Source organism: Microvirga zambiensis WSM3693, assembly GCF_016735695.1.
Taxonomy (GTDB): Bacteria; Pseudomonadota; Alphaproteobacteria; order Rhizobiales; family Beijerinckiaceae; genus Microvirga; species Microvirga zambiensis.
In genome coordinates this window covers 56460-146332 of the sequence record NZ_JAERQD010000011.1, presented here as the reverse complement: position 1 = coordinate 146332, position 89873 = coordinate 56460, and the positions used below count along the sequence as shown (strand labels likewise).

100 protein-coding genes and 2 pseudogenes (1 of these 102 only partly in view) are annotated in these 89873 nt (G+C 58.9%); 44 read left to right on the top strand and 58 right to left on the bottom strand.

What is annotated here, in order from left to right; genetic code table 11:
- Both JKL46_RS11325 and JKL46_RS11320 read right to left on the bottom strand, forming a co-directional pair.
- Positions 1-301 (bottom strand): transposase (locus tag JKL46_RS11325; RefSeq protein ID WP_201832847.1); only part of this gene is annotated, 301 nt, incomplete at its 3' end.
- Positions 302-580: 279 nt separating this feature from the next.
- Positions 581-1456, bottom strand: coding sequence for a hypothetical protein (locus tag JKL46_RS11320; RefSeq protein ID WP_201832845.1), 876 nt, complete (start codon positions 1454-1456; stop codon positions 581-583).
- Positions 1457-1578: 122 nt separating this feature from the next.
- On the opposite strand from JKL46_RS11320, the pseudogene JKL46_RS11315 reads away from it, so the two are divergent.
- Together JKL46_RS11315 and JKL46_RS11310 are read left to right on the top strand one after the other, a co-directional pair.
- Positions 1579-1824: pseudogene (locus JKL46_RS11315) on the top strand (integrase core domain-containing protein); the annotation flags it as partial.
- A gap of 159 nt (positions 1825-1983) precedes the next feature.
- Positions 1984-2754, top strand: a complete 771-nt coding sequence (locus tag JKL46_RS11310; protein WP_201832843.1) for a hypothetical protein — start codon at positions 1984-1986, stop codon at positions 2752-2754.
- Positions 2755-2934: 180 nt separating this feature from the next.
- Here the strand turns inward: JKL46_RS11310 and JKL46_RS11305 are convergent, their stop codons facing one another.
- Positions 2935-4143 (bottom strand): hypothetical protein, encoded by a 1209-nt coding sequence (locus JKL46_RS11305; protein ID WP_201832842.1) that lies wholly within the window; start codon positions 4141-4143, stop codon positions 2935-2937.
- Between the two features lie 1174 nt (positions 4144-5317).
- Here JKL46_RS11305 and JKL46_RS11300 point away from each other — a divergent pair.
- Together JKL46_RS11300 and JKL46_RS11295 are read left to right on the top strand one after the other, a co-directional pair.
- Positions 5318-5731: an MbcA/ParS/Xre antitoxin family protein gene (locus JKL46_RS11300; protein WP_201832841.1), complete on the top strand. Its 414-nt coding sequence runs from the start codon at positions 5318-5320 to the stop codon at positions 5729-5731.
- On the top strand, positions 5728-6441 hold the full coding sequence (locus JKL46_RS11295; RefSeq protein WP_425493254.1) for an RES family NAD+ phosphorylase: 714 nt from the start codon (positions 5728-5730) through the stop codon (positions 6439-6441). Before JKL46_RS11300 ends, JKL46_RS11295 begins: the two co-directional genes overlap by 4 nt.
- Positions 6442-6477: 36 nt before the next feature.
- On the opposite strand, the gene JKL46_RS11290 is transcribed toward JKL46_RS11295, so the two are convergent.
- The 12 genes from JKL46_RS11290 to JKL46_RS11235 form a co-directional block, all read right to left on the bottom strand.
- The gene (locus tag JKL46_RS11290; protein WP_343074048.1) at positions 6478-8538 is read right to left on the bottom strand and encodes a type IV secretory system conjugative DNA transfer family protein; all 2061 of its coding nucleotides are present in this window, start codon (positions 8536-8538) and stop codon (positions 6478-6480) included.
- Between the two features lie 20 nt (positions 8539-8558).
- A complete protein-coding gene (virB11, locus tag JKL46_RS11285) occupies positions 8559-9629 on the bottom strand; it encodes a P-type DNA transfer ATPase VirB11 (protein WP_201832837.1) in 1071 nt (356 codons plus the stop codon).
- The gene (gene virB10 / locus JKL46_RS11280; RefSeq protein ID WP_201832835.1) at positions 9595-10830 is read right to left on the bottom strand and encodes a type IV secretion system protein VirB10; all 1236 of its coding nucleotides are present in this window, start codon (positions 10828-10830) and stop codon (positions 9595-9597) included. The genes virB11 and virB10 overlap by 35 nt, the downstream gene beginning before the upstream one ends.
- A 6-nt stretch (positions 10831-10836) precedes the next feature.
- Positions 10837-11679, bottom strand: a complete 843-nt coding sequence (gene virB9, locus JKL46_RS11275) for a P-type conjugative transfer protein VirB9 (RefSeq protein ID WP_201832833.1) — start codon at positions 11677-11679, stop codon at positions 10837-10839.
- Positions 11676-12395 (bottom strand): VirB8 family type IV secretion system protein, encoded by a 720-nt coding sequence (locus tag JKL46_RS11270; RefSeq protein WP_201832832.1) that lies wholly within the window; start codon positions 12393-12395, stop codon positions 11676-11678. Before JKL46_RS11270 ends, virB9 begins: the two co-directional genes overlap by 4 nt.
- A gap of 12 nt (positions 12396-12407) precedes the next feature.
- Entirely contained in the window at positions 12408-13436 is a 1029-nt protein-coding gene (locus JKL46_RS11265; RefSeq protein ID WP_201832831.1) for a TrbL/VirB6 family protein, read from the bottom strand.
- A 199-nt stretch (positions 13437-13635) separates the two neighbouring features.
- On the bottom strand, positions 13636-14334 hold the full coding sequence (locus JKL46_RS11260) for a type IV secretion system protein (RefSeq protein WP_343074047.1): 699 nt from the start codon (positions 14332-14334) through the stop codon (positions 13636-13638).
- A 47-nt stretch (positions 14335-14381) separates the two neighbouring features.
- Positions 14382-15020 carry a TAXI family TRAP transporter solute-binding subunit gene (locus JKL46_RS11255; protein ID WP_201832829.1) on the bottom strand — a complete coding sequence of 213 codons (639 nt, stop codon included), beginning with the start codon at positions 15018-15020 and terminating at the stop codon, positions 14382-14384.
- Positions 15017-17431 carry a VirB4 family type IV secretion/conjugal transfer ATPase gene (locus tag JKL46_RS11250; protein ID WP_201832828.1) on the bottom strand — a complete coding sequence of 805 codons (2415 nt, stop codon included), beginning with the start codon at positions 17429-17431 and terminating at the stop codon, positions 15017-15019. The genes JKL46_RS11255 and JKL46_RS11250 overlap by 4 nt, the downstream gene beginning before the upstream one ends.
- Before the next feature lie 12 nt (positions 17432-17443).
- On the bottom strand, positions 17444-17734 hold the full coding sequence (locus tag JKL46_RS36280) for a VirB3 family type IV secretion system protein (protein WP_343074046.1): 291 nt from the start codon (positions 17732-17734) through the stop codon (positions 17444-17446).
- A complete protein-coding gene (locus JKL46_RS11240) occupies positions 17734-18075 on the bottom strand; it encodes a TrbC/VirB2 family protein (protein WP_201832824.1) in 342 nt (113 codons plus the stop codon). The genes JKL46_RS36280 and JKL46_RS11240 overlap by 1 nt, the downstream gene beginning before the upstream one ends.
- A 13-nt stretch (positions 18076-18088) precedes the next feature.
- Positions 18089-18592, bottom strand: a complete 504-nt coding sequence (locus JKL46_RS11235) for a lytic transglycosylase domain-containing protein (protein ID WP_343074045.1) — start codon at positions 18590-18592, stop codon at positions 18089-18091.
- Positions 18593-18772: 180 nt separating this feature from the next.
- Between JKL46_RS11235 and JKL46_RS11230 the strand changes: the two genes are divergently transcribed.
- The 6 genes from JKL46_RS11230 to JKL46_RS11205 are packed head-to-tail and all read left to right on the top strand — an operon-like array spanning position 18773 to position 21941.
- Entirely contained in the window at positions 18773-19273 is a 501-nt protein-coding gene (locus JKL46_RS11230; RefSeq protein WP_246529260.1) for a hypothetical protein, read from the top strand.
- 30 nt (positions 19274-19303) lie between these two features.
- Positions 19304-19660, top strand: a complete 357-nt coding sequence (locus JKL46_RS11225; RefSeq protein WP_201832822.1) for a hypothetical protein — start codon at positions 19304-19306, stop codon at positions 19658-19660.
- Between the two features lie 3 nt (positions 19661-19663).
- Positions 19664-20101, top strand: a complete 438-nt coding sequence (locus JKL46_RS11220; RefSeq protein ID WP_201832821.1) for a hypothetical protein — start codon at positions 19664-19666, stop codon at positions 20099-20101.
- Positions 20098-20706, top strand: coding sequence for an acyltransferase (locus tag JKL46_RS11215; RefSeq protein WP_201832820.1), 609 nt, complete (start codon positions 20098-20100; stop codon positions 20704-20706). Before JKL46_RS11220 ends, JKL46_RS11215 begins: the two co-directional genes overlap by 4 nt.
- A gap of 30 nt (positions 20707-20736) precedes the next feature.
- Positions 20737-21315, top strand: coding sequence for a thermonuclease family protein (locus JKL46_RS11210; RefSeq protein WP_201832819.1), 579 nt, complete (start codon positions 20737-20739; stop codon positions 21313-21315).
- Positions 21315-21941 carry a hypothetical protein gene (locus JKL46_RS11205; protein WP_201832818.1) on the top strand — a complete coding sequence of 209 codons (627 nt, stop codon included), beginning with the start codon at positions 21315-21317 and terminating at the stop codon, positions 21939-21941. The genes JKL46_RS11210 and JKL46_RS11205 overlap by 1 nt, the downstream gene beginning before the upstream one ends.
- Before the next feature lie 83 nt (positions 21942-22024).
- Here the strand turns inward: JKL46_RS11205 and JKL46_RS36560 are convergent, their stop codons facing one another.
- The 4 genes from JKL46_RS36560 to JKL46_RS11185 form a co-directional block, all read right to left on the bottom strand.
- Positions 22025-23365: a M10 family metallopeptidase C-terminal domain-containing protein gene (locus tag JKL46_RS36560; protein ID WP_201832816.1), complete on the bottom strand. Its 1341-nt coding sequence runs from the start codon at positions 23363-23365 to the stop codon at positions 22025-22027.
- Between the two features lie 60 nt (positions 23366-23425).
- On the bottom strand, positions 23426-24271 hold the full coding sequence (locus tag JKL46_RS11195; RefSeq protein WP_201832815.1) for an invasion associated locus B family protein: 846 nt from the start codon (positions 24269-24271) through the stop codon (positions 23426-23428).
- A gap of 10 nt (positions 24272-24281) precedes the next feature.
- Positions 24282-26105: a YadA-like family protein gene (locus JKL46_RS11190; protein ID WP_201832814.1), complete on the bottom strand. Its 1824-nt coding sequence runs from the start codon at positions 26103-26105 to the stop codon at positions 24282-24284.
- Between the two features lie 153 nt (positions 26106-26258).
- Positions 26259-26648, bottom strand: a complete 390-nt coding sequence (locus JKL46_RS11185) for a hypothetical protein (protein ID WP_201832813.1) — start codon at positions 26646-26648, stop codon at positions 26259-26261.
- Between the two features lie 236 nt (positions 26649-26884).
- Between JKL46_RS11185 and JKL46_RS11180 the strand changes: the two genes are divergently transcribed.
- From JKL46_RS11180 to JKL46_RS11170, 3 genes are all read left to right on the top strand, one after another.
- On the top strand, positions 26885-27304 hold the full coding sequence (locus JKL46_RS11180) for a hypothetical protein (protein ID WP_201832812.1): 420 nt from the start codon (positions 26885-26887) through the stop codon (positions 27302-27304).
- A gap of 475 nt (positions 27305-27779) precedes the next feature.
- Positions 27780-28112: a single-stranded DNA-binding protein gene (locus JKL46_RS11175; protein ID WP_201832811.1), complete on the top strand. Its 333-nt coding sequence runs from the start codon at positions 27780-27782 to the stop codon at positions 28110-28112.
- Positions 28113-28169: 57 nt separating this feature from the next.
- The gene (locus JKL46_RS11170) at positions 28170-28619 is read left to right on the top strand and encodes a hypothetical protein (RefSeq protein WP_201832810.1); all 450 of its coding nucleotides are present in this window, start codon (positions 28170-28172) and stop codon (positions 28617-28619) included.
- Between the two features lie 64 nt (positions 28620-28683).
- Here JKL46_RS11170 and JKL46_RS11165 read toward each other — a convergent pair whose 3' ends face one another.
- Positions 28684-29814: a hypothetical protein gene (locus JKL46_RS11165; RefSeq protein ID WP_201832808.1), complete on the bottom strand. Its 1131-nt coding sequence runs from the start codon at positions 29812-29814 to the stop codon at positions 28684-28686.
- A 262-nt stretch (positions 29815-30076) separates the two neighbouring features.
- On the opposite strand from JKL46_RS11165, the gene JKL46_RS11160 reads away from it, so the two are divergent.
- Complete coding sequence (locus JKL46_RS11160) at positions 30077-30436, top strand: DUF3572 family protein (protein ID WP_201832806.1); 360 nt, start codon at positions 30077-30079, stop codon at positions 30434-30436.
- 465 nt (positions 30437-30901) lie between these two features.
- On the opposite strand, the gene JKL46_RS11155 is transcribed toward JKL46_RS11160, so the two are convergent.
- Positions 30902-32821 carry a putative bifunctional diguanylate cyclase/phosphodiesterase gene (locus JKL46_RS11155; RefSeq protein WP_201832804.1) on the bottom strand — a complete coding sequence of 640 codons (1920 nt, stop codon included), beginning with the start codon at positions 32819-32821 and terminating at the stop codon, positions 30902-30904.
- A gap of 680 nt (positions 32822-33501) precedes the next feature.
- Here JKL46_RS11155 and JKL46_RS11150 point away from each other — a divergent pair.
- Both JKL46_RS11150 and JKL46_RS11145 read left to right on the top strand, forming a co-directional pair.
- Positions 33502-35100 (top strand): coiled-coil domain-containing protein, encoded by a 1599-nt coding sequence (locus JKL46_RS11150; RefSeq protein ID WP_201832802.1) that lies wholly within the window; start codon positions 33502-33504, stop codon positions 35098-35100.
- A 7-nt stretch (positions 35101-35107) separates the two neighbouring features.
- Positions 35108-36082, top strand: coding sequence for a PAN/Apple domain-containing protein (locus tag JKL46_RS11145; RefSeq protein WP_201832801.1), 975 nt, complete (start codon positions 35108-35110; stop codon positions 36080-36082).
- A 135-nt stretch (positions 36083-36217) separates the two neighbouring features.
- Here the strand turns inward: JKL46_RS11145 and JKL46_RS11140 are convergent.
- From JKL46_RS11140 to JKL46_RS11095, 11 genes are all read right to left on the bottom strand, one after another.
- Positions 36218-37275 (bottom strand): IS630 family transposase gene (locus tag JKL46_RS11140; RefSeq protein ID WP_201832800.1). Its coding sequence is split into 2 segments (ribosomal slippage): positions 36218-36739 and positions 36742-37275, totalling 1056 coding nucleotides; the frame shifts between segments, so codons are not numbered across the junction.
- Positions 37276-37344: 69 nt separating this feature from the next.
- Positions 37345-38022 (bottom strand): peptidoglycan-binding protein, encoded by a 678-nt coding sequence (locus JKL46_RS11135; protein WP_201832799.1) that lies wholly within the window; start codon positions 38020-38022, stop codon positions 37345-37347.
- Positions 38023-38781: 759 nt separating this feature from the next.
- Positions 38782-38952, bottom strand: coding sequence for a peptidoglycan-binding domain-containing protein (locus JKL46_RS36835; protein ID WP_425493256.1), 171 nt, complete (start codon positions 38950-38952; stop codon positions 38782-38784).
- A gap of 620 nt (positions 38953-39572) precedes the next feature.
- Positions 39573-40697 (bottom strand): His-Xaa-Ser system radical SAM maturase HxsC, encoded by a 1125-nt coding sequence (gene hxsC, locus JKL46_RS11125; protein WP_343074044.1) that lies wholly within the window; start codon positions 40695-40697, stop codon positions 39573-39575.
- A 52-nt stretch (positions 40698-40749) separates the two neighbouring features.
- Positions 40750-42135: a His-Xaa-Ser system radical SAM maturase HxsB gene (hxsB, locus tag JKL46_RS11120; protein WP_201832796.1), complete on the bottom strand. Its 1386-nt coding sequence runs from the start codon at positions 42133-42135 to the stop codon at positions 40750-40752.
- 88 nt (positions 42136-42223) lie between these two features.
- Entirely contained in the window at positions 42224-42547 is a 324-nt protein-coding gene (hxsD, locus tag JKL46_RS36830) for a His-Xaa-Ser system protein HxsD (protein WP_201832794.1), read from the bottom strand.
- Between the two features lie 213 nt (positions 42548-42760).
- Positions 42761-43459: a thermonuclease family protein gene (locus JKL46_RS11110; RefSeq protein ID WP_201832860.1), complete on the bottom strand. Its 699-nt coding sequence runs from the start codon at positions 43457-43459 to the stop codon at positions 42761-42763.
- A gap of 486 nt (positions 43460-43945) precedes the next feature.
- The gene (locus JKL46_RS11105) at positions 43946-44383 is read right to left on the bottom strand and encodes a hypothetical protein (RefSeq protein ID WP_201832792.1); all 438 of its coding nucleotides are present in this window, start codon (positions 44381-44383) and stop codon (positions 43946-43948) included.
- A gap of 230 nt (positions 44384-44613) precedes the next feature.
- Complete coding sequence (locus JKL46_RS11100) at positions 44614-45570, bottom strand: MFS transporter (protein ID WP_343074043.1); 957 nt, start codon at positions 45568-45570, stop codon at positions 44614-44616.
- 38 nt (positions 45571-45608) lie between these two features.
- Positions 45609-45899 (bottom strand): MFS transporter, encoded by a 291-nt coding sequence (locus JKL46_RS36275; RefSeq protein ID WP_281399861.1) that lies wholly within the window; start codon positions 45897-45899, stop codon positions 45609-45611.
- Between the two features lie 8 nt (positions 45900-45907).
- Positions 45908-46369, bottom strand: a complete 462-nt coding sequence (locus JKL46_RS11095; protein WP_201832790.1) for a MarR family winged helix-turn-helix transcriptional regulator — start codon at positions 46367-46369, stop codon at positions 45908-45910.
- On the opposite strand from JKL46_RS11095, the gene JKL46_RS11090 reads away from it, so the two are divergent.
- From JKL46_RS11090 to JKL46_RS11080, 3 genes are all read left to right on the top strand, one after another.
- On the top strand, positions 46368-46565 hold the full coding sequence (locus JKL46_RS11090) for a hypothetical protein (protein WP_201832788.1): 198 nt from the start codon (positions 46368-46370) through the stop codon (positions 46563-46565). The genes JKL46_RS11095 and JKL46_RS11090 overlap by 2 nt on opposite strands.
- A 16-nt stretch (positions 46566-46581) precedes the next feature.
- Positions 46582-46800: a dodecin gene (locus tag JKL46_RS11085; RefSeq protein ID WP_201832787.1), complete on the top strand. Its 219-nt coding sequence runs from the start codon at positions 46582-46584 to the stop codon at positions 46798-46800.
- Between the two features lie 102 nt (positions 46801-46902).
- The gene (locus JKL46_RS11080; protein ID WP_201832786.1) at positions 46903-47337 is read left to right on the top strand and encodes a hypothetical protein; all 435 of its coding nucleotides are present in this window, start codon (positions 46903-46905) and stop codon (positions 47335-47337) included.
- Between the two features lie 356 nt (positions 47338-47693).
- Here JKL46_RS11080 and JKL46_RS11075 read toward each other — a convergent pair whose 3' ends face one another.
- Positions 47694-47891, bottom strand: coding sequence for a hypothetical protein (locus tag JKL46_RS11075; protein WP_246529257.1), 198 nt, complete (start codon positions 47889-47891; stop codon positions 47694-47696).
- Between the two features lie 468 nt (positions 47892-48359).
- Between JKL46_RS11075 and JKL46_RS11070 the strand changes: the two genes are divergently transcribed.
- Together JKL46_RS11070 and JKL46_RS36270 are read left to right on the top strand one after the other, a co-directional pair.
- Positions 48360-48629 (top strand): DUF6894 family protein, encoded by a 270-nt coding sequence (locus JKL46_RS11070; protein WP_201832785.1) that lies wholly within the window; start codon positions 48360-48362, stop codon positions 48627-48629.
- A 152-nt stretch (positions 48630-48781) separates the two neighbouring features.
- Positions 48782-48904 (top strand): hypothetical protein, encoded by a 123-nt coding sequence (locus JKL46_RS36270; RefSeq protein ID WP_281399860.1) that lies wholly within the window; start codon positions 48782-48784, stop codon positions 48902-48904.
- Positions 48905-49016: 112 nt separating this feature from the next.
- Here the strand turns inward: JKL46_RS36270 and JKL46_RS11065 are convergent, their stop codons facing one another.
- Both JKL46_RS11065 and JKL46_RS11060 read right to left on the bottom strand, forming a co-directional pair.
- A complete protein-coding gene (locus JKL46_RS11065; RefSeq protein ID WP_201832784.1) occupies positions 49017-49448 on the bottom strand; it encodes a response regulator in 432 nt (143 codons plus the stop codon).
- A gap of 619 nt (positions 49449-50067) precedes the next feature.
- Positions 50068-50346, bottom strand: a complete 279-nt coding sequence (locus JKL46_RS11060; RefSeq protein WP_201832783.1) for a hypothetical protein — start codon at positions 50344-50346, stop codon at positions 50068-50070.
- Between JKL46_RS11060 and JKL46_RS11055 the strand changes: the two genes are divergently transcribed.
- A complete protein-coding gene (locus tag JKL46_RS11055) occupies positions 50331-50591 on the top strand; it encodes a hypothetical protein (RefSeq protein WP_201832781.1) in 261 nt (86 codons plus the stop codon). The genes JKL46_RS11060 and JKL46_RS11055 overlap by 16 nt on opposite strands.
- Positions 50592-50600: 9 nt before the next feature.
- On the opposite strand, the gene JKL46_RS11050 is transcribed toward JKL46_RS11055, so the two are convergent.
- The 6 genes from JKL46_RS11050 to JKL46_RS11025 all read right to left on the bottom strand — a co-directional run bounded on the left by JKL46_RS11050 (position 50601) and on the right by JKL46_RS11025 (position 57356).
- The gene (locus JKL46_RS11050) at positions 50601-51107 is read right to left on the bottom strand and encodes a flavin reductase family protein (protein WP_201832780.1); all 507 of its coding nucleotides are present in this window, start codon (positions 51105-51107) and stop codon (positions 50601-50603) included.
- 156 nt (positions 51108-51263) lie between these two features.
- Positions 51264-51971, bottom strand: coding sequence for an ABC transporter ATP-binding protein (locus JKL46_RS11045; RefSeq protein ID WP_201832779.1), 708 nt, complete (start codon positions 51969-51971; stop codon positions 51264-51266).
- Positions 51968-53791, bottom strand: a complete 1824-nt coding sequence (locus tag JKL46_RS11040; protein WP_201832778.1) for a branched-chain amino acid ABC transporter ATP-binding protein/permease — start codon at positions 53789-53791, stop codon at positions 51968-51970. Before JKL46_RS11040 ends, JKL46_RS11045 begins: the two co-directional genes overlap by 4 nt.
- A 29-nt stretch (positions 53792-53820) precedes the next feature.
- Positions 53821-54702 carry a branched-chain amino acid ABC transporter permease gene (locus JKL46_RS11035; RefSeq protein WP_201832777.1) on the bottom strand — a complete coding sequence of 294 codons (882 nt, stop codon included), beginning with the start codon at positions 54700-54702 and terminating at the stop codon, positions 53821-53823.
- 105 nt (positions 54703-54807) lie between these two features.
- Positions 54808-55953 carry an ABC transporter substrate-binding protein gene (locus JKL46_RS11030; RefSeq protein WP_201832776.1) on the bottom strand — a complete coding sequence of 382 codons (1146 nt, stop codon included), beginning with the start codon at positions 55951-55953 and terminating at the stop codon, positions 54808-54810.
- Positions 55954-56042: 89 nt separating this feature from the next.
- Positions 56043-57356: an LLM class flavin-dependent oxidoreductase gene (locus tag JKL46_RS11025; protein ID WP_201832774.1), complete on the bottom strand. Its 1314-nt coding sequence runs from the start codon at positions 57354-57356 to the stop codon at positions 56043-56045.
- Between the two features lie 327 nt (positions 57357-57683).
- Between JKL46_RS11025 and JKL46_RS11020 the strand changes: the two genes are divergently transcribed.
- The 3 genes from JKL46_RS11020 to JKL46_RS11010 all read left to right on the top strand — a co-directional run bounded on the left by JKL46_RS11020 (position 57684) and on the right by JKL46_RS11010 (position 60277).
- Positions 57684-58793 (top strand): DUF3182 family protein, encoded by a 1110-nt coding sequence (locus JKL46_RS11020; protein WP_246529256.1) that lies wholly within the window; start codon positions 57684-57686, stop codon positions 58791-58793.
- Positions 58777-59583: an alpha/beta hydrolase family protein gene (locus tag JKL46_RS11015; RefSeq protein WP_201832770.1), complete on the top strand. Its 807-nt coding sequence runs from the start codon at positions 58777-58779 to the stop codon at positions 59581-59583. The genes JKL46_RS11020 and JKL46_RS11015 overlap by 17 nt, the downstream gene beginning before the upstream one ends.
- Before the next feature lie 289 nt (positions 59584-59872).
- Positions 59873-60277: a hypothetical protein gene (locus JKL46_RS11010; RefSeq protein ID WP_201832768.1), complete on the top strand. Its 405-nt coding sequence runs from the start codon at positions 59873-59875 to the stop codon at positions 60275-60277.
- 81 nt (positions 60278-60358) lie between these two features.
- On the opposite strand, the gene JKL46_RS11005 is transcribed toward JKL46_RS11010, so the two are convergent.
- The 5 genes and pseudogenes from JKL46_RS11005 to JKL46_RS10985 all read right to left on the bottom strand — a co-directional run bounded on the left by JKL46_RS11005 (position 60359) and on the right by JKL46_RS10985 (position 65168).
- Complete coding sequence (locus JKL46_RS11005) at positions 60359-60994, bottom strand: helix-turn-helix domain-containing protein (RefSeq protein ID WP_201832766.1); 636 nt, start codon at positions 60992-60994, stop codon at positions 60359-60361.
- A 575-nt stretch (positions 60995-61569) separates the two neighbouring features.
- Positions 61570-61869 (bottom strand): hypothetical protein, encoded by a 300-nt coding sequence (locus tag JKL46_RS11000; protein WP_201832763.1) that lies wholly within the window; start codon positions 61867-61869, stop codon positions 61570-61572.
- Positions 61870-62547: 678 nt separating this feature from the next.
- Positions 62548-63798: pseudogene (gene glgC, locus JKL46_RS10995) on the bottom strand (glucose-1-phosphate adenylyltransferase).
- Positions 63799-64038: 240 nt separating this feature from the next.
- Positions 64039-64200 carry a hypothetical protein gene (locus JKL46_RS10990; protein WP_201832761.1) on the bottom strand — a complete coding sequence of 54 codons (162 nt, stop codon included), beginning with the start codon at positions 64198-64200 and terminating at the stop codon, positions 64039-64041.
- A 782-nt stretch (positions 64201-64982) separates the two neighbouring features.
- Positions 64983-65168 carry a hypothetical protein gene (locus JKL46_RS10985; RefSeq protein ID WP_201832759.1) on the bottom strand — a complete coding sequence of 62 codons (186 nt, stop codon included), beginning with the start codon at positions 65166-65168 and terminating at the stop codon, positions 64983-64985.
- A 746-nt stretch (positions 65169-65914) separates the two neighbouring features.
- On the opposite strand from JKL46_RS10985, the gene JKL46_RS10980 reads away from it, so the two are divergent.
- The 18 genes from JKL46_RS10980 (at position 65915) to JKL46_RS10895 (ending at position 83451) form a co-directional block, all read left to right on the top strand.
- The gene (locus JKL46_RS10980; protein ID WP_201832756.1) at positions 65915-67252 is read left to right on the top strand and encodes an LLM class flavin-dependent oxidoreductase; all 1338 of its coding nucleotides are present in this window, start codon (positions 65915-65917) and stop codon (positions 67250-67252) included.
- Positions 67253-67293: 41 nt separating this feature from the next.
- Positions 67294-68271 (top strand): ABC transporter substrate-binding protein, encoded by a 978-nt coding sequence (locus tag JKL46_RS10975; RefSeq protein WP_201832754.1) that lies wholly within the window; start codon positions 67294-67296, stop codon positions 68269-68271.
- Positions 68272-68297: 26 nt separating this feature from the next.
- Positions 68298-69194 carry an ABC transporter permease subunit gene (locus JKL46_RS10970; protein WP_246529255.1) on the top strand — a complete coding sequence of 299 codons (897 nt, stop codon included), beginning with the start codon at positions 68298-68300 and terminating at the stop codon, positions 69192-69194.
- Positions 69167-69946, top strand: a complete 780-nt coding sequence (locus JKL46_RS10965; RefSeq protein WP_201832752.1) for an ABC transporter ATP-binding protein — start codon at positions 69167-69169, stop codon at positions 69944-69946. The genes JKL46_RS10970 and JKL46_RS10965 overlap by 28 nt, the downstream gene beginning before the upstream one ends.
- A 63-nt stretch (positions 69947-70009) precedes the next feature.
- Entirely contained in the window at positions 70010-71599 is a 1590-nt protein-coding gene (locus JKL46_RS10960) for an FAD-dependent oxidoreductase (RefSeq protein ID WP_201832750.1), read from the top strand.
- Positions 71596-72009 (top strand): 4Fe-4S dicluster domain-containing protein, encoded by a 414-nt coding sequence (locus tag JKL46_RS10955; protein ID WP_201832748.1) that lies wholly within the window; start codon positions 71596-71598, stop codon positions 72007-72009. Before JKL46_RS10960 ends, JKL46_RS10955 begins: the two co-directional genes overlap by 4 nt.
- A gap of 52 nt (positions 72010-72061) precedes the next feature.
- A complete protein-coding gene (locus tag JKL46_RS10950) occupies positions 72062-72757 on the top strand; it encodes a peroxiredoxin-like family protein (protein ID WP_201832746.1) in 696 nt (231 codons plus the stop codon).
- Between the two features lie 97 nt (positions 72758-72854).
- Positions 72855-73460, top strand: a complete 606-nt coding sequence (gene msuE / locus JKL46_RS10945; protein ID WP_201832744.1) for an FMN reductase — start codon at positions 72855-72857, stop codon at positions 73458-73460.
- 28 nt (positions 73461-73488) lie between these two features.
- Positions 73489-73998 carry a cupin domain-containing protein gene (locus JKL46_RS10940; protein ID WP_201832742.1) on the top strand — a complete coding sequence of 170 codons (510 nt, stop codon included), beginning with the start codon at positions 73489-73491 and terminating at the stop codon, positions 73996-73998.
- A gap of 54 nt (positions 73999-74052) precedes the next feature.
- Complete coding sequence (locus tag JKL46_RS10935; RefSeq protein ID WP_201832740.1) at positions 74053-74580, top strand: HupE/UreJ family protein; 528 nt, start codon at positions 74053-74055, stop codon at positions 74578-74580.
- A 450-nt stretch (positions 74581-75030) separates the two neighbouring features.
- Positions 75031-76194, top strand: a complete 1164-nt coding sequence (locus tag JKL46_RS10930; RefSeq protein WP_201832737.1) for an acyl-CoA dehydrogenase family protein — start codon at positions 75031-75033, stop codon at positions 76192-76194.
- Positions 76195-76215: 21 nt separating this feature from the next.
- Positions 76216-77322, top strand: a complete 1107-nt coding sequence (locus JKL46_RS10925) for an LLM class flavin-dependent oxidoreductase (protein WP_201832735.1) — start codon at positions 76216-76218, stop codon at positions 77320-77322.
- Positions 77323-77399: 77 nt separating this feature from the next.
- Positions 77400-78467: an ABC transporter substrate-binding protein gene (locus JKL46_RS10920; protein WP_201832733.1), complete on the top strand. Its 1068-nt coding sequence runs from the start codon at positions 77400-77402 to the stop codon at positions 78465-78467.
- A 16-nt stretch (positions 78468-78483) separates the two neighbouring features.
- Positions 78484-79488 carry an ABC transporter permease gene (locus JKL46_RS10915; RefSeq protein ID WP_425493255.1) on the top strand — a complete coding sequence of 335 codons (1005 nt, stop codon included), beginning with the start codon at positions 78484-78486 and terminating at the stop codon, positions 79486-79488.
- Positions 79482-80276, top strand: a complete 795-nt coding sequence (locus tag JKL46_RS10910; protein ID WP_201832731.1) for an ABC transporter ATP-binding protein — start codon at positions 79482-79484, stop codon at positions 80274-80276. The genes JKL46_RS10915 and JKL46_RS10910 overlap by 7 nt, the downstream gene beginning before the upstream one ends.
- Positions 80277-80299: 23 nt before the next feature.
- The gene (locus tag JKL46_RS10905; protein WP_201832730.1) at positions 80300-80839 is read left to right on the top strand and encodes a YcnI family copper-binding membrane protein; all 540 of its coding nucleotides are present in this window, start codon (positions 80300-80302) and stop codon (positions 80837-80839) included.
- A 62-nt stretch (positions 80840-80901) separates the two neighbouring features.
- Positions 80902-82467, top strand: coding sequence for a copper resistance CopC/CopD family protein (locus JKL46_RS10900; protein WP_201832729.1), 1566 nt, complete (start codon positions 80902-80904; stop codon positions 82465-82467).
- Positions 82468-82848: 381 nt separating this feature from the next.
- Positions 82849-83451, top strand: a complete 603-nt coding sequence (locus JKL46_RS10895) for an RBBP9/YdeN family alpha/beta hydrolase (RefSeq protein WP_201832728.1) — start codon at positions 82849-82851, stop codon at positions 83449-83451.
- Positions 83452-83545: 94 nt separating this feature from the next.
- Here JKL46_RS10895 and JKL46_RS10890 read toward each other — a convergent pair whose 3' ends face one another.
- Positions 83546-84052, bottom strand: a complete 507-nt coding sequence (locus JKL46_RS10890) for a hypothetical protein (protein WP_201832727.1) — start codon at positions 84050-84052, stop codon at positions 83546-83548.
- 322 nt (positions 84053-84374) lie between these two features.
- Here JKL46_RS10890 and JKL46_RS10885 point away from each other — a divergent pair, with 322 nt between their 5' ends.
- The gene (locus JKL46_RS10885) at positions 84375-84692 is read left to right on the top strand and encodes a hypothetical protein (protein ID WP_201832726.1); all 318 of its coding nucleotides are present in this window, start codon (positions 84375-84377) and stop codon (positions 84690-84692) included.
- A 1161-nt stretch (positions 84693-85853) separates the two neighbouring features.
- On the opposite strand, the gene JKL46_RS10880 is transcribed toward JKL46_RS10885, so the two are convergent.
- The 11 genes from JKL46_RS10880 to JKL46_RS10830 all read right to left on the bottom strand — a co-directional run.
- On the bottom strand, positions 85854-86060 hold the full coding sequence (locus JKL46_RS10880; protein ID WP_201832723.1) for a hypothetical protein: 207 nt from the start codon (positions 86058-86060) through the stop codon (positions 85854-85856).
- A gap of 119 nt (positions 86061-86179) precedes the next feature.
- Positions 86180-86329, bottom strand: a complete 150-nt coding sequence (locus JKL46_RS10875; protein WP_201832721.1) for a hypothetical protein — start codon at positions 86327-86329, stop codon at positions 86180-86182.
- 493 nt (positions 86330-86822) lie between these two features.
- Positions 86823-87086, bottom strand: a complete 264-nt coding sequence (locus JKL46_RS10870; RefSeq protein WP_201832719.1) for a hypothetical protein — start codon at positions 87084-87086, stop codon at positions 86823-86825.
- On the bottom strand, positions 87083-87280 hold the full coding sequence (locus JKL46_RS10865) for a hypothetical protein (RefSeq protein ID WP_246529254.1): 198 nt from the start codon (positions 87278-87280) through the stop codon (positions 87083-87085). The genes JKL46_RS10870 and JKL46_RS10865 overlap by 4 nt, the downstream gene beginning before the upstream one ends.
- Before the next feature lie 7 nt (positions 87281-87287).
- Complete coding sequence (locus tag JKL46_RS36825) at positions 87288-87572, bottom strand: BrnA antitoxin family protein (protein WP_425493253.1); 285 nt, start codon at positions 87570-87572, stop codon at positions 87288-87290.
- Positions 87569-87745, bottom strand: coding sequence for a hypothetical protein (locus JKL46_RS10855; RefSeq protein ID WP_201832715.1), 177 nt, complete (start codon positions 87743-87745; stop codon positions 87569-87571). The genes JKL46_RS36825 and JKL46_RS10855 overlap by 4 nt, the downstream gene beginning before the upstream one ends.
- Before the next feature lie 25 nt (positions 87746-87770).
- Positions 87771-88169, bottom strand: coding sequence for a hypothetical protein (locus JKL46_RS10850; protein WP_201832713.1), 399 nt, complete (start codon positions 88167-88169; stop codon positions 87771-87773).
- Between the two features lie 30 nt (positions 88170-88199).
- Complete coding sequence (locus JKL46_RS10845; RefSeq protein WP_201832710.1) at positions 88200-88517, bottom strand: helix-turn-helix transcriptional regulator; 318 nt, start codon at positions 88515-88517, stop codon at positions 88200-88202.
- A 193-nt stretch (positions 88518-88710) separates the two neighbouring features.
- The gene (locus JKL46_RS10840; RefSeq protein WP_201832708.1) at positions 88711-89388 is read right to left on the bottom strand and encodes a CYTH domain-containing protein; all 678 of its coding nucleotides are present in this window, start codon (positions 89386-89388) and stop codon (positions 88711-88713) included.
- 129 nt (positions 89389-89517) lie between these two features.
- Positions 89518-89745: a hypothetical protein gene (locus JKL46_RS10835; protein ID WP_201832706.1), complete on the bottom strand. Its 228-nt coding sequence runs from the start codon at positions 89743-89745 to the stop codon at positions 89518-89520.
- Positions 89742-89873, bottom strand: partial view of a hypothetical protein gene (locus tag JKL46_RS10830; protein WP_201832704.1) — the final stretch only. The gene runs 450 nt beyond the window's last position; 132 of the gene's 582 nt are visible here — the last part of the coding sequence; its start codon lies off the right edge, out of view — the gene reads right to left on this strand; it ends in the stop codon at positions 89742-89744. Before JKL46_RS10830 ends, JKL46_RS10835 begins: the two co-directional genes overlap by 4 nt.

Sequence of the window (89873 nt, the reverse complement as noted above, 5' to 3'; positions counted from 1 at the left end):
GATCATGGCGGAAGCTGACCTCGCCGCAGAAGAACTGCACGTAAGGGCTGTCTAGAAAGCGGGCGCACAGCGCCTCGTCGGACAAGCTCTCCATGTGCTTGAGGATCATCAGGCCAGCCATCAATCGCACCGGCAGGGGCGGCTGGCCCGGTCCCGGCCTGTAGACGCCGCCGAGGCGGCGTTCGAGGAACGCCCAATCGATGCGCTGGGCGAGCAGCACCAGCGGATGCTTCAGGTCGATGATGCTGTCCAAGGCGGGGCGGAACAGGTCCTTCTGGCGCTCGTCTTTCGACTTCGACATGGCGCAACTCCGGCCGGGTGGAGTGCTCCCGATTGAATCAGATCCTGGGTCGGAGCGGCAACGGAAAACGCAGGAAATCCACCGTTGTCGCCCCACGATCCTGCAAAGTCGAATTCTTCAACTCGCCGGATCTCCCAATCGTCCCAATGAGATCGGGATTCTTCACGGACGACTAGGTAACGATCCCTTGTATAGAGGACCTCGAAAACATACACCAAAGCAGATGCTTCCGTCGGCTCCCCTGTCGGTGAGGCAACTTCAAGCCCCCCGATAGCTCCGCTAAGCGGATTGTCCTTCGAAGGCGGCCTCAAGCTGATCAAGAAGTGCTAGGGTCTCTCTCGCTTTAACAGCATACCCGAGGTGGAGCCCCTCAGTTAACCGCACTACGGCTTTACTGGTTGTCGGGACCGGGACTATCTCGACATCTCCAGTGGTTTGAACAACAGCTCTTCCCCACAGGGTCCCAAGCAGTCCAAATCGTGTGACAGCTCTCTGATTGTTTGTGCCTTTCTCCCTCATCAAACCATGGTCGAGCAACAAAATAGGTGAGCCTGAAGACCCTCCAAACGCTCCAATATCAAGTGCGAACTGAGACTTGCCCTGGAAGTCAATTGCTGGATGTGAAGCAGTCACCCCACGGCGAAACAATGGAAAGCCATTCACTTGGTCCCATAGACCATTCGGGCAACCAATCATAGTTACAGGTTCGATTGCGTCCAGGTGCTCCGCAATCTCTGCGTCGATCCAAATTTGGGTTCTTAGTAAGTGCTTCCAATACAGGCCTCGTCCGGGATTGAGAGACATCCAGGAAGCCATGTATGGAGTAAGATTGATTGCACAGAGGTCCACATCAGGATTGGTATGATTTACAATTGATCCTATCGGGTTGAAAACCTCCAGGTAAATATACTTTCCATCGGGAAGCCGACCTGTAGTTGCCCCGTTGGCGGTGTGCATTAGGACTCGAATGTGTTTTGCGTCCTTGACGACATGCTTATTCGTCACAAGGAATAATTGAGCCTCTGACTGGTCCTTTGTAAATATTGCAACGTGGTAGCCAGTCCCGAATGACTTACTAGTGGCCGTTTCGACTTCCAGCCGTTTCACCATAAACAGGACGTTTTCCGCGTTGGAAACCGGAACGAAATTAGCCACAACGCACCTCGCAAATATTCGAATTCGAACGGTCCATAGATATAAGTCGTTTGGCAAACTCATCGGTTCATTTCGGGCGGCAGAGCAGACTCCGGTTTCAAGCCCATCGTAAACCGCATAGGGTTATTCTGGACTTCTCCCGTCCCGGCAAGCCCACCGACAACAGCTTCGTGGAGGCGTTCAACGGCAAGGTCCGGGCCGAATGCATCGATCAGAACTGGTTCTTGTCTCTGGCTAATGCCAGGCTAAAATGTGAGGCGTTCAGACACGAGTACAATGGCGAAAGGCCACACAGCTCGATTGGGCATAAGACCCCGAGCGAGTTCATCAAATCCATCGGTGCTCCCAGCCAGCCGATGGGGCCGTGAGGCCGGAAAGCCCGCTCGGCCGTGGTCCAGCGTTCGGGGCAGGTCCAAGGGGCTCAGCGCAATCAACCAGCGGACTCCAGCTCTGAGCCGAGGATACTCAGGGCTCACGTCAGTATCGGTGGTGCTTCCGCATTGCTTAATGAGATTTATGAGGTGGGGATGGATAGCAACAGAGTTGAGGTTGAGGCCGCCATTGCCCGCCTTGAGAAAAGCCTCAAGGACAAAATGCGCTTTGCCGCTGGACTTCGAGACGGGCGCTATTCGGGGGTCTGGGCAGCGTGGTCCAGCAAAAGTGACTTTTATCTTGGAGCCCGAAGCATACTGGGAAGCCTGAAGATAAGCCTGCACCAAAGCGGGATCTGTCGAATTGCGCTGACTGAGCAACAGGCGAAGGCACTAGAAGCACAAGGGCTTCGGCCTGAAGGATCGGATAGAGCTTTTTATAAATGGCGAAGGAGACCTACCCCGCCAGTCGGCGTTGTTCCAGTTGTATCAATTCTCTTCCCGAGCCAATTCCTTACCGGAGACGAGCCAAAAGGCGCTCCCACAAAGCCTCTTATAGTCTTTGAGGCAATCGAAGCTGCAGGAGCTATCAATATTTCGTTCTTCTATGCCATGGAAGCGCCGGATCAAGTCGAGAAAATACTCATTGATGCTGGATGGAAGCCATTTTTCTACAGTATACTCAACAGTGGAGAGGTAGTTGCGACTGCCGCACGAGTTGAAGCCGCATTTAATCCTCAGGCAGTTCCGTCAAGCGATCAACTCGCTCGGAGCGGTGTCGAATTTCTCAGGCGGGATGCGGTTAAACCTCAGGCGGACCTTGCCGACTTGCGTGCGATGATCTGGGACGGGCCTCGTGATGGGGAGGTTCTAACCCTCATTGAGGTTCACGGGATAACACTGAAACAGGGCAACGACGACGCTTAATCCAACCAAGTGGTCACTGCCTAGGATTGCCCTCGGGTTTCAACTTGCCTTGAGTGGACCCGTGAGCCATTCTCCGCCCAGCCGTGCACGAGGGGGGTACGGGAGAACTTCGCTCCGTTGTGTCTACGTAGCACCTGTCACACGGGCGACCCGAAAAATTTCAATCGGCAACGTGTAGCTTTATTCAAATATATCCTGTTCAACAGCAAGCCCAATTAACGGACGAAGTATGCGGGGCCTACCGCTCACTTGTAAAAAGTCCCGGTATTTTCGTCTTGAGCGCCGTCCTCTGACGATAATCCGAGCGCCCGGTTTAAAGCGCTCATCCGAAAGTAGCCAATTGAATATTTCTGGCTCCATAGCGCACGTAACTTGCTTCCCTCGTTTTGACATCATCACGAAGGTTTTGGAGGGCCTGTTGATTACGTCGAGAGTTCCCACGTCGAAAACGATAGCGTTCTCAAGATTTCTGTAAGCAGTTTGAATGCGCTCCCCAGAAGTCTTGTTAATAGACAGCGAGCGCGTCTTGCCGTCGCTCCGAACCGAAAACTCGACGCTCGTGATTTTGTTCTCGTCGGTCGGAAGCACGCCTTGAAGGTTGTCTAGCAGATAAAAATGACTCTCTGCCGTGGCGGGTCGAATGACACCCTCATCAGCCTGCTTCACAACTGTTCCAAGATCTTTGATGAACGATTGAGCTTGGGCCTCTATCTGTTGTTGAACGGCATCGATTGGGACTTCAGCGAGTTGTGCCCGTCGACGAATGTTCTCCGAGTTAACGACCGGTTCCTTGAGAGCTATAATCAAGCTTCCAAATCTAGGTTCATACATCTCGAAATCGAACGTCGAAGTTCGGCTCCCTGCCAAAAAGTCAGGACTGAGTACCTTACGCGCTGTAAGATAAGCATTGTTTATCAAATTCTTGAAAGTGCCGAACATCATTCCTGCATGAGTCATGGCCTCGCCATGAAAGCCCATCGAGAAAAAGGCTTCGGCTTGCTCAATGCTATCGGGTGCTGGCCCAAAATGTGAATATAGCGGAACCGTCTCCAGCGGGAAGAAGCTCTCCGGCACATCGCGGATGCTTAGTGGCCAGTACCGAGTGACTACTAGGTTCGGAGATGTCTCAACAACCCAGTGGTTTGACTGAAGAAGCGCTCCGCGAACTGACAGGCGACCCTCTTTCAATGCTGAGATGATCTGGTCGCTCGTCTGCGTGGCAAGAAATAAATTCGCATCATCGAGTTCATCGACTTTGTAGAACAGTATTTCAGCCAAGCCGGATCTGACAGTGAAGATCAGAGGTCCATCGAACTCGTATAGAACTTGCGCTGGCCTCAGCGGATCATTTGTCCAGCCGCGCTTGGAGGGCATATCCTCGGTCCACATGCTGTTTAGGCCTCTGGCTCAAAGACAACCTGGAACTCCCCTGAAACGTCACGCTCAAAGGCTTTCCAGAAGGTTGTGTGCTCAGGCTGATCGTTTGAAGGTGTGGCCATCAAGCAGCCATCGGCTGGCGAAAGCTGCCCAGCGACGATGTAAAATTTCTTCCGGAAAAACGAGAAAAGCTGTCTGCCGTGTGAGGCCGCTGCCTCGCTCGGCCATACGGAGCAACCCCAACAATCACAATTCTCAGGATCAGCGTTTCTTCTATTGGACTCAACATCGGAAACAAAGTGACGCGCCTGAATCGGGAGTTCTCTGACTGCCCTATAGATAGTTCCATTAGCAGGCTCGGCAGCAGCAGGCGGGCAAGCTAGGGGGATATTTGGATGATAATTGGGCATAATCTTAGAGGTTGAGGCAAGCACAGACGAGGGAGGGTGCAAGAATATTGTCGCCTCGTATGTCATAGTTTCAAAAGCCGGTCTATCAGCTAAGCGTCTATCTTAAAGCTTCCTTGTGATTGCTACTTGAGATTGTGATCTTCTATAAGGTGCGCGGGACGGTTGCGCAGCCAGAGATCATTGTCAGCTAGATTATTGAAAATATTAACGATCTTCAGGGATTGTAAACCTTGTGGAGCTGAGGGCATACTCCAGTGCAACGCCATTTCGAATCTCTCATTGCCGAGTTGCTTCGTTTGAGCACGGATTAGGCGAGAGCTGACCTATCAGCTCTCGCCTTAGTTCTCGCCCTCGAAGGCATCTGCCTACTTCGTCGCCACACCGAAAAAACCATAGTGAACACACGTTAGCGTGGCCTTAGACGTTCCCGTATGCACCCCAGGTCGACAGGCCGTGCTTGAGCCTCAGAGTCTCCAAGGGCCACGCTAACTGAGCGTAACGGTGGCAGGAGTAATGTGGCCATTTAACCAACCCTGACACCTCCGAATAGAGGTCGGCTAGGCCGAATTGCCGAGCTCATCCCACCAACTTCCTTGATTTATCAGTAGCTGCAGCCTGGATAAATTTCAACTCTAGGTTCCATAAATTACCTTATGCGAATCTGTTTCTGGGTTGTCTGGTAGCCCCTCCCGCCGCCCACTTCCGCCGAAATGAGGAACAGATTATTGCCATTTGGCATTAAAGCGCCTATATGATGCCAAATGGGAGACGCTGCTATGACTGGCTTGTTGCCCGTTGACACTGCACCTAGGGATTTCCAGCCCTCACCGATTACCGATGATGAAGCGGCTGCGATGTTTCGCGCATCGCTAAACCTGTTTCGCCTGTGGGACACCACTGATGAGGAGGCGGCTATCCTGCTCGACTTACCGGTGAGAACATACCGGCGTTGGAAGGCTGGCGATGTCGGCCGCATTGATCGTGATGGCAAGGCGCGGTTGTCAAACCTCATGGGCATTCATAAAGCCCTGCGGATCATCTTCCGTGAGCCACAGCGCGGATATGCTTGGATCAAGAGGCCGAACTCGGCGTTTGCGAACAAATCAGCCTTTGAGATCATGCTCGGCGGTGAACTCACTGATTTGATGCGCGTTCGCCGCTATCTGGACGCCGAGCGGGGAACTTGGTGATCGAGATCGGTTCGATTCCCATCTCTGAAATTCGTTGGCGTGGCTCAGTTCGGATCATACGAAGCGTCTTTCCGCCAATCGACCTCTTTGAGGACATTGCCGACCCAGCCGACTGGCCCCTGATTATCTCGGCGGAGCAGAAGACAAATCCACGCTTGATGGAAACCATTGGCAATCTCGATCTAGTCCCCGAAAAGCGACGTGTCGCCGGCCCAGGAGCCAGTTACCTCATGGCCCCTTTCACACATGTGAGCGCCGACCGCCCTAGTCGATTCAGTGATGGGACGTTTGGAGTCCTTTACGCAGGCAACTCCTTCGAGGTCGCACTCTTCGAGACAATCCATCATCACGGCCGGTTCATGGCCCGAACAAATGAACCCGCTGGGTGGACCTCGCAATTTCGGGAGATTGTGCTTGAGATCAACGCAGACCTACACGATCTCAGGAGCAGAAACGTGAAGCTGGTGGAACTGCTCCTGCCCGACGACTATGGGGCAAGCCAAACATTAGGCACCCAGCTCAGAGCCACAGGCTCGGATGGGATCGTTTATCCAAGCATCCGTTATTCAGGTGGCGAGTGCGTAGGGTTATTTTATCCAGACGGTGCTGCCAATCCGATTCAGGGCCGGCATCTCGACTACCATTGGAACGGCACGAAGATTGATCTGTACCGTGATGCTACCACGGGCCAAGTCTATCGGATTGTCTAATGTCTCATCCAGAGTCTCTAGGGACGGATGGTATTCTCAGGCTCGAATGAACGCACTTAGATCGATCCCTGGCTCTACCAGACCTGCACTCGCATCCTCTTCAACCACCTTCTTAAGCCGTGCGACGACTGGATGGGTTTTCGCGACCGTTTCCGCTTCATTCAGCAGCTTCTTGAGGCCGCCGAAGGCCGGAAGATCGAGGCTGAAAACTTCCTCTTCATCCTCGCCGGCAACGGCGGCCGCCACGATACCAGCGGCCGCAGGTTCCGTTGTCTCAACAAAGATCGCCTCAGGCTCGGGAGCCGCGATTGCGGCAACAGGCTCTGGGGCAGCAATGGCCGGTTTCACAGGTTCCGGCGCAGCGGTCACGGCCTCGGGAGCCTCTTCAAACAGCGGCCTTTCTTGGAGCGGCTCGAGAACCGGCACATTCAGGGCCTCGCCATAGCTCGCCACTTTCCTGCGAGCCTCGATATAGTCCCGATCCAAGAAGAAATGCAGCTTGTCGAGAACCGCGCCGTTTTGGCCGCGCACGAGCAGCAGGGACTTGCGGTTGTCGAAGCGCCGAACCGCGTCCGAGCTAATGAGAGGTTCCGCCTCGAACCGGCCAGATCGAGAGTTAGAGCGAAGGCCCATGCCCCCCTTTCCCGGCGAAGAACTCCACCCTTCCCGCAGAACGTAATGGCGGCCGAACTCTTCCGAGACGTAGTCGGCTGTCGCCTTATCGCCCGCGGCAATGTTGAGCTTCACATCCATGTTGCCGAGGAGCATTTCACGGATGGGCTTGCCGTAGCGTGCATCCAATTGTGGGATGTTTTGGGCGATAATGGCAATCTTGAAGCCGTAGCCAGCGACGAGCGGCGTCTTGTCCACGATCTCGGGCAGGCGTCCGAACTGGTAGAACTCATCGAGCATCATGAGGAGCTTGTGATGTTCATCCTTCGCCGGCAGCTCACGCATGAGGACATCGTGAACCTGTTGGATGAACAAGCGAATGAGGGCTTCCGCCGTTCCGAGATCACCGGCAGGCGTGCCGATGAACACCGTGAAGGGCTTCCGGCGCAATTGCGCAATGTCGAAGTCGCTCCGGCTTGTGGCGGCCGCCATGAGCGCGCCGTTCCAGGCGTTTATCGCAGTCATGATATGGGCCTCGAACGAGGGCCGTTGCTCGGGATCGCGGCTTATGTGTTGCCGAAACTTGTCCACCACATAGGGGTGCAGGTCGGGTTCCTCATTCAAGATCGTCTTCATGACGGCGGCCAGATCCTTGCCGGTGCTAAAGAGCCGGATCACGGAACGGATCGTTCGCCGCCCTTCCATGCGCCTGCTATCGAGAACGTAGCCCAAGAGGCCGGCGAAGATGCTTCGGGCGGTCGCTGTCCAAAAGGCGTCTCCCTTCTCCGGCGACGGGATCAGGGTATTGGCGATATTCTCAATCTCAGTGGACCGGCGCAGCCAGTCCGACACGGTATCGAGCGGATTCCAACGGTGAGACTCGGCAGAGCCAGGGCTGAACAGAAAGACTTCCTGGCCCATTGCGAGGCGCGCAGGCCCGACCTCCTGCCACATCTCCTTTTTGACATCGAGGGCAATCAGGGAGCCATGCCATTCGAGGCCATTGGTCAGGACGAAGCCGACGCCCTTACCGGAGCGGGTTGGGCCGTTCACGTAGATATGGCTATCGCCGCTGTAGCGGATCTTCTTGCCCTTGAAAGAGCCGAGGACGATAGACTTTCCGGGCACCCCATCGAGGAGACCGGCTTTCTTCAAATCGGGTTCGGTCGCTATGCGCGCTGAACCCTTGGGCGCCTTCACCTTCCAGGGCTGGAAGTGGATCAGCGCGCCGATTGCCACCAACAGGGCGCCTTCACAAAGGAGGGCGGCCGTCGAGACCGTGACCAGTTTCGAGACCATGGGATGCCCCCAATAGACAACCACCTGGTCAAGAGCCGCACGCCAGGAGGCGTCAATGACGACAGCCTTCCACATGGCCGTTTGGCGGCTCAGCAGGTACGTGGCGGCCGCATAGTTGAACGACCACACGAAGAACGCCCCGCTCAGCACGGCGATAGCGCAGACGGCGAGAGCGCCGATTTTCACAAACCGACTGAGTTTCCTATTCACCGCCCTGCCCTCTGGTACTTGTTGAAATAGATTTCCGCCACGCCGCGCGTCGGCCTCTTGCGGAGTTGGACGACGACCGGGACCGTGGCGCGAATGATGTCCATCAGTTCCGCTTTCGTCAGGCCGAGACCGGCTTGCAAACAGGCCATCGCGACCCGGATCACCGCCGTCTGTGGCGAGTTGGCATGAACCGTACTCAGGGAGCCGGGGTGTCCGGTATTCACCGCCTGGAGAAAGGTGAAGGCGTCCGCCCCACGGATTTCGCCGAGCAAGAGCCGATCCGGCCGCAGGCGCATGGCAGCTTCGAGCAGGTCTTGAACTGTCACCTTGGCAAGCCCCTGATCGCCCTTGGAGGCCAGGAGCGCGCCCCAATTCGGTTGCGGCGGCTTTAGCTCTTGGGTGTCCTCAAGGCTCAAGATGCGTTCCGAGAGCGGAACGACCTTGAGAAGTGCATTGAGGAAGGTTGTCTTTCCCGACGACGTGCCGCCTGCGACGAGAACAGTATATTTGTTCTCGACAGCAAACCGGATCGCCCTCATTCGCCCTTCTGGGCTAGGATCGCCCAGGAGCTCAAGGAACGCCTCATCGGCTTCATCTATGTCGTCAGGATCGACCTCGCGCGGCCCCGAGACGTTGACGTTATCGAACGCCCCCATCTCAAGGTAGTTTTCTAACGATAGGTCGCGGATCACCTGCTTGCGGATCGAGAACATGCCGCCGTGAGGAGCGGCAGGCGATAAGACGCCCTGAAACCGTTCCCCGAACGGCATGGCCGCCGAGAGGAGCGGCGTAACGTCATTTACAGACTGGTTGGTGTAACTGGCAACCTGTTGGGCGATGCGCTGGATTTGGAGGCTCGACAGGGCCGGGACTTCATGGCGCTGCATATCGGCATGGCGGGTGGATTCAATCCAGACCTCCCCAGGCCGATTGCACATGATCTCGATCACTTGGGGATCGTCGAGCCAAGGTCTAATCGGCTCGCAGGCTTGCCGCAGGAAGACCGGGAGCGTGTGCCACACGCTCACCGGCTCACTTATAGACGGCTCTCGAACGATGTAGTTCATTCAATGCCTCTTTGACCGGATCTTGGTACAGGCCGGAGAAATCAAGGTCTCTGCGCACGAAGACCATGATCCGCGTTCCTTGATCGACATGGATCGTCGGCGGGATGTTGATCGAGTCCTTGAGCGCTTGGTTAGCAAGGTCGGACATCGTTTGGGCGATGGTCTGTTGCGCTTGGTTTTGGGCCTGCTGCTGGATGTAGGAGCCGCCCCCGGCAACAGCTGATTGCCCCTCACTGTTCAGGCCAGCCACGAAGGAACTCACGCCGCCGACGACGCTCAGCAGGATCGCAGAGCCGAACCGCTCAGGATAATGGTTGTCCACGTCCCCCGCGAGGCCGGAGCGCCCAAGCCCATCTGTGCCGTAGGAGCCGAGCGACACGGACACGCCGTCGGCGCGCAACATCCGGGTCCAGGCCACCAGAACCCGCGTTTGGCCGCGCGAGAGGCCAGACTTGTACTCGCCGGTCAGCATGGTTCCCTTGGGGATCAGCACCCGCCGTCCGTCGAAGGAATAGACATCCTCAGAGGTAATCGCCCGAACCATACCGGGCAGGTCCGATTGAATGGCTGTTTCGAGTGTGCCCCGGATCATGGTTCCTTGCGGGATCAGGGCATCAATGCGGTAGTTCTTGGTCGCGCGCGCCGTCTCGACATCCTGCGACGAGGCGCGAGCCATGAAGGCCCGGTTCGAGTCCGTCTCAGGCCCATCCACGCGCAAGACCCCTCCCCGCTCGGAGCCGCCAGCAAGGGAGCCCTCGCCCCGCGTCTCATGGTCATAGATCAGCATACTCGACCGCAGCGCCTTATCCCGGCGCGCTTCTTCCGCGAGCCGCCGCTTCTCATCTTCGGCCAGCCGCCGCGCCTCGCTATCGTCAAGAACCGGCGCAGGCTGGATCGCGGCCACCGGAGGGGGCGGAGGAGCCACCACGACCGGAGGCGGTTCGATCACCAAGCGGTTTTCCGTCTTCGGGGGCGGCTCCTTGAAGTCAAAGCTTACGTTCCTCGCTTGCGCCGTGTTGAACGTTTCCGGCTTCTCCTCTTTCACAGAGTTGACGCTTTTCTGGCTGGAACTCCAAATCCAGGTCAGAACGCCGAGGGTCGCAGCCACGAGGACGAACAGGGCAAAGCTGTTCGCCCGGCCGGTATGCTTCACCGGCAGACCGGACCCGGCCTCTTCGGTTTCAAAGTCAATGCGTGACATCGAGGATCAGCCCTTTGCCTTGATTACAGGAGCCTCAGCCGGAGTCGGGACGGGTTCGCCCACCATCTGAATTTCGGGCTGGATCGGGGTCATAATCGACTTCGGAGACTCAGCCGGTTGAGCGCGCAGATTGAAAACGCAGGTCGCTTCATTGTTGGCGCGCAAGGTCCATTGCGCGGCCACCTTATCGACCACGATCACCTCACCCTCCCGCCTGTGGTTGATGAGGCTTTCGGTTCCGTCCGGATTGACGAGGAAGATCCCCGGCACGTCGCCTGCAAACTTGAAATATGTCTTCACGCCATCATCAAAGATGTTCTGTGGCGCGTTCAGGCTGGAGCCCTTGAACCCATAGTCCAGATTGGCATTCGCCGCGTTCTGCCTGAGTTGCTGGAAGTTCGGCATCGCGGCCATGCGCTTGGCCTGTTCGAGCATCCGAGCGTCCACGAGTTCATCCGGGTAATCGAACCGCAGCTTGAACGTCATATCCTTGTTGTTGGGCGAGCCAGCTTTGAGCAGGAAGTTATAGATCCGCTTGTTGGTGACAATGTTCATGTTCGTCACCGCATCGCGCTCCAGCGGCTTGATGAACAAGAACGCCTTGCTCTTGTCGGGCACCGCCTGCCAGGAAACGCTATCGCCCATGGCGACCGTCGCAATCTGTTCATCCTCGCCAAAGACAATCATGGTCGAGACGCCGAGCGTTCCCGCGAGCGACACAACATTGTCCTTGTGATAGGTCACGGTCCGAATGCGCTGATCGGCCTTGACCGCCGCAGGAACGAGTTCGGCCGAGGCGCCAGAGGACAAGGCCACCAGAGCGGCCAGGGACAAAAGAAGCTTTTTCACTTTCCGGCCTCCGCCGTGACTTCCACGGTCTCTTGGTCCTTACGGTACTCGGTCACTTGGAAGCCCAGCGGGTTGTCAAAGCGGTAGTCGTTGCGCATGGGCTCCGAGGTGTACCGGAAGCGGACATTCGCCACCCAATGCTCAGTGACGTTCTCCCGGTCGCTGCGCCGGGTCGTCTGGAAGCGCACCGCCGCCGTGCGCTCATTGAGGAAGATCACAGACTTGACCATGACCGAAACCGTCGTGTCCGCCCCATAGCGGCGCATCGAATTCTTGAGGTTGGCATTGTCAAACTCCGCCTGGAGATCCCGGCTGGCCGCCCCGGTCGAGTACAGAAGCGCCATCTCGTAGTTGTCGCGCAGGCCCTTCGGGTCGTAGGTTTCCCGAGCGCGCAGGAAGCGCACTATATTGCCGCGCGTCACCGCCTCCTGCTTTGAGATCGTTCCGCCCTGTTCGAGCGGCCGCGCGACCTCGACAAAGCCAGTCGTCTTATCGACAATCAGGGTAACAACATCGAAGGTCTTGAGCGGGAGCAGAAGGCCGAGCAACCCGAGAGCCCCGAGCAGGGCGAGGCCCAGGACCAGGGCCACGCCGCGCCACACACGAAGGGAGTTCGCAATCCGCTGATAGGTTGCCGCTTCCCAAGTTACGCCCTCACTGTAATAGCGGGGATCCACGAGGGGTGCAGGCGTTTCATTGCTTGCCAAATCAGACATAGGTTTTCTCGCTTACGAACGGTTCTTGTCCAGTTGGGACGTGATCAGAGCTTGTTGCTTTTCGAGATGGCTTGGACCGATCCGGTTTGCGTTCCGGTCCCGCAGGTAACGGTAGGTTTGGCCTGCCTTGATGCCGGATAGGAGAACACCCTCCCCGCCCAGGAGGGCAGCGGCAATCGCGCCACGCTTGGCGGTTCCATCAAGGCCATTGGTGCTAAGGCGAGCGCCGCCGGCAATGCCCTGTGCAATGCTCAGGCAATGATAGGCGAGGAACCACCCGATCACGCACATAAGCAGAAACGGCGCAATGGTTTTCAGCGTCGGCTCACCCGCCGCAACGGCCGCGTTCAGGTCGTTCACGGTCGTATTCAACAGGACGATATAGAAGCCGAGCAGGCCATAAACGACGAGGGGAATAATTGCATATTGGGTGCAGGAACGCATCCAACCATCGAACAGCGGAACGGTAATCTGAAACAGCGACAGGGCGATAAAGATTGGGGCCAGCCCGAGCAGTACGAAGAGGGCAATCTTGCCCATAATGACGAGGAAGGCCGCGATCGCCACGAACACCGCCGCGACACCGATCACGATGTAGCTCAGGATCGCCATCGCCAAGCCCATTAGACCACCCGCCGCACTGATCTTTTGAGCGGCGTTGTTCGAGGCAATCCAGAGATTGCTCAAACCGGCTGACATGGAGGAGCAGTTGGAGCCGCCGCCGCCGACCGCCTGGCACACAGCGTTCCCCAAGCCGTCAGGAGCTTTCGTCAGGACCTCCGCAATCAGAACCTGAAAGTCACCCCAGGAGGACGCGAGGGTATAAATCAACATCATGCGGCCAATGCGCCACAGGAACACCGGAGCCGAGACCCCGACGCGCCCGATCAGCATTTCATAGCCCCAGAACACAACGTAGATCGCCATCCCCAGGAGAAAGACAGCCTGCAAGTTGGTCGCAAGCTGATTGTAGATCGCCTGCACCGCCGAGATCCCGAGGCTGTCCACCTTGTTGAACAGTGCTTCAATGACGTTGTTCATGGAGCCGCCCTTTCCTTACTGATTAAGGAGCCTCAGAGGGCCGCAATCCTCGCCGGCAGCGAAGACGCTTGCGCTAAAGATGGAGCCGGAGAGAGAGCAAGGGGCCGTGAGTTCCTTGCGACCCGCGCAGGCAGAGAGCCCGAGGGCGAACACACCGAGAGCAGCGGCGAGGGCCAATCTTTTCACAATTCTTGTCATGTTAGGGAGCAACCAGCCGGACAGAGGACGAGTCGAAGGAAAGCACTTTCGCGGCATGAGCTTGCCCGGCTAGCTCCTGCATCTGCTGTGCATTCAAGGCGGCATTGGCGGCATTCATGACGCCGATCAGCTCATTCACAGTCAGGCCCGTTTGCACCTGCAACTGGCTGTTCTGGTCGATTGAGCCCTTGATGTCCTGCGCGGTTCCGATCATGCCTCCGGCCGACTGAAACGCATTGGTGCGGGAGGACGCCGCGGACTGCGTTCCGGCGACCATCCCTTGCAGGGCCGTCGCCGTGTTCACCGCGCCTTGATAGGCTTTATCCGTGCCGGTCGAGCTAGAGCCGCTAAGACCCGTCAGGGTGTTGACCAGCTTGAGGCCGTTGATAATCCCGGCCGCAACCCGTCCGAACTCGCCCAGGTTGCCCCAGGCCATCTGTCCGCCGCCAAGGATCGAGGACAGGGACGGCGCACCGGACATATTGAAGCCCGACCCGAGGGCCGCGCTCGCAATCGAGGCGGTCTGCCGGTTTCCGGTTACAGCCTTCAACGTCTCCTGCACTGTCTGCATGATCTGTTGATTGCTCTGCATGATCGACGCCGTATTCGAGGCAGTCTGCGTCGCCTGTGACAGCGTGGCGGAGTCGATCACCGGCACTTGTGCGACCGCAGGAGCGGTCATAGCCAGAAGGCCGGTCACAAAAGCAATCGAGCGAATGGAACGCATACGACCCTCCTTCACTTCGCTTATTGGGGTTGGGCTTGACCATCGACCAGCCGCACGGTCGAAGGATCGAAGCTCAGAGCTTTTTGACGCTGGCTGGCCTCTTCGATCTGCCGGAGCAGCTTGTCGTTCTCATACTGGAGTCGGATCAAACCGGCCTGGATCGCCTGTCCCCAAACGCCGACCGTTCCGATCCGAGCTTGCGAGTTCTGGTCCCAAGCGCCCTGGAGGGACTGCACGCCGCCGATCTGCGCCTCGCCTTGGTTGAGGCCCTGCATGTTGGCTTCGATCACGGCAGCCAGAGCCCCGATCGACTGCGCCATGGCGGCGTAATTCTTGCCCTGCACCGCATTGATCACGCCAAGCGTGCCGCCAACCAGCGCCCCGACATCGACCCCGTTCACGATGCCCGAGGCTTGTCCCGGCCCAATGACGTAGGAGGTTCCGGCGTTCATTGACCCGCCACCGGATTTCGGGGCAGCAACGCTTTCTTTGACGCCCTCAGACGGCTTTACGCTGTTCGCCTTGTAGGTGCGGGAGCGCACCATGCAGCGCGCCGTCCTGTCCTCTTCCTTGAGGCGAGCGGCGTCATTGGTCGGCACTTGCGCAAGAGCGCCCGTCGTGACGAGCGCGCCCAGGAGGGCGAGAGCAATCCGGTTCATAGGCTGACCTTCCATCCGCAGAAGTGGGGAAGCCACGCCGCAGCATCGTCGCCATACTGCTTCCGAAGCGCCTCGCACTCGGCCACGCTATCGGCATTGCCCGAGAGGACTTTCACAAGGTCGAGCATGTGCGACAGGTCGAGGCGCGCAATGACGGAATCCAAGTCATGCTTGATGAGGAACTGGCGAGCTTCGGGAGCCGTCTCACGGACCCATTTGAACTCCCGCTGTGACAGCTTGAAGCCGCCTAGGTAGCTTGCCTCATCCGCCTTGGGGTTCGGAAAGAACAGGTTGGTCGGAGTCTGCTCAAGCAGGGTATGGGCTATTTCGGCCGAGACAATATCCTTGGCCGACTGGGTGCCGAAGCCGACGCAGCCGTTGAGCTTACGGATCGTCTTGAGCTTATCGTTGAGGAAGCCGGAGAACTTCTGATCGCGCAGGATCTTCCAGCCTTCGTCAATGAACAGCATCAAGGGCGTGCCATCCATGAGACCTTCGATGCGGTGGAAAATGTAGCCGAGAGCCGCCGTGCGCAGATCGTCGTCATCGAGGATCTTGGTCATATCGAAACCGAAGATCCCATTGCCGGCCGACCACGAGTCCACCGGGTTGTTAAACAGCCAGCCCCGCGCGTTCAGCCAAACCTCGAAGCGCGAGGCTAGATCGTCGTGCCCTGCCCTCTCGCGGCCACGCAGAAGCATGGTCACATCAGACAGCCGCCGCTCCTTTGCCGACACTTCAAAAATCTGATCGACGGCCCCCTCGATGATCTTCTCTTGTTCGGCCGAGAGGTTGCGGTTGTCGGCAGGACGGACCATGAAGCGCAGGAGGTTCTTCACAAACTCCCGGTTCGACGGGGTATCGGCCTGCTGGAGAGGGTTGAAGCCAGTCGGCGTGCCAGGCTCCAAGGTCTCATAGCTGCCGCCCATGGCGCGAATGAAGACTTCCGCGCCTTGGTCCTTATCGAAATAGGCGCAACGGGGTTGCGGCTGCACCCGCATGGCCTGGGCCATGAGGAAGGAGAGCGCCACGGTCTTGCCGGAGCCGGTTGGACCCACAACGGTAAAGTGGCCGACTTGGCGACGGTGGAAATTGAAATAGTAGGGCGTGCTGCTGGTCGTTTGCAGCAGAGAGATTGCCGGACCCCAATGGTTGCCGTCGCAGCGGCCTAGGGCGAAGTTATGGAGCGAGGTAAAGCCCATGAAGTTGCGTGACGTAATCAGCGCGCGGCGAGCGATATAGGCGAAGTTGCCCGGTAGTTGAGCCCAAAAGCAGGGCTCAGCGTTCATATCCTCACGGACAACCGTGATCCCGAGTTCCTGGATTTCGTTGGTGACGTCCTGAACGCACCGCTCCATATCGGCAATCGTGTTGCCGAGGCAGAGGACCGTCAGATGATGTTCCCCGAACACAGCCCTGCCCGAGACAAGTTCATCCCGAGCCAGGGAAATAATCTCCTCGACCTCGGTTCCGCCTTCGTCCGAAGCGCCGATTTGGCGCTCGACCTTGCCGATCTGCGACAGGACCGGGGCGCGGTCTTGAATGGCGAACGATTGTGAAACAATGAACTCGCCTTTGATCTTGAGCAGCCCGTCGAGCATCCCCGGCCCGGTCAGAGCAGGATATTCGCGGATCGAGATCATACCGCCATAGCGATTGTCGCCGGTCACAAGGCCGCGCATCTCCAAGGCGCGCTTGCCGAAAGTGACCCGGCGCGTCGGGAGGTAGGTGTCCAGGCCCATGCGCGGGAGAAGCATGGGGATCTCGACGCCACCGTTCAGGAGTTGGGCCAGAAACTCGCAGGGCTCCGAATAGACGGAGCCATTGCGCGCCACCAGCGACAGCACCCGAGCGCCGTAAGGGGAAAACTGCTCTCTTAGGTTGCTGACAAACTCTTGCAGTTCCTTGCGCGCCTCTTTGTCCAGTTCGGCAGCCGAGACGCCGGCAACCTTGCGAACGCCTTTGAGGAACTTATCGGCCATGCCGACCTTGCCATCAAAGCCCTTGCGAATGACCGTCAGGTAAAGGTCATTCACAAACATGCGCTGATCGCGGATTGCTTCAGAGTAACGCTTGTCCAGCAGTTCGCAGAAATCATTGTCGAATTGGCCGGGAATTGAAGCCTGAATTCCCCGCCGGATGATGTGAGAATAGACCGCAAAGCGGCTGTCATTCAGGGCGCGGACGAAAGTATTCCGGCCTTCGAGCTTTTGATTGATGGCCGCCTGGTCCGCCGTCTGGAAGCAAAAGCCGTCCAGTTTCACAAAGGACATGAGCATTCCGTCCTTTGTGCGGATGGTCTGGTCATCCACATGCCGCAGATACGGCAGCATATCCGCGATTTTCTTCTCGCGAGAAGCAACTGCCCCGAAGGATAGGAGAGGACGAACAGCCTTGTTCACTTGGCTCATGCCGGGTCTCACTTAAGGCGTATAGGAGTCGCCGCCCCAAAAGGAGCGGTTGCGGGTGAACGGGCAGCGCCCGAAGCGAACGAGAATGATGTCTACAAATCGCGCGTCCCGAACCGTCAGCAGGTAGGCGACGGCGTGAACCGGGATCACCAGCAAGAACATGAGGAGGTTCTTGGTGTTGATGAAGATCAGGACGACAAGGCAGAACTCCAAGACGAAAAGGACGTATGGAATGCCAAGCATCATTGGCGGCCTTGTGAGGCCGCCAACAAGATGATCGAGATGGGGCTTTACGTCGTCCACTAGCCGCCCCCGAGGCCGCCCGAAAGGGTGCTGACGATCTGCGCCGAGCCGAAGATGAAGGCGATTGCGACGACGATCGAGAAGCACATCATCCAGGGAATGCGGGATGTCAGAGCAAGGTAGCCAGCCACCGCAACGGCAATGGTCGCAGCCGTGGTCGCAAAGGTTCCAGTCAGGAACGACAGGATTTGACCAAAGGCTGTCTCGATAGGCTGGAAGGCCCCGCCAGCAGCCGGTTGCGCAAAGGCCGGGTCAATGCTTGCGAAAGTGCCGATCAGGGCGACCGCCGCGACGAGCCCGAGGGTCGTCAGGCCTGGCACGTATCTATGGGTCTTGTTCATTGGGGCTTAGTCCTCAGTCAACATAAAGAACCGAGCCGCCGATCCACTTTTGACCGGAGGCGTCAGTGCGTGATGCGTCGGGCTCTTGTGCAGCCGTCGCTCTTTTCCGACTGGCTCCCGAGCGGCTACCGCCCTTCAAGGAGTTGTCGAAACCGTAGTAAGAGTTGGCGACCGTCGCGACGTAGCGCACAGTCTCGGAAATCGGGGGAACGCCTTTCGCGTCGTACACGCGCCCAGGACCGGCGTTATAGGCAGACAGGATCAGGAAGACGTTGCCGCCGAACTCAGCGGCGAGATCCTTGAGGAAGGCCACGCCGCCGCGAATGTTTTCGGCAGGGTCGCAGATGTCCTTGACCTTATACATGGCAGCCGTGCCGGGGATTAGCTGCATCGGCCCCCGCGCGTTCTTGTCTGAATTAACCCGCGCTCCATCGGCGGATTCCTGTTCGACAATCGCGAGGGCGAGTTTCGCATCCACGCCCTGCTTATTCGCCTCTTCCTCAACCAGCCTGCGCACTAGGCCAGCTTCCACCGGCTCGCACATTGGCACCGTCTCAGGCGTCCCGTTCATGGTCGCGTGAGCCGATCCGGCCGCTATCAGAAGGGTGGCTACGAGAGCCGAGCGCATCCGCGCCTCCTTGCTATCCCATAATTATTGCGTTATTAGCATGAGCAGAAGAGACATGGAAATGTTTTTATGAGAAAACCTGCACAAATGGCGTTGATTTTATTGGGTTCTGCGGCGTCTCCCGCTGTGGCCCAGGACGCCTCTTTTGGCTGCAAAGTCTTGCTTTGCGCGGCAGCCTCTACGCCGTCATGGACCGGCATTCCCTATTGCGTTCCGTTCATGCAGCAGCTGTTCAAGCAGCTTGCCATGGGAAAGCCGTGGCCGGTCTGTTCAGAGGGCAATGCGAGCGCGCCCGGCTATGAGCCTTATGAGCCTTGTGCGCCCGGCAAGGTGAGCGTTCGGCAGAACGACGAGGGCCACCTGATCACCGATGAGCAGGGGGAACAATGCACGGCTCTTGTTGTCGAGGACGATCCTCGCTTTAAGGAACTCAACTGCGAGTCCGGTCACGCCTGTATTGATCCCAATGCGCTTGAGCGGCGGATAGGAAGAGACAAGCCCTATTATGTCGATCTGGCATATGGCGGGCAGACGAAACGGTTTTGGTTCAACCTCAACGGGGCGGACTAGAACGGGTCCGCATCATGAGGAGCTTCGGCGGTGTCCGAGTACGACGACTATTCTCGATACAATCCGCACTCGCCGTATTACGACGACGCACCAAACTCAATTGATCCTCAGATGGGCTTTTTTGGATATCTCGTTGTAGCCCTTCTCATGATCGCTTTGCTGCTTGTACTCGGCTGGGGGTACATCGGGCCGATCTTCTACACTGTGTTCTATATCCTCGACTTCATCATCCACCTGTTTGACCCGAAGTGGCCGGTCAAATGGATGGGTAACAGCTCGACGTATACCATTGTGGTTTCCGGCCTGACGGCGCTTGCCCTGGCCTATGGCGTCTATCGTCTGATCCGCCTCGCATGGCGGATCGTCAATCTCATCAAAGAGGGCTGAACCATGCGGTTTTCACAATTTACCCTGATAGCGGCTCTTACTGTGGCTTGTGCCCCCCCGACGTTCGCACAGCAAAGCGCGCCGACCGGTTACAAGTTCAAACCAGCCCTGACCTATAAGAATGTGTCGAAGGACCCTGACGGGATCTGGCCCGACGATGAGCTTGAACCTTCGGGCATCCGCAAGGAATATCCAAACCTATCGACGGCTAGGATGTCCCTGCCCTCGGGCGAATGGATCCTGAGCGTTCAGAATGGCGGTTGCAACATGCAAAGCGACTGCCCGTACATCCTCGCGCTCAAGAAGAACGGCCAGCTTACCCGCATGTCGCGGGGGTATCTCGGTGGCAATGGCACCGCTACCCTCTCTATGGATTACTCGAAGCTCTTTGTTGATACCTACGAGGGAGTTGAGACGCAGAAGGTTGGGCCGACCGAATGAGCATCCGGCATCCTTTCATCCGGCTCGTCGGGTCTCTTCTCTTGCTGACTGCCAGTGTGGCGCAGGCCGGGGAAACCGCCCTCAGCCTTATGAACACTGGAATGTCCGCCGATTGCGCAGACTATGCGGCGAACGTGAGCGGTAGCGAAGGTAATTTCGGCTCAGTGTCCAAGACGATCAACGGCACCACCTGCTATGGTGCATTCCAGTTCTGCGTAGGCGGTTCGAGCGACACACTAAGCCGGTATTACGACGGGACACCCGGCCAGTTCTTGGACGACCCGAAGGCGCAGGTCGCGGCCTGGATGAGCTACCAGAACGATCAATGGAGACTCGCGCAAAGAAACGGCCTGACCTCGGCGGTCGGACAGCGGGTCTGCTATCGGGGTGAATGTGCGACCCTTACGCAGTCCTCAATCCTGAAATCCTGTCAGTTCGGATGCGCCAAGGGCGGCAAGCTGGATAACTTCGTGAAGGCCGGATTCAATTGTGACGCCGCCGGAACCAAGGACGGCGCGGGAACTAGTGTTTGCAAGTACCTGATTTCGGGCTCCGGCTTTAGTGTGGCGTGCATCACCAACACCAATGACGGCTACGACTGCTAGGCGTCCCCATCACCGGCACGGAGAGAGATCATGACCAGAACCCACCCGCGCGGGGGCCATACCCCCGCGGCGTTGCTCCTCGGGGCTTTGGCCCTCGCCTCCCCTCCTCCGGCCGTCGCGCAAGCTCCGGCCCAGGCACAACCGGCCTTCAGCATCCCCAAGGAAAGCGTGACCTTCGAGACCGGCGACACCTGGCAGCAGAACGGCCAGAGGATGCGCCTCTACGGGGTCCAGGCCTGCATCCGAGGGACAACATTCACAAATCAGGCCGGGGGAACCGTCGATTGCGGCAAGGCGTCCTTGTCCTACCTAGCCGCCGTGATCCGTGACACCTCCCCCTCCTGTGTCCCGGTTGCGCAGATCGCCGGGGCGCCGGCGACAATCATTGTCGTTTGCATGGCCCGAGTCGGAGGACAGACCCTCGACCTTGGGACCATTCTGGTTTCCCAGGGTTTCGCATTTGCCTCATTCTCAAACGACGCAATGCCTGTTTACATGCCCTATCTCGTGGCAGAGTTGACGGCCAAGCAGGCAAAGCGCGGACTATGGGCCGCGTCCGACCTGCCCCACCCGAATACCTTGCTCTTTCAGTCAGTGGCCCGGAAGTGATGAACACGCGGACAAAATATCATGCGAAGTGGCGCAAGGCTCAGAAGGCGCTCCTGCCCGCGAATTTGAGAGAGACCAAGGCCTACGTCGGAGAAGCCACCTATGACCGCGTGGTTGCCATCGCGGAGATGCGCAACGAGCGGCTTCCCGTGACGATCGGACGGTTGTTAGACTTCGCGGTCGAGGTGATCGACGGCAAGGGAGCGGATGAGGCCAAGGATGAACTGGCCGGATCTCCGATCATCCCGAGCCTGGAGGTTCCCGCCGAGGCCCTGTTGCAAGCCATCCTGGCGAGCCGGTTCCCCGGCGAGAACGGCGCGTTCCGCCTTCGGCAATTAGCTTTCGTGCAGATCGTAGCCGCGCAGAACGCCCGAGGACTGACACCGACCGCTACCGAAATGGCCGAGTTAACTGGCGCGTTCCGGTCTCAGATGGACCTCCTGTCGAAGCAGCTCGTGGAACGCGGAATCATCACCCGCAAGCACGCCCCAGGCCATAGGGGAGCCAAGTCGGCCAAACTGCTGATGATTGCGGACAATGCGCTTGAACAGTTCAACGAGGCGCACATTGCCGAGACCGGCGAGCCGATAGAAGGAATTGAGGCCCTTATAAAGACGGGCCGGTAAGGTTTCCCCTAACGGCCCCGCAGCCGCACATAGGCTGAGAAGAAGAAGGCCGGTCCGTTGTCACAGACCGGTCCTTTTCCGTATCAGATCACGAGGAAATCCTTGTAGGTGAGCGCCAAGCCCGACTTGAGTTGAGCAAAAGCAATCGCCTCCCCTGCCCCGGCGCCGTCGGCGTCATATGACAGCAGGCCGGTTCCCTTGTTATAGATGATGAAATCGTTTCCGTCCGCGGCCGCAGATCCCACCTTGAAGAAGCTCTTGGCCGGAGTGCCCTTGCTGGACAGGGAACCGAAGGCCCACCGGCTCAGCCAGAACGTGTCATCCTTGACGCTAAAATCCGTAACCCGGTCTACTTCACCGCTCACAGGAGCCGTGTCGAATACGAAAGCATCCTTACCCGAGCCGCCCGTCAGAACATCCGAGCCAGCGCTGCCATAAAGCCGGTCATCGCCCTTGCCGCCGTTCAGGTTGTCATTGCCGAGGCCACCTTGCAGCGCGTTCTTGGCATCGTTGCCGATCAACGTATCATTTCCGTCGCCGCCAATCGCTTTCTCGATGATGCTCTTCGGACCAATTGTGACCGTGCCATTGAGGTACTTGTCCATCGCCCAGGAAATCGGCGCGCTCACGGTACTGAACTTTCCTTCCCGCAGGTCTACAGTAACGCCCAATGTTCCGACGTATTTGATGGTGTCGGTGCCGCCAGCGTCATCAATCGCCTGCCAGTATTTGTGGCCTTCCTCGAAGATAAAGGTGTTGTTGCCAGAATTGTGCTTTTTGTTGCGACCGTAGAGCGCCTGAATTGCCACCAGATCGTTATACATTGGTGTTTCAGGGTAGAAGTCGGGGATGTTCTTGTCGTTTGCCCCCACAGCGTTGTAGGCCATGGCAGAGTAGAGCAGGCTATCGTACTTCATGGCACTCTTTCCGCCACCACCAGAGCCGAACGGGTGCTTTAGCCCAAGCGCATGCCCAATTTCATGCATGATTGCCTTAGGACCAAAGTTGTGCGGATCACCCACTATGCTGGTGCTCGGATTAACCCAAACATCTCCGGCGCTCGGGGCCTCAGAGGGCAAGAAGGCCGCAGCAGTTCCGACGCTTGTGCTTTCCACAAATCGAAGCTCTCCAACCTTGCTGCTCGTTTCCGTCACCTGCGCAAATTTGATTGCCGCAACGTCCGACCACTTCTTAAGGGCCTTCCTGATCGCGGCAACCTCCGCCTGATCGAAGGCTTGCACATCGCGCTTTGCGTAGGTGTATGTCGAGATCCCAGGCCGGGCTAAGCTCCATGTGAGCGTAACGCCTTTCCCAATGTCCCCTCCCCACTTTGTTCCGCTGAGCAATGATTTAGCGTTACCAATCGGCGGGTAGTCATCATAAAAGTAAGTGATCGGAACGGTGTTGCCTGTCGGAGTCGCCACGTCTTGCCCTTCAGTCTTTCGCCCAGGATAGTAGCGTTCTAATGCTAGAACGCTTGCCGATCAGTTGACCCCGTAGATCTTTTTGAGAGCATCCGGCATGGGATCATTCGTGCGCCGGATCGTCTCAAATTGACGGCTCACTACCTTCTTCCGCTCCGGCTTGACCGGCTTTGCCACCGCAGGCGTTGAAGCGGGTTGAATGGCTGAGGGCTCATCCACCAGCGTATCAAGTGCGGTCATGAAGCCCTTCATGGACGCCGCAAGATCGATTGTTTCGGTACCGAGGGTGTAACGGAACCGTATGTTGTTGGCACCCAGGATCAACTGTTGCGCAGTCGTGTCGGCAGGGATGTAAAGTTCACAAGTTGCGCCTGAGCAGGCCCACTCATCCTTGCCGAACTCACGGATGAAGCCGCCGATCACCAGTTGGACTTTGCTTGCCGGATTTGCTGCAGCCGGGAAGGAAACAAGGAAGAACGGCTTCTTTTGCGAGGACTCGACTAGCTTCCAAGTCAGAGCCCACCTGCCCCCAAGCCTAAGTTCCTGTTCCAACCGGCAGACGCGGCGATTGCGGGACTCGATTTCATCACAAGCCAGCCGCCAATCGCCGTAGTAGCGCGACGAGGAGACATAATCGCCATCACTCACCGGTTCACCGGGAACGACGACGCTCGTCAGTGCCAGCCGCGCCATTGCAGGCGCGGCGGCTTGAGGAGCAGGAGCCGCCGCTTGTGTTGGAGCAGGCTGGACCGAAGCAGGCGTTTGCGCCGGGGGTGCTTCCGTCTTTGGCGCAACCGGAGGAACGAGCGGCTGTTGAGCCATTGCCGCCGATCGGAGCAGGGCAAGGGAGCCAACGGCAGCAACCGCCAGGAGCCCGGCAAACTTGATTGTTGAGTTGTCTTTCATAGTCAGCCCCTTAGTTCAGAGTGAAGGACATTCCGCCCGCCACGCCCCATCCGCCGTCAGCCGTGCTTGCAGAGATATTGTAGCGAGCAACACCGTCTTCGCTGTTCCAGCCAACACCCATCGCCATGCCGGTTGAGCCGCGCCAATGACCAGCGCCGCCAGCAAAACTCACCTTGCCGGGACGCGGATCGTACCGGAGGGAGGCCGTTGCAAGGCCGACAGCCGCCGCCGCCCTAGCCTCTTTGCGGACCTCTCCGATCTCGCCGGAGAGCGCGCTAAAGCGGCGATCGACATACTCTTTCATGACGTCGATACGGGTATCGGTGTAGGTCTTCCCTCCCCCGGCAGCGGCCTTGAGTTGGCCCACATTCACGGCGTCGAAGTCCTTCACGCCGTCCGCCACATTGCTGATCTGGACCGGCTTGCGCTTGTCGCCGCCGCTCAAAGTGATCCGATTGCTCTTCGAGCCATCTTCATTGCGGTTGTACTTAATTGTGCTGTCGTCGAGGGCGGCAATTGCCCCGCCGACGTTCCGGTACTCACGATCTTGAACCTTATAGGTTGGCATTAAGACAGCGCCGCCATCCGACGCCGAGCCTCCTTCCGCCGCGCCAGAAGAACGCCCGTTGATCGTCTGGCCGTTGCTGCCTGCCCCGACCGCAGCACCGCCACCGAGAGCGGCCGCCAAGGCGCGCAGTTGGGCCACGTTCGCCGCGTCCGTGTTCTCTGTGCCAGCCGCCACATTGGTAATCTGCCGCTCGCCGCCAGCCGTACCGACAGAAACGGAGTTCTCTCGATCCGTTGTGGAGCCGTCACCGAGAGCAACCGAATTAGTATGCGAGGCCACCGATCCCGCCCCCACTGAAACGGTCTTGTCGCCGGTCGCTTGCGCATCCGGGCCGTTGCTGTTGGTGCGGAAGTTCGTAATGCCCTTACCGGCATTCACATTGTTGATCCACGTCGAGTGCTGATCGACAGTCACGGTCAGACCGGCAACCTTCGTCTCAACTGTCCCTAGGCGGGAACCGTGATCTGCCAATTGTGTTGCATGATCAGTAAGCTGCGAAGTGTGATTTGAGAGTTGCGAAGAATGGTCCGCAAGCACAGTTTCAGCCGCATCCAACCGCGTGCCGTGTGAGGCAACGGTTGTCTCGAGGCCGCCAATTCTAGTCTCGTGGTTCGCTAGAGTCTGGTTCTGAGTGCCATTGACGGACTCGATCGCATCAATGCGGTCGTCTTGAATGACGTTTCTCTGCTCGACGGCATCAAGCCGGGTGTCTTGAGCCGTGTTTTTCGTCTCGGTATTGGTCAGCCGAGTGTCTTGCGTGGCGTTCCTCGCCTCAACATTATCGAGTCGAGTAGTTTGGGCGTTGTTCACCGCCTCGACGCCCCCTAATCGGACCTCATGATTGTTGATCTGGTTGGTGATCGCAGGATTGAGCCTAAGAGGAGATCCAGCTGTGCCATTGCCTTGGATGGTAGAACCGTCCGATACAACGGGCGTATCCTCGTTCATTTGGCCATTGATATTGTTAATCTGGTTCTGCAGGTTGGTAATTGCATTATTCACAGAGTTCGTATCTGCGAAGTTGCCCTGAGTAGTCAGGCTCGAACCTTGGGCGCCAGCACAGCCAATCGGCGCGTTTGTTGTGTTGCCTGCATCCTCGCCGGACGTTCCACCGCTCGCTGGAGTGTATGTCGTTGCGCCCGGCTTGATCACGCAGCCTTGCGTGCCAGTAACAGTCGGAGCAGCGTAGGCCGCATTCGGGGCTACGAGACCGAGCGCGGCGAGGCCAACAGCCGCAGTTCGCGCGCGAATGTAAAACGACTTCATCGCAGACGCCGAAAGCGCCGCGCTGGAGCGGGGAGGAAAGTGAAGGGACATAGAGACTAGACCGCCATGAGGAAAGGGTCACTTGGGGGGAGCTATGCGGGCATAGCTTTACGTAACGCGCAATCTGCAAGGAAAATGCAGGCTGCTAAACCGTCAGTGCTGACGCGCTGGAACGTAGGCCTGCATTCCGACGAGAATGTCAGTGATTATGCCGTGCAAGCCAGCCGAGTCGGTAACTGCAAGGCTGCCTTCCACTTTCTGACGCCACTCATCTGCAATCTCCTCAACCTGCTGGAAGGGAGCGCTACTACCAAGCGCCCAAAGCAGCCGGCAGAAGACAGCTTGCGTATCGGGATCACCGACTGACAGGGCCATCCCGGCATTTGTGGCTTTGGCGAGCTCGGCCTCGATGCCGAGGGAGTTCATTACACTGATGGAATCCGGGCGCTGTGCCGGGAGGCGCTCTGCCTTAGTATTCATGATCATGCGTCGCCTGAGAACGATTGAACTGTGAAAGGCTTTGGTTTTCAGGACGACAGGCATTCGCCCCTGAAGACAGGGGGAAATCAATGCGCTACTACTCCCGCGCTCAACTCATGTAGAGCGCGCATGGATTCGTATCGACGTGAACCGTTAATAAACCTGAACGTCGCTCTAGGGGGAAATAAAAGGTGGGGCAAGGGCCAAAATTACAATTTCAGGGCGAATCCCTATCGTTCGTTCGGAGGGCCATCATTCGGATTGTATTGGCAGACCTTCTTGAGCAAGAGTCTGGGGCCATGGCCGTGCAGCACCTTGGAATCCTGTGGATAATTTACGAGTACTCAGATTCGCGAGATCCGATCACCACCGCGCGCTTGAAAACACTCACGAAGATGACCTCAACGGCGATCATCAGGATTGCGGAGCGTCTTGAGAGCCTTGGCTTGATTAAGCGCAGGCTCGTGACCGCAAGCCACGGCCGAGGCCGTGCGTGGGAGTATCATCCAGCATTGCCGGATGATCTTCTCGGAGAAGCTGTGAAAGGGATCCTAGCCGCTGGAACGCCGCTTCCGCCCTTCGAGGTTTCCGGAGAGCGCAATCTGCCTCGCCACGATCCTCATGGTTCGTCCGCCTCAAAGTCAAAGGCCGAGCCGCGCGGTCAAGACCCAAGCCGCAGCACTGGCAAGCTCCGACGCAAACAGCGAACTCCAGCTTAAGCTTTTCACTTGCCAAGTGACCTGTCTCAGCTCGATTTGAGAGCGATGGGTGAAATTCACAATTAAGCTGTTGAACGTGGTCACCTCGGACTTTCGTAATTTCCCTTATGCGTCTAGTTCGAGCTCTAAGCATGGAAGATGTCCGCGAAGCGTATGACGATCAGACAATGGTTATCCTACAGTACAAAGAGCGTGCGGCTGGACCGGCCGCCGGTCAGGTGACCCAGCATCTTCGGCAACTGGCAGGCTTACATTTCAACCGTCGACGAACATCGTTGTCGGTGTTCTTCATCGATGCTCCGTCGTTTCTAGACGGGGGGCTGCTCTCACGTCTAGACTGCACTGAGATCCGTGTACCCTTTCTCCGCGAAGATCGAAGGCACGATTGCAGCGAAGCATCCACGTGCAGGTGCCGTCAGATCCGAGATGCTGCAATGGCGTCTTGCGGTGCTTAAGCCCAACTAGGAGAAAGACTATGAGAAACGTCGCTAGGTTCGAAGTCCGCGGTCAGGTTGTCCGCAGTGCCCACGTCGGCAAGGCTCTGAAACTCACTATTGCCGCCAATTACCAGGTGAAGGATGGCACCGAGTGGAAGGATGATCCGCACTACAACACCGTAACAATCTTCAGCGATCGGACGCAGGGTTACATCGCAGAACATGTCGGGACCGGCGATCTGGTCCAGGCCGAGGGCCGCATCCGTCAGGGCAGCTTTGAAAAGAATGGCGAGACGGTCTATACCGTCGATCTGATCTGCGACACCTTCTCCCGTCTCGCCCGAGCGTCCAGCACCCGCGACGAGGGCTAACGCCTTCAGGGTGGGGCTTTCCGTCCCCGCCCCGTTCACCGCTAAATGGAGGCTTTAGTGTCAAGCCAAACCGCGGAAGTCCGGCGCAGTGTGCCGCGTACGATCGCGCTCGAAATGCGCCTGCTGCCCGTCGAGTGGCGCGCGGTTCTTTTCGGCCTTGGCTCTTTCATCCTGGACCTTCAGCATGCGGCCACCGAGCTGGAAGAGACAGACGCTATTGCCGCGCCGACTCTTGCAACGACGCTCACTGCCTTCCACATGACGATCCGCACGACCCTCTCTCTCCGCTCTGCGATTGAAGCGGCGCTCGAGCGCAGCCAGTCACCGCGGCGTTACAATCCAGTGAAGACGAGTGCTCCACGCCGGGTGTCGGTCCGCCACGTATCAGTGAGTGTCCTCCCGTCGATCCTGGATGACGCCGCGCAGAAGCTTTGGGACACCGGACACGCCGCTCAGGCTGAGGCCATGCGCGCGATCGCTTGTAGGGTCTCGTCTGCCCTGCCCTGAGTGGACCATGGAGGGCCGAGAGCCACTCCTTATCGACAGCGTTGAATGATCGCGGAAACCCGGGTTACGTGCCTGATGGCCGTGCGGTTAGGCGAAGCGATCCCTCCCCGTTCGTCACCTTCGGCTGGTCGAAATTCAGGTTTCCCAGTTTCCAGGACTGAAGCACCACAGACGTGCCACCGATCGCCTTCGGCTTCACACCGCCCTCGGCTGCTCGCTGAATGCTAAGAGCCCTGCCGCTCCAGTCGAGCAACAGGCGATCGGTGGGCCCAAACCCGGCGCTGTCCCACAGCTCACGTGGCAGGCGGATCGAGGTGTAGAACCGGTCTTTGCCGTTGGCATCCGCAATGGACTTTACCACGACATTGGCGGGCGCGCTTGGACCTGTCTCGTCCTTGGCCTTCCGCCGACCCCGGGCCCGCCGGGGTGGCTCAGGCGCTTCCACTTCTGAGAGTTGTACCGGGTCGGCAGCGTCGGGCGGCTGTTGAGAGATATCGGCGTCAGCCTCCGCGACAGGAAGCTGGTCCGGCACAGGCTGCGGCAATTGCGGAATCGATTGGACGGCCCGGGCCACTTGCCGAAGGCCGTCCGAAATACCCCCGGCCGACTGGGTCAGAACTGGGGTCAGGTGTGCAAATGTCTCGATCTGGCGGCCGCCCAGCGCGACCAGCTGGCTCACCTGATCAGCCATGAGTTCCACGGCCGAGCGCAGGCCTCTTAGATCAGCCGCCATGCCGGAGAGGGTCTGTTCGACCTCGGGCGAAAGGGCTGGCATCACCTGGGCTGGCACCGGCGCCTTCGGAGCGGAGGCCTGAAGGGGCTTGGCTTCCTTGGGCCGGAAGATTTCGGCTGCCAACTCCTCCGGCTTGCCCATGTGGCGGGCCAGGATGTCGGCTGTGTCCCGGTGCCGTTTGTCCAAAGCTTTGGTCTCGCGAGGCTGGCTTGCGGGTTGCATGTTCTGGGCATGGCGCGGCCGGGCGAGACAGGTCGGGCACAGGTCGAAGGATGCAGCCCGGCCGAGCAGCCAGCCACGATCCTTGAAGTAGGCCCTGACGGCGTCATGGCTGGCGGGCCTGGAGGCCTCATAAGCGTCGATGTTGCCACAATCCGAGCAGCGGACGGTAAAGCGGTACTTGGAGGGCGCGCCACCACTACGGGTAATCTGGGGTTCGAACTGACGTGCGATGCCAGGCATCGAGGTAATCCTGATCGTTAGAAAAGATCTTCAGGCGGAGAGCGCGGTATGCTGATCTCTATGCCCGGAAAAGAAAACTGTAGGAATCGGCACGGAAGTAGCATCTGTCCCGCCAAATGCCAACTGGGTGGTTTGGGGCTGCTCCATCTATGGTGAGCCCAGAATGGGCACGCTTCCAAGATGACCCAAAACCCCTATTGTCACAGGAGGGTCGACATCGAATACTTTTGCGCCGACTGATATAGATATGGCGGACGCTGACATGACCGAGACATTCCAAGGCAGGGTTATCACCGGCCGAGGCGATGCCGAGAGTATTGCTATCCAAGTCTTGAATTTCATCGTCATAGACGTTGATCGGATCATTCAATTTCTGAACGTCACCGGCCTTCAGCCCGAGACGATCCGTAAGTCGGCGGCATCATCGCATTTCCTGCTGGGCGTCCTTGAATACGTAGCGAAAGACGATGAACTTTTGAAGGCAATCGATCGGGAGATGCAAATCCGGCCAGCCGGGATCCTGTTGGCCATCACGCTCCTGTCGCAGGAATCCGAGAATAGTTCGCCGGACAAGAAATTTGATCCAGCGTCCCAACTACCGCGGCGAAATCTGTTCCGTTGACGGACGAGGCCGCCCCATCTGCCGTTGCGAGGGTGATGAGGAGGCCTCTTGTTCCAGAAAGCCACGATTGGAGTGCCAGCTTTCAATCGAGATCATGCTCAGCCTGACGATGGTTTCGGTGCAACTCAAGAAAAGGTCTCGTGTTGCAACCGAAGTTCGCTTGCGTGCTTTGGCCTCACTGTGAACATCGATCAAATGGTGTCGGGACGGCTGCAGAAGCACCTACGATAGACTGGTCAATGAGTTGACGGGCATAAACCTTAAGCACGATTCTCGCGTTCAAGTCGCGTCCATTCACATGGCAAAGGGCCGATTCCGACCAATCTGTTTTCGATCGAGCTAATGGACCTTGCATATCGCATATCATCGAACCTACGGCGACTCCCGTTGCCGGCACGACCATCTTTCGGGGCTTCACTCCAGCGGAACACGAGAAACCCGCAACCGACCACGGAAGCGGAAGGCTCAGGCCGCCCGCTCAAGTCCCGGGCTGCTCTCCAAACTGTAACTCAACTCCCGGGCGGGCTTTGGTTTAGCGAAGAAAAAGCCCTGAGCTTGGATGCACCCGGCAGCGCGGAGCCGAACGAGCTGTTCTTCAGTCTCAACGCCCTCGGCAGTAGTAGTCATATTAAGGCTCGCTCCGAGCCTGATGATCGATTCAACGATCACAGCTGCATCGCCCTCGTCAGGGAGGTCACGAACGAACAGTTGATCGACCTTGATCTTGTCGAAGGGGAACCGGCGCAGATAGCTCAGGGACGAGTAGCCAGTACCGAAATCGTCCAAAGCGATGCCGATGCCCATGCTCCTAAGTTGGTGAAGCGTAGCGAGCGTCGCGTCATTATCTTGGAGCAGCACCGACTCTGTGATCTCCAGCTCCAGGCGGCTTGGAGAAAGACCGGAGGCATCGAGGGCTGTGATCACCTGCTGGGCGAGATTGCCGGATCGGAACTGCACGGGCGACAGATTGACGGCAACGCGGATGTGGGCTGGCCAGTTGGCGGCTTCGCTGCAGGCCTGCTGAAGGACCCACCGACCGAGGCTGGCGATCAGCCCGGTTTCTTCGGCGAGCGGAATGAAGTCGCCCGGCGCGATAAGTCCTTTCTCGGGGTGATTCCAGCGCAGGAGGGCCTCGAACCCGCAGATTTCATAGGCTTCGAGATTTACGATCGGCTGATACGCGAGCATCAGTTCGTCATTGCTGATCGCCTTGCGCAAGTCGAGCTCCAGTTGGCGACGGGCCTGTAGCTGCTCGTCCATCTCCGAAGCGAAAAACTGGTAGGTACCGCGTCCGACCGCCTTGGCGCGGTATAGGGCGAGGTCCGCGAACTGAAGGATTTGGCTTGGTGTCCTTCCCTCTCGGATAAGAGCAATGCCGATACTGGCTCCGATGACGATCTCGTGCCCGTCAATGAAATAAGGGGCACCAAGAGCAGTCACGATCTGCGTCGCAAGTCGCGCGCATCCATCCAAGTTGGTGACGCGCATTTGAAGAACCGCAAACTCGTCGCCACCCAGGCGTGCAATGACGTCACCCTCGGCAACGCAGTGGCTAATGCGTGTCGTGACTTCCTTGAGAAGGGCATCGCCCATTCCGTGCCCAAACGAGTCGTTGACGTCTTTGAAACGGTCGAGGTCGAGGAGCAGCACCGCCTGAGTAACTTTATTGCTTTCGTGATTTGCCAGGATGCCTTCCAGGGTTTCCTGAAACAGCGCGCGATTAGCGAGTCCTGTCAGCGGATCGCGGTGGGCGAGGACGCGTAGCTTCTTGTGCGCTCTACTGAGCAAGCCAATATGGCGAAGGAGAAGGGCGAGGAGAATAAATCCGAAAAGGATGAGCCCGGCGACGATGCCGGTGAATCTCCAGTGCATCCTGAGCAGGCCCTCTTGCTCGGCTGCAACAGTGTTTGCACTGTACGAGTGAGCGACGGAAGCGATTTGGATGTAAATCGCTTCGAGCGGCTTTAGGGCCTGCAAAGCCTTCTGGGCTGCGCCTGGCTGATCGATATGATCGATCAGCGGCTCAATTGTTCGGAGGATATCACTGAGTTGAAGGAGGGCGGCCACGTATTCCGGGTAGCCTCGAAGCGGTTCAGTCAGGATATCGCTTTGGATGAACGACTTGGCGCGGTCCGCAAGAATATCAAAGCGCAGTCTAATTTCGCTTTCATCGACATCACTACCGGGATCTGCGTATTCGGCGAGGCGCTGCTCAAGCCTAATGAACTCATTTGATGCCTGACTAGCGTCCCAGGATGGGCGATATCGCGAAACGTACTCGAGCGAATACTGCCGCTTGACCACGAGGGTCGAAACATACCCTGCAGAAATCACGAAGCCGCAGATGATGACGCCAAGCAACAGTTGAAGTGCACGCAGGGACAAACGTTACATCCTCCAGATCGGCTCCGGCTTGTACGAAGAAAAAGCGGGTGCAAACAGAGACTTAAGCGACACTCAATCAAGACGATATTCTTTTGCATCAGTGACATACTCCGGATGCTTGCGCAATTGCGTCCATAACGGGACACTATCGAAGTTCAACACTGTTGTGCACCAGCATCGGAGACCCACTCGGTCGGCGGGCTTAATGCCTACGCCGTGAAGCAGATGGGAGACCGCCACTATTCCGATGCTTCTAAGCCGTTAGGCCCGCAGAACACGCAACGCTATAAAATCGCGCATAAGAAAGTTTTTGACAACAAGTTCACACTGGGTGCTGAGGCAAGGTCGTCCAGTGGCAGGATGCCATTCCGCGGCTCCCATTTATGCAGTCCTTGAGACCATGTTCCATTGGCGCTGGGTTGCTAGCGGGAAGGGTCCCTCAGTGCAAGGCATCGTAGGTTGATATAACATGTCGCATAACAAACATTAGGGAACCTGCTTATGCCTCGCCAATGATTCTTTGAGGCGCCGCCACGGGCTTGTACGTTCAATCTACCACCTCAGCGCTTAACCAAACTACTAATGCGTTTCCCCTAGGCGTTGAGTATTCGGTAGAACTCCCTTGAAAAGGCTAAGCTTTTTCCGGATGGTGAAATTACCGTTCTGGTCGGGGGGCATGAATGGCGTCGGCGTTTAATGCAAAACTGGCGGTCTATGGTCAGTGGACCTACCGTGTGGCTTGGGCGCTTGAGATCGTCGCCGCCTCGATTGGGTTGGCGACAGGTATCGCGCTCGGATATCAGGCCTATAGCGCGAGCCTCGGCACCGAGTTATCGGTCAGTGGTCTGGACCTTGCGTTGGCAAGCGCCCCATTTTTTATGGTTGCACTGGCTGAATTAACGAAGATTCCGATTGCGACGCTGTTGTTCTCGGTCAGATGGATCTGGAAGCCGGTCCTTGCGATTGCCCTCTGCCTTCTGGCGCTCATCACCTTCGAAACCGTATTCCTAGGCCTAGAGCGTGCATCCACCCAACGGCAGATCCAATACGAGGAAATCCAAGCCCGAAAGAACGCAGCGCAAATTGAGCTTCAGAGCACCGAGAAGGCTTTGGTCAACGTCGCGGCCGCTAGCCATGTCGCCGACGTGAAGGCAGAGGTCGATAGACTGAACGAGATGGAAGCTGCCGAAAGCCAACGGAAGCAAGACGAGATCCAGCGGGTTCAAAGTCAGATCGAGAATCTAAAACTGCAAAACCCGACGTACGCATCCCTTGCTCGACAGCTTGCAGCGAAGGACTCGGAATTCAAACAACTCATCGAACGGCGCGATAATGAAGTTCGCGTTCAACTCGAGCCATTTGAGCGGCAGAGAGAGAGTTTTACAAAGCGCATCGAAGCGGCACGGGAAAAGGGTGATCTGGCGACGGTCCGCCGGTTGGAGGAAGAACTGGCGCGACTGAGAAATCCCGTTCCGGCGATCCGGGAGCGTTTCGGTTTGGAGGAGCAACGGCTCCAAGGGGATCTGCGTATGTTGCGAGAGCAACAGGCTGCTCTGGAAAACAGTGAGACTGAAGCTGAGAAACAGACCCGTAGCCGCCTCGTCGAGCGCCAGAACGTACTCGATCAGGAAGTCCGCGACCTCCAGACAACATGGCAAGAACGTCGCAATCGAACCCTTTCTCAACTGCAGGACGCTCAGCAGAAGGCGGCCGCGAACGCCCTTGAAGGAGATCGCCTTCGGGTGAGAGCCACCCAACTGCAGAATGAGCTTACCATCCTTGAGAAGGAGCGGGTCGTCACATCCCGCAACGATCAGATCCGGCGCCTTGCAGGCAGGCTGTATGGCAAAAATCCGGAGGCGGTGAGTGTGGAGGAAGCCGGCTTCATCTCCGTCGTTTGGTTCGGGTCGCTTGCAGCCTTGGCTGCCCTTGCCGGACCTCTGACGGCCATCGTGGCTCTGGGCCTGCAACGCTCGGCAGAGGTAAGGGAGGCAAGAGGAACCCGAACACTTTCCGACTATCTGCGCCGTTGGCTCATCCGGTGGCGGTTCAAGCGCACCCGGAAGGTCCAGGTGATGGTTGAGGTCCCGGTTGAGAAGGAAGTGGAGAAGCGAGTAGAGGTGCCTGTCGAAAAGATCATCAAGGAGGTTCTCTACGTACCGATCCTGACCGACGATCCGGATGCTGTTCGCAAGACGCTTCAGCAGGATCTGCCAGCCGAAATCGCCGACTTGGTTCAGGTTAAGTTTAAGGGCCCCCCCAATGCAAGTGCGGCATGACACTTCCTTGCTTGAGAAAGCCATCGAGCAGGTTCTGCTTCGGGCCTCGATTCCCACCTTGCAGGCCCAAGCCGAAGCGCTTGAGAAGACCAATAAAGCCGTTGCTATTCGGCGCATCGCTACCGGAGCAGCAATTGCGTTAGTGGCAATCGGCATCGGACTCGGAATCAAGTTCGCCCTCGATCGGAATCCGAATCTTGCTGGTCGAGAGCCACCGATCCAAGCTCAGGCCACACCTGATCCAGCGTCGCAGCCATCGGCCCCGACTCCGCGTCCGCCCGATATTACAGTGGCTAGGTCCGACCCGCCACCATCACCGCCTGACATCATAACAACGAACTTCACCAAGTTTGCCAATCGGCAAGTTGAGCTTCTTGGCCGAAATTGGACCGTCAGCGTCGGCCATCATTTCGACAATGAGGCAGACACATCCTGGAACCAGGCTTGGTGCTACACTTTGACGAAGGTAAATGGGGTCGAGGTCAAGGTAGAACTAGCAGACCGAAAATCGCCGAATGCCAAACCAGTTGCGCCGACCGCAAATCTGGCGACGATGCAGCATGCCGGGTTAGATATCAACGATGCCTTAGCCCTTGCCTCCAGATGCCCTTGGTCTGACAAGGAGTTCAGCGTTGCAGATCTCCAAATTCCAGCATCTGCGAAAGGGCCCATGCCAACTCCACCAGTGCCGCAGCCCTCTTTGCCCTCCCCTCCTCCGCCGCAATCGCAACAGGAATTTATTGTGGCCGATGACTTCGATATTCCCGGTGGAGATTATCGGGTCGAAAAAGAAGTCTCATTGGAGCTTTGCACGTCCCTTTGCCGAACCGACGCGCAGTGCAGGGCTTATACCTATAACAAGACTGCCCGATGGTGTTTCCTGAAGGACCGTCTAGGCGAAGCCCAGCGATTCGTCGGGGCTTTCTCGGGTCTGAAGAAGACCGCGCCGACCGCCGGGAATTTCAATGCTCAATGGCGCTAGGTAGACAATTGTCACGAGCATCGATCGAATGAGGTTGGGACAACAGCCGATGTACCGACGACCGATCGGTCGATGAGTCTTTGGCCAGCAATTCTAAGAAAGATTTTTGAGGCTAATACCAATCGGCGCTGATGCTCATGCATTGACCCAGTCGCGCAAGCCGATGGACATGATGGTCCAAGGTTGGTCAACGAGCTTGTTCCAAGCCGCGCAGCAATGGTCGAGGATGTCTGTGTAGGACGTGAAGATGCGGTTGGAGATCCAGTTCTCCCGCAGATACTGCCAGATGTTCTCGACCGGGTTCAGCTCAGGCGCTTTCGCCGGCAGCGGCACCAGAGTGATGTTGGGCGGTACCTTCAGTTTGCGTGAGACGTGCCAGCCCGCCTGATCGAGCAGCAGCACCGCATGAGCGCCGGGCGCGACAGCCTGCGCGATCTCGGCCAGATGCAGGGACATCGCCTGGGTCGTGCAGCGCGGCAGCACCAGGCCGGCGGCTTTGCCCTGTGCCGGGCAGATCGCCCCAAAGATGTAGGTCGAGGCCGTCCTCAGATCTCTTGGGGCGGACGGCCGCGTGCCGCGTTTGGCCCAGCGTCGGGTGATCTTGTTCTTCTGGCCCACCCGCGCCTCATCAGCAAACCAGATCTCTAGCGGCTTGCCATCGGCCTCGTGGATCGCGATCTCCGCCAAACGCGTGGGAAACTCTTTTTAAAAGCAGCCACGGCGGCCTCGCTCTTGGCATGATGGCGCGGGCGGGCGGAGAGCTTGCGATAGCCGAGCGCCCGCAGTTCGCGGCCCAGGGTCGTCTCGCTCACTTCGATCCGGAACTCATCCCAGAGCCACTGCACCAGGTCCTTCAGCCGCCAGCGCACCACGCCGTGAACGGCCGGGATCGGGCCGCTCTCCACCAGGGCGAGCAATGCCCCGCGGTGATGGGCACTCAGCTTGCAGACATTCCCCGGCGCCTTGCCGTCGGCCAAGCCATCGGGCCCACGGGCGTTGAAGCGTACCACCCAGTCCCGCACCGTCTGCAGCCCGACCCCGCCGACCCGCGCCGCCTTGCTCCGCGAGCCGCCATCGTAGATCTCAGCCAGCGCCAGCAGCCGTCGGCTTTGCCCAGCATTGCGGGTCGCTTTGGCCAAAGCCCGCAGCCGGGCCGCGTCACAATCTGTGCGAAGCTCGATCCCCGGGCGCATGGCGAACCTCCTGCTCGCCAGCATTGAATCAGACATCCGCCCGGTTGAAAACCTCGAATGAGTCAGCCTTCACGCCGCTTGGTATAAATCACGTCCAGCCAAATGGCACAGTGCCGATCCAGACCAGTCTGCGTTGGACCGAACTAACGGCCCTTGCAAATCACAAATCATCGATCCCACCGCAACACCTTTTGCCGAGATGACCATCTTCCGCGGATTCATCCCCACAGCGCACGAGAAGCCGGCAACTGACCATTCGCCAAACGGTGTATCTCCCGCCGGAATTACCTGCGTTTGACGAAAAGCTGCTTCGACGGTTCCATCCCAAGCATCGTCGACTGGAAGGCCATTAGCCGCTTTGAAGTCCTGGAGAGCCGATCGCGAGACAAGCCCCCAAATTCCCTCCGGCTGATAACGATAATAACCTAGCTCTGAAAGCCTCGCCTGGATCAGGTTCGCATCAGTCGGATTGAGGGGGTGCAGCGTTGCCCCCAGAGCAGGCGAAAATGACCTATAAAGGCCCTCAATATCGGTGGTTGGATCCGGCGCGATGTACCATTGTGCCGCCCCTACATATGTGCTGTCGAAAAGCGCAGACTGGCTTGAAACATCCCATTCATCAGTCCGAGGAAGTCCATTGGCCGCTTTGAAATCGCGCAGCGCAAGGCGCGATCGCGGTCCCCACACCCCGTCTATTACGGGCGTTTTGAGAAAGCCGCGCTCCTTGAGACGAAGCTGAACTTCCACCGCAACCTCAACCCGAACCAGATCTCGCAGGGACACTGCAGTACCTTCCGGTCTGACTGTGAGCATCAATGGCGAGCCAGGCGGCGAGGACGCGGCCTGGGACTTAACCCCATCTGTGGTTGTTGAGGGTGTTCCCGGAGGTGTTGCTGGGCGAGCGAGTGCTATCGCCGAATTTCCCAGCGACGGCGTTTGGGAGGGCAGCATAGCTCGATTTTGCTCAGCTGTCTGGCTAATGGCGCGCCCCAACGCTGCCATTTCCCGGGCGACACAGGACTTCCAGAGCTGAGGTCCATAGCTCTTTGGACAAGTCTGATCGATCCACTGACGGGACTCGGTCGACAGATCAGCTAGGTTTGGCAGGGACGTCGTGAGAGCCGCTACCTCGCGCTCCGCACAGCTTCTCCAGAGCTGCGGCCCATAGGTAATGGGGCAGGATTGCATGACCCATTCCTGCATTTCGGAGGCCAATCCATCGACCGCCGGCCATCCCGGAGCACGGAGGGCTCTGATCTCCCGGGTCACGCAGGAGGTCCAGAGCGAGGGGCCGTAGGAGCGCGGGCATGTTTGCTCTACCCAACGGAGGTTATCTGGATCTAGCGCCGACAAGTCTTCCGACGCGCTCTGTGATTTGGCCTGCTCAACAACGACAGCGAGGGTAAGGATCAAAAGTAGGCGAGCGATCTTCATTGGACTTGCGCCTCTCGGGCCTTCGGGATTCCAGTTGTTATGGCTCCGGGCGAGCGTGCCGGAGGGTGGCGTTCAATAAGCAATCCCAAGCCGAGCCAGCGTCTCGTTGTCCATATAGCCAGTCGCTCGGAGTTGTTGCGCAGTTTGGAACGCTCGAATGGCGGACTGCGTATCCGCTGATAGTCGACCGTCAATGGGACCGTAGTAGGAGCCACGGGCACGCAACTCGACTTGGACACGCATCACCATGACCTCTGCCGGCACCGGCCGCGATGCGACAGTTCCAGGAGAGCCAGCATTGCTGGTGCCGGGCGCAGGCTGCGTCGGTGTCATACCGCTGACTGGCGGTGACAGCGGACGAATGGCGGCGCCGGCATTACTCGCTGGGTTCGGCGGTGGTTTGGGAATGTAAAGTCCGGGTGCAGTCCTTGTCTGCCCTGCACCTGCCGAACCAGCCGATGGCGTAGATCCTCCCCCTACAGAAGGGGCGCCATACGGGTTGGGTGGTGGTGGGGAGTAGACAGGCGGTGGATTATAGACCGGTGGTGGCGGAGGACTGTAAATCGGAGGAGGTGAGGAGGTGTAGCCTCCGCCGGAGCCGGAATAATGACTGCTGTGACTGCTATGACTTGAGTGGCTGCGATGGCTCGAATGGCTGCGGTGTCCAGCATAGAGTTGCCGACCGTCGATGTAATTCGGACGCTCGAACGTCAGGGGACGACCTTGCGAGCCTGGATCCGAGCCGGCGACGCCCTCAGGTAGTGCCGTCACGGCAGCATCTGCTGGTGACCAGACCGTCGCGACCGCAGTCGCCGGCATTGCCCAGGCCAGAACGTTTTTGATAAATGCGGACCAGTTCCTCGTCATGCGATTGCTCTCAATCCAACCGGCTGGATGCCCCTGCTCCGCCATCCGTCGCCGGCCGATCTGAAGAACCCGCAGCAGGAATCTTGCAACGTGCAGCCTTGACACTCAGGGGCGAAAACGTTCTTCCAGTCGGAAATGCTTTTCCGGGCAAACGGTCGCGCCTGGTCCGGAAGGACACAGAGAGGAATGTTGTAGATCGACACGGCTATCCCCCGGCGCCACAGGTAGGCTGCGGCTTGGTTCAAGGTGTCGGCGTACTCGAGCTGATCAATCCAGAGGACGTCCCGGTTGGAGCGGGCATATCCCATGGGTTCAAGTCCCATAAGGGCCACATGCTCTGCAAACGGCAGGTTCCAATAAGCGAAGTCAGCAAGCTCTCGTAGGCGATGGACCGTCTGACGATGCAGAACACAGCGGATTTCGACCCGATGGCCGCGCTCCGCGAGATTATGGAGCCCATTCAAGGTTTCATTGAAGGCACCATCCGCCTGAACGACATAATCGTGATCTATTGCATTATCGGAATAGACTGGAACAGCCCACACGACTTGACCTGCCGCTTGGTCAAATGAACGAACAAATGCGCGATCTGAAAACAGACGCCCGTTTGTGAGTATGTGCAGGACCGTATTCGGCAGGTATCGTTTTGCTGCTCTCAGAACTTCGACCAAGCCCTCACCGAGAAGACATGGCTCACCTCCCGTAATTCCGAGAACCGGCAGGTCATGATCGATCAGTTGAAGCAGGTCGATCATCTCGCCGATCCGCCAGCTATCATCCTCCTCGTGCGGTGGCTGACTGCACATAAGGCACCGGCTGTTGCATCGCTCCGTTGCAAACAGTGTGTTCGCGTTCGCGCCGCGCCGATAGAGGACATTCACTTGGCCCGACGGGTGGACTCGGATAACGTCCCCGGAAGCGACAACTTCGGGCATCGTGAGCGAGTGAAGCATCGGGAGCGGCGACGCAAGGTCACCATCGACACGGAGAATTGCGCCGGCCCCGATGGAACCCAACGCATCGAGGTCGACGCCGTCAAGTGAACGCAGATCGACCATCACCTTTGAGAGTGGAAAGTCTTGGCTGAGGGCGTCGGCTAAGGAAAGCACCTTGTAGAGCACCGAGGCTCCAAGATCAGTTACCGTCCCTCTTGTATGCAGCGGGAGAGCCATATCAATTTGCTGCCTTGACGACAGGGGGAACGCCGTGGACCCAGTTGTCAAAAATCTCCAACGTCGCAGAGTCTCCGTTGGCCAGATGATCGAAGAGGATTTCGAAGAGCCCCGTGTGCCGCTGGCAGTGCTCGCTCTCCGCTCTATGCCCGACAGGATCACCGTGCCGGGAGAGGGAGCCGGCCGGATCGGGACCACAATAGGGCACGAAGGCGCAGTCGGAACATCCGGGTAAGGTTTCGGAAAGCCCAGACGCTGCCAAGAGCTCCATCGCCGGGGATCTCATGAGCGTTTGGTACGCGTCAGTGACCGAGCCAACACGCAGGGTATCGTTGCCAAGCTCCTTGAGCATGCGCCCCTCATCGGACGCATAGACGCCGCCATCGTAATTGTACACGAGGGTTCCAAAGCCGCTGCCGACGGGAGAGCGTAAATCGACATAGGTGGTCGGGAATGGCGTCAGAATGCTGGAGAGCAGAATTTTGGCGTACGCCTCTTCGATGAGGTGGCCGTTCCGATTTATCTCGAGGATGTAGCCAAGGGCGGCGCGGTAGAAGCGCAGGTAATCCTCCACCGTATAGCCAAGTCGACGCTCTGACTTCTTTGCAAACCCATAAGGGCTGAGTGGTCGCAAGAAGATGGATCGAAAGCCAAGCCTTACATACTCATCGACAATCTCGTTCGGACGCTCGAGACTGCGCCGAGTGAGCGTGGTGAGTGCAGATACGCTGCCCTGTCCAAGAGCTTGGCGCGCGCGTTGGATGCCCTCGATGGTCAGCTCATGGGCGCCTCCACCTGGAAGCGGTCTATTCGCGTCATGAAGGTCACGTGGACCATCCAGGGACGTCGAAACCTGGAAATCATGAATACGCATGAAGTCAAGGATTTCATCAGTCAGGTGGTGCAGTGTCGACGTGATCGTAAAGACGATCTGACGACCCTCGTGAACATTTCGAGCTTGGATGAGCTCAACAATGTGCCGAATGACTGGGAAGGCTAAGAGCGGCTCGCCGCCTTGGAATTCGACAGTAAGATTGGGTGAGGGGCTATCGAATAGGCGATCCACGGCCGCAGCGGCCGTCTCGAGTGACATGTCATAGCGCCCGCCCGAGTGCAATCGGCGCGACACCTGGCAGTAATGACAACCATGATCGCAACCGAGCGTCACGACGAAGATATGCAGCGATGGTCCGCCGCGAAGAAAGGACTTTCTCGTGCGCAGTTTCGTCGCTAGAAGGCGGACCGCTGTTTCCGGAGAGGTCTTGTAGAGAAGATGCTTCGCCTCCAGATTTCTCAGCGTAGTCTTGTCGATCAATGGCTCTCGTCGAGCGAACGACGCGAACGTAGCTTCGTCGAGGACTTGGAAATCACCGGCCTCCGAAGTCACGAGGACCCGCCCTGCATCGACTTAAATCTGAAGGGCAGATGACCGTAGTGCCCAGCTGGAGCGGCTGCGTGCTTTGGGTATTGCTCGCTCATAAGGGCTTGGCACCCAGTGTTTCGCTGAACGCGGTCTGCCAGATGCGTTCCCTCAGATTAGAGGTCTGGCTCTCGATATCCATCCGAAGGCTGAAATCGATGAGAGCTGATTGCAGCCTATGGACCAGGCTGGATGCAGATTGGCCATTTCGGCAGCGCAGGGTTATCCGAAGCTGGCCCTCATCGACCGTAGCAATATCAATCTCGGCCTCATGAGAGAGCCAGTAACAGGCTCTGAGAACCGCTTGCCGGGGATGGACGTTGGGGTCGACCTCGATGGCATGTGTTTCGGTTGTGGGGTCAGCAATGGGGCAGGACATGGGAACGAAAACTATGCGTCAGGAGGGATTGGAGTAACAGAATTTGAAATGGGACGGCATTTCGAACAAGAAACAGTATCGAAGGATCAAGTAAGAATGAAAACTACTTATGTTGTTCGTCTTTAGGAGGAGGCTTTCGGAAATCTCACTGTCCGAGGCAGTATCAAGTCTGAGAGGCGCACTCCGCTGGAATCTTAATGTGCAAGATTACCCCTAGCGCCCCGGCGGCCGCCATCCTGCACGCGTAGCTTCCGCCTCTGAACAGAACCAGCGCTCGCCGGCCGCGAGATTCAGTACCGTACGCTCATAGTCACGGCTGCCGGGAAGGTGATAGATCCTGTCACCTTTTCGATTGATGTTTCCCTTGATCTGGCAGCCTTGCCCATCAGCGGACTCTTGTGACGCATTGTTCAGGGGCGGCCTCGCAGATGAGTTTTCATCACGCTTGCCTTTCCGCCAATCCCACGGAGGAGTGAAGATGCCGGCCCATAGTCCCCGCTTGGCGGCCCGAGCCTTATCCTCCTCCGCAATATAGTCCGTGCCATACTGACGGTAGGCCATGGCATGCCCTTCGCGAACAAGCCACGCGTTCAAATCTTCTCCGTTCATCGAGCATACTGCGACTGTACGTTGATAGCGGTCGATGTCTTTTCCTTCGCAAGACACGTTTGCTGTCCCAATCTTGTCGGAGAGGGCGAGCGCTGCCTTTTGGCCGCACCGATACGTCGTGCCATCCTTATCCTGACACAGCTGGGCGCTCTCAGGTGCGTCCACTCCGTGGAGGCGGATGCGTTCGCCTCGAATGTCAAGTGTGTCACCGTCTGTGACACTTGCTCGCCCGACAAGTGGTGCGGCCGCGAGTGGGGTCGCTAATAGAGTGAGGCAGACAACAATAAACGAGGCTCTGATCATCGGATCGCTTCGGCGTAGGGCAAGAAATACAATCGATTTAACCAACATAGAAATACCCGTGGGATGGTCCCACGGGCACTTCGGACTCCATGGAGGGCTATATGCTGACAGCTTCCCTCACAGTGTGCCGTGCTAAAGCCCAGCTGCTGAGGCTCGAATTCGGGCTAGCAATAGCCGCTGCGGCCACCTTGCTTGCAGCCCGCTGCGCGGCCACCACAGTTGGAACCATCCTTAGCGGTGTCGTAGGAGTTGGTGCAGGCTTTGGCAGACGACACGGAGGCCAGCGGAGAGAGCACGAAGGCTGCCCCGAAGGCGAATGCAATGAGAAGCTTCATGAGATTTGGGACCCGAATGGAAGGACGTTGGCTAGGTGGAGGGTGAGCCGGCTCATCGACCACCAATAAACACAAATACAGCTGAATTTCGCCACATTCAAGCCGCATTTTGATGCGGAAGGGCAGAGTTGGACCCCTAATCCTCAATCATTCAGCGCTCAGATCCGGTCCGCGGCTTTCCCGATGGTGATTGGGAAGACGACGTGCCTGGACGCGCCCCTTTTTTGTGAACGAAGTAGGTGTTGATTAGCGCCACGATCCTTCGCCCCAGTGCCTGATCCTGTTCGTCGTTCTCCGTGTCGAGGATCTCGAGCCGGATCTCGAAATCAGGGTCGCGAATGAGAATGGCCGGATCCTGCTCGTCGGATCCTCGGCGCTCTAAGAACCAACCCTCATCCGGGTTCGGGTCTTCCGGACGGAGATCCTCATTCAGGCTCTCGACAAGGTACTTGGCGAGATGATCGTTGATCCGCGTGCCATCGTCGTCGCCGAAGATGAGCCGGGGCTTGCCTTGAGGATCCCTGATGACATGCCGTCGCTCATTTCCGGGACGGGCGATAAAGAGGGTCCAGCATGGCGACGTGTTCATGGGCTACTCTTTGACCGATGATGAGTAGAAATGCACTATGCCGCCTCCATGGCAAACATCGATCCGCCCTCGAGTCAATCTCTGATCACTCAGAGGAAATGTCGAGTACGCCTGCGGCTAGGAGTTCCTCGGCCTCTGGTCGCTGCGTACTCCCGCGATAGTGATAGTACGCTGTGCACGCCCCAAACTCAGAACTCCTGCAGATACGTATGATCCGTCCGAGGCTCGCATCACGGTCTGTCCCGGTGCACTCCCCGTTCGATCTCCTCTCCGCCAGCGCCCACGGCTCCCGCCGGATCGACTGCCCTTTCCAGTTCCTCCGGGGCGACAGCGAACGATCGGCTTTTGCGCTTTGAGGCGAGAGCAAAGTGCGCCAGCATCGCGAGCAGAGCCATGCTGGGCATCACCGTCGCCAGCGCCGTCAGGGGATCGCTGAAGAGAAGCGCCGCAACCGCAGTTCCAGCAAGGCCAACACCGATCTGCAGAAAGCCGGCCAGAGCCGAGGCTGCACCGGCGACCTTCGGAAATCCTGCCAGGGCTGCCGTGGTCGCACCTGGGATCACCAGTGCACTGCCGAAGGCCCAGATCAGAACTGGGCCCATAGCCGTATACAAGGAGAGCGGCAAAAGGCGCAGGCCAAGGCAAAACCCGATGGCTGAAACCGCAATGAGGATCAGCCCGCTCGGAACCAGACGCATGACTTCAATCCGACGCAGCAGTCGGCCCGTTATTGCTGCCCCGAGGGCATAGAAGCAGGGCTGCGCCAGCATCACGAGACCGAACTGGGTTGGTGTCAGGCCGATCTTCTCCATCAAGACGAAGGGTAGGACGACCGCCATGGTGTAGAACGCGCCGACAGCGCATCCCAGGACAAGACTTCCCTGCATGAAGCCTCTGTCCCTGAGGAGCCTGGCGTAGTTCCGCAGGACCTGACCCGGATAGGCCTGAGTGGGATCAGGGGCGGAATTGGTCTCGACGCACCAAACCGCCATCACCAGCAAGGCGACGATGCCGTAGACCACCATGACGAGAAAGATCGAATGCCAGCCGAGGGTGCTCAGGAGCATGCCACCGATGATCGGCGAGACTGCCGGTCCCACCGCGAGCATCAGGCCGATCAGGTTCATGATGCGTGCGGAGCTCTGGCCGGTGAACTGGTCGCGCACGATCGCTCGCGAGATCGCCACCCCCGCGGCGACGCCGACGCCCTGGAGGGCCCGCCCAATCAGGAGCCAGATGATCGAGGGCGAAAGACGGCGATGACACTGCCCACGACATAGATGGAGAAGAATCCGAGCGCGATCGGACGCCGGCCGAAGGCATCAGAGAGGGGTCCGCAGACCAACTGGGCAAAGGCGAAGCCGAACAGATAGACCGACAACGACATCTTGATTGCTGCCGGCGTGGTTTGCAGCACCTCGACGAGCGTGGGCATCGCGGGTGTGTAAAGAGCCATGCTGACAGAGCCCAAGGCCACGATGAGGGCGCCGATCACGGCGGTGCGGGTCTCGGACATGAGGGGCTTCATTCCTGCCCCCTCCCCGTCTCGCTGGCAGTAATGTTTGCCCGAATGCGCTTCAGTAGGGTTTGGAGCATCTCAATCTCTTCAGGACAGAAGTCGTGAAGAGCTGCTTCCTCGACTTTCCTCGTGATCCCATGAACCTGTTCAAGGGTCGGCTGTGCCTCAGGGGCAAGCCGCACGATCTTGGCGCGCCGATCCGCTGGATCGGGCTCCCGCACCACAAGGCGCCGACGTTCCAGTCTGTCGAGAAAGGCAACAAGCGTCATGGGCTCGACATTCATTTGAGCCGCGAGTGCTGTCTGACGGGAGGCTGGAGAGTGGGCGACATAGGCCAAGGTGCGGGCTTCGCCGGCTGTCAGCCCAAGTCCAGCCTCCTCGAGTGCCCGATCAATCCGCAGGCGCAGAAGCCGTGCGCTGTCAGCCAAAAGCAGGCCAATGGTTCCTTCGGAGCGATTGGTAAGCATGCCTTATTATCCGGCGCGCTTACTAGTTTGGAAAGGCTGCCATTGCACAATCCTGACCTGCGCCGACGGTATGGTTACGGCACTGGAACACTTGATGGCCAACGAGCAGATCCGGCCGCTTTGGAACGAGGTCTGGGGTGACGTGGCCAAAATTACTGGCAGTCAGTGCTTTACGCGCTATATGCCGCCGGGCTGATAAGCAGGAGCACGCGATGTCGGGTCATGTCTACAAGGTGGTGGAACTTGTTGGTTCATCTGAGACCAGCATTGAGGATGCCATTCAGACCGCAATCACCCGGGCCAGGCAGACCTTGAGAAATCTGCACTGGTTCGAGGTTGTCCAGACGCGCGGCCATATCGAGAACGGCGAGGTTCGGCATTATCAGGTCGCTCTCAAGGCCGGCTTTACCCTTGAAGACGAGGCTTCGTAATTGAGGTACAACAACACCATCGTCTGCTGGACGGAGCAGTGGCCTGGCAATGCTGAGATCCCTAACACGGACATCCACGGCAAGATCTAAGGAACTTCAACGATGCTGATTCATCCCGGCAAACGGGCAACTCTCGCCAAGGGGCGGCAAGAAGATTGGGATGAGGCTCGCGAGGTCTATCTGCTCGAACATGCCCCTGGATTGAAAGAGCACTATGCGGCACAGCAAAGAGCGTTCAGTCGAATCGAGGAGGATGCGAAGGACCGTCATCCCGACCCGACCCCAGACGACATAGCCGCAGCGCTCGCATCGGAGGCTGCCCTTCCCTACCGGAAGAGAACAGAGGCTCAGTTGCGTCGAGACTTTGAGCCTTTGGCGACGCATCTTCCTCAGGACATCAAGGGCAAGCGCAAGCGCTTCATCCAACGGGGTCAGCGGGCGTGGGACAGAGCCAATCCCAGACCCCTGACGGATGAAATGCAACGTGCTCTGACGGCGGAATTCGTGAAGATCTACGCCAGGGCTGCCCGGTCGTAGGCTGCTTCACCGCATATTGCGTTTGCTGGCACCGGCAAGTACGCAGGTCCATGTGGATTCCACTCTCCCTAAGGATAGACGCGCTGCGTTCGACACCCTCTGCATTCTGCAGGGACGGTGAGCCATTGGTGAACATCGACTGTCAATGATGGGCAATCTGGCGTGTCGCAACTCCATCCTCTTGCGGCTAAGAACGGGCATAGGAAAACCCGCCTGTCTTGCACCAGGCGGGTTCTATTCGGGGCAGAGGTTCGGTCCCAGCGACGTCCCTGCAGCCCTGAATCCCTAGAGAACGTAGGCGAGCTTGTGTCCTGCTGCTGCGGGCGATTGCAATCAGGCGTTCCGTCGCAGGATCCTCACAGCTCCCTGGCGTCGCCCTGCCGCTTGCTGGTCTTCACTTCTGGATCGCCAAGCCACCCACACAATGCCTCCAGGCTCGGAAAGTCGTGCTCGATTTCAAGGAAGGGTGCTGGCCTTTCAGTCTGCGGCAGATTCTCGAGCAGCTCGGCGTACCACGTCGCTCCCGCTTGGTCTTCACTGAACGACGCTCCCAATCAGCTCGTCATGCAGCAGGAGATCATAGGCGCCAGGCGCAAGCTGAATCGGTTGATCGGCCGTCATTCCGACGTCTACCAGTCGCGAGCTGCAGATCGACCCACTCATGAGCCTTATTGATGAAGCCTACGGCGAACCGAGTTTTGATCGGTGCTTTGGCTGCTGATCCGGCTGTATTCGTGATGTCCTCTGACAGGAGGACACGCGACAGTAGCGGAATCGATCGGATACACATTGTTTACCATGGCTCCGGCAAGATACGTGTACCGGGCGCGTGGCGTATCAGCCCGAACAGACTCTCCGGTGCCATCCGTCGACGGCATTGAGGTGAGTGGAGGGCTTCCTCTCCGCTGACGCCCTGGCTGTGAGATTTCGAGACAGCACTTTCAGCCAGGGCGCTTTGCGGTGCCAAATGCCCGCCCCTTGCAGGTCAAGACAGAACAGGGGCTAGCCAACAGGAGCGTGCGGTGGCCCATTACTATTTCGATTTCCGCAACGGGAAGCCGCCCGTGCGCGATGACGAGGGCGCCGAGTTCGACAGCCTCGATGCTGCTGTGCAGGCGGCGGCCCGCTCAGCGGCTGAGATTGGAACCGACCGGCTGGCGAAGGGCGATACCAGCGATGTCGTGATCGAGGTGCGGGACGAGCAGAACCAGCGTGTCGCCACGGTGACCGCGTCGATGCGGATCGAGCGGCACGGCTCATCTTATCAGGGACCGCATTCCTGGAGCGCGTAAGTCGCAAGAGATCGTCATCCAATGTGCTGATGGACACTTCCATCGGCGCGCATGATCCACCGGCGCAGGTGGGAGGAACGCCTTGGCCGTATTGGCAACCAATCATCGGCCCGCTACGTTGTCTGCGATGTGTGACGCACGGAGGGTTCCTGATGAGCCGGAAGGATCGTGTTGCGCTATGGGGACGCGTAGGCCTTGTCCTGGTGGCCCTTGCCCTGGTGGCCCTTGCCCTGGTCGGTGGGATTGTCGCCGAGCCGGTCCTGCGGCCCTTGTAGTCCCCGCCCCTGACCATTGCCCAGCGTTAGCAACAGCCGCTCGTCAGAAATCTGGCGCCTGGTCGCGATCCTGACCGCGGTCGTTGAAGGCAACGATTCCCGTGCGAACCTGTTACTGTGGCGTAGCTGCTTTCAATGCTCGGTCAACCATCTCTACCATCTCCGTGAGGCGGTAAGGCTTGGCGAGGAAAGGCACTCCCACTTTCTCGCACATCCCATGGCAGATCCGCGACCGGCCCGAGGTCAAGACAATCGACACGAGCGGTTGGAGAGACAAGGCAGCTTGCGCCAGCTCAAAGCCGTCCTGACCGCCCAGATCGATGTCGGTGAACAGGACATCCACCGACATTTCTCTCAGAATAATCTCGGCCTCCTCAGCGCTGGCCGCCGTGAAGACCTCGTAGCCTGCGTCCCTCAGGACCTCAGTCGCGATCTCACCGATGATTAACTCGTCCTCCACGACGAGAACACGCTCGCGCAGGGACTTCGGGGCTGGGTTTTTCTTCGGTTCGGAACGGGTCCAGGGGGATAGGATCGGTGTCATGTACGCAACCTCACTGAACACATCCGGGTGGTTAATCGCCGATTGTGGCAGGTGTTCAGGGCGGGATGCGACAAGTCGCCGGTATGGTCAGCAGATCGTTAAGGCCTGATGCAGCGCGCTTGATCAGGGCGACACCGCGTTGACATCCGGTGTCCCGCGTCCGATCTCTGGTCATGCATGCTCAGAGCGGAGCGCGTTCGATCTCAAATGGGAGAGTATCCGGCCGGGTTCAACGATGAGAGGGATCGTGGCTTCTGGCCATAACCAGGATTCCGGTTGGGCAATCGGTGCGCCAAGGCAAGCCTTGTGCTCGTCATGAAAGCGACGGCATCGCCCATGCCCGTTTGTCGCACCCCGGTTGAGCGTTCGCTGCACTGCACCATCTAGCGACGTGCTTAGCTCTGCCGGTGGAGATGGAAAATTGCTTGAGCGATTGTTGAAGTCCGTGTCGCCAGGGGCGGATGCCGTCGATGTCGGCTTGGTCGCAACCGCCATGACAGCCGTTGCCACTGCTATTCTCATCTGCAGCCAGTTACCTTAGGCGGCACGTCTCGCTGAGGCCCCCGATGGAACAAAGCAGCTTTCCCTGGGCCGCGGCCGTCTGATAACCCATTGGGAGTTATGCTCGAAAAGCATAGCCGTATCCCGTCAAAAGCCGCTGCTCATCGCCAAGCTGGACGCCTATATGCTGCAGTGCAGCAAGCGCAATGAGCCTCGGTGTCGAGCCGCTTTTGCGCAGGGGGAATTCATCTTCGTGATCTACATTCTGTCCAAAATCCGCAGCTTCAAGCTCGATCGCCAGATGTGAGCGAGGCCGGTTATCCAAGGATTCAAGCCAACCCGTCAAAGCAGCGTCGATGCCAGCACCCAAGAAAGAAGCCGTTGGGCGTCCGGACATCGATCCGCTTCGATCCTCCTTCCCTGGACGAGGCAATCTTCGCCGCACAGGGCCTGGCCGATATTATCGATGACCAGGCAGCGATTGCCGCGAGCCTGATGGGATTGCCGGAGGCGGAGGTCAAAACCGCGATCCTGGAAGCCAAACCCGCCAGGCCCCAGATCGCGCGCCGCTCGTCTGTCCAAGTGCAATTTACGTCGCGCCGGACACCGGTCGTGGTCGAGCGCAGAGCGCCAGTACTCTGAGCGTTAGCCTTACCACCATAAACCGGCCCCCTCAGGGGAGAAGGTGCCGTAGGTCCCATGGGCATAGATCAAAGGCCTCGCGGCTGCCTTGGTGACGATTCCGACCACAGTTCCGAAGAACACGGTGTGCGTGGACATTGTTACCACCTCGGTCACCCTGCAATCAAAGCCTGCAAGGGCACTCTCAAGAACAGGAGCTCCAGTAACGAGCGGCGCCCATTGGCCCGTCGCGAAGCGCTCTTCGCCCTTCACGCCAGTCTCCCCTGAGAACCGCCGCGCCATGTCATCGTGGCCGCTGGCCAGCAGGTTGACGGAGAAACACCCGCTCTTGTGAATAGGCTCGTGAGCACTCGCGCCGGAGTTGATGCAAATCAGGATCGTCGGCGGATCGGCGGAGACGGAACAGACCGCTGTTGCGGCGAGGCCTGCACGGCTGCCTTCATGCTCGGTTGCAATGATCGCCACCCCTCCGGCCAAATGGCGCATGGCCTGCTTGAACTCGTCTGCCGATGTCATACCACACCCTGAGGAGTCAGTTCTGCGGATCGGGAGATTGGGCTCTCGCAGCGTTCGGCGCTTACATTCATGGGCGTCAATCTCAACTCAAGAACTTCGATGTTCACATCAAATCCGGTTGTTGGCATGCCCTTGCTGAACCGGCGGATGATTGCTTCAGAAAAGCATCACTAGTTCGCTCTCATCATTGGCAAGCGTATCGGCTGGGCCATCAAAGATGATCGTGCCGGTTTTCAGGACCACCGCCTTGTCCGCAACTGTCAGAGCTTGCTGCACATTCTGCTCGATGAGAACGACGCTTTTCCCAAGTTTGTCGCGAAGGTCTCGGACTGAATGAAAGACGAACTCCGTCATCCCAGGCGACAATCCTGTCGACGGTTCGTCCAGTATGATAAGCTTGGGATCTGTCATCAGCGCCATCCCGATTGAAAGCATACGCCGCTCGCCGCCACTCAATGTGTAAGCGGGTTGCCGAAGGCGCTCCTCCAGTTTTGGAAAAAGGCTAAGGACATGCCGGAGGCGCTCGTTCAGCCAGCGCTTATCTCTCTGACGAACATGTCCCCCCAGCCGCAAGTTGTTCTCGACACTCATGCTCGGGAATACGGAATCATCCTGAAAGGAAACAGCAATTCCTGCCTCGACGCGGCTACGAGAGGAAAGTGATGAGAGATCACGGCCGCCGAGGACAACGCGTCCGTCCCAGATTGGGATGAGGCCGATCAGGGCCCGGACCAATGACGACTTACCCGCGCCGTTGTGGCCGAAGACGGCAGTAATGGAACGGTCGGGAACCTCGAAGGTCACCCCGCGCAGGATCGGGTCGGTTCCATAGCCGCTGACGAGTTGCTCAACCTTCAGCATCATGCCACCTTCAGTTCGCGATGTCCGAGATACACGCGCATAAGATCGCGATTGCCGATGATGTCAGCAGGCGTCCCGGCCGCGATTACCCTCCCCTCCTCCATGAAGACGACCCAGTCGGCCAGATCACGAACCACTGTCATGTTGTGCTCAACCAGACAGACCGCCCGGTTTTCGCGCTCCGCAAAGGATCGGATATGCTCCAGGAACGTGCCGAGGCGGCGCGGATCAACGCCGGAGGTCGGCTCATCGAGGAGCATGACCCGCGGTGCGAAGGCATCAATCCGAGCCAGGGCCAACATCTTGCGCTGCGCATAGGACAGTTGCCCCGCGGGGGTGTTGGCATGGTGCTCAAGGCCGAACCGCTCCAGCAATTGCCAGGCGGCATCCAGGTTTTCAATCTCGTCTCTTCTTGAGCGCTCAGGGTGGGCAAGCCATCCCAGCGCCGTCGCCCCATGTTGGCTTGCTCGAGCAGCGAGGATATTCTCGATGGCACTCAGCCGCCCCCAGACCCGCACATCCTGGAAGGTACGTGCAAGGCCCAGTCGAGCAATCTCTGCCGCGGTCCGACCAATGATCGATGTCCCTCCGATCGAAGCGGTTCCAGAATCGCTCTGTTCGACGCCGCTCAGGATGTTGAACGTGCTAGTTTTGCCGGCGCCATTGGGGCCGATGATGGCAACGATCCTGCCATCAAACAGATCGAGGCTTGCATCCGCGACGGCTGTGACGCCTCCGAAGGACTTGCGAAGACCACGGCAAGTCAAAACTGGAGCGCTCTGCTGGTCCATCCGGGATCCGGTTGCGGGATGTGGCTGTGCCGGAATGGGGGTGTGTGCACCAGGAACGGTGGATGGGATGGTCTCTCCAGCCCCCCCTGCCCTACGCGTCGGCAGAACGTATTTGGGCAAACGCTCCGCAATCAGGCCGGTGCTGCGCATAGCCAGAACGCCAATCAGCGCGACAGCAAAGAAGACCTGCCGCAAATGGGCAGTCATATCAAAGGGCACACCCAACACGTTGTCGAGCAGAATGCGGAGCAATTCGAGGAGCGCCATGATGAGAACCGCGCCGACACTTGCGCCCAGCAAACTATACTGGCCACCGACGATGAGCATGACCAGAAACAGCACAGTCGCATCGAGTTCGAACTGCGTGGGACCGACATAGTTGAAGTGGCTGGCAAACAGGGCGCCCGCAAGCCCCGTAAGCCCTGCTCCAATCACCAGGACGCTGGCCTTGATCGGCATCGTATCTCGCCCATAGGCCTCAACGGCGACGTCATCCTCGCGGACGGCCCGTATCAGACGTCCGTAAGGGGACTGGATCAGCGTAAGACAAAACCAGAAGGACAGAGCGGCAAAGCCAACCATGACGGCCAGCTTCACCTGGGCATAAGAGATGACCACTGACCCTATGTTGAGGCTGGCGCTGGACGACAGCCATGAGTCGAACGCCAGGCCAGGAACAGATGAGATCCCATCAGGCCCTCCAGTGATAGGCAGATTGATGACGAGCGTCACAAAGATCAGCTGCACCGCAAACGTGACAATCATGAAATAGCGGCCGCGGTTGCGCAGGGCGGGCCAAGCCACCAAGGCTCCCCCAAGTGCAGCCAGGAAGATGCCGGCGAGCAGCATCGCGGGGAAGCCGGCTGCCGGTAGAATGCGCGTGCCCATGATCGCAGCACCATAGGCTCCCAAGCCATAGAAAACGGCATGCCCCAGGTGGAGCATCCCGCCCAACCCCTTGATCAGCATGTAACCGTGCACTGCAATCATTAGGATTGCCGTCAGGGTCAGCACGTCGATGATGTAGCCCATGAAACTCCTCGTGCCGGGTTGGCTGTCAATCAGGCCCGCTGGCGCACCGGGCTGAAGCTGTCGAACAATCCTTGTGGCCGCAGGAGCAGGACCGCGATGACAATGGCGTAGGTCACGACCTCCTGCCAGCTGGACGAGATCCCCCAGACAGCCAAGTGGAAGCAGATGCCTAGGAGCACTGCGGCAAGGACGGGACTGGTGAAGGTGGCAAGCCCACCTACGATGATGGCTGCCATCCCAAGAAACACCGGCGTGGTGGCTATATACGGATCGACGCCGTTCTCAGCGATCTCCGGAACGACGGCTGCGCCGACGATGAGACCCGCAATCCCATACGTCCAGCGGTAGGTCGCGTCCGTGCTGATCCCGATGCCCTGGGCCAAGGTCCGATTGTCGGCCACGGCGAGGATGGTTCTACCGCGATCCGTGCGGTGGCAGAAGTATGCGACTCCGGCGAGTGCGACAAGGCTGAGAACCATTTTGGTGATCTGGACCGCGTTGAGGCGCGTTCCGCCGATCTCCCAGCCTGGGATGATGTCGTCGATCAGAAAGAACTTCTGCGCCGACATGGTGGCGGCGAGGATGTGCTGGACAGCAATGTGCAGGCATAAAGCCACCAGCACGAGCACGAAGAGGGCAGAGTTGCGCTTGATGAAATGGCGGTACACGGCGGTGTAAATTCCGATGCTCGCAAGCGGCGCCACAATCAGAGCCCCTGCAGCACACCACAGGAAGGGCCACTCCAACTGGGTCTTCAGAATCAGGGCCGTATAGGCAGTAATGAGATAGACGGCGGCGAGGCCGAAGTCGATCATGCCGACGGTCCGCCAGATCAACGCTAGAGCCAAGGCAATCAGGGCGATGCTGAGCCCGAATGCGGTTCCGTTGATGAGATATGGGACAAGTGACATACCGGTGGTCCAGGCCACTTCAAGTGGCGATTGGTCAGTGCTGCGGCCAACACCTCATGAAACCGTGCCAGCCTGCGCCGGCACGGTTAGCATCAGTCCGCAGTGTTATTGAAGCTGGCTCGGAGTCAGGCTCTGCTCCAGCTTGCGGCCGCCGCCAGCGACGCTGAACAGGGCGAGAGGACGCACAGTATTGCCATCGGGCAGGAAGCGGTACTCATTGACCGGGGTTTTGACCGTCTGGATCTCGCGCAGTTTCGTGATCAGGTTGCGACCTGAGATCTCCTTGCCCTCCTGTTTCAGCTGCTGGGCCAGAGAGGTCACGATCCAAGCGAAATCATAGCCCATACCGACGTACCCGCCGTACGATTTGGTGGCCTCGTGCACCGACTGGGGCGCCCCTTCAGGCACGTCATGACTCACGAAGAAGAAGTTGTTTTCCGCCAGCTTGAGGTTGTATACATCGGGTGTGTCGCCGGCTGTGTAGGTGATGAAGAGGCCCTTGAATCCAAGCTCACGACCGGCGCGTATGCCGAGGGGAACCGTGCCGCCACCGATCGGCGCCAAGTAGATGGCATCCGGCTTAGCCTCCAGAATTTTGGTGGTTTGTGCTCTGAGATCGGCAGGCGCATTGGGGTGACCTTCGGCAGCCACGAGCTTGATGCCCACTTTGCCGAACTCGATCTCGCATTGGTCACGCATCTCGATGCCGAATTCGTAGTTCACATAGAGGATGCCGAAGGTCTTGACCTCCGGATAGCGCTCCTTGACATGCTTTGCGGCAACTGCGCACTGAAGTGTGGTGACGGCCTCGATCTGCTGGGTCAGCTTTGAGTTTTTCACCACATTGACGCCGGAGGAGGTCGTGAAGGCCGCAACTCCCGCTTCGTCGATCAGAGAGCCGTTTTGCACCATCACGTTGGTGCCCCAGCAGATCAGAGCCTGGATCTTGTTGACCTGGAAGGCCTTGTTGAAGGACAGCCTGGCCTGGGCCGGATCGTTGTTCCCGATATCGACAGGAACCGGTTCAAGCTTGATACCGTCGGCACCCGCTGAAGCGTTCGCAGACTGAAGGACGAGTTCGGCGCCTTTCCAGAGAGCGGTGGCGAACTTCGCAGGGCCTTGGGCCGTGCTCTGACAGATGCCAACTGGAATTGTCGTTTGTGCATGCGCTGGTGGCGTCAGAATGCTGCCGATGGCAAAGACCAGTCCGCTGAAAACAGCGGCTTTAATGGGATCCAGGTGTTTCAGCATCGTTGACGTCCTTCCGATTGTGCACGCCCGAGACCAATCACAGGCGGAGGCGTGGCATGGGTAACGGGAGCATTCCTGCTGACAGGAGCTTAGATTCCGAGATGGCTGCGAAGGGTGCTGCCGTTGTAGTCCTTGCGGTAGACGCGGAGGCGCTGAAGTTCAGGCACAACCAGATCCACGAACTCGGTGAAGGATTCCGGCAGGAAGGCCGGTGAGATCACGAAGCCGTCTGATGCACCGGACCGGAAGGTTTCGGCGAGCTCTTCAGCGATCTGTTTGGGCGTGCCACAGAGCTGTGGGACCATGACACTCTCGCCGTATCGGCGCCCGGCATCCCTTAATGTCATGCCTTCTTCTTTGGCGACGCGTGACACCATGGCGATGTTCCCCTGCGTGCCGGAACTGCGAAGTTCGCTCACGGGTGCATCCAAATCGAGCGTCGACAGATCGACATTGGCATGAGCCGACAGGGTCGACAGTCCCACCAGAGGCTCGACAAGGCTGTTATGGGCGTCCCGCTTCTCACGCGCTTCCGCCTCCGTATGGCCTACGAACGGCATCACGGCGGGAAGAACCTTGCATGAGGTCTCAGGGCGTCCGGCTTTTGCCAGATCCTCGCGAACACTCTGAGTGAAGCGACGCATCAGCTCCGTGCTGGGTGAGATGTTGAAGATCACTTCGGCCCACTTGGCTGCGAACGTCCGCCCTCGATCGGAGGAGCCAGCCTGAATGATGACCGGTCGTCCCTGCGGACTGGCCGGGATATTGAGGGGCCCGCGAGATTTGAGGTATGTGCCGTTGTAGTTGACGTAGTGAACCTTCTCAGGATCAGCATAGATGCCCTTCTCGGCGTCCAAGATGAGCGCATCGGGCTCCCAGCTGTCCCAAAGCTTGCAGGTCACCTCGAGGAATTCATCGGCGCGATCGTACCGCTGGTCATGGTCAAGATGGCTCTCGATGCCGAAATTCATCGCCTCCCCGTCGTTCATCGACGTGACGACGTTCCAAGCGGCGCGTCCGCCAGAGAGGTGATCGAGGGTCCTGAACTCCCGCGCGATGTGGTACGGCAGGTCATAGGTGGTAGACCGGGTGGCCCCTAAACCGATCCGTTCCGTGACCGCAGATATGGCGCTGAGGACGGGCACTGGATCCATCCGGGTCGAGTCCTGATCGCCATACCGAATGCCGATCGTTTTATCATTCCCGAAGCGGTCGGCGATTCCAAGCCGATCGGCGAAGAAGACGAGGTCGAATTTTCCTCGTTCCAGCGTCTGGGCGATGTCCGTGTAGTAGCGCGCCGATAGGAACGGCACGTCATGTTTTGGATTGCGCCACAAACTATGGCTATGGACAACGGGCCCGGCAATGAGAAAGCCCGCGAGATGCATTTCCTCTCTAGCCAAGCTTAGACCCTCCGTCGGCGCGATCTGTTTTGTAAACCGGACGAAACCTACGCTAGTTTGGGTCCTTGTCAACGGACACGTTCGCTATAAGAAACGACCGCCACAGCAGTACGCTCGATCGACAGCTGGCGCGAAAGCAACCAGAAGTTGGATTGCCGTTGTATATCAGTCAAGTTGACTCGGAAGATGCGGGGAAGATTGCGGCCAGAAGCCCCTTTTGCCTTAACCCCGTTGTCCCCAGGCAGGAACTCCGAGCCAACCAAGTGCTTGGTTCTGCCAGTGGCACTGCCGGACCAATACGCTGGTCAACCTTCCTGGGGGCAAAGCTTGGTACACGATGTCGTCGTCGAATACGCGCCGCAAACAGGCGGGTTTGCAGACCTGCATGAGCGGATCACTCGGACGGCCATTGCCAAGCAATTGGCTGGCGTGCTGGGATTCAGTCATAAGGGCGAATATGACCGCTCTTTTCAGCATCCCGGCAGGGTCTATTTTGTCCCGAGTAATACGCTGGTCGGCCTGGAGCAGGCAGCTGAGCTTGGGATTACAGGGGAGCACGATCTCTTCGGCGGGGTTGTGCCTCATCCCCTCGTAGCCACCAAAGCGATCACTCACCCACTCATCGAGCAGGGTGCCTTTGCTCCCGAGGGTTGGTCTGACACGTTTCCCCAGCAAGTACAAAGTGCTGTGCTTGAAGGGTTTTCCGTCTTTACGGCAGACCAAGCCTATGCCGCGGGTGAACGTCTTCTGGAACAAGGGCCAGTTCGTCTCAAGCCAGTCACCGCAACAGCCGGACGTGGGCAAAGAATAATCCGGAACCGGGCGGAGCTTTCGGAGGCCCTTGTCACCATTGATTCAAACGAACTCGCCCATTTTGGCCTGGTATTGGAGGAGAACCTCACAGCCGTGACCACCTACAGCGTCGGTCAAGTGCGGGTGGCAGATCTCACTGCCACATATTACGGCAGCCAGCGCTTGACGACGGACAATGCAGGCGAGGAAGTCTATGGCGGATCTGACCTCGTGGTCGTGCGCGGCGATTTCGATGCTCTCGCCCTGTTGCCTCTATCCGACCGCATCCGGATTGCTGTGGAGCAGGCCCGGATTTACGATGCCGCCACAAGCGTCTTCCCGGGGCTGTTTGCCTCGCGGCGCAACTATGATGTCGCTCAGGGAGTCAACGCTCACAGTCAGTGGCGCTCGGGTGTACTGGAGCAATCCTGGCGCATCGGAGGCGCAACGGGCGCTGAGATAGCCGCCCTTGAAGCCTTCCGGGCTTATCCCGCTTTGCAGGTGGTGCACGCATCCACCTTCGAGGTTTATGGTGAGAGTCAGGGTCCGCCACCCCATGCGACGGTGTACTTTCGCGGGCTGGATGAGCATGTCGGATTGTTGACCAAGTACGTGGTGGTTCAAGTCGATGACGACACACGATAAGCGGATCGACATTCTCGTCGATGATCAGCGGATTTACGGCACCCTGCTCACCCCCACGACAGTCATCCCAGGCGTACTGTTTCTCCATGGTTGGGGTGGGAGCCAGGAGCAGTATCTGGCCCGAGCTCGTGAGATCGCCGCCTTGGGCTGTGTGTGTCTGACGGTTGATCTGCGGGGGCACGCGGAAACCGAAGTGCAGAAAGAGACGGTGACCCGCGAAGACAACCTGCGGGATGCGCTGGCGGCCTACGATACTCTCGCCGGCTACCGAGCCGTCGACAAGATGGCTATTGCAGTGGTGGGCAGCAGCTATGGCGGCTATTTGGCGGCAATCCTCAGTTCACGGCGCCCTGTGCGCTGGCTCGGGCTGCGCGTTCCGGCGCTTTACCGGGACGAGGACTGGTCGCTGCCGAAGCAACAGTTGAAGAAATACGGCTTGGCCGATTACCGCCGCGGGCGAGTGGAGCCTGACCAGAACAGGGCCTTGTCCGCCTGTGCGGCGTTCAGGGGTGACGTGTTGGTAGTGGAGTCGGAGCACGACGACATCATCCCGCACCCGGTCATTGAGAACTATCTGGCCGCGCTCAAGGGTGCTCGCTCGCTAACCTACCGGGTCATCGAGGGCGCCGATCATGCCCTCTCCGAAGAGAAGTCACAGCAGGCCTATACCTCCCTGCTGCTCAACTGGGCCACCGAGATGGTGCTTGGGGCAAGAGAAGGCGGAACTGCCCCGGAAGTGCATACGCATCTCCAGCCGGCACCGTCACGGAACCCGCCAACGGCCGCCTGACTCTGAGGATATCTCACATGGATTTCAAAAGGTGAGGATATGCCCAGGCTTGCCTCGTTGAACGACGTCCCGCGAGGATTGTCCACTAAAGTTGCGGCGGATCCAATAAAGCGCCGGTTTGTCTGATCGACTGCCCGAGCCTCCAATAAATTGGACGAAAGCGGCGACCCCAGCTGCGAGATCCGTTGCTGTCGAGCATCACAGGGTTCATCTTCCTGTTCAACGCAGCGGAAACGCTGGCGAATTTCTGACGAGCAGATGAGAGACACAGATGACCAGCTCAGCCGCGATGCCCATGATGGGCAATATGATGCCAGGCATGATGCCTATGATGGGCGGAATGATGCCGGGGATGATGCCTCAGATGCCCATGGGTGGGATGATGCCCATGATGGGGGGCATGATGCCCGGTATGATGCCTCAGATGAACATGATGCCTCAGATGCCGATGGGCGGGATGATGCCCGGCATGATGTGCCGCATGTCCTGCGAAATGGCCGCCGACGGTTCCATGACCTGCACCATGATGCCGATGGAAGGCATGTCCGCCGACATGTTCAAGATGTGCTGCGAGAACATGATGAAAATGATGGAGATGGGCATGCCCTGCATGATGATGTGCGGCGGCATGATGCTGATTGGCATGAGCTCGGCCATGGGCTCGCAGACCAAGCCCATGAAGAAGAGCGCCTGAGCTCGCAGTCCCTCTGACGGCGGTGCCGCTGCCTACCAGATGCGGCGCCGTTTGCCTGAGATCAGCAACGCGCGGATCGAACTACCCAATCGGCTCGACATATGACATCACCAGATACATGATCGCCATAACATGTCCCGGATTACGGTAAATGTGCGGGACATCGGCTTGGAAGACGATCGAGTCATCCGCGTGGAGATTGTAAACGGAACCGTTCAGCTCGATCTCCACGTCGCCGACGACAACGGCGATATTCTCAAGCGTGCCCGGTGCATGGGCAACCGCGTTTTCTTGTGACCGCGCGGCGAGCGTCAACTTGTAGAACTCGACACGCCGCTCCGATTCGAAGGGAAACAAGGCCCTTGAGGTAAAGCTCCGGTCGGCGGAGGTAAGGATCTTGGCATTCGTTGAGCGCATGACGACGGTGCCACTGCCGGTACCTGGGCTCGTTAACGCGGCAAATGGGACGTCAAGCGCCCGTGCTACCTTCCACAACAAAGAAATTGTTGGAACGCTTCGCCCCAGTTCAATCTGGCTCAGCATGGCGCGGCTAACACCTGACAGATTTGCAAGACGCTCCAGAGAGTAACCGCGTGATCGGCGCACTCGTTTCAGATTGCTGCTGACGATCTCGGTAAGCTCGTGAGCCTCATTCTCCAGATCGCCACTGGTCTCGTGAATTATGCCGCCGAGATGGTCTTTGGTCACATCTCCCACGGCAACACCTCACCTTATCGATTCACAGCCCAAATATTACCTACCCAAAACGGTACGAAATACCATACTGTGACCCAGGTTCCCGGCGCAACGGCCAGCGCTGTCTCAACCGGAGCCATGGCTTCCTGACGTCGGCGTCTGACCTCATTCAGATCTATTATCTCGGCCGTCGCTGCCATAGTTCCCGCCCAAGCGTTCTTCAAACGAAACGTATACTCCGATATATAGAACTATTTGTCAATATAGCGGATCTGCGAATTGAATCTACGTGATAAGTTTTTGTTTCAAAAGGCTTTGCCATGTATTTGAGAGCCTCGACAAAAGGTTCGCTAAAACGAACCGCCCTCGCCTGCAGCGCGCGCATGGGCACTCCGGTTTTGGATGCAACTAGACCTCTGAATGCCCGGAGTGCGCACAATGTGTCGGCGCCTGGTTTTCCGGAGAGCGGGTCGAGCTTGGCGTGGTGGTTCCTGGTGTTCAGTCGCTCCGTTTGTTGGCTCCGGCGCATCTTGAGCAACGTCCGCTGTCGTCTCTGCGAACCTCCGGACGGAGGGGTTTAGAGCTCCAAGCTGGTTTCAGGCGAGTTCTGATAGTGCGGCGAGTTGCTGCATGTAGGGCTGCCGCGTGATGCAGTACTGGTCCCTAAGCTTTGTAAGCAGTCGGGCTTTCAGCGCAGCACCGAGCGAGCTTCGGCTAAGCACCTCCCGCTCCCGGTCAAATTCCAGGTCGAGGTCGACTAGCGCATCAATCAGCCCTTGCCGTGGGAGTTCATCGTTCGGCAAATCCATACAGGATAATGACGTTTCCTCGCCCGGACAGACGTTGTACGATTCTCGAGCCGCCACACCTTGCTCCTCCGAGTTGCCGAATTCCACAACAGTTCACAATTTGCGGGTGGCTGACCTTGCCTTCGGCTCGAATTAAGACGCTCCCTCCAGGGAGCAGATAGCGATGAAGATGGAAATGACCCCTAACAAGGGGACGAGTTCATTGAACACCGACGCCATGACGCCCTCGAAATGGTAACGGCCTGAGTTCACGCTAGTAACGGCCATCCCGCGGAAAAGGATTGCTCGCAACAGCTTCTAATATCGGCAAGTTGAGCCTCAATTTTAAGCACTTTACAACCGGAATAGCCTTGCTGTAGTCGATTTGTCTTTCTGAAGATGATCTGAAGTGCGGATCGCTGGTACGTCATGTGCATCCTTGCGTCCGACCGTCCACATCAGTCGGACTGATGCTCGCATAAGTTGACACGGCGGGACGAATTTTCGGAGGTTTTGGATGCCGGGTATCTCACGTAAGAAAACGTAGGCGATCACGGCGACTTCGGTTGTAGCAGCGCCTCGATCGATATCCCACCGATCCTTTGACAGAATGGGGTAGAGCACTGCAGACATGACCAATCACGCCAGCGCTTGAGGCATCGTTGGAGATATTGTCGATTTGTTGAGCCCGAGCCACAGCGATGGAGCTCGTCACTCTGTCGCTCGAACAAGCCTCTCAGCCGAACAGTAATGGGCCGGACAACGACCGGCGAATCCGCCGAGGGTTCATGCTTCAAGCCGGTCAGCCATCGGCTGCGTGATCAGGCAGATACCGCTGTCGGTGCGCCGGAAGCGCCGCGCGTCAAGATCCGGATCTTCTCCGGCAACCAGACCCTCCGGGATCCGCACGCCGCGGTCGACAATGACTTTCGTCAGCCGGGCCGATCGGCCGATCTCGACGTCAGGCAACACGACCGCCTCCTACAGATGAGCGCCGGCGCAAACACGGGTGCGCGTGAACAACATCGAGCGCCGCAAGACGGCGCCTGATACGATGCAGCCGCCGGACAGCAGGGAGTCCGTCACCTCCGCTCTTTGGCCGTCATGGGTCACCTTCGCCGGCGGTGTGATCGCGGCGTTGGTCCAGATCGGCCACTCCTCATCATACAGGTCGAGGGGTGGCTTTGACTGCGTCAGGTCGATATTCGCAGCCCAATAGGCATCGAGCGTTCCAACATCGCGCCAGTAAGCCTCCCCTTCGCCGGAAGAGCGCACGCAGGAGGTCGTGAAACGGTGTGCCACCGCTTTGCCATGCATGACTAGATACGGGATGATGTCCTTGCCGAAGTCCCGGCTAGAGCCCGCTTGGGACGCGTCCCGTCGGAGCTGGTCGGCGAGGACACGGGTCGAGAAGACATAGATTCCCATGCTGGCCAGGGCCATCTCCGGGTTGTCCGGCATGCCGGGCGGGTCCTTCGGCTTTTCCAGGAAGGAAATTATGCGGTCCTGCGTGTCCACTGCCATCACGCCGAAACCAGTCGCCTCCAGACGCGGCACCTCGATGCAGCCGACGGTGACGTCGGCTCCCTCGGTCACATGCTGCTGGAGCATGACTTCGTAGTCCATTTTGTAGATATGATCACCCGCGAGGATGACCACGAACTCGGGGTGATAGCTCTCGATGATGTCGACGTTCTGGTAGACCGCATCGGCTGTACCCTCGTACCACATCGTCTCGGAGACGCGCTGGCTCGCCGGCAGGATGTCGAAGCTCTCGTTGCGCTCGGGCCGGAAGAAGTTCCAGCCGGCCTGGAGGTGCCGGATAAGGCTGTGGGCCTTGTACTGGGTCGCCACGGCAATGTGGCGGATGCCGGAGTTCAGCGCGTTTGAAAGGGCAAAGTCGATGATGCGCGACTTCGCCCCGAAATACACCGCCGGCTTGACGCGTTTGTCGGTCAATTCGAGGAGACGGCTACCGCGCCCGCCAGCCAAGACATAGGCCATGGTGCGGCGGGAGAGAGGGGCAGAGGCAGGCATCTGGGGCATCGGCGTTTCCTCTTATGTCGCACCTGGCTCTTCTGGACCGCTAAGCTTCTATGCACGAGGGTGAGTGGAAGTTCCCGATGGTAAGGGCTGGCATCTGCTAGAGTAGGACGATACGCCAACAGGATAGGAAGCGAGGTGTCACCCACCCTCGACGTTTGGGTCAGGATGTGCCGAATTCAGGCCCGTCCCGGGGCGGGTCCCGAGATCCATTGGCGAGCGACCTAACGTAAATCAGGCGACGATGCCAAGGCACCAGCTAGACCCCACCTGCGTCTCGCCTCCGCAGAAGATCGCTCCCAACCGGTCGTCGGAGACAATGAAGCGGCACTGCCGGGCCCGCAGCTTGAGCAGGGTCGTTCGGGTCCGCGGTGACGGCTCGCTGTTCTCGGACATGGCGCTAACATCCGATCCATGGATCAGAGCAACACCCTGAGGGCCTGGGTGAGTTCCATGCCTATGAAGGCTATCAACAGCTTGATGGAAACCTGAAGCGGTCATCCTATGTCAGCTGCGTGCATATGATGATGGCAGCGGTCGCAGCGGACGCTGCGGCCGTCAGTCAAAAGTCGATGGCTTGAGGCCGCACGGCGACAAGGCTCTTCACGATGATAGGCCTCAATCAATGTGGTGAGATGCAAAAGGGTGCAAGTGGCAGATAAGGCCCAGCCCTTAACGCGCTGACACCGTCATGGTTCCGAGATCGATCGCAATGGCATCAAACGAACCGTCATCACATCTCGCCGCCGGCAGGCTCGTTCCGCTGCCCGATCACCGCTGGAATATGCCCGTTGATTGACGCGCCTTAGGCAAAGCCGGTCGCTTCGAGATCATGCTGCTGACGAAAGCCGAGGTGTCCGACGATTGCTTGCACGAGCATTTTTGCCCAAAGAACAAGTCATGCAGCGATGCGAGAAGCAAGCCCGGCGACAATGCCCATGATCGATAGAAACAGTGGAAACCACCTTGGACATAAGTTGTATTCTGGCTCGCAATCCATCGCTATCTCCGGCGCCGTTTGAGTTAAAGCTTGTCATTGTGGGTGCTTGGTCTGTCTTGGCAGTTTGCCAGGACGCCGCCGGGACGGCTCTTTCATCACGCGCGAAACTTTAGCGCAAGCCTGCACACGCAATGCAAGAGTCGCAACCAATTGAGCGGCGTGGTCTACACTGATCTGTTCAGGGGCGGCGTCTGGCGATCCTTTTGCGAGCGGCCCGGCTGGCATCCGCGATGGAGGGAAAGATCGCCAGATCGAGCGACTTGAATGCCAGACCGGCGGCGAAGAAGCGAAAGCCACCCTCAGTCGCAACGACGATACCAGCCGTAACGTCCCCAACTTCGATAACATGCGTGGAATGTGACATGACGTGGGTCTCCTGCCGCCAGCCTGAGACTGGCAGCGATGCGAATTTTCATGGATGGAGGTCGGATGGTACTTTTAGCGACGACACCAATCGCTGCCGCCGCGGACCCAACGTGCCAAGCGGTGCAGAATGACGTTCAGCAAGAGAATGACCATGACTGCGATCCTTATACGGATCACGAGGCGTATTGGACGCATCGTGACGCTTTAGCGTTTGTTGTCGCGGCGCAAGCTGTGCACTTCAAATCACCGCGGCTGTTCGAGCATGTAGCTGTTCGAACGGCGCAGGTATGTTGCTTTCACCCTCTCAAGCTGTCAATGAGAATGTTCTTTTTAGAAGACTAGCTTGAGCATGGAGATCAATTTGCCGCAAAGCCCAGGCGTGCGAGAAAATTGCTTCAGTAAGAAATTCTAACCACTAATGCTTGTCGAAGCAGATAGATAATTCCCTAGTTGGCGTATCAAAGGTTTGCATTTGGCCGATGCGGGATGCGCTTGACTTAATCTGCCTCGTTAATTGTGTCAGACGTTCGCTATCTGCTTTGCGAAACCAGCGTTCCGCTCTTGAGGGAAACCAATTTTCTCCAGTACGCGGCCCGTTCTGGCAATTATATACTCCCTCGAACGTGAATTTTAGAACATCAGTTTATTGCATTCTGGTTCGTTTTAGCGAACGATCGTTCTATCCCCGCAGGTCGGAACCAACGCCCTGCACCAGACGACTCATTCCTCGCCAGGAGCGCATTCATGCCGGCCGATCGTCAACTCAAGTTGGGCTTCATGCTGCATGGTGTCGGCATGGGATGGGGTGACTGGAGACATCCGGACGCGCAGCCGAACGCGAGCACCAATTTCGCTTACTATAAGAAGCAAGCTACGATCGCCGAGAAGGCGAAGTTCGACTTTCTGTTCGTGGCCGACAGCGTATTCATCACGGCAAAATCAAGCCCACATTACCTGAACCGGTTTGAGCCGCTGACGATCCTGTCGGCGCTGGCCGGCGCCACGAATCACATCGGCCTCGTCGCGACGGTGACCGTCAGCTACAGCGAGCCCTACAATATCGCCCGGCAGTTCGCATCGCTTGATCATATCAGCGGTGGCAGAGCGGGCTGGAATGTTGTGACGTCCTGGCTTGAGGGCAGCGCATCCAATTTCAGCAAAGCCTCGCATCTGACACATGACACTCGCTATCGTCTCGCTGCCGAATATCTCGACGTCGTGCAGGGCCTGTGGGACTCGTGGGAAGACGATGCCTTGGTCCATGACAAGGCCAGTGGTGTGTTTCTCGATCCGGCAAAACTCCATGAGCTCAACCACAAGGGCGAGTTCTTCCAGGTCAAGGGTCCCCTGAACATCGCCCGCTCGCGCCAAGGTCAGCCAGTCATCTTTCAGGCCGGAGCATCGGAGGATGGCAAGAACTTCGCCGCAAGCCGCGCCGATGCGATCTTTGCCGGGCAGGAAACGTTCGCGGAAGCGCAAGCCTATTATCGCGACGTCAAGCGCCGCGCATCCGGATTCGGGCGCGATCCGGACCAGCTCTTCGTCCTTCCGGGCATAAGGCCGGTGATCGGCTCGACTGAGGACGAGGCTGAACGCAAGTTCCAGGAGTTTACGGACCTTACATCGATTGAAAACGCTCTGTCCCTGCTGGGACGACCCTTCAATGACTACGACTTCTCTCAGCATGATCTCGAAGGCGCGTTCCCAGACATCGCAGCGCATGGCGCAAACAGCAATCAAAGCCAGTCCAGCCGCATTGTGGCACTCGCGCGGCAGGAAAACCTCACCCTCCGTCAGGTCGCCCGACGGTTCGCGACGCCCAGAACTGACTTTATCGGTACCCCGGAGAAGGTTGCCGACGCATTTGAGAACTGGTTCACGAACCAAGCTGCGGATGGCTTTGTCTTCAACGTATCGCTGCCGAAGGAGCTGGAGGTTTTCGCCGATACGGTGGTGCCAATCTTGCAAAAGCGCGGCCTCTACCGAACCGAGTATGACGCCGAAACATTCCGCGGCAACTTGGGCATTCCAGTGCCAGCCAACCGATACGCTGCCGTGCCCGCGCGCGTCGCAGCCGAGTGACGCATTCCCGTTCCAGCCAACTGGCTAAGGAGGCCATTTTCATGACAACATTCTCTCGCCGTGCCTTTGGACTGGCCGTCGGAGGTCTCGTTGCGGCATCGATGTTCGGCGCTGCCACGAGGGCCTCAGCCACTGAGGATCTCAGCAAGGTGGTCTTGCGTGTCGGTGACCAAACTGGTGCGACGCGGGCCAAACTCGAGGCTGCCGGCCTTCTCAAGGACGTCCCTTACCAGATCCAATGGTCAGTGTATCCAGCCGCGGTCAATCTCCATGAGGCTCTGAAGGCTGACGCGGCCGATATCGGTTCGGCGGCCGACTCGCCGACGGTGAGTGCGATTGCCGGGGGATCGAAGATCAAGGTGGTCGCCAACTTTTCGAACGGCGGCCTTGGATCCTCACTGATCGTACCGGCTGGAAGCTCGATCAAGTCAATTGGCGATCTGAAGGGAAAGACCATCTCTCCCACGACGCGCGGAAGCGTCGCGCATTACCTCGTGCTTGGGGTTCTCAAAAAGGCTGGCCTTACGCCATCCGACGTGAAGCTTGCGTTTTTAACGCCGACGGACGCGAGCGCCGCCTTTCAGGCCGGAAGCATCGACGCCTGGGGAACGTGGGGCGTCTACCTCGCCAGAACCGTCGGATCGCTGAAGGCGACAGAATTGATCGATGGCGTGGGCATCAATACTGGGAATGGTATCCTTAGCGCAACCGATAGCGCCCTTGCCGATCCGCGCAAGGTCGCGGCAATTGCGGATTTCGCTGATCGCGTCGAGCGAGGCTATCAATGGTCTCGTGAGAACAAGAATGCTTATATCGACTTTTATGCCAAGTTCACCAAGCAGGACAAGGATACTGTCGAGAGCCTCTATCCGTCCGAGGCGGCCTACCAGCGCACACCTGTCGACGACGCGCTAGCTGCATCCCTTCAGAACGTCTTTGAGACTTGGAAGGAGGCCGGCGTTCTGACGGGGTCGTTGAACCTGAGCGAATACGTCTATCGTGGTCTTCCGACCGATTGACCCACGGACCGGGAGGCAGCGTTCAAATGACCGATGACATAGCCGTCATAAATACCGCATTTGGCCAGGTCGCGGCGTCGAACACAGGAGCGATTGGAACGGGTGCCCGACGTCAGGGTATCCTGCGAGAGCGCATCAAGCCGGTTTCGGTCTCCACGAAGGGCGTGCCGCGATGGCTGCGGCGCGCTTCCGGCCCGGTTCTGGTTGTTCTCGCGTGGCATCTGGCATCGGTCACCGGCCTTCTTCCCAAGGAGGTCCTGGCCGGACCAGCCACAGTCTTCTCCAGCGCGGCCAACCTCATTGCCACCGGTGAGTTGCAGCAGGCCATGTGGGTTTCGCTCATGCGGGCCCTCGTCGGCCTTGCGATTGGCGGCTCAGTCGGCGTGACGCTGGCCCTTTGCGCCGGCCTGTTTCGGCTCGGCGAGGATCTGATCGATGCGACGGTGCAGATGCTGCGAACCGTGCCGAACGTCGCACTGATCCCTTTGCTGATCATCTGGTTCGGAATCGGCGAGGCGCCCAAGATTGCTTTGATTGCCCTTGGCACCGCCTTTCCACTCTATCTCAATGTCTACGCCGGCATCCGGAACGTCGATTCCACGCTGATCGAGGCGGGACGCACACTCGGATTGTCGCGAGCCGCCCTGATCTGGCATGTGATCCTTCCCGGGGCATTGCCCAACGCCCTCGTCGGCCTGCGATATTCCCTGGGTATCGCATGGCTGGCCCTGGTTTTTGGCGAGCAGATCAACGCGACAGCCGGCATCGGCTATCTCATGGCCAACGCGCGCGAATTCTTCCAGACCGACGTCATCGTCGTGTGCCTCGTCGTCTATGCGCTTCTCGGGCTCGCTGTCGATTTTACAGTCAGGACACTTGAAAAGGTTCTTCTCTCATGGCGACCGGCGTTCAGCGGAACTTGATCACGCCCGAGCAGACCGGCGAGCACCAGGTCCAGCAACGGCAGTTGCGAGGAGCGCAAGCCGTCCGGGTCCGGGGTCTCACGCGTCGATTTGGCGAGCGCGAGGTTCTCAAAGACCTCGACCTCGATATTGCACCGGGAGAATTCGTCGCCCTCCTCGGGGCGAGCGGCTGCGGCAAGAGCACGTTACTTCGTATTCTGGCGAACCTCGATCGCGAGATTTCCGGTACGGTCGATGTCGCGGCGCGGCGAGCAGTAGCGTTCCAGGCACCGCGGCTGATGCCGTGGAAGAAGGTATGGCACAATGTTGTCCTTGGCCTCCCCGGCCGACAGGATCGAACGAAGGCGATCGCGGCGCTTGAGGAGGTCGGCATCGGCCATCGCGCCGACGTCTGGCCAAAAGTGCTGTCAGGTGGCGAGGCGCAGCGCGCCTCGCTTGCCCGTGCTCTGGTCCGTGAGCCGGACCTGCTGCTGCTCGACGAGCCCTTTGCGGCGTTGGACGCGCTCACACGCATCAAGGCGCAGTCACTCGTTGCCGAACTCTGGCAGCGACACCGCTGCGCTGTCCTTCTTGTGACCCACGATGTTGAGGAGGCGGTTCTCCTGGCTGACCGCGTTCTCGTCATGAAGGACGGTGTTCTGGCCCACGAGGAGACAATCGCGATGTCGCGTCCACGCAACGTGGCGTCTGCCCAATTCGGCCGCATCCGCGCCAATCTGCTCGGCTGGCTTGGCGTGCATCAGCCCCATTGAGCTCAAGAACCCGGCGGACAGCCTCAGCCGGGTCATCCCATGCGACGTTTGGAATCCTTGGTTATGACATACGGCAAACCGCCTACGCTTGCTTTGACGGCTGATGTGCTGGTGATCGGCGGCGGGCTGGCCGGCACTTGGGCCGCCTCCGCAGCGCGTCGTGCTGGAGCCTCGGTGATCCTTGTCGACAAGGGATACTGTGGCACAAGTGGCGTTACTGCAACCGCGGGGCCAGGTCACTGGTGGATTCCTCCCGATCCCGCCGAGCTTCGCGAGACCGCCATCCGAAACAGGCTGAAGACGGGGCTCAGTCTCAATGACCCGCGTTGGATGGCGCGGACGCTCGATAAGACCTGGGAGGCCCTCCCGGGCCTCGCGGGCTTCTACACCTTCTCGCGGGACCCGGACGGTGTCGTTCAGTACCGCGCACTCCGCGGTCCTGAATACATGCGCGCGCTCCGCAGCCTTGTCGACAGCCTGGGCGTCACTATCCTCGACCACAGCCCGGCGTTGGAACTGCTTCAGCGGCCTGATGGGTCCGTGGCCGGAGCCCGGGGCATTCGGCGTCAGACCGGTGAGGATTGGCAGGTGCACGCTGGAGCGGTCGTCCTTGCAACCGGAGGCACATCGTTCCTGTCACGCCTGCTGGGCTCGCACACGAACACCGGTGATGGCTACCTCATGGCTGCTGAAGCAGGGGCGGAACTCTCGGGTATGGAATTCACGACCTACTATACGGTCGCCCCAGTGCGATCGACCATGACCCGGTCGATGTCCTACGCGTTTGCGACCTACTACGATGAGAGCGGTGCGGTCATTCCGATGCCGCCGGGGCCCGACACGACACGGCCACTCGCCCGTGCCCTGTTGCGGGGACGCGTTTTCTGCGACCTGCATCGCACGCCGGAGGATATTCGGGCGCAGGTGCCGACCATCTCCCCCAACTTCCTCCTGCCGTTCAGAAGGTGGGGTATCGACCCTTACCGCGATCGGTTCGAGATTACCCTGCATGGCGAGGGGACAATCAGGGGGATTGGCGGTCTCAGAGTGACCACGGAAGACTGCCAGACTTCGGTGCCCGGGCTCTATGCGGCCGGCGATGCGGCGACTCGTGAACTGGTTGCCGGAGCCATATCCGGCGGCGGAAACATCAATTCGGCGTGGGCAGTTTCGTCCGGACATTGGGCTGGCGCCGGTGCGGCACGGTTTGCCCGGGCTAACGGACGGGCATCCGTCGGGCGGGGGTTGGGCCAGGCCGGCCTCGAGCCCACTGCTTCGGCGGGCACTGTGGCAGTGCGGGAGTGCGTTACCCTCATCCAGCGCGAAATGCTGTCGTACGACAAGAATATCTTTCGAGATGGTCCGCGGCTGAAGCAGTCCGTTGGCGCCCTGGAGTCCGTTTGGCGCGATGTCTCGGCCCACGCGCTGGGCGTCGGGGAGCGTCGGCTTCGGTCCCGGGAAGTGGCTGCAATGCTCGCCACGGCTCGGTGGTGTGCGGCTGCGGCATTGGCACGCGACGAGAGCCGCGGCATGCATCAGCGGGAGGACAGGCCAACGACCGATGCGGCATTCGATCACCGCATCCTTGTCGGCGGACTGGACACTGTCTGGACCAGAGCCGACCAAGGGCAAGCACTGGAGCTCGCGTCATGATTGAACTCATCGTCGCGGATCGATGCACAAGCTGCAATACGTGCGTTACCGTCTGCCCGACCAACGTTCTTGAGGCGGTGCCGGGCGCGCCACCACGCATTGCTCGACAGGACGACTGCCAGACGTGCTTCATGTGCGAACTTTATTGCCAACCGGATGCGATCTACGTTGCTCCCGATTGTGAGGGGCCAACCCCCATTGACGAGGCGTCAATCGCCGCTTCAGGCCATCTCGGCGAATTCCGCCGTCATCATGGCTGGCATGAATGGGCCGACGATCCTCGTTACACCAACGAGCACTGGCGGATGGAAAGCGTATTCCAGCGCGCCAGGACTATAGCCGTGGGCCAGGAAGCGGCTCAGGGAGGCCAACCCCCGAAAGCCGGCAGCGAGCGGTCCTCGTCGCCTTAAAACTCTGGCCCTTCAATGCCTGCAAACACTTCATTGTGCCGTGGAGATTCATATGTCGCCTTCCAATGCCGATACCCTGAATGGACGTCTCGCAGCCCTTCATGCTGAGCGGGTTGCAACGTGGGCGCCTGAGGATCTTGCCATCAATGTCAATCAACGCAGTCTGCTCGCCAAGACAATCAACCGAGCGAACATCGTCAAACCTGGCGACTCTGTCGAACCATTCGAACTGCTTGATGTGGAAGGCGGCAGGCTCTCGCTCGACGAACTCGTTGCCTCGGGTCCGGTTGTTCTTATCTTCTTCCGCTTTGCAGGTTGCCCGGCGTGCAACATTGCCCTGCCCTACTACGAGCAGCGCCTTGCCCGCCCCCTCGCCGACCTTGGCGTTCGTCTCGTTGCTGTCAGCCCTCAGGTCCCTGAGCGTCTCGTAGAAATCAAACGGGCACACGGATTGAGTTTCGATGTTGCATCGGACAGAGATGCGGGCCTCGCGCGGCGCTTCAACGTTCTCTACACCTACGACGAAGCCTCTCAAAAGGCCGCACTCGCGAAAGGCAGGCCTATCGGTGACGTCACCGGGACCGGTACATGGGAGCTGCCCATGCCTGCTGTGATCGTGATCGACGAGGAGCGGACCGTGCGCTTTGCAGAGGTAAGCCCGGATTGGCTCGTGCGAACTGAGGCTGAAGCCATTGTCGATGTTGTTGCAGGCTTGGCTGCACAAAGGAACCTTGTGACACAGAGCTAAGGAGCCGGGCGTCAGAGCCGAGCTTCAAGAGGTGTTCGATCCATTGATGCAATGCCGTCTTAGTTCAGCGGAATGTTATCGGCAGAAAAGGAATGCTATGAGCGTGCTTCAGATCGCTGGTTTTTCGGGAAACCTGCACCGTCCCTCCAAGACAAGGTCTCTTGTCGAAGCGGTTGGCTCTGCAGTTGTGGCTGACCGTCCGCATCGGTTCGATCTCTTTGACGTGGTTGACGCCGCCCCGGGTCTTGCATCCGCCATGAGCCGTCAGGAGTTGTCTCTCCCAGCCAGACAGGTTGTCGACGCGATCGAACGAGCCGACGCGCTGATTATCGGATCACCCGTCTACAAGGGCGCCTATACGGGACTTTTCAAGCATGTCTTCGATCTCGTTGATCCGTTGGCCTTGGTCGGAAAGCCGGTCCTGATCACCGCAACTGGGGGCGGCCCGCGGCATGCCCTCGTGGTTGAACATGTTCTCCGGCCACTCTTCGGGTTTTTCTCAGCCCTGACTGTGCCCACTGCCGTCTATGCGAGCGATGCTGACTTTAAGGACGGAAGGCTCGTCGACAGTAAGGTCCTGTCGCGTGTGAATGAGGCTGCGACACAGCTTGTCAGGCTGGTTGACGGTCAATCAGGACCCGTCAGCGTTGATCGGGAACCGGTTCAACTGGCGCACCACGCTCGACGAGTGGCACTAGGGTAGGTCATCAAAGATAGCAAAGAGAATAATCATGACACATCATAACCACGATCACGATGATTTACCCCATTCACATGATGGCGAGGAGCGCTGGAAGCATGATGGCGTCCGTGTCATCAAAGGCGACCGGCTCGATTCCAATACCGCCCAGACGCCAGGCATGTTCCGTCAGGCCGCCATCAATCACGCACGGGTGGGGGCACAGAAGATATGGGCCGGTACCGTTTCGATCCAAGCCAACGCCAAGACAGGCGTTCATCATCATGGCGAGCTTGAGAGCGTCATTTTCGTGGTGCGCGGCCGCGCTCGAATGCGCTGGGGAGATCATCTCGAGTATGTGGCGGAAGCAGGGCCAGGAGACTTTATCTACGTGCCGCCGTATGTCCCGCATCAAGAGATCAATGCCAGTCCCGACGAGCCGCTCGAGTGTGTTCTCGTGCGATCGGACAATGAAGCTGTTGTCGTCAATATTACAGATATCGATCCGGTCGAAACGCCGGAAGAGGTCTACTGGGTCGACCCGATTCACAAGCAGCCCTGAGCGGCGGGCACTACAGCCTAGCTATTCCCGAAAGCATCATTGTCGGATCATGTCATGAACCCTCTCCGCTTCATTTCGATACTGGTCGCCACGCTCGCGGCCTCTCCTGCCCTTGCCCATACCGGTATCGGAAGCAGCGCCAGCTTCTTCGGTGGTCTGGCGCATCCTTTCACCGGCGCCGATCACTTACTGGCGATGGTCGCGGTGGGACTGTGGGCCCGTCTGCTTGGGCAAAGTGCGCTTGCCCTGCTCCCCATCTCCTTCCTGGTCGCGATGCTTGCAGGCGCCTTGGCTGCGATGACTGGGCTGGCGCTTCCCATGGCGGAGGCGGGGATCCTCATTTCAATTCCTGTGCTTTGGGCAGCCATCGCCTTCCGGGTCAAGCCGCCGACGGCCATCGCGGCCGCGCTTTGCGCTGCGTTCGCACTCGCTCATGGCTTTGCCCATGGGACGGAACTGACGGAGGGAGCCAGTCCGATTCTGTACGCCGTTGGCTTTCTGTCAGCGACATGCCTTCTCATTGTCTTCGGAGCCCGTATTGCGGGCTGGGCGCTCTCTCGTACCGACCCAGCGAGGCGTTAGAAGGGTCCTGATCGAGTGGACCGGTTTCGACTCACCGGTCCATGACGATGTATCGCCATCGATCGTACCGTAAGGCGGTTGTCACTGAGCGTGTGCAGGCGGCGTCCTGGACCAGGCACAACATCCCTCGGCGATTCCATGCTTCTCAGCATGAGCTGCATCTCTGATCGCAGCCATTCGCTGGCAATCCCTGGGGTTCGCCCGTCGGAGTTAAAGATGCGCATACGACGTGCAGGCCAAAGAAAAAAGCGCTCAGTTTCATCGTTCTTTTAGAAGAACATTCGTTTGACAAAGCATACATTTCTCTACACCCTTAGATCTAAGGTTTTGGCTGCAAGCACTGCCAAGTAGAGCGAAATCATTCCAAGTATAAACGCGTTGCTAGCATCCTTGCTGGCAAGGCCAGCCGCTCGGCTCCGTCGAGAGTGTCAATTCCGAAGGACTTCATCGATGACAGCGACTCCACTGCGCTCCCGTGTTGCCGTGTCCGAAAATCCCGTCGATACGGCAATCCGGTTGGCGTCCATCTTCTCGGAGAGTGCGGCTGATCTCGATCTCACCGGGGCATTCCCGGCCGGAAACTTCCGTCTGCTGCATCAATGTGGTCTCGTCGCACTGACTGCGCCTGCTGACCTGGGCGGCGTTGGTGCGGGTCTCACAGAGGCCGCCGAGGTGATCCGGGAAATCGCACGGGGTGAACCATCGACGGCGTTGATCCTGATCATGCAATACATCAACCTTGCTCAACTTCCTAAAGGGCGATGGCCGGAGCATCTGGTCCGCACGGTGGCCCGCGATGCAATAGAGCGTGGCGCACTGATCAATGCACTCCGTGTCGAGCCGGCCCTCGGCACCCCTCTCCGTGGCGGACTTCCAGACACGACAGCACGGCGCGTTGGCGACGGGTGGCTGATCAGCGGGCGGAAGATCTATTCAACCGGCGCGGAAGGTCTCACGTGGGCCATCGTATGGGCGAAAACCGACGAGGATGAGCCCCGTGTCGGAGGTTTTCTGGTCCCAGTGCAAGCCCCAGGGGTCCGGGTTGAGAGGACCTGGGATCCGATCGGGATGCGTGCGACGGGAAGCCACGATGTCGTCTTTGACGAGGTGCGGGTTCCCCTCGACCATGCCGTTGACATTCGGGCGCCCTCTGAATGGGCCAACCGGGAGGGACAAGCGTCCTGGTTCGGAATACTGCCTGGAGCGCTCTATACCGGTATCGCTGAAGCGGCACGTGATTGGCTCGTGCGCTTCTTAAAGGATCGTGTTCCCAGCAACCTTGGTCGATCGCTTGCGACGGTACCCCGCATCCAGCAGGCCGTCGGAGATATCGAGGAACTTCTTGCTGTCAACCGGCGCCTGATTGGATCCGCCGCAAAGGACGTCGATGAGGAACGTCCTTTAAGTCAGTCGGAGGCCGGTCTCATCAAGGTGGTCACTACCGAGAACGCCATTGCTGCGGTCGAGAAAGCACTGAAGCTCTCGGGCAATCATGGCGTTTCGCGCGCCAATCCCCTGGAACGTCATTATCGCGATGTTCTGTGTGGTCGCATTCATAGCCCCCAGGAAGACACAGCCCGGACCAGTGCCGGCCAACTCGCCTTGGGCATCTAGTCCACGCCATCGGAGGTTCATATGCCAGTTGAATTCATCGGTTACATCGGGAACTTCAATGCATCGGAGGCCATTGCCCGCTCTGGCCCGGTCATTGATCGTCGGCACATAGCAGCCGCCGCAGCCATTCACGAAAATGGAGGCTTCGACCGGGCGCTGCTGGCATTCCATTCCACCTCGCCAGAGAGCATTCTGGTTGGGCAGTATGTGACATCCATCACACGTGACCTCAAGCTGATGATCGCTCATAGGCCGGGGTTCACGGCGCCGACGGTTGCGGCACGGCAACTGGCGACCCTCGATCATTTGAGTGACGGTCGGATTGCCGTCCATATCATCACCGGCGGAAACGATCAGGAACTGGCGCAGGACGGTGATCATCTAACGAAGGACGAGCGGTATGCTCGCACCAGCGAATACCTCGACATCGTCCGGCAGGAATGGACCAGCCAGAAACCGTTCGACTACGACGGACGGTACTACAAAGTCGTGGGTGGCTTCTCCGAGGTGAAGCCGCAAGGCCCGGACGGAATTCCCGTCTATTTCGGCGGATCCTCCGAAGCGGCGCTCGCGGTGGCAGGCCAGCACGCTGACATTTATGCACTCTGGGGTGAAACCTACGCACAAGTTGCGCAGACGATTGAGCGCATCCGCACGGCCGCGGCCCCTTTTGGGCGGACTCCTCGCTTCAGTCTTTCCCTGCGCCCTGTCCTCGCTGAAACCGAGGAGGCAGCTTGGGCGAAAGCTGACCGCATCCTGCAGCGTGCCAAGGCGCTCCGTGCTGCCGGCGGTGAGCGTCTGATCAAGAACGGTTCCGGGGCGCCGCCGAACGAGGGATCGCGTCGCCTCTTGGCGGCAGCGGCGCAGGGACCTCGGCTTGATAAGCGCCTGTGGACCGAAATAGCCGCTTTGACGGGTGCTAGCGGCAATTCGACATCCCTGGTAGGGACGCCCGATCAAGTCGCCGACGCCATGCTTGACTATTACAACCTCGGCATCACGACCTTCCTCATTCGCGGCTTCGATCCGCTTGAAGATGCCTTCCAGTACGGCCGTGATCTCATCCCGCGGGTCCGGGCACTTGTGGCGCAGCGAGACAAGGCAGCGCCCCGCGAGGCGGCCGCTTAGGACAGACGACGGGCGGAGCCATTCCGACCCACATTGACTGTGAAATCACCCATCACGCCGACGATTGGAGACTGACAATGAGCTGGATTCATAAGACTGCGACCCAGGCAGCGAATGGTGCTGCGATCACCCAAACCGATCGCCGGACCTTTCTCAAGGCTGCGGGAGCGCTCGGACTTGCGGCCCCACTGGGCGCCCTGTCGATCGGCAGCCTTGCCGCGCAATCTGCCCCTGCTGCAGGACAACTGAAGAAGATCAAGTTTGCGACGAATGCTACGGCAATCTGCCTCGCACCGGTGTTTGTGGCCCTCGAGCATGGTATTTTCAAGAAATACGGCCTCGACGTCGAACTGGTGAATTTCGGCGCCTCGACGGAAGCGTTGCTTGAGGCGATTGCTACCGGGAAGGCCGATGGGGGCGTCGGCATGGCGCTGCGCTGGCTGAAAGCCCTTGAGCAGGGCTTCGACGTCAAGATTACGGCTGGCACTCACGGTGGCTGCTCACGGCTTGTGGCGCTGAAGTCAGCCGGCATCACCGATCTCAGCCAGTTGAAGGGCAAGAGGATCGGTATTTCCGATCTTGCCAGCCCCGGGAAGAACTTCTTCTCGATCCTGCTGCACAAGGAAGGGCTAGATCCCGTCGCCGACGTGGAATGGCGGCAATACCCGGGCGAGTTGCTGCAGCTCGCAGCCGAGAAGGGGGAGATCGATGCGATCGCGGACGGCGACCCAAAAGCCTACTTCTGGCTCAGAGACCCAAAGTATCTCCAGATTGCGTCCAATCTCGATCACGGTTTCGAAAACCGGGTCTGCTGCATTGTCGGTCTAACGGGGCGTTTGGTGCGTGAGGACAAGCCGACCGCGGCTGCGCTCACCCGCGCCCTCCTGGAAGCGCAGGATTGGACCGTTGCAAAGCCGGAGGATGCCGCTCGGGTGTTCTTGCCCAATGCTCCAAAGGACAAGAGCATCGAGGATCTCGTCGGCGTGCTGCTCGATCAAACGCATGGTCACAATCCCACGGGCGCGGATCTTCGCCAGGAGATCGCACTGTACGCCCAGGAGCTCCGCGATGTCAGTGTCTTCAAGAAGTCGACCGATCCGGAAAAATTCGCGGAGCGCGTCTTCGCCGATGTTCTGACGGCATAAGGAGCGGACAATGAGCTTGGTCGAACCAGCGCTTTCCAAAGGCGCTGTCGTGCAGGGCGCGTCAGTGAGAACTCGTCCTGCCCTTTGGGGGCTCGGACTGGCGGCGGCCGCGTCTTGGATTGCCGCTGCCGGTGTCATTGAGCTTTGGCCCGAAACGGTCCCTCAGCCATATGGTCGCGAGCTCGCGTTGATCGCACTTGCGATCTCTCTCGCCCTGATCATCGTCGCAGTCACAGGGCGGGCGCTCGGCGCTGTTGCCACGACAGTCCGCTACTACGGCGCGTGGGCAATCGCGGGTGCCTTAGGTCTTGTCATCTGGGAAGTCGTGACCGCGAAAACGGGTCTGCTGCCGGTCCCATTCTTCTCTTCGCCCCAGAGCATTCTCGAAGTGTTTCTGGATGATTGGAGCCGATTGGGCATCAGCGTCTCGTACTCATTGGCTTTGCTGGCCAAAGGCTACTTCTTTGGGGCGCTCACCGGGTTCGTCATCGGCGTGACGATCGGGTGGTCACAGGCAGCGAGCTACTGGGTGCACCCGGTCCTTCGGATCATAGGTCCGCTGCCTGCGACCGCGTGGCTTCCGCTCGCCTTTTTCATCTTCCCGACAAGCGGCTCAGCAAGCGTGTTCCTCATCGCTCTGGCCACAGCCTTTCCGGTGACGATCCTGACGTGGTCGGGAATCGCCAGCGTCAATCGCGACTATTATGACATAGCGCGAACCTTGGGCGCCAAGCCCGGCTTCCTGATCCTCAAGGTGGCAATTCCTGCAGCGTTGCCGCATGTGTTCGTCGGGCTGTTCATGGGCCTCGGGACGTCATTTGCCGTCCTCGTCGTGGCGGAAATGCTGGGCGTCAAGGCTGGGCTCGGGTGGTACCTGCAGTGGGCCCAAGGGTGGGCTGCTTACAACAACATGTATGCCGCACTTCTGGTGATGGCGCTGATGTGCTCGACGCTGATTACAGTTTTATTTCGGGTGCGTGACTGGACGCTGTCATGGCAGAAAGGGCTCGTCAGATGGTAGCAACGGCCGTGAATGGAAGGGTCGCGCCGGCGGTGGGTCAGCGGGTCGATATCTCAAGCCTTTCCCACCAGTTCGAACTGGAAGGAGATCCGCTGCCGGTCCTTGATGATGTGGACTTCTCGATCGAGCCGGGATCGTTCGTGGCACTGCTCGGTCCGTCAGGGTGTGGCAAGTCAACGCTTCTTCGTCTGCTCGCTGGCCTCGATCATCCCACCAGGGGGCAGCTTCGGGTCGATGGGTCACAGGTGGACGACCCCGATCCTTCCCGGATTCTCGTCTTTCAAGACCCCACTCTGTTCCCGTGGCGCACTGTCTGGGACAATGTAGCGTTGGGGCTGGAGGCGCAGGGCATCCTGAGGAAGTCGAAATCCCGTGTCGACGAAGCCATTCGGCTCGTGGGACTTGAGGGGTTCGACAAAGCCTATCCGCATCAATTGTCCGGCGGAATGGCGCAGCGTGTGGCACTTGCCCGCGCGCTGGTGAACGATCCACGCCTTTTGCTGCTCGACGAACCGCTCGGAAAGCTGGACTCCCTGACCCGTCTGACGATGCAGACCGAGCTCGTCAACCTATGGCAGCGAGCCGGCCTGACTGCAGTCCTCGTGACCCATGATGTCGAGGAAGCGGTGTTCCTGGCTCAGCGAGTGCTGATCTTCGGGCCGAGGCCAGCGCGCATTGTTGCCGATTTGGCGGTTGATTTGCCCTATCCGCGCCATCGCGGCGACCCACGTCTGAGCGAGCTTCGGCGGGAGGCGTTGGTCCACCTCGGCCTGGCTTCGACCTGGTAGTTTCAAGCTCACTGGAGTTTCTTATGAAGAACCGCAAGTTCAGCCTGCAAACGCTCCTCGCAACAGCTGTGCTGATCGTCCCTTTCTGTGCTCAGGCGCATGTCAGCTTTGACAATAAAGAGGTGAAGGCAGGCAGCACCGTTAAGTTCGTACTTGTCGTCCCTCACGGGTGTGCTGGTTCGCCCACAATAGCTTTGAAGGTCGCGCTTCCACCAGAATTGGCGGAGATCAAGCCACAGCCCAAGCCAGGCTGGTTGCTAACCAGCAAGGTCGAGGAAAAGCGGGTCGCTGCAGCCGGGGCGGAAATCGATGCCCATGGCGGTCACGGGGCAGAGATTCGAGAGATCACGTGGTCAGAGAGCAAACTTGAAGACGCGCATTTTGACGAGTTCGTGTTTCGTGCGAAGGTTCGTGGTAGCGTCACGGTATCAGAGATCTTCGTTCCTGTCGTTCAGCAATGCGAATCCGGAACGCAGCGTTGGATTGAGGTCCCGCAATCCGGTCGGACAGCCGACGAACTCAAGTATCCTGCGCCATCAGTCAAAGTCCGTCCCGGCCCGTGAGTGTTCGTGCTCCAAAGCTGTTATGGTCTTTGGCGGTCATCTGCCTCGCCGCCTTGGGGCTCATGCTTTCGACCAGCACGGTGCGAGCCCACGCTCAACTTATCCGCTCCGATCCAGCTGATGGGATCCTTGTCGCAACCGCACCGGGAAAGGTCACGCTGACGTTTTCCGAACCGGTCAGACCGTTGGTTGCGCGCCTTGTGCAGCCGAGCGGCCAGATCGCTGTCCTGAAGGAGATCGGTGAGAAGGGCTCTAACATCACACTGACCCTTCCAGATGATCTTGAGAACGGAACCTACACCTTATCATGGAGAGTAACGTCAGGAGACGGACATCCGATCGGAGGCGGCTTGGTGTTCTCAGTCGGAGCCTCCAGTGGAAGCACACCGGTGAGTGTCGGGGAATCCGATCCACTCATTCGCGTCGGGCTCTGGGCGACCCGGCTTACCTTCATGCTTGGTCTTATTATTGGTGTTGGCGGGGTTGGATTCTATACGCTGATCGGGCGCTACGACCCCAAGGCGGGAGAAGGAATCATTCCGATCGCACTCTCTGCCGGATTGCTGTCCGCTCCTCTACTCCTCGGACTCCAGGGCCTCGATTCGTTAGGCGGGCCGTTATCTGATCTGCTGACGGCATCGGTCTGGACGGCTGGATTGTACGCGACGAGCTACGGTGGGTCTATTTCGATCGCAGCGACCGCACTGACGCTGGCCTATGCGGCTCGATTGCTCAAATACACATCCAGAGCGGGCATCCTGTTGTCGTTGACGGCACTGCTGCTAACGGGGGTGGCGAGCGCGAGTGCCGGGCATGCTGCGACAGCGCCGCCGAGGGGTCTCACGACTCCGGCGGTATTCCTGCATGTCGTAGCAGTCCTTCTCTGGATGGGCTCCCTCATCCCACTTGTCGTCGCATTCACTCGGGAAAGAGCCGCAGCGCCGCGTGTCCTGGAACAGTTCTCATGCACGGTTCCGGCGATTGTCGCCATTCTCGGGGTTTCAGGATTGGTGTTGGCGGTTGTTCAGGTTCGGACGGTATCTGCACTATGGACGACAGACTATGGCGTCGTGCTCCTGATCAAACTCATGCTGGTCGCCTCAATTCTGTTTCTAGCTCTGTTCAATCGATACTGGTTGACGGAACCTGCCATCGCAGACGATCGGCGCGCAACGCGGCGGCTCATCCGTAGCACGAGCACTGAAATTGCGCTCGGCAGCGTCGTGATCGCGGTGCTCGGACTGTGGCGCTTTACGCCGCCTCCGCGTGCAATGCTCGTAGCCCCGGCTATCGCTACCGTACAGGAGGCCAAAGTCAGTAAGGATGGTGTCAGTGCGACACTGATTGTCAGGCCGCCGCGCGTCGGCCCCGTCAGCGTCGAGGTCAGTGAAATTCGGGTTGACGGCCAGGCGGTAGAGCCGCTCAGCGTCAAGATCGAACTCGACAAGCCGTCTTACGGCATTGGACCATTTATGCGTGAGGCTCGACAGCAGGAGGCTCTCTACCATGGTGATGGATTCGTGCTGCCACTGGACGGGTTCTGGATTGTCCGCGTGACAGTGCTGATCACAGAGTTCCGTTCCGTCACTCTGACCGACGTCTTTGATATTGCTAAGGGTATTTCTTAACCGTTGGACCGTGGCTTGATTGACGAATGTCGCCACTCGGCATGCCCTTGATCACAGACCGGCGCCTTGTCTCTGCGAGCCCAGAAACGCGTTGTCCGATATGGTACCAACGGCGCGGAAATCCTTTGCTGTGCTCTCGATGGCTTGGCGTGATCTGATGCATTATGTGAATAAGGCAGGCGCCGTGAAGGCAAAATAGGGACAGGTTGACTTATTGGCCCGCATTGGGAGCAATCAATTCTAACCAGGAGAAATACAAAAAACTGCTCCTATGGCTTGTGATGGAAGTGCGTTCTCCGGAGTGGGCTGATTTAAGGTATACGTTTCATTGACTGATCGTGCAGATGGGCCAACAATACTGCTCATACGGGAATATCAGTAATGACAATTCTTATAGTGCCTGGCCTATACGGCTCTGAGAGTGAGCATTGGCAAAGCTATTGGGAAGCGAAGTTAGACGGTGCCGAGCGGGTTCAGCAGCAAAGCTGGGACGTACCGGACCTTGAGATCTGGCTTGAAGCCTTGGCGAGTGCTGTCAGGAGAAAGCCAGGTGCTATCCTGGTTGGTCACAGCCTTGGCGCAACCTTGATCGCACACGTCGCGGCCCGGTATTCGGAGTTAAAGGTCGGCGGAGCACTGCTGGTAGCGCCGGCTGATCCAGAGTTGTTGCTGCCATTGGTGCCCAGCATCGCATCCTTTACGCCCCTTCCTTCCGTCAGCTTCGGCTTTCCTGCTGTCGTAGTCGCCAGCCGTACGGATCCGTATATGACGCACGCCCGTGCCCGGCACCTCGCCGGATTGTGGGGAGCAGCATTCGTCGACGCCGGAGATGCGGGGCACATCAACGTTGCCAGCGGCCATGGTCGCTGGCCAGAGGGACTGAGATGGTTCGATCTGTTGCTGGAGAGACAATGGAATCCCTATGCGCCGTTGGTCCGAAGACGTGATCGGGCTGGGGACGACTACCAGCAGGTGGCAGGGTAGTGTGATGCCCTTTCAGACGCAGCGCATTCACCGCTTACCGTAGAGAACGTATTATGTGCCGACCTTTCACTTGCCGGCACATAAAATCATGGCTCTAGAATACGCCAGCAAGCCATCCGTGAATCGTGGCGAACAGCGGATGCTCGTTGACAGAGGTGGGGGCTGAGGCCTTCTGCTGAGCAGCGTCCAGCCGGGTCATCGCCTCCTCAGACGTTACCGCATCAGGCTGCCGGCCGATGGCGAGGGCGCCTTCGAGCACCGCCATGCCCTCTCGGAGTGGAAGCCGCCAGCGCATGCGCGCAGCAATGTACGCTGCCCGCTCGCGCTCGACCTCGGGCGTATCGGCACAGGCGAGGCGGCTCACAAACGGCAGCAGGCGCTGCCGATCGTCATCGGAGGCCGCGTCGTTCAGCTGCATCGCCAGCCGGCAGATCGGACGTGAGAAGCACGCCGGCATGTCCTCGACCGAACGCACCGGCTGGTACGGGAAGCCTGCCGCCACAATGGCTGCCTCGTTGATGCAGGTGCCGCCGTCCTGGCCGGGGAAGGTGTGTGATCCCTGCTTCAGCTTCCAGTTCAGGATGTGGTCGAAATGGTCCATCGCAGCCATCCTCATGGCGCCCCCACCTGGAATGGTGATCCCTTGGCGTCATTCCTGTCAATCTGAACGATCCGTCGCACCGTCTCCCGGAAAAGTGGCCCTCAGACGACAATGGATCCCATGACCGGGTACAGGGCCTCGAAGACATCCTTGCCGCGTCCGGCACACGGCGCCTCAGTCCTGCACAATGTCGCGGCCGCGCTGGACGAGGCATACATCCCACCTTGCACGGCAGGCGGGAATTCAGCTTGTATCTTGCCTTCCCGGCCCTAGCTTCGGTGACGACCATCGCGATGGCTGGTGCATGATCCGGGAGGGGAGCATGAGTGAGTGGGCCACAGTCTACGAAGATGAAATTGAGGGACGTCCGGTCACGGTGAAGGTCTACCGCAGCGACCAGGCGGCCGAAGACGATGGAGACGAAGGTCCGGCCATCCGGGTCACGACTACCTCCACTGAGGGGGCTCCAAGTGCTCTCGAAGAGGGCAATGACGCAGATACGCTTTTGGTTGATCGCGAGCCAACCGCGCGTCTCATCACGTTGGAGCCCGACAGTGTCGAGGACCTGGAGGGAGAGTTGATGGAGGTCGGGTTCAGTCCGGAAGCGGCTGCCCAGATTGCCAGCAAGATCCCTCGGTGAGCGGCATGGAGGCGAAAGACGGCGGTTCAGTACTTTTCACGCGTCCATGTTCATTGTGCATGGCAAGACCGCTACTTTCCAAGCTTTTCCCGCGTCAGTCGGATCGAAGACGACTATCGTCTCCTACAGCCTCGTAGGGGTGGACTTCAGGATTGGGTATGCAGCAGGAAGCAGCCGCCACGCTGTTGACATGGCAGCCGGTTCAATCCGGCCGTGAGCGCTGATCTCGCCATGATGCGGGATGGAGGCGCCGCTTCCAGCGCTCGCCGCGCGGCAGTTGACCGGCGGCAGCCAGACGCTTGGTCAGCCTATGCCCGCTTGACGTCGACAAAACGTCCGTCGAGCGTGCGATCATCCCCGCATGCGGCGTTGGCTTGGCTTCTGGCGCTTGTGCCGCTTCGACAACGGCAGATATCTTCGTCCTTGCCTTCCGTGCATGGGACTTCGCACTTTTCCCCGAGGCGGGCTGGGCGTCATGCGTCGCCATGGCGCCCATTTCAACAGCTGCGGCGACGAGGGGTGGCGCGTTGGCTTCAGCATGCACTAGACGTTGGGCAGATACAGCCTTCTCGGCGTCAGATACAGCGTTCAAGTTGAACTCCATCTGCCCGGGCTTGGTTACACCTGATGAGCGCTCGCGGCGGACGGGCTCAGCGGGCTCCGATCGGCTCCATCTCGGCTCGACAATGCTCGGCAGGATGCGAGGCGCATTGGTCGGTTCAGCGACCTTTGTCACAGCCTCATTCTTCAGGATCTCGGGACCCTCGTCCGGAGGAGGCATAACGTCGAACAGGCGTCGGGGCGGAAGGTTGTGACGCTGGCCTTGGTTACGGGATTTCTTGATTTCGACAGAAAATGAGGTTTGCTGACGCTTCATCTGAGCAATGTCTTTGGGCTGGAAACAACTTTGATATGGGGGTCTGGACCAGTGAATGAAAGGGAAGCCTTACCTCGCAGCGTCGATCTGCCCTGCCCGCAACCTCTCAACCGACGATGACGTCTTGCCCGTCTAGGCAAAGAGAAGCGCCCCGTGCACGGCAGAGGCGCTTCCCTTCCAGGGAGAATCGGCCCCCAGCCGTTCCTTCAAGGACTGGGACAGAATGCCTGATGTCCGGCGCTTTGGCTGTATCGGAATAGGCACAGAGGCTGAAAGATGCGACCTCAAATCCCGGCCAGCAGCAGGCTCAGGCCGATCAAGACGGCAAAGGAGACGACAAACCGAACGGCAGCCCGCGTGAACGTCGGCGCATGCGTCGGAGCAAAGACAGGCGCTGCGACCTCTGTCGGCGGCATGATGAAGACCTTTGATGAATTCGGCGAGTTCTGGAAAACGGTGGCGGGGGCGATCACATTGTGTCGCTCGGCCACGCTATGTGGCCGATTCCCGCGCCGATGTCTGTGACCGGCAGGTCACATGTCTGGTCTTGATGCGCCTGATCGGTTGGCTGTCGAAATCAGCGCCACGAGATTATCCGTCCCGTCAGACATCACAAGCTGCTCGCCCAGAGAAGGGCGCCTGCGATGACGGCCAACGACAGCCCCAGGCCTGCCAGCCGGAGAAGGAAATGAGGCTCTTTCCGGATCGGGCGATCATGATCGACCACCAAAGCGTTATTGTCGGTCTCAGCTTTGGCCATCAAGAACTCCTGAACGTCCCCTGATTGCAAAGCCGCTCGGCACAGTGCGGTTCCTTCATACCCTGGAGACATCGGCCAGGTAAGTCGTCGCACCCGGACATGCGCCCGCCAAGACGTCTCGTCCGGGATTGGTCTCAGCGTAGCCCTTGGCCTTGTAGGCGGAACCCGACCAAGTCCAAGGGTGAGAGGTTAAGACTTTGGGCTTGGCCGGGAGTTCGGTTGGGCGACCGGTACGCAACAATGCTCCCCAGTCGGTGAATCATCGGTGAACATCGACTGCCAAACGATGTTCAAAGCTTCCGAGCGCGGTCCCGCTCCATCACTCGCGGCGACGATCGAGCATCAAAAAACCCGCTTGATTTGCATCAAGCGGGTTTCATTCGGGGCAGAGGTTCGGTCCCAGGGACGTCCCTGCAGCCCTGAAAATGAAGAACGATCAGCTTATGGCCTGCTTCCACGCCATCCCACAATGGCGCGTTCCGTCGCAGAAGGCTCAGCGCTCAAAGGCCTCGCCATGCCGATTGTTGCTCAGCACCTCCGGATTGCCGAGCCAGCCACACAACGCCTCCAGGCTCGGGAAGGCGTGCTCGATCTCAAGAAAGGGTGCTGGCCTTTTGCTCTGCGGCAGGTCCTCGAGCAACTCGGCGTACCACGTCGCTCCCTGCCTGGTCTTGACCCGAACGACGCTCCCCATCAGCTCGTCATGCCGCAGGAGATCATAGGCGCCAGGCGCGAGCTGAATCAGTTGATAGGTCATTCCGACGTCTTATCAGGTGCAAGCTGCAGATTAATCCATTCATAGGCCTTGTTGAGGGCGGCCTCCCGGTCGGGCGCCATGATCACCGTCGAGCGCTGATCCGGGAACGTCACAGCAGCGATCCAGTCAAGGCCTGCAGGCGCGAGACGGATCTGATGGCCGCAGTGCTCGATGACCTCGGTTGCCTGGGTCATGTCGCTCTCAGTCATTGGACTTTCCCGCCGCCTGCCGCAGGGCTGCGTTGATGCGATCCTGCCAGCCGCGACCGTCTTTCTGGAAGAAGTCGAGCACGTCCTGGTCGATGCGAAGCGTGATGGTCTCGCGCCCCTCGGATATCGCCGTGGCTTTCGCCCTTCCGTCGATCGGCTTCGTCATCGCGTTCAAGGGGATGACCTCGGCAACATGCAATGGACCAAGTGGCAGCGGCTTCGTTGAAGCTCTCGACAGGGTCGCGCTCCTGAAAGCCTGATCGTCGGTAAGGCTCATCCCTTGAAGACCAGGTAGCCCGCCCCAATGGCGAAGCCCAGACACAGCCCACCCTGAACCGCAGACGGGCTGCCGGCGACCTCGGCGATCTCGGCCATGAGCCCCCAGCCAGCGAGAGCACCGACGAGGATGGCGGCAATGACACCAAGGCCGATCCAGAGAAAGTCAGTCATGGGTTCCAGCCATCGGTCTCAGGTGTCAACGGACGATCGGAGGTGAGAGGTTTTCGAGATCCACCCAGCCTGGCGCATCGGGCAGCTCCGGGACAAGGTATGCGTGATCGCCCTCGACCTTTGTGATGCGGCAACGACGAGATCTCTGGTCGCTAGGCGGGCAGTAGAGAACCATGCTACCGACCGAGACCACAGCAGGTGTAGCTGGCTTGGATTCTCCCTGCTCTGCTGGTGCAAGGCTTTCGCTCCTGCGCTCTTCGGCCGTCGCCCGGACCCGGTCGACCGCGGCGATCGCGAGGCGGGCACGGTCTTTGTAGCGCTCCACGACCATCTTACGCGGACCGCTTGCTGGCTCTGAGGGCCAGGAAGCACCGCTGGCACTGGCGAGCTCTGCCGCGAAAGCTTCAATCTCGTTTTCCGTCATGCTCAAGCCTCCCGACAGCCGGTTAGATCCTCAATCACTCTGAGAGGCCACTGGTGTCCCGTCCTCGACCAGACGGGCGAATTCAGGCCATGTCGTGCCGGTCGCATCGAGGATCTTCTGAATGGTCTCGACATTCGGCCAGCGCTGCCGGCCGTGCGCGTCCTGTCGCTTCGACCGGTTGAACGCAGTTGAATCCATGCCGGCGGCTTTAGCCAGGCCGGAGGGGCTCAATCGGGCCCTCCAGGCAATGGTATCGATGGCGGTCCAAACCTTCTGATGGCTGTCCACAGCGTCACTCCATCCTGCCGTCGATGTCGAAGCCGTCGGACCTGTCTTCGAGAGTGTCATGCGGCAATGTCCTTCAGCTCACGGCAGGGGGATCCGCGATGGCCACGCCGCGGTTCACGGCCGAGGGTTCGTGCTAGGCCTGGGCGACGAGGGCTGCTCGGGGGATGTGAGCACGAGGTCTCGCGGGAGTTGGCCGGTGCGACGCTCAATGGTCGGATCCCCAAAGCGCTCTTTGCCTCCACTCGTCTGGGCCTCAACGTCCCTGCGGCTGCAACGAACGGGCGAGGTCTCGGATCACGCTGTCCTCGATGGCGAGCCTGTCGAGCTCCTGTTCCGCCTCGGCATCGAAGCCAGGCTCGGATGGCGCAGGCGCCTGAGCCCTTTGGGTCGGATGCGGCTCGGCCTCCTGATCCCGGTGATCCAGGGCGTCGAGCAGGCTGTGGAGGGCTGCATTCGACACCTCGACCTCGGGCACGGAGGGAAGGCCGTCGAGGGCGATGGCGCGCAGCCGGTAGCGCGGATCAGCGCTGACCTCCGGGCCGAACCAAGCCGGCGGCTGGAACTTTTGGGCGGCCTTGTCGTGCTTGAACGCCACGCTGACCAGATCGAGCGGTCCCGGTGCGGCGAAGTGCAGGATGGTGGCGGTGTGAGAGTTGATCGTCATGCTGATGCCCAGATAGGCGATTTGCCCAGCGGTCAATCCGAGCAGCGCCTCGGCCTGCACCGGAGAAATCTCGGCAGCTTGCTCGATCGGGCCTGTCGCGGAATGAGAAGCCAGAACGAGGTGGCCGGCATCGCCAGTTACCTGGACATGGACGCTTCGGTCATGGTGTTCGGGAAAGTAGCCGTGCCGGACGCGCCGCCCTGCCCTTTCCTTCTCGATCAGACGAGCCAGGCCAGAGGCGAGCAGAAAGACGCGGGTGACGCTCATAGGTGTCCACCTTCCAGGATGGGGCAGCGGGAGGCGCAACGGCGGTCGGAGCATAGCTTGGAAACAAAAGGCAAAGGCCCCTCATTGATCTCTACGCCAACCACACGCCAGGGACGAGGTTCCATCGCCTTACCGCCTGTCCGCGCTCCGGCGCCTGATCAGCGTTTGCGCCTCCGCGATCAGGGTTTCGCGATCGCTCGCAAGCAGGATCGTCGGCCGTTGCCCCTGCCGCGCGATGAAGGAAACCCAGCCGGTCTGCGTCGGCCCGAACCGGATCCGGTGGTCTTGGAACTGCACCTCCTCGATCTGATCGGGATCGGACAGCACCTGGGAGGCCAGGTCGTGTTGCGGGGTCATCGCGTGAACCTCACAGATTGCATGGCTGACCTCTCGGCCCTCGGATCGCGGGCCCGCTGCCACAGTGCCGGTGCCTGGTCAAACGAGACGAGGTCCGGGAGATAACCCTCCTTCACCAGCGCGAGCGC

Excerpts from the sequence above, each read along its gene's own strand:
- JKL46_RS11310 (WP_201832843.1), top strand. The coding sequence starts at position 1,984 with ATGGATAGCAACAGAGTTGAGGTTGAGGCCGCCATTGCCCGCCTTGAG.
- JKL46_RS11305 (WP_201832842.1), bottom strand. The coding sequence starts at position 4,143 with ATGTGGACCGAGGATATGCCCTCCAAGCGCGGCTGGACAAATGATCCG.
- JKL46_RS11300 (WP_201832841.1), top strand. The coding sequence starts at position 5,318 with ATGACTGGCTTGTTGCCCGTTGACACTGCACCTAGGGATTTCCAGCCC.
- virB11 (WP_201832837.1), bottom strand. The coding sequence starts at position 9,629 with ATGAACTACATCGTTCGAGAGCCGTCTATAAGTGAGCCGGTGAGCGTG.
- virB10 (WP_201832835.1), bottom strand. The coding sequence starts at position 10,830 with ATGTCACGCATTGACTTTGAAACCGAAGAGGCCGGGTCCGGTCTGCCG.
- JKL46_RS11270 (WP_201832832.1), bottom strand. The coding sequence starts at position 12,395 with ATGTCTGATTTGGCAAGCAATGAAACGCCTGCACCCCTCGTGGATCCC.
- JKL46_RS11265 (WP_201832831.1), bottom strand. The coding sequence starts at position 13,436 with ATGAACAACGTCATTGAAGCACTGTTCAACAAGGTGGACAGCCTCGGG.
- JKL46_RS11255 (WP_201832829.1), bottom strand. The coding sequence starts at position 15,020 with ATGAACCGGATTGCTCTCGCCCTCCTGGGCGCGCTCGTCACGACGGGC.
- JKL46_RS11250 (WP_201832828.1), bottom strand. The coding sequence starts at position 17,431 with ATGAGCCAAGTGAACAAGGCTGTTCGTCCTCTCCTATCCTTCGGGGCA.
- JKL46_RS11240 (WP_201832824.1), bottom strand. The coding sequence starts at position 18,075 with ATGAACAAGACCCATAGATACGTGCCAGGCCTGACGACCCTCGGGCTC.
- JKL46_RS11230 (WP_246529260.1), top strand. The coding sequence starts at position 18,773 with ATGAGAAAACCTGCACAAATGGCGTTGATTTTATTGGGTTCTGCGGCG.
- JKL46_RS11220 (WP_201832821.1), top strand. The coding sequence starts at position 19,664 with ATGCGGTTTTCACAATTTACCCTGATAGCGGCTCTTACTGTGGCTTGT.
- JKL46_RS11215 (WP_201832820.1), top strand. The coding sequence starts at position 20,098 with ATGAGCATCCGGCATCCTTTCATCCGGCTCGTCGGGTCTCTTCTCTTG.
- JKL46_RS11210 (WP_201832819.1), top strand. The coding sequence starts at position 20,737 with ATGACCAGAACCCACCCGCGCGGGGGCCATACCCCCGCGGCGTTGCTC.
- JKL46_RS11205 (WP_201832818.1), top strand. The coding sequence starts at position 21,315 with ATGAACACGCGGACAAAATATCATGCGAAGTGGCGCAAGGCTCAGAAG.
- JKL46_RS11195 (WP_201832815.1), bottom strand. The coding sequence starts at position 24,271 with ATGAAAGACAACTCAACAATCAAGTTTGCCGGGCTCCTGGCGGTTGCT.
- JKL46_RS11190 (WP_201832814.1), bottom strand. The coding sequence starts at position 26,105 with ATGAAGTCGTTTTACATTCGCGCGCGAACTGCGGCTGTTGGCCTCGCC.
- JKL46_RS11185 (WP_201832813.1), bottom strand. The coding sequence starts at position 26,648 with ATGCCTGTCGTCCTGAAAACCAAAGCCTTTCACAGTTCAATCGTTCTC.
- JKL46_RS11180 (WP_201832812.1), top strand. The coding sequence starts at position 26,885 with ATGGCCGTGCAGCACCTTGGAATCCTGTGGATAATTTACGAGTACTCA.
- JKL46_RS11175 (WP_201832811.1), top strand. The coding sequence starts at position 27,780 with ATGAGAAACGTCGCTAGGTTCGAAGTCCGCGGTCAGGTTGTCCGCAGT.
- JKL46_RS11165 (WP_201832808.1), bottom strand. The coding sequence starts at position 29,814 with ATGCCTGGCATCGCACGTCAGTTCGAACCCCAGATTACCCGTAGTGGT.
- JKL46_RS11160 (WP_201832806.1), top strand. The coding sequence starts at position 30,077 with ATGACCGAGACATTCCAAGGCAGGGTTATCACCGGCCGAGGCGATGCC.
- JKL46_RS11150 (WP_201832802.1), top strand. The coding sequence starts at position 33,502 with ATGGCGTCGGCGTTTAATGCAAAACTGGCGGTCTATGGTCAGTGGACC.
- JKL46_RS36835 (WP_425493256.1), bottom strand. The coding sequence starts at position 38,952 with ATGCGTGTCCAAGTCGAGTTGCGTGCCCGTGGCTCCTACTACGGTCCC.
- hxsD (WP_201832794.1), bottom strand. The coding sequence starts at position 42,547 with ATGTCCTGCCCCATTGCTGACCCCACAACCGAAACACATGCCATCGAG.
- JKL46_RS11110 (WP_201832860.1), bottom strand. The coding sequence starts at position 43,459 with ATGATCAGAGCCTCGTTTATTGTTGTCTGCCTCACTCTATTAGCGACC.
- JKL46_RS11105 (WP_201832792.1), bottom strand. The coding sequence starts at position 44,383 with ATGAACACGTCGCCATGCTGGACCCTCTTTATCGCCCGTCCCGGAAAT.
- JKL46_RS36275 (WP_281399861.1), bottom strand. The coding sequence starts at position 45,899 with ATGTCCGAGACCCGCACCGCCGTGATCGGCGCCCTCATCGTGGCCTTG.
- JKL46_RS11090 (WP_201832788.1), top strand. The coding sequence starts at position 46,368 with ATGCCTTATTATCCGGCGCGCTTACTAGTTTGGAAAGGCTGCCATTGC.
- JKL46_RS11095 (WP_201832790.1), bottom strand. The coding sequence starts at position 46,369 with ATGCTTACCAATCGCTCCGAAGGAACCATTGGCCTGCTTTTGGCTGAC.
- JKL46_RS11085 (WP_201832787.1), top strand. The coding sequence starts at position 46,582 with ATGTCGGGTCATGTCTACAAGGTGGTGGAACTTGTTGGTTCATCTGAG.
- JKL46_RS11080 (WP_201832786.1), top strand. The coding sequence starts at position 46,903 with ATGCTGATTCATCCCGGCAAACGGGCAACTCTCGCCAAGGGGCGGCAA.
- JKL46_RS36270 (WP_281399860.1), top strand. The coding sequence starts at position 48,782 with ATGAGCCGGAAGGATCGTGTTGCGCTATGGGGACGCGTAGGCCTTGTC.
- JKL46_RS11065 (WP_201832784.1), bottom strand. The coding sequence starts at position 49,448 with ATGACACCGATCCTATCCCCCTGGACCCGTTCCGAACCGAAGAAAAAC.
- JKL46_RS11060 (WP_201832783.1), bottom strand. The coding sequence starts at position 50,346 with ATGTCCGGACGCCCAACGGCTTCTTTCTTGGGTGCTGGCATCGACGCT.
- JKL46_RS11050 (WP_201832780.1), bottom strand. The coding sequence starts at position 51,107 with ATGACATCGGCAGACGAGTTCAAGCAGGCCATGCGCCATTTGGCCGGA.
- JKL46_RS11045 (WP_201832779.1), bottom strand. The coding sequence starts at position 51,971 with ATGATGCTGAAGGTTGAGCAACTCGTCAGCGGCTATGGAACCGACCCG.
- JKL46_RS11040 (WP_201832778.1), bottom strand. The coding sequence starts at position 53,791 with ATGGGCTACATCATCGACGTGCTGACCCTGACGGCAATCCTAATGATT.
- JKL46_RS11035 (WP_201832777.1), bottom strand. The coding sequence starts at position 54,702 with ATGTCACTTGTCCCATATCTCATCAACGGAACCGCATTCGGGCTCAGC.
- JKL46_RS11030 (WP_201832776.1), bottom strand. The coding sequence starts at position 55,953 with ATGCTGAAACACCTGGATCCCATTAAAGCCGCTGTTTTCAGCGGACTG.
- JKL46_RS11015 (WP_201832770.1), top strand. The coding sequence starts at position 58,777 with ATGACGACACACGATAAGCGGATCGACATTCTCGTCGATGATCAGCGG.
- JKL46_RS11010 (WP_201832768.1), top strand. The coding sequence starts at position 59,873 with ATGCCCATGATGGGCAATATGATGCCAGGCATGATGCCTATGATGGGC.
- JKL46_RS10990 (WP_201832761.1), bottom strand. The coding sequence starts at position 64,200 with ATGTCCGAGAACAGCGAGCCGTCACCGCGGACCCGAACGACCCTGCTC.
- JKL46_RS10985 (WP_201832759.1), bottom strand. The coding sequence starts at position 65,168 with ATGTCACATTCCACGCATGTTATCGAAGTTGGGGACGTTACGGCTGGT.
- JKL46_RS10980 (WP_201832756.1), top strand. The coding sequence starts at position 65,915 with ATGCCGGCCGATCGTCAACTCAAGTTGGGCTTCATGCTGCATGGTGTC.
- JKL46_RS10975 (WP_201832754.1), top strand. The coding sequence starts at position 67,294 with ATGACAACATTCTCTCGCCGTGCCTTTGGACTGGCCGTCGGAGGTCTC.
- JKL46_RS10970 (WP_246529255.1), top strand. The coding sequence starts at position 68,298 with ATGACCGATGACATAGCCGTCATAAATACCGCATTTGGCCAGGTCGCG.
- JKL46_RS10965 (WP_201832752.1), top strand. The coding sequence starts at position 69,167 with ATGGCGACCGGCGTTCAGCGGAACTTGATCACGCCCGAGCAGACCGGC.
- JKL46_RS10960 (WP_201832750.1), top strand. The coding sequence starts at position 70,010 with ATGACATACGGCAAACCGCCTACGCTTGCTTTGACGGCTGATGTGCTG.
- JKL46_RS10955 (WP_201832748.1), top strand. The coding sequence starts at position 71,596 with ATGATTGAACTCATCGTCGCGGATCGATGCACAAGCTGCAATACGTGC.
- JKL46_RS10950 (WP_201832746.1), top strand. The coding sequence starts at position 72,062 with ATGTCGCCTTCCAATGCCGATACCCTGAATGGACGTCTCGCAGCCCTT.
- msuE (WP_201832744.1), top strand. The coding sequence starts at position 72,855 with ATGAGCGTGCTTCAGATCGCTGGTTTTTCGGGAAACCTGCACCGTCCC.
- JKL46_RS10940 (WP_201832742.1), top strand. The coding sequence starts at position 73,489 with ATGACACATCATAACCACGATCACGATGATTTACCCCATTCACATGAT.
- JKL46_RS10935 (WP_201832740.1), top strand. The coding sequence starts at position 74,053 with ATGAACCCTCTCCGCTTCATTTCGATACTGGTCGCCACGCTCGCGGCC.
- JKL46_RS10930 (WP_201832737.1), top strand. The coding sequence starts at position 75,031 with ATGACAGCGACTCCACTGCGCTCCCGTGTTGCCGTGTCCGAAAATCCC.
- JKL46_RS10925 (WP_201832735.1), top strand. The coding sequence starts at position 76,216 with ATGCCAGTTGAATTCATCGGTTACATCGGGAACTTCAATGCATCGGAG.
- JKL46_RS10920 (WP_201832733.1), top strand. The coding sequence starts at position 77,400 with ATGAGCTGGATTCATAAGACTGCGACCCAGGCAGCGAATGGTGCTGCG.
- JKL46_RS10910 (WP_201832731.1), top strand. The coding sequence starts at position 79,482 with ATGGTAGCAACGGCCGTGAATGGAAGGGTCGCGCCGGCGGTGGGTCAG.
- JKL46_RS10905 (WP_201832730.1), top strand. The coding sequence starts at position 80,300 with ATGAAGAACCGCAAGTTCAGCCTGCAAACGCTCCTCGCAACAGCTGTG.
- JKL46_RS10900 (WP_201832729.1), top strand. The coding sequence starts at position 80,902 with ATGCTTTCGACCAGCACGGTGCGAGCCCACGCTCAACTTATCCGCTCC.
- JKL46_RS10895 (WP_201832728.1), top strand. The coding sequence starts at position 82,849 with ATGACAATTCTTATAGTGCCTGGCCTATACGGCTCTGAGAGTGAGCAT.
- JKL46_RS10890 (WP_201832727.1), bottom strand. The coding sequence starts at position 84,052 with ATGGACCATTTCGACCACATCCTGAACTGGAAGCTGAAGCAGGGATCA.
- JKL46_RS10885 (WP_201832726.1), top strand. The coding sequence starts at position 84,375 with ATGAGTGAGTGGGCCACAGTCTACGAAGATGAAATTGAGGGACGTCCG.
- JKL46_RS10875 (WP_201832721.1), bottom strand. The coding sequence starts at position 86,329 with ATGGCCAAAGCTGAGACCGACAATAACGCTTTGGTGGTCGATCATGAT.
- JKL46_RS10870 (WP_201832719.1), bottom strand. The coding sequence starts at position 87,086 with ATGACCTATCAACTGATTCAGCTCGCGCCTGGCGCCTATGATCTCCTG.
- JKL46_RS10865 (WP_246529254.1), bottom strand. The coding sequence starts at position 87,280 with ATGACCCAGGCAACCGAGGTCATCGAGCACTGCGGCCATCAGATCCGT.
- JKL46_RS36825 (WP_425493253.1), bottom strand. The coding sequence starts at position 87,572 with ATGAGCCTTACCGACGATCAGGCTTTCAGGAGCGCGACCCTGTCGAGA.
- JKL46_RS10855 (WP_201832715.1), bottom strand. The coding sequence starts at position 87,745 with ATGACTGACTTTCTCTGGATCGGCCTTGGTGTCATTGCCGCCATCCTC.
- JKL46_RS10850 (WP_201832713.1), bottom strand. The coding sequence starts at position 88,169 with ATGACGGAAAACGAGATTGAAGCTTTCGCGGCAGAGCTCGCCAGTGCC.
- JKL46_RS10845 (WP_201832710.1), bottom strand. The coding sequence starts at position 88,517 with ATGACACTCTCGAAGACAGGTCCGACGGCTTCGACATCGACGGCAGGA.
- JKL46_RS10840 (WP_201832708.1), bottom strand. The coding sequence starts at position 89,388 with ATGAGCGTCACCCGCGTCTTTCTGCTCGCCTCTGGCCTGGCTCGTCTG.
- JKL46_RS10835 (WP_201832706.1), bottom strand. The coding sequence starts at position 89,745 with ATGACCCCGCAACACGACCTGGCCTCCCAGGTGCTGTCCGATCCCGAT.